This is a genomic window from Mycobacterium sp. MUNTM1 (genome assembly GCF_054660795.1).
Map to the genome: position 1 here is coordinate 1 of NZ_BAAGDE010000013.1, position 111,137 is coordinate 111,137.

Below are 111,137 nucleotides of genomic sequence, written 5' to 3' on the forward strand. Positions count from 1 at the left end.
GGGTAACCCGGCGGTGGGCCGTACGCCGGCGGCGCGCCGTATGCCGGTGGCGGGCCGTAGCCCGGCGGCGGACCGTATTCAGGTTGTGGGCCGGATGCCGGTGGCGGACCAGCCGGATAACCAGGCGGCGGCGCGCTCACCGAACCCCGCGGCCTTTGCAGCCGGGCGCGTCGTTCGTCATGGGCTCCATCCTGTCGGCGGCCGGGGCATTTCACAACGTTGACCCCCCGCCCGGCGCGTAGCGTCTCAGACATGGCGGAACTCAAATCCCGGATCCGGACCGACCTGACCGCGGCGATGAAGGCCCAGGACAAGTTGCGAACGGCCACTCTGCGCATGCTGTTGGCTGCGATCCAAACCGAGGAGGTTTCCGGTAAGGAGGCCAGGGACCTCACCGACGAGGAAGTCCTCAAGGTGCTGGCCAAAGAATCCCGCAAGCGGAGCGAATCCGCGGAGATCTACACCCAGAACGGGCGCGGAGAGCTCGCCGCCAACGAGCACGCCGAGGCGCGGATCATCGACGAGTACCTGCCCACCCCGCTCACCGAGGCTGAGGTGGCCGACGTCGCCGACACCGCGATCGCACAGGTCGCCGAGGAGATCGGCGAGCGGCCGGGGATGAAACAGATGGGCATGGTGATGAAGGCCGCCACCGCGATCGCCGCCGGCAAGGCCGACGGCGCCCGGCTCTCGGCCGCCGTCAAAGAGCGGCTGTAATCACCCGGGTTCCGTCGTCGCCGCGGCGCGTCACGCGCCGAGCATCGAGCTGTTCCAGCAACGGCACCGCCACCCGCCGGGTGGTGCCCAGCGCGCGGCGTGCCTCGCTGACGGTGAACGGTTGCGGCAGCGCCGCCAGCACGCGGGCGGCGCGGTCCAGTGCGTCCGGTCCCAGCACCACCCCGTCGGCGATCCGCGCCAGCCGTCCGGCCCGCACCGCCGCGGCCAGCTCACGCGGCCCCAGCTTCAGCTCGGCCAGCTCATCGGCCTCGGGTGCCCGAAACGGCTCGGCGGCCAGCCACTCCTCGACCGCGGACACGGCCTTGTCCACCCGGGCCGGCAGGCCCGCCCCGGGCGGGCGGACCAACCCGTCGGCCACCTCCAGGCCCGTGCCCTCCAGCAGCTTGGGCATCAGGTCGGCGGCGGGCAGCCCGACCTGTTGTCGCAACGTCTCCAGTGGCATGCCCGCCGCGACGTCGTGGTCGGACGCCCAGCGCCGCACCGCCGCGGCCGCGTCGTCGCGCCGCGCCGCCCACCACCGCGGATCCACCACCCAGTCGCCCACCCGCTGCCCGCGCGCCGGCAGGCCCATGGCGCGCAGGTCCGCGGCGCGCGCGACGTCGGGCGCGGCGACCCGGCCGGTGGCCAGCTCTTCGGCGCGCGCCCGCGCCGCGCCGCGCCGCCGCAGCTCGGGCGGGCGGACGTCGAGCACCTCGGCGCCCGCGGCGATGCGGTGCTCTCCGGGGTCGCGGAGCAACCCGATGTCCCCCACGCGCAGCGGCAGCGGCCTGGCCAGCCGTAGCCGCGCCGCGGCGGGCCCCAGCCGGCGCACCTGCACCGGCACGGCCGCCGACCCGATGTGCAGCACGAGCTGGCGGTGCAGCGTGTCCGCCGATCGAAGGGCGACGTCGATTTCCGCGGTGTCCAGCCAGGCCCCCGGCGTGCGCACGGTGTCCCCGCGGCCGATGTCGTGCCGGTCAACGCCGCGCAGATTCAGCGCCACCCGAGAAACGGGGCCCACCGCGTCCGCGCCGCGGCCCAACGATTGCAGCCCGCGGACGCTCACGCGCCGCCCGGCGTGCTCGAGCTCGTCGCCCACCCGGACCGTGCCGGCGGCCAGCGTGCCGGTGACCACGGTGCCCGCGCCGCGCACGGTGAAGCTGCGGTCCACCCACAGCCGCACGTCGGCGCCGGGGTCCGGCGCGGGCAGCCGGTCGGTCAGTGCCACCAGTTCGGCCCGCACCCGGTCCAGGTCGGTGGAGACAGCCACGGGCGCGCCGGCAAGTGTTGTGGCGGCGAGCCTTTCGGACGCCTGCGCGACGGCCGGGCCCGGATCGGCGAGGTCGGCCTTGCTGATCACCAGCAGTCCGTGCCGGACCCCGAGGGCGTCCAGGGCGGCCAGGTGTTCCTCCGACTGCGGCATCCAGCCCTCGGTGGCCGCGACGACGAACACCACCGCGGGCACCGCGCCGACGCCGGCCAGCATGTTGGCCACGAATCGTTCGTGGCCGGGCACGTCGACGAACGCGAGCTGACGGCCGCCGAGCTCGGTCCACGCGAAGCCCAGATCGATGGTCAGGCCGCGGCGCCGCTCCTCCGCCAACCGATCCGGCCACATGCCGGTAATCCGTTGCAGCAGAGTCGATTTGCCGTGGTCGACGTGTCCGGCGGTGGCTAGGACGAACACGCCCGTACCGCCGCGGCCAGCAGCTCGTCGTCGTCGGGCGCCACCGTGCACAGGTCCAGCAGGCACCGGCCGCCCTCCAGGCGGCCCACGACGGGTGGACTGCCGAGGCGCAGCGCGGCGGCGTAGTGCTCAGGCAGGCTCACCGCGGCGCTGGGCAATTCGACCCCGGGCGCCCCGCCGCCGCCGACGGCCGCGACGCAGTCCACCGCCACGGCGCCGGGCAGCCCGGTGGCCAGCGACTCGGCCCGGGCGCGCAGCCGGTCGACGTCGCCCGCCAGCGCCTGCGCCACCGGCGGGGGCGGCCCCAGCAGCGTCGCCTCCAGCGCGGCCAGCGTCAGCTTGTCGACCCGCAGGGCGCGCGCCGCGGGATGGCGGCGGATCCGCTCGATCAGCTCGGCGCGGCCGAAGAGCAACCCGGCCTGCGGCCCGCCCAGCAGCTTGTCCCCGCTCGCGGTGACCAGGTCGGCGCCGTCGGCCAGCATCGACGTCGCGTCCGGCTCGTCGGGCAGCACCGGGTGCGGCGACAGCAGGCCGGAGCCGATGTCGACCACCAGCGGCACGCCGAGCTCGCGCAGTTCCGGCGCCAGCGTCGCGACGTCGACGGCCGAGGTGAACCCGGTGACGTGGAAGTTGGACGGATGCACCTTCAGCACGAATCCGGTCTGCGGCCCGATCGCCTCGATGTAGTCGCGCAGGCTGGTGCGGTTGGTGGTGCCGACCTCGCGCAGCCGCGATCCGGTGGATTCCAGCAGCTCGGGAATGCGGAACCCGTCGCCGATTTCGACGAGTTCCCCGCGGCTGAGCACGATCTCCGTGCCGGACGCCAGGGTCATGGCGGTCAACAGCAGCGCGGCCGCGTTGTTGTTGACGACGTGCACGCCGCCGGCGGTCGGGACCGCACCCGCCAGCGCGGCCAGCGCGCCCCGGCCGCGGCGCGCGCGCCGGCCCGTCGCCAGGTCGAACTCGACGTCGGTGGTTCCGCCGGCGGCGACCACCGCGTCCAGCGCGGCCCGCGACAGCGGGGCGCGGCCCAGGTTGGTGTGCACCACCACGCCGGTCGCGTTGATGACCGGTCGCAGGCTCGAGGCGGTTGCGGGGAGGGCGGCGACCGCGTGCTCGGCGACCTGCTCGGGTGCGATCTCGCCGGCCCGTGCCCGCCGCTGGGCCGCGGTGATCACCGACTTCACCAGGTCGCGGCCCAGCACCCGCTGCGCCGCGACCAGCCGCGGATCGGCGAGCACCGTGTCGGTGCCGGGCACCCGTCGGCGTGGGTCGCTCATGTCGGGCCCGAAAGGACATGGCGGAGGCGGACGGGAATTGAACCCGCCAACGGCAGCGACTGCCGTTCGACGGTTTTGAAGACCGCGCCGGTCACCAGACCGGACACGCCTCCTTGCGCCATGGCGCCAATTGTCGCAGCCTCCGCGGCGCGGGCACCATGGACGCCGTGACGTACCGACTGACTCAATACGCCCACGGCGGCGGCTGCGCCTGCAAGATCCCGCCCGGTGAGCTCGAGGACGTGGTCCGCGGGCTGGGATCCACCGCGCCGCGCGACGCGGTCGGGGAGCTGCTGGTGGGCCTGGACAGCGGCGACGACGCGGCGGTGGTGCGCATCCAAAACGGCACGGCGCTGATCGCGACGACCGACTTCTTCACCCCGGTGGTGGACGACGCCTACGACTGGGGCCGGATCGCGGCCACCAACGCGCTGTCCGACGTCTACGCGATGGGCGGACGCCCGGTGGTCGCGGTGAACCTGCTGGGCTGGCCGCGCGAGGTGCTGCCGTTCGAGCTGGCCGCCGAGACGCTGCGCGGCGGGCTGGACGTGTGCGGCCTGGCCGGCTGCCACCTGGCCGGCGGGCACAGCGTCGACGATCCCGAGCCCAAGTACGGCCTGGCGGTCACCGGGATCGCCGACCCAAACCGCCTGCTGCGCAACGATTCCGGCAAACCTGGAGCGCCGCTGTCGCTGACCAAGCCGCTCGGTGTCGGGGTGCTGAACAACAGGCACAAGGCCACCGGGGAGCGGTTCGAGGAGGCCGTCGCCGTGATGACCACGCTCAACGCCGACGCGGCCGCCGCGGCGCTGGCGGCCGGTGTCGAATGTGCCACGGACGTCACCGGTTTCGGGCTGCTCGGGCACCTGCACAAGCTGGCGCGGGCCAGCGGCGTGACGGCGGTGATCGACTCGGCCGCGGTGCCCTACCTGGACGGCGCGCGCGAGGCGCTGGCGGCCGGCTACCTGTCCGGCGGCTCCCGGCGAAACCTCGACTGGGTGGCGCCGCACGCCGACCTGTCGGCCGTCGGCCAGGACGACGCCCTGCTGCTCGCGGACGCGCAGACCTCCGGTGGGCTGCTGATCGCCGGGGAGATCCCGGGGGCGCCCGTCATCGGCGAGCTGGTGCCGCGCGGCGAGCACACCATCGTGGTGCGCTGAGCGGTCCGACCGCATCAAGGCGCATGGCGACCCGCTGCGCCCGGCTTCGCCGCGCTTGCGATCGCCATTAGGGTGGGGACATGGCCCTGCGCACAGTCTTTCTGGAATGGCCCGTCCTGCGCCAGTTGCGGTCGACAGACAAGCTCGGCCGCGGCTCGGCGGTGACGTCCAAACACACCCGCGCGCTCACGCCGCGCACCACCACCGCCGACCGCGTCGTGCAAAGCGTGTGCCCGTACTGCGCCGTGGGCTGTGGGCAGCGCGTGTACGTCAAGGATGAGCGGGTCGTCCAGATCGAGGGCGATCCGGATTCGCCGATCTCGCGAGGGCGGTTGTGCCCCAAGGGTTCTGCGAGCGAGCAGCTGGTGAATTCACCCGGGCGGCAACTGCAGGTGCTGTACCGGCCGCCCCGGGCGACCGAATGGCAACCGCTGGAGCTGGACACCGCGATCGACATGATCGCCGACCGCTTCGTGGAATCACGCCGGAACAGTTGGCAGGACATCGACAAGAAGGGCAACCTGCTGCGCCGCACCATGGGTATCGCCGCGCTTGGCGGGGCGACCCTGGACAACGAAGAGAACTACCTCATCAAGAAGCTCTTCACCGCCGCGGGCGCCATCCAGATCGAGAACCAAGCTCGTATTTGACACAGCGCAACGGTTCCCGGTCTGGGAGCCTCCTTCGGGCGCGGCGGCGCCACCCAATCACTGCAAGACATGGCCAATGCGGACTGCATCGTCATCCAGGGCTCCAACATGGCCGAGTGTCACCCGGTCGGGTTCCAATGGGTGGAGGAGGCCAGGGCCCGCGGCGCGCGGGTGATCCACGTCGACCCGCGCTTCACCCGCACCTCGGCGGTCTCCGACCGGCACATTCCGATCCGCGCAGGTTCGGACGTGGTGCTGCTCGGCGCGCTGATCAACCACATCCTGACCAATGACCTGTGGTTCAAGGAGTACGTGATCGCGTACACCAACGCCGCGACCCTGATCAACGAAAATTTCAGGGATACCGAGGATCTCGGCGGCCTGTTCTCTGGATTCGACCCCGAAACCGGGCAGTACGACACGTCGAGCTGGGCCTACGACGAGCAGGGCAACGGGCAGGTCGAATCCCCGGGCGGGGGCCACCCACACGGCGCCACCGCTTCGGAAAGCGGAGCCGGGGACGAGCACGGCAGCGGCGGTCCGCCGCTGGCGCACGCCAAGGTGAAGCGCGACGAGACCCTGCAGCACCCGCGGACGGTATTCCAGATCCTCAAGCGCCACTACGCCCGCTACACCCCGGAGATGGTCAAGGACGTCTGCGGCATCAGCCGCGAGGACTTCGACTATCTGGCCCAATCCATCGTGGAGAACTCCGGGCGCGAGCGCACCACCTGCTTCGCCTACGCCGTTGGCTGGACCCAGCACACCCTCGGTGCCCAATTCATCCGCACCGCAACGATTTTGCAACTTCTGACCGGCAACGTGGGCAGGCCCGGCAGCGGGATCATGGCCCTGCGCGGTCACGCCACCATCCAGGGCTCCACCGACATCCCCACGCTGTTCAACCTGCTGCCCGGATACCTGCCGATGCCGAAGGCGGGCACGCACGACACCTTCGCCGACTACCTCGACGCGGTGGGCTCCAAGAAGCAGAAAGGCTTCTGGGCCAACGCCGATGCCTACACCGTCAGCCTGCTCAAGGCGTGGTGGGGCGATGCGGCCACGGCGGACAACGACTGGGCCTACGACTACCTGCCGCGGCTGTCCGGTCCGCACGGCACCTATCAGACCGTGATGGGGATGCTGGACGACGAGGTCGAGGGCTACTTCCTGCTCGGGCAGAACCCCGCGGTGGGTTCGGCCCACGGCCGCATGCAGCGCCTGGGCATGTCGCACCTCAAGTGGCTGGTGGTCCGCGACCTCAACCTCATCGAATCGGCCACCTGGTGGAAGGACGGGCCGGAGATCGCGTCGGGCGAACTCAAGACCTCCGACATCGAGACCGAGGTGTTCTTCCTGCCCGCCGCAACGCATGTCGAGAAGGCGGGGTCGTTCACCCAGACCCAGCGACTGGTGCAGTGGCGTCACAAGGCCGTCGAGCCGCCGGGCCAGTGCCAGAGCGAATTGCAGTTCTTCTACGAACTCGGCAAGCGGATCCGGCAACGGCTGGCCGGCTCGACCGACGAGCGGGACCGGCCGCTGCTGGATTTGACGTGGGACTACCCGACCGACGAGCACGGCGAGCCCGACGGGGAAACGGTGCTGGCCGAAGTCAACGGGTACCGGGTCGGCGGCGGGGACCCGTTGACCTCCTATACCGAGTTGCGCGCCGATGGGTCGACGGCCGCGGGCTGCTGGATCTACACCGGGGTGTACGCGAACGCCACCAACCAGGCCGCGCGCCGGGTGCCGCACGGCGGTGACTCGCCCAGCCAGTCCGAATGGGGCTGGGCCTGGCCGGCCGACCGGCGGGTGCTCTACAACCGCGCCTCGGCCGACCCCGAGGGCAAGCCGTGGAGCGAGCGCAAGAAGTACGTCTGGTGGGACTCGGACCAACAGCGCTGGGTCGGCTACGACGTGCCGGACTTCGTGGCCGACCGGGCGCCCGGCAGCCGGCCCGACCCCGACCTGGGTGGTCCCGACGCGCTCGCCGGGGACGACCCGTTCATCATGCAGGCCGACGGCAAGGGCTGGCTGTTCGCGCCGAAGGGTGTGGTCGACGGGCCGCTGCCCACGCACTACGAGCCGCAGGAGTCGCCGGTCACCAACGCGCTTTACCCGCAGCAGCGCAATCCGGCGCGAATCACGTTCCCGCGCAAGGACAACCTGAGCGCACCGAGCGCGGGCGACCCCGGCGCCGAGGTCTACCCCTACGTCTTCACGACCTACCGGCTCACCGAGCACCACACCGCCGGCGGCATGAGCCGGTGGCTGCCGTACCTGTCGGAGCTGCAGCCGGAGATGTTCTGCGAGGTGTCCCCGGAACTGGCCGCCGAGCGCGGCCTCGAGCCCTACGGGTGGGCCACCATCATTTCGCCGCGCGCCGCGATCGAAGCCCGCGTGCTGGTCACCAAACGGGTGAGTCCGCTGATCATCAACGGCCACACCGTGCATCAAATCGGCCTGCCGTATCACTGGGGCGTGGGCAGCGACGCGGTGGTCAGCGGCGACGCGGCCAACGACCTGCTCGGCGTCACGCTCGATCCCAACGTGCAGATCCAGGAGTCCAAGGCGGGCTCGTGCGACATCCGCCCGGGGCGCCGACCGCAGGGCGAGGAGCTGCTGCGCCTGATCGCCGAATACCAGTCCCGCTCGGGCGCCACCACCGAGACGGACAATGTACGGGTCGACGATGCGGTGTGGGACATCATCGGGCCGCCGGACACGAGGAGGGCAGATGGGTCAGCTGATCGGACCGACTGACCCGGCCACCGACGCCGGTTGGTCGGATCGCAAGCCGCGCAAGGGGTTCTTCACCGACACCTCGATCTGCATCGGCTGCAAGGCCTGCGAGGTCGCCTGCAAGGAATGGAACCGCAACCCGCGCGACGGTGACCTCGAGCTGCTGGGGTCCTCGTACGACAACACCGGGGCGCTGGGCGCCAGCACCTGGCGCCACGTCGCCTTCATCGAGCAGGGCCGCGACCGCATCGAAGAGGCCCGCGAATCCGGTCGCGCGCTGATCAATCTGGGCATGCCCGCCGTTCCCGGCGCCGCGAAACCCGAGGAACCGGAGCCTGTTTCGCAGCCCCTGCACACCCCGGAATTCCGCTGGCTGATGTCGTCGGACGTGTGCAAGCACTGCACGCACGCCGGCTGCCTGGACGTGTGCCCGACGGGCGCGTTGTTCCGCACCGAATTCGGCACCGTGGTGGTGCAGCACGACGTTTGCAACGGCTGCGGAACCTGCGTCGCCGGATGTCCGTTCGGCGTGGTCGAACGGCGCAGCGATGGCACGTACGCGACGCCGGTGGAGCGCCCGGGCCAGCCGAAAGAGGAATTCGTCACCGGCGTCGCTCAGAAGTGCACGCTGTGCTACGACCGCCTGGTCGAGGACCAGGTGCCGGCGTGCGCCAAGACCTGCCCGACGACGTCGATCAAGTTCGGCAATCACGACGAGCTGGTGACCCAGGCACGCGAGCGCGTCGCGCAGCTGCACGCCGAAGGCCGCACCGAGGCAAGGCTTTACGGCGCCAATGAGAACGACGGCGTCGGCGGGACCGGGTCGGTGTTCCTGCTGCTCGACGAGCCGGAGGTGTACGGGCTGCCGCCTGATCCGCGGGTGTGCACGGCCGACCTGAAGACCATGTTCAAGCGGGCGGGTATGGCCGCGGCCGGCATGGTCGGCGCGGCGGCATGGGCATTCTGGAGCAGCCGATGAGCACCTCGGAATTCGACAGCTTCCGCCCGCCGGAACCCAAGGGCGGCAGGCGACGAAAAGGCAGGCGCGCGGGCCGGCGCGGCGCCGCCGACGGGTCACGCGAGATGCCGATGGTGCCCGACGCCGAATTCACCTCTTATTACGGACGTCCGGTGGTCAAGCCGGCGCCATGGGGGCACGAGGTGGCGGTGTACCTCTTCCTGGGCGGCGTCGCCGGCGGGTCCGGCCTGCTGGCGGCCGGCGCACAGCTCACCGGGCGAAACACGTTGCGCCGCAACACCAGGCTGTCCGCTCTGATCGCGGTGTCGCTCGGAGCCGTCGCGCTGGTGAAGGACCTGGGCCGCCCCGAGCGTTTCGTCAACATGCTGCGGACGGTCAAGCTGACGTCACCGATGAGCATCGGCTCGTGGATCCTCAGCTTCTTCTCCGCCGGCATCGGCGTCGCCGCGGCCGCCGAGGTGGACCGGATGACCGGCGAGCGAATCCCGTTGGGCCCGTTGCGGCCCGTCCTGCGCGCCGTGGAGGGGCCGGCCGGCCTGGAAGCTGCCGTCTTCGCGGCGCCGCTGGCCGTCTACACCGCGGTGCTGCTCACCGACACCGCGACCCCGACCTGGAACGCCGCGTATCGAGACCTGCCGTTCGTGTTCGTCAGCTCGGCCAGCCTGGCCGCGTCGGGGTTGGCGATGGTCACCACCGGAGTCGCCGAGGCGGGGCCGGCCCGCAAGCTGGCCGTCGTCGGCGCGGTCGCCGACCTGGTCTCGGCCAGGTTCACCGAGTACCGGATGGACCCGGTCACCCGGGAACCGCTGCACCACGGCACACCCGGCCGGTTGCTGTCGGCCAGCGAATGGCTCGCCGCCGCAGGGGGTTTAGGAGCGCTGCTGGGCGGGCGGCACCGCGGTGTCGCCGTCCTGTCCGGCCTGACGCTGTTGACCGCGTCGGCGCTGCTGCGGTTCGGCTTCTTCGAGGCGGGTAAGGAATCGACCGGCGACCCCCGCTACACGATCGAGCCGCAGAAGCGCAGGCTCGCCGCCCGCCGGGCGGCCGGCGTCACCGGGGACTCCATCACCACCGCGGACTGACCGCCGGCGCCGTTTGCGCTCCGGGCGGCCGGGTACCCGTCAGGCATGACGAATTTTGGCTACACTTTGATGACCGAACAGAGTGGACCCAAAGACCTTGTCCGGTATGCGGTTTCGGCTGAAGAGCGCGGCTTCGACTTTCATGTGTGCAGCGACCACTTCTCGCCGTGGCTCACTTCGCAGGGCCACGCGCCGAATGCCTGGGCGGTGTTGGGCGCGGTGGCGCAGGCCACCGAGCGGGTCGACCTCTACACCTACGTGACCTGCCCGACGATGCGGTATCACCCCGCGATCGTCGCCCAGCAGGCGGCCACCGTGCAGATCCTGTCCGACGGCCGGTTCACCCTGGGCCTGGGCAGCGGTGAAAACCTGAACGAACACGTCGTCGGCAAAGGTTGGCCGACCGTCACGCGCCGGCAGGACATGCTGCGCGAGGCCATCAAAATCATCCGCGAGCTGTTCGGCGGGCAACTGGTGGACTTCACCGGCGACTACTTCCAGGTCGATTCGGCGCGGCTGTGGGACGTACCGGACGTTCCGGTCGGCATCGGGGTGGCCATCGGCGGCACCAGGGCCGTCGACAAGTTCGCCAAGCTGGCCGACCACCTGATCGCCACGGAACCCGAGAAGCAACTCGTCGACGCCTGGCACGGTGCCCGCCAGGCCGCCAATCTCGCCGGGGGCGGACGCGTGATCGGCCAGATACCGGTGTCCTGGGACCCCGACCGCGACACCGCCGTCAAACGCGCGCACGACCAGTTCCGCTGGTTTGCCGGTGGCTGGAAGGTCAACGCCGACCTGCCCACGCCGGCCGGCTTCGCCGGGGCGACCCAGTACGTGCGGCCCGAAGACGTCGCCGAGACCATTCCCTGCGGTCCTGACCTCGACGCGATCGTCGAGGGCGTGCGGCCCTACTGGGAAGCCGGGTTCACCGACATCGCCCTGGTGCAGATCGGCGGCGAAACCCAAGAACGGTTCCTCGACGAAGCCGCCGAGCCTTTGCTGGCGGCGCTGCGCGACGCAGCAAACTGATCGCAGGTTTGACCGCTGCGCACCCGGGTATCCGCCTCGCAGTCGTGGGCAGCCAGCCAACGCGCGTCGGACGTCGGTAGAGCTGGGACGTGAACGGTCGTTCCGGCGTGCGTTGGCCTTACACGCTGCTGCCACAGCCGGCTTGCAAGCCTGCGCATTCCGGCAAAGCAGGGGGAGCGAACTTATGAGCGATGAAACCGGCGACACCACAACCACACTCGTCAAGACGCTCAGCGGCGCCAGTTTCGGCCTGGGTGTGAGCGAACTGGTAGCCCCGGGGAAAGTCGCCGCCATCGCGGGCGTGGACGACACCGGCCGGTCGCGGCGGGTGATCCGCGCGTTGGGAGTGCGTGAATGCGGCCATGGCGCGGCCCTGCTGGCCGGGCCGGCCAAGCTGGTGTGGACCCGCGTGGCCGGTGACGTGCTGGACATGGCGCTGTTGATCGCCGGTGTGATCGCCCGCGGGCCGGGCCGACGGCGACAGGGTGCCGTTTCAGCAGCGCTGCTTTCCGGCATCGCCGGGCTCGACCTGTACACGGCGTTGCGAACCGCCGGGGCTCGACGCGGCGCTCCGCAGCTACGGGCTCTTTGATCCGACGAAATCGCAGAAAGGGATGCGACGATGTCAAATGAATTGCAGGGCAAGACGATAGCGATCCTCGCGGCTGACGGCGTGGAAAAGGTGGAGCTCGAACAGCCGCGTGCGGCGCTGCAGGATGCCGGCGCCCAGGTGCAGTTGCTGTCGCTGAAGGACGGCGAAATCCAGGCGCGCAACCACGATCTCGAACCCGCCGGGACCTTCGCCGTCGACCGGTTGGTGTCCGAGGCGTCGGTGGAGGACTACGACGGCCTGGTGCTGCCGGGCGGCACCGTCAACCCGGACAAGCTGCGCATGGACAGCTCCGCGGTGTCCTTCGTCCGCGACTTCGTCGGGTCGGGCAAGCCGGTGGCGGCCATCTGTCACGGTCCCTGGACGCTAGCGGAAGCCGGTGTTGCGGTGGGCCGCACGCTGACGTCGTATCCCAGCATTCGCACCGATCTGCGCAATGCGGGCGCACACGTCGTCGACGAGGAGGTCGTCATCGACGGCAACTTGATCTCCAGCCGCTCGCCGTCGGACCTCCCGGCGTTCTGCGCGGCCATCCTCAAGCAGTTCGCCCACGCGACGGCGGGTTAGCCGCCAAGACTTTCCGCCTGGTCCGTTTGAATGCGCCGGTTTGCGGGCATTATCCCGCCAAGCCGCGGTGAGCGGCAATCCTCATAGGGTTCTCGAAAGGCCAACAGTGACAACCACGTATCCCGAGCCCGCGGTCTCGCCCGTTCCGAACGTGTATCAGCCGCAAGAGGACTCTCGATTGCTGGTCGACGTGATGCACGACACGGGCCTGATCCCGGGGCGGAGGGTCCTCGATCTGTGCACCGGCAGCGGTTTCGTCGCCATCGCGGCCGCCGCGATGGGATGCGCCGAGGCGACGGCGTTCGACATCTGCCCGCAGGCTGTGCGGTGCGCCAGGGAAAACGCGGCCGCGGCCGGTGTCGAGGTCGACGTGCGCGAAGGATCGTGGATCGCGGCGGTCGATTGCGCGCCGTTCGACGTGGTCGTGTCGAACCCGCCCTATGTGCCCACGCCGCCCGGTGCGGAGATGGAAGAGATCTGCCCGAGCGCGGGACCATCGTGGGCGTGGAACGCCGGTGTGGACGGCCGGATGATCCTCGACCCGCTGTGCGAGTCGGCGCCAAAGCTGTTGCGCGACGGCGGATCCCTGCTGCTGGTGCATTCCGCGCTCGCCGGCGTTCAACAGTCCCTGGATTCGCTGAAGTGGGCCGGCATGGATGCGAAAGTGATTGCGTCCAAATGGATACCGTTCGGCCCGGTGATGTCTTCCCGGGCGAAGTGGCTGGAGGAGGTCGGCCTGATCCCGCGCGGGCGGCGGGAAGAGGAACTGATCGTGATCCGCGCGGAGAAGCGATGACCACCACCCGGGTGCAGGTGGTGCCCAACGGGCCCGTGCTGGTGTCGGGCCCGGTGCGGATCGAGATGCCCGGCGGCGAGGTCGTCGAGTCCGACCGCTTCATGGTGGCCATCTGCACCTGCCGCCGCAGCGGCCGTTACCCGCTGTGCGACACCAGCCATCGCCGGTGCCGGCGCCTCAAGACATCGGCGCCCTCGTCTGCTCCAGCGGACTCCGCAGCGACGTCTGATTCCGCTCCCACGACGTCATAATCCGTTCTGCCAAGCGGTCTTCGACGGCGGCATGGGCACGGATGCCGAAGATGACATCGTGCTCGAGCCGCGGGTCTCCGGCGATCAGATCGCCGACCACATCGTTGCGCACGACGTGTTCGTGCACCGCGTCGGCCTCGACGTGCTCGCTGTAGAACTCGATGCACGCCTTGGGCGCGCGCAGGCGCCGCAAGGCCTTCACCATGCGCTGCGAGCCCGGCGGTGACGTGATCTCCGTCGAGGCGAAGTGCCCGATCGCCGCGCCGCGCATCGAGCGGTGCAGACCGAACAGCGACATCAGGTTGACCACCGCCAAGGATTCGGCGGGCACCGCGTCGACGTAACCCCAGTACGTCGCGTCCAGGCCCGCCGCCGACAGCAGGTCGGCGAACAGCTGCTGGTGTAGCCGCGGGCCCCGTCCGGCGCCGTATTCGTCGAATTCGATTGCCACAAAAGCCGCTTTGGCCACCCCGGTCAGGCGCGGGATGGCAAAGGCGTGCGGATCGCCCTCTTTGAGGTGGTACAGGGAACGGTGTACGAAGTATTCGCACATCTGCTGCCAGGTTCCGCTGTCGCGCAGGTAATACGACGGGCCGGTGCCGTCGACAGGTTCGACCGTGAGCGCTTCCATTTCGGCCGCCGCCGTCCGATCGGGATCGATGTGCCCGACGTCGCGGCGCACGCCGGCCAGAAACACCCGTTCCAGTTCGGCGCGTAGCCCCAGCAACGCGGGATTCCATTCCCAGGCGGGATCGACACCGGCAAGGCCGCGGTAATGCAGCTCATAGCACATCGACAGCGCCAGTTGCAGATCGAGGCCGTAGGGATCGGAATCGCGTACCGAGGCGCCGATGCGCGCCAAGTGGTCGACGACCGACGGCGGACCTGCCAGCGCGCAGCGTACGGCGGTTGACAGCGGCCCGTGCGCCGCAGGCAGGACAGGTTCGGTCAGTGTCGATGCGTGGGTCACGCCGATGTCTACCCGCTGCGCGGGGCAGGCAAACGGCACGCCGCAGCCGCAAACGGCCGTCAACGCGCCTCAGGCGGCCCGGAACGCAGGCGGAAGGCGATGTCCGCGGTGGTGCCGCCGGCCGTATTGTCGAGCTCCATCGAGTCGCTGAGCACCCGCATCAGCGGCAGGCCGCGCCCGCCGTTGCCCGGGGGCACGGCCGGCGTCTTCCACGACCCGTAATCGGTGACCCGGGTGCGCACTTCGCCGTCGGCGATACAGACCTCGAGCAGCATGGATCCGGCGGCGAATCCACGGTAGGCATGTTCGACACAGTTGGTGCACGCCTCGTTGACGACCAGCACTATGTCAGCGGCCTGATCCTCGGTCACGCCGCCGGCGTGCAGCCAGTCCGCCAGCCGATGCCGGATGCGGACCAATTGGTCCGCGGTGGCACGGGTTTCGATGCGCAGGGGCGTGTGCTGGTGCCGATAAATCACCATCGCGACGTCGTCGTCATAACCCGCCGCCGGGGCCAGTTCGCGCAGCACCACATCGGCGACGGTGTCCAGCGGCGACGTCATGGTCTGCGTCAGAACGTCTGCCGCACGGCCGATTCCGTCGTCGATCGACTCATGCTTGCGTTCGACGAGACCATCGGTGAACAGCATCAGCGTCGAGCCGGGCGGCAGCACCTGCGTGGCCTGCGGGCGCGGCTCGTTGCGGCGGACCGCCAGCGGAACCGACGCGGCATCGGTCAACAGCGTCGTCGTGCCGGGGTTCGGGCCGGCCAGCACGGCCGGCATGTGGCCGGCGTTGCTGTACTGCAGCACCCCGGTTTCGGTGTCCAGAATCGCCAGAAACACGGTCGTGCAGTACGCGTTCGGGATGAGCGAGGCCGCCGAGTCCAGCTGATCGAGCAGCACGGCGGGCTCGGCGCCGTTGATCAGCAGTGCCCGCGCGCTACTGCGCAGCTGACCCATGATCGCGGCCGCGGGCAGGCCGCGACCCACGCAGTCTCCGACGACGATGCCGATGTGGTGCTCACCGATCGGCAGCACGTCGTACCAGTCACCGCCAATCTCCAACGGCGGCACCGCGGGTTCGTAGCGAACGGCGAAACCCGGCGGCGGCTGAACCGGCGGCAGCATGGCCCGCTGCAACGTCAGCGACGTCTCACGCGCACTCTCGAACTGGCGCACATGCTGCATGGCCAGGCTCAAATGGCCGATGAGCACGGTGACCAGCAGCCGATCCTCCCCACTGACCCAACGAGGCGTGCGCAGCTCCAGCCACAGCGTCAGGTCCCCGGTACCGGAGAGCGCCGCGACCAGTCCCTGGGCCTTACCCGGATGATCAGGCGCCTCAACCGTTTTCGCCGTCAGTGGCAGCTGGTGACGCGCGTCCTGGAAGGTATGGCGCAACCACGGATCCAGCTTGCGCCACGACGAGGCCGAGGGCTCGCCCGCCACCTGCACCGTCGGGTCGCTGTCTCCGTTGGGCCACGAGACCGCGATCACCCGTTGCACATCGATCGCCGCGCTGCACTCGTCGAGTGTGATCGACAGCAGCTCGTCCACGCTCTTGGCCACCGCGACGGCCGTGGCCAGCCGCAACACCGCACTCTCCCGCGCGGCGAAGGCACGCTCGGCGGTGACGTCGCGGATCGTTCCGACGAAGGCATCTCGATCGCTGCCGGTTTCCTTGAGCGCGTTGATGCTCACCTTCACCCACGCCAGATGGCCGTCGGCGTGGCGGATCGGTGTTTCGTAGTCGGCCCGGCCGTGGGCCAGCACCTGTGAGATCTGTTCGGCCGCCGTCTTCGTGTCGACGAGCCAGGGGTGCGGCCACTTGTAGGGCAGGCCCTCGTTGGGGAACCCGAGGATCTCGATGAAGGCGTTGTTCATCTCGACCACGGAGCCCTCGTGATCGGCGACGAAGAAGCCCTCCTGCAGCGAATTCACCAGGGCGGTACGGAATTTGTCGCGGTCGGCCAGCCCCTCGGCGCGGGCCCGCTGTTCGGCGTAGCGCCTGTTGCCGTCGATGAAGCCGCGTGTTGCGACGTCCAGCGGGACCAGCAGCTGCAGAAGGAACTCCAGCGCGATCGGCGCATCGATGCGCACGTCTTGCGAGATTTCGAATACCAGGCGGACGTGCTGCTCGACGATGTCGAGCAGGCTGATCTGTTCCCTCAGGGCCCTGCGCCCCAGCTCATTGCCGACCGACAGGCTCGCCTCGTCGTGCGAGTCCAGATAGGCGCGCAGCGCGGCCTCGTACTGCTCGTAAAAGTCGTCGTCGCCGCTCAAATCGATACTCCCCTGTGACGCGCCGCCAGCACCATCGCATCGTCGGTCTCTTTCGCGTCCTTGCCGAGGAGCCCCTCGGCGATCGCGACGGCGGTGGCCGAGAGGTCGATGTGGTCCAGGTAGTCCTCGACGATCCCGTCGGTGCTCATTATCATCAGATCGCCTGGGCGGATCGAAACCACTTGCGCCGGCCTGATTTCCGGTATGCGGTAGCCGACGATGCCTCCGGTAAGCCTTGCGCTGGAACGAATCTGGATACCGGTTGGCGCCTTGGCCACCAGGTGGGCGGTGACATTGCCGACGCCGGTCCAGGTGAGCGTGTTGTCCGCAAAATCCATCCGCGCTAACGTCATTGCGACTCCGCGGGTACCGACCAGCACGCGGTGGCAGAGCTGGATCAGCACCTCGACCCGCTCGGAGCTGGCGCGCGCGACCACCTCGACGGCACGCAGCGCGGCTTCCGCGGCGGCCGGCCCGTGGCCGAGGCCGTCCACCAGCCCGAACAGCGCGGCCTCACCGCCGACATCGACGGCAATACCCCGGTCCCCGGACGTGTATTCGCTGGGCAAAGGCCGCCCCGCCCTTGCCCATTCGATAGGTCCGAAGCGACCGCTCTCATGCACGCGGGGGAACCCATTTCCACATTTCGATGACGGTTCCCTGGCCCAGGGTGGACTCGACGACCAACCGGTCCATCAGCCGGCGCGCGCCCGGCAAACCCATGCCCAGCCCGCGGCCGGTCGTGTAACCGTCTTCCATCGCCCGTTCGATGTCGGCGATGCCGGGGCCCTGGTCCTCGGCGCGCACCACCAGGGCCTTGCGCCCCTCCCGGTCGGCGATGGCGACCCGGACGGCGCCGCGGCCGGCGTAGCTGGTGATGTTCCGGGCGATCTCCGAGATCGCCGTGGCGATCATCGTGACGTCGGTCAGGGAGAATCCCAAATCAAGGGCGAGTTCGTGTCCGGCTTTGCGGGCTTCGACGATGTCGTCGGGGTGGTCGATGGCGACGACGATATCAGCCGCCACCGTCGAGCCCGATCGTTGACTTACCCGCTCCGCCTTGGCGATTCAGTAGCGCGAGGCCCTCTTCGAGATCCAGCGCGGTGTTCATGTCGTCGAACGCCAGGCCAAGCTGGACCATCGCGAAGGCAACCTCGGGCTGCAATCCGACGATCACGGTGTCCGCGCCGCGCAGCCGGGTCATGTGCGCGATCGTCCGCAGCGACCGGGCGGCGAAGGAATCCATCACATCGATGGCGGTGACGTCGACGATGATGCCCTGCGCGCGGAACTGGCTGACCCGTTCCATCAGGTCGTAGCGCAGGCGTTCGGCGTCGGAGTCGGTGAGGGCGGCCTGTACCGACGCGATGAGGATCGAGCCCTGTTTCAGGATCGGTACTGGCATGGGGTGCTCGCGTCGATGGTGGTTATCCGGTTTGCTCGCCCGTGCGGGTCACCTCGTAACCCAGCAGGCGTTCGGCTTCCTCGATGCCGCCCTGCAGGTCACCGACGGCGTTCATCTTGGACAGGTCCAGCCCGATCGTCACCAGCGTCAGCGCGATCTCGGAGGACAGGCCGGTGATGATCACGCTGGCGCCCATCAGGCCGGACGCGTCGACCGTCTGCACCAGGTGATTGGCCACCGTCGAGTCGATGGTCGGCACACCGGTGATGTCGATGACCACCACTTTGGCGCGGTTCGCGCGGATGGCCCGCAGCAGCTGTTCGGTGACCTGGCGGGCGCGCTGGCTGTCCAGCACACCGATGATCGGCAGGATCAGCAACTGTTCACGCACCTGCAGCACCGGCGTCGACAGCTCGCGGATGGCCTCCTGCTGCTGGCGGATGATGCGCTCGCGTTCCTGCACGAAGGACACGGCCACGGTGTTGGCGATGCGGTTGGCCGCCGGTTCGTAGGCGTCGAGGACGCGGTTGAGCATCTCGAAGTCGGTCTGGTACTTCTCGAACAACGACCGGGCCAGCACGTCGCGGAGCAGCAGCACGATGCCGACGACCTCGTCGGTCTCCACGCCCCGGGGGATGATGCGTTCCGACAGGTCGCGCGCGTAATCCTGCAGCGCCTCGACGCTACCGGTCTCGAGCACCTCGACGTAGCTGTCGTACACCGTCGTCGCCTCGGAGAAGATCTCCTCGGGAGTCATCGCGGTGAGGAGCTCGGCCTCGGTGATCCTGCGGGCCCATTCCTCCCGCAGGATGGTTCGGTTTTGCCGCAGATGCTGGACTAGCTGGGGAAGCAGCCCCTCACTGGAAATGCCGACGGTCTGCGCTGCGGTGCCGGTACTGTTGAAATCCGACGGCGAATCTGACATCTGGCCTCCCGAGTGCCACGTCGCGCCCTGCGGTCTGCAGTTCCTTTTGCGAGACTAGCGTGGGTTGTCGCGGGGCACGTGTAGAGGGCATATTCTTCTCGCAGTTCGGTAACGCAGGCTAGGGTTGAACCACGCCACGGCCCAGGACAAAGGATTGCCATTGTCAGCTCCTGATTCGATTACCACGTTGGTTGAGGACCACGACGGCGTGTCCGTGGTCAGTGTCAGCGGCGAAATCGATTTGGTCACGGCTCCGGCCCTGGAACAAGCCATCAGCGCGGTCGTCGCGGACAGCCCCACAGCACTGATCATCGATCTCTCCGCGGTGGAGTTTCTGGGTTCGGTCGGACTGAAGATCCTGGCGGCGACCTACGAGAAGCTGACCAACCAGACCGGGTTCGGCGTGGTAGCGCGCGGTCCGGCTACCCGCAGGCCCATCCATCTGACCGGCCTGGACAAGACCTTCCCGCTGTACCCGACGCTCGACGACGCGTTGACCGGGGTGCGGGACGGCAAGCTGAACGGCTGACCACCTGGCGGCCGCCGTCCCGGGGGCCTCGTTTCGGTGAGTCGCACCGGCGACAGATTTAGTTGCCTGACAACATGTTTGACGCGAATGCGGTGAATTCGATTTCCCATTTGTATCGATTTCGGGACTTATCCCGAGATTTTTCCGGAAACGCCGCAGGCCGCCGGAATTTGCGCGAACGAAATCGGTGAAAACCTTTACCGGCGGCGGGCCGGCTCGAACCGGCGTCCCCGCGCAGCCCAGGTGCGATGATCAGGGCTATGGACGTCGACCATCCGCAAGACGACCAGCAGTGGGATCGCCGAGAGCGAGGCGAGACCGAAGTTCAACGGCTGGACCGGAATTGGAACAGCCTGCTGCAGGAGCTGCGGGTGGTCCAAACCGGGGTTCAGCTGCTGACCGGGTTCCTGCTGACGCTGCCGTTCCAGCAGCGTTTCGACGTGTTGGGCCCGCACATGCGCGTCGTGTATCTGGCCACCGTGGTGTGCGCGGTGTGCGCGACCGTCTTGCTGATCGCCCCGGTCGCCATGCACCGGATACTCTTCCGTCGTCATCGGCTTCAGGTCCTCGTATCGGCCGCGCACCGGTGCGCCTTCGCCGGGCTCGGCCTGCTCGGACTGGCGCTGATCGGCCTCACCACGATCATTTTCGCGGCGGTGGCCGGGCGAAACGTCGGCCTGATCGCCGGGGCGTGTGCGCTGCCGGTGTTCACCTTCTTCTGGTGGGTGCTGCCGCTGATGCTGCGCACTCGCGGCGACTGAGGCCACGCTGGGCCGTCAGCGGTTGGGCGCGAGTGCCGCGATGCGGGTGGAGTCCAGGTGCTCGAGCAGGTCGCGGGGATCGGCGAAGACGGGTTCGGCCCCGGCCTCCTGCAGTTCCGCGCGGGCGATGCCGCCGCTCAGCAGGCCGATGCACGGCAATCCCGCGCCGGCCGCGGCGTGCGCGTCCCACACGGCGTCCCCGACGAACACGGCGTGCTGGGCGTCCACGCCGGCCCGGTCCAACGCCACCCGCACAATGCCGGGCTCGGGCTTGGCGGTGCCGACGTCGCGCGACGACGTCGTCTCGGAGATGACATCGTCGCAGTCGAGCGCCTTGCGCAGAATCTCCAACTCGTCTTCGGGCGCCGAGCTGGCCAACACGACCTGTAAGCCCAGGTCGGCGACGCGGCGCAGCAGGTCACGGGCACCGGGCAACGGCTGCAGCAGCGAGGTGATCTCCCGGTAGTACTCGCTGTGCTTGTCGCTGAGCCGCTGGCGCACGTCGTCCGGGGCGTCATCGGAGAGCGTTCGGACCAGCCGGGACCCGTCCATGCCGATGCACCGGTGGATTTGCCACGACGCCACCCGCATGCCTTCGGCGTCGAACGCGCGCTGCCAGGCGTGGACGTGGAGATAGTTGGAATCCACCAGCGTGCCGTCGACGTCGAACAGGACGGCGGGCGTGCCGCCACGCGCCATCAGGGCCGGCTCCCGGGGTCGGCGGCGGGAAGCGTGCCCGCGTGCGGTCGTGAAGTCATGTGCGCGGCATACCCAGGCCGGACGCGGCTGACACAGGGCGGGGTTTCGTTTGGCCACCGGCGCGACGGGTATACCTGCGTGGTGATCCGCGACGTCGGGGCGAGTTCTCCGCCCCCGGCCAGCGGATCGATCGTTACCGTACGCGCACGAATAATGCTGGTACACAATGACTCTCGACGAGGAATGACGTTGGATCACCCCAAGAACCCCCCGGTTGACCATGCCCGCACTACTCGTCAGCACGCCGGCGAATCCCTCAAGAACAGCGCCAACGCCCCCGGTCTCGCCGGCGCGGCCGTCGCGGTCATCGCCCTGACCGTGGGCCTGTTCGCCGTGGCGGCCGGACATCTGGTGGGCGGCGCCATCGCCCTGGTCGTCGCCGTGGTGCTGGGCGCGCTGAGCGCCGCGTGGCTGCTGCGCGCCCACCGCAAGGTCCGCGACGCCGAACTGCGCTGGCACGCCGCGCATTCCGGTCGGCCCGCGCCACCGCCCAGCAGCTGAGGACGCGTGGCATTGCCGTCGGTGCGGCACACCGCGGCCGAGCAGGATATCGGCGCAACTTTTTCCGGCCGTGGTGGTGTAACGCACCCCCGAACGGGGTACTGCCTGCGCCACGGGTGAGTACAGGAAAGTGCGTCAACCCGTTCCATCGCGGGAAGGAACACCAATGGCGACCACCACTGACTACGACGCACGCCGTGTATCCGACGCCGACACCCAGGAGAAATCCTCGCTTCGCGAACTGGCGCCAGCCCTGCGGGGGACTGCCACCGCCGTGGTCGACGAGGACCCCAACGATGTGCACTTTTTCGAGCTGCCGGACGCAGACCTGTCCGGAGAAGAGCTGTCGGTAAAGGTGATTCCGCAGCGGGCTGACGAGTTCACCTGCTCGAGCTGCTTTCTGGTGCAGCACCGCAGCCGGATGCGTGCCTCCAGCTCCGGCCTTCCTGTGTGTGCCGACTGCGCCTGACACCCGCCCCTCGGGCCGGGCGAGGCGTCTCGTGCGCCATAACGCGACCGTGAACCCGCCGTGGATTGCGCTGAATTGTCGGTGGCATCCACTAGGTTCATCGGACAAATGGAGAAGGTACTCGGGTCGCTCCTGCCGCTGGGCCTAGCGCTCCCTTGGTATTTCACGCAGAAGGCGACCGGCAGCCTACCGGCGGGATGCCTCGCCGGACTCGGTGGGCTGGCCGTCGCGGTGGCGATCCTGTGGTGGCTGTCGGTACAGCGGGACCGCTACCAGGCGGACGCGCATCGACGACGCGACCTCAGATTGGCGAAATCCGGGCTACGGGCGATCGACCGGATGTCGGGCACCGAGTTCGAGGAATTCGTTGCGGCGCAGCTTCGCGTCGCGGGCTACAGCGTCACCCCGACCGCCAGTACCGGTGACTACGGCGTGGATCTGATCGCCAAGAAAGACGGCGCCCGCATGGCCGTCCAATGCAAGCGGCTGGCGAAGGCCGTCGGAGTGGCCGCGGTCCAGCAGGTAGTGGCGGGGGCGCTGCACCACGGCTGTAACCGGACGGTCGTCGTGACCAACCAGACCTTCACCAAGGCCGCCCGCCAACTGGCCGGCACCCACCGGTGCCGCCTGGTGGGCCGCTCCCAGGTGCAGGGCTGGACGCAAATTCAGTCCGTCGTCGTGCGGGGTCCGCGCCGCACACACGGCGTCGCACCGCAATCCAGGACGCCACGGCGGGAACCGGAGTGGGAAAGCTAGCGAGATGCCCTGGGCCACAGCATGTTCGGACGGGCCCCGGGACGTCAGCGCCCGATGGCGTCCTCGATCACCCGGCGCGCGATGTCGCGCAGCGGGGTGTTCATGCTCTGCGACAGTTTGATGAGGGTGTTGAAGGCGGTCTGGTCGTCGAGGTCGTAGCGTTCGATGAGGATGCCCTTGGCCTGTCCGATCATGTCGCGGGTGCTCAGGGCTTCCCGGAACTGCTGGGTGCGCACGACGTTGCTCCACGCCAGTGCGCCCAGCGTCGCGAAGACGGCGGCGATCCGACGCGAGTCTTCGGAGAAGGACTGCGGGCGCTCGGCGTAGAAGTTCAGCGCGCCCATGCTCAGCTCGTCGGCGAACATGGGCAGCGACAGCACGCTGCGAATCGGCGTGTGCGCGAGCGCGTCGGCCCGATACTTCGGCCAGCGTTCGTCGGCTTCCAGGTCGTCGATGACGACGACCTTTCGGGTCCAGGCGGCGTGGACGCAGGGTCCTTCGAGGTGGCGCTGCTGAAACTCGTCGAGCAACCGGGCGCAGTCGTGGGTGACCGACGGGGTGCTGACCTCGTTCTGCCGGCTGGTGACGGTGATCCCGGCTTCCTGTGCGCCCGGCACCCAGCGCGCGGCCGCCCTGGTCAGGTCGTCCAGCACCTGGGGGAAGTCGTCGGCATCCGCCGAATAGATGGCCCGCAGAACGTCGGTGAGCAGGCTGAGATCGTCAAGATTGGTCACTGAGTGTCGCCCTCATGCTTCGAGACCGGTTACAGGCAGTTCCGCGCCGTTTTCTGCAGCCTGCGGTCTCGCGAGGCGATCACTTGTAATTTTTGACGGCGACGAATGTCAATGCTGTCTGCTTAGCATGACGGTGAGATCCACTATATCGGCCCGGTTTCGGCGGTTTGCGCCCGATACCAACCACTGATCAAGGCTTGGTGTGCGCGGCCTCGATGTGCGCGATGTGCGCAAGGTGGCGGTCGATGGATTCCAGTTGGCTGGAAAGCGTGCGTATCTCCGCAAGTACGTCCACGCGCTGGCGAACGAGCTTGTCCCGCCTCAAGGCCAGGGTGGCGCGCAGATCGTCGCGCTGTGCCGGACCCGCAGGCTGGGACGTGTCGTTGGCGGTCATGGAGGGAGCCCTCCTTCGTAGTGGGCGCCCGCTCCGGTAACCGAAGCAGGAGATTCCCGGGGTCCCGGACGCCTACGTCCCGCCGAACCAATTGAGTGTGTCCCGGACGCCTACGTCCCGCCGAACAACACTGACGCTACACCGAATAGTGCCGCTTACATCACTGCAGAATCGGCCGCAGCGATCAGTCGCTCGGCTGAGAACTCTCGGAAAGCCGTTCTCCCGGTTGGAAACGGGTACTCGGATGCGAGATGTAAAGGAGTTCGAAGTGGCAAAAGATCATGGATCGAGCGTCAAGAACGACAAACAGTACGAGGGGCTGCGCAAGAAGGGGATGAGCAAGTCGAGAGCGGCGGCGATATCGAACTCGCCGGGCGCCTCGAGTAGGGGCGGCAAGAGCTCAGGCAGCAGCCAAAGCAGCCGTAGCAGTGGTAGCGGCAGCGGCGGCAACCAGTCCCAGAAGAAGGCCGCAGGGCGCAAAGGCGGCAAGAAGTCCAGCTAGGCGCTGCGTCGCGTCGCCGGTGGCGTGCTCTGCAGCGGGCCCTTCATGCCGACAAGAACTGACCGTGCTGCTGCCGGTCAGTCCCTTGAATACTGGTCGGGGTGGCGGGATTCGAACCCACGGCCTCTTCGTCCCGAACGAAGCGCGCTACCAAGCTGCGCCACACCCCGCTTGAAGCCTCGACAGCCTATCGCACCGGGCTATCGGGAGGCCAAACCGCGGTGCGCCAGGTCACTTCCATGAGCACGATCGCTCGAACTCGACCAGCGCCTCGGCCGGTCCCGACGGGTCCAGCCCCTGCGCCGCCACCCACTCGTCGCTGAAATAGGTGTCGCGGTAGCGGTCGCCGCTGTCGGCGAGCAGGGTGACCACCGAGCCGCTGCGGCCCTCGGCGACCATCTCGGCGAGCAGGCCGAACGCACCCCACAGGTTGGTTCCCGTCGACGGCCCGACGCGGCGCCCAAGCACGGCGCTGACGTGCCGCGCGGCCGCGATCGACGCCGCGTCCGGGACGGACACCATCCGGTCGACCACGCCGGGCAGAAACGACGGCTCCACCCGCGGCCGGCCGATGCCCTCGATGCGCGACGAGCTGGGCATCGCTAGGTCGTCCAAGTCGTTCCGACCTTGGGCGTAGGCGGGAAAGAACGCGGAGTTCTCCGGGTCGACGACGCACAGCCGGGTGGCGTGGCGGCGGTAGCGGATGTAGCGGCCAATCGTGGCGCTGGTTCCGCCGGTGCCCGCGCCGACCACGATCCAGTCCGGGACGGGATAGCGCTCCTCGCGCATCTGCTCGAAGATCGACTCGGCGATGTTGTTGTTGCCCCGCCAGTCGGTCGCCCGCTCGGCGTTGGTGAACTGGTCCAGGTAGTGCCCGCCGGTCTCTCGCGCGACCCGCTCGGCCTCGGCGTAGACCTCGCGGGAGCTCTGCACGAAATGGCAACGGCCGCCGTGGGATTCGATCAACGCCACCTTCGATGTGCTCGTCGCCGCGGGCATCACGGCGACGAACGGCAGACCCAGCAGCGCCGCGAAGTAGGCCTCGGACACCGCCGTCGAACCCGACGAGGCCTCGACCACCGTGGTGCCCTCGTCGATCCAGCCGTTGCACAGCGCGTAGAGGAACAACGAGCGGGCCAGCCGGTGCTTGAGGCTGCCGGTGATGTGCGTTGTCTCGTCTTTGAGGTACAGCGCGACGTCGGCGCCCGCGCTCCACGCCGAGGGCAGCGGGTAGCGCAGCAGATGGGTGTCGGCGCTGCGCCGGGCGTCGGCCTGGATCAGCCGGATCGCGTTGTCCGTCCAGCAGCGGGAGCGGCTGCGAACCGCGATCCGGGTCTGGTCGGTCAACGCACCGATGCTGTTGGCTGCGAACGGCTCAGGTCACTGGCCGCGCCGCGGTCGCCCATCGGGGTGGCGATCAGCGTCAGCAGGGTGGCCTCCGGCCGGCAGCAGAACCGCACCGGCGCGAACGGCGAGGTGCCCATGCCGGCGGACACATGCAACTGCATGTGGGCGCCCCAGCGCGACGGTCCCTTCGCGCGCGAGCGGTCCAGACCGCAGTTGGTCACGAGCGCGCCGTAGAACGGCAGGCACACCTGACCGCCGTGGGTGTGTCCGGCCATCACCAGCTGATAGCCGTCGGCGGCGTAGCGGTCCAGCACCCGGGGCTCGGGCGAATGCGTCAGTCCCAGCCGCAGATTCGCGGCCGGGCTGGCCGGCCCCGCGATGGTTTCGTAGCGGTCGCGGTCGATGTGCGGGTCGTCCACGCCCGCGGCGGCGATGTGCAGACCGGCCACCTCGAACTCGCGCCGGGTGTGGGTGAGGTCGAGCCAGCCGCGCTCGGTGAACGCCGCCCGCAGGTCCTGCCAGGGCAGCGGTTCACCGCGAACCCGGTGCGACGGGTTGGTCACGTAGTTCAGCGGGTTCTTCAGCCGCGGGCCGAAGTAGTCGTTGCTGCCGAACACGAAGACACCCGGCCGCGACAGGAGGTCGCCCAGGGCCTGGATGACCGCCGGGACCGCCTTGGGGTGGGCCAGGTTGTCGCCGGTGTTGACCACCAGATCCGGTTCCCAGCCCGCCAGTTCGCGCAGCCACGCCTGTTTGCGGCGCTGGCCGGGCGTCATGTGGAGGTCGCTGACATGCAGCACCCGCAGCGGGGTCGAGCCCGGGCTGAGCACGGGCATCGTGATCTCGCGCAGGACGAACGCGTTGCGTTCGATGACCGCGGCATAGCCGAGGCCGGCGACGCTCGAAGCTAGTGTGGCGGCGCCGGCACGTATCAGGACGGGCAAAACATCAGCCATGCTCGCAGCCTACTGCCGGTCGGGGACTGGCAGCGTATCTCTTGAGTCACGACGCCAGCCGTACGACGAATACGGCCCGCGCAGCGGGGTGAGCAGAAGTGCGGCGGTCTTGCCTACGGGGGCGGCTGACCGGGTGCCGGCGGCGGTGGCGCCAGCAGCGGGATCGTGATCGGCGGCAGCCCCGGAATCTCGACGACCTGCGAGCCGACCGGCGGCGGCGCGCCCTCCGGTGGTGGCGGCGGGGCCGGCGGGATGCCGTTGCTGACCTGGATCGTGACGATCGACCCCGGAATCGTTGCGCCGCTGGGTGTCGTCCCGACCACCTCGCCCTGCTTTGCGCTGCTGTTGACGAAGTTGTTCTGGTCGGCGACCTGGAAGCCCGCTTCCTTGATGCGCTGGCGCGCCGCGTCGATATCCAGGCCGGCGACGCTGGGCACCCGGGATCCCGGTGCCCCGTCGACGTAGCGAGGGTCGGTGGGCGGCAACTGCACCGGCCCGAAATTGGTGGCGATCGGCTTCATCGCGGTGAACCAGGTGCGCGCCGGTTCGTTACCGCCGTACAGGTCGCCGTCGCCGCAGTGGCGCAGCGGGGCGGAGCACAGGTCGGTGGGCGTGGTGGAGTCGTCGTAGATGTAGTTGGCCGCCGCGTAGTGGTTGGTGAAACCCACGAAGCCCGACGAGCGGTGGGCCTCGGTGGTGCCCGTCTTGCCGGACACCGGCAGGTCCCAGCCCGCCGCGCTGGCCGAACCGGCCGCCGTGCCGCCGCCCAGCGCGTCCTTGCTCATCGCGTTGGCCAGGGTGTTCGCCAGGCCCTCGGGCACCACCTGATCGCAGGTCTCGGTGGTCACCGCGACCTCGTTGCCCTTGCGGTCGACCAGCTTGTCAATCGGGTTGGGCGGGCACCAGGTGCCGCCCGAGGCCAGGGTGGCCGCGACGTTGGACAGCTCCAGCGCGTTCACCTCGATCGGGCCCAGCGTGAACGAGCCGATGTTCTGCCGTTTGACGAAGTCGGCCAGGCTTTCGTTGCTGTCCGGGTTGTAGTCGCGGGCGGTACCCGGGTCGGCGTAGGACCGCAGCCCGAGTTTGATCGCCATGTCCACCGTGCGCGTCACGCCGACCTGCTGGATCAGCTTGGCGAACGCGGTGTTGGGCGAGGTGGCCAGCGCGTCGGTGACGTTCATCGACCCGCGGTAATTGCCGGCGTTGACGACGCACCAGTTGTCCTTCGGGCAGCCCTTGGCCCCACCGCTACCCATGCCCTTGGCCTGGAAGCGGCCCGGCACCTCGAGGGTGGCGTTGGTGCCCATCCCCATGTCCAGGGCCGCGGCCGTGGTGAAGATCTTGAAGACGGATCCCGCCCCGTCGCCGACCAGCGAGAAGGGCTGCGGACGCATGGTTTGGCCGGCGTCGACGTCGAGCCCGTAGGTGCGGTTGCTGGCCATGGCCATCACCTTGTGCGACGTCTTGCCGGGCTGAATCACGCTCATCACGCTCGAAATGCCGGGCAGCGTCGGGCTGGCGAACTTGTCGATGGCCGCCTTGACCGGGATCTGCACGTCCGGGTCCAGCGTCGTCTTGATCAGGTAACCGCCCCGGGCGACCTGTTCCTTACTGATGCCGGCCCGGGACAGGTACTCCTGGACGTAGTCGCAGAAGAACGCGCGGTCGCCCGCCGCGATGCAGCCGCGGGGCAGCTCGTTGGGCTGCGGCAGGATGCCCAGCGGTGCCGCCTTGGCGGCGCGCAGTGCCTCTTCCTCCTGCGGAATGTTCTCGATCATGGTGTCCAGCACCAAGTTTCGCCGTGCCAGCGCGCCCTCGGGGTTGATGTACGGGTTGAGCGCGCTGGTCGACTGCACCATGCCCGCCAGTAGCGCCGCCTGCTGCCAGTTCAGGTCGGACGCGTTGATGCCGAAGTAGGTCTGGGCGGCGTCCTGCACGCCGAACGAGCCGTTGCCGAACGAGACCAGGTTCAGATACCGGGTCAGGATCTCGGGCTTGGTGAAGGTCTTGTCCAGCGTCAGCGCCATCCGGATCTCGCGCAGCTTGCGGGCCGGGGTGGTCTCGACCGCCGCGCGCTTCTCGGCGTCGGTCTTCGCGGTGACCAGCAGTTGGTAGTTCTTGATGTATTGCTGCTCGATGGTCGAACCGCCGCGGGTGTCGACGTCGCCTCGCGCATAGCCGGCCAGCCCGGTCAGCGTGCCTTTCCAGTCCACCCCGTTGTGGTCGGCGAACCGCTTGTCCTCGATGGAGACGATCGCCAGCTTCATCGTGTTGGCGATCTTGTCGCTGGGCACCTCGAACCGGCGCTGCGAATACAGCCAGGCGATGGTGTTGCCCTTGGCGTCGACCATCGTCGAGACGGCCGGCACCTCCCCCTCGAGAAGCTGAGCCGAGCCGTTGGCGACCACTTCCGACGCCCGATTGGACACCAGTCCTATTCCGCCGGCGAAGGGGAACAGGAGAGCCGTGGCGACGACGCTGGCCAACACACAAAGCCCCGCAAGCTTGAGGATCGTGAGCGCGGCCGGGGGGCGGTCTGACATGGGTACTACAGTAGCGGCCCCCAGTCACGCCGCCACGCTGCGCATTCGCCAAAAATTTCGTCATCTCAAGACCGGCGGCGACGGGCGCGAATTTGCAATTGCGTCACAGGTCAGACGGGGCGACGGCGTGTCCAAGATCACTTCGCCGGCTGTTGTCTGGTACGAGGCTGGACGCTCGTCCCAAAAAAAGCGTTATCGGACTGTTGCGCAATTGGCACCTGACCACCTAACTTAGACACACGGTGAGATTCAGGTAACACCGAAGTACACAGTGTGGCGTAGATCGCGAGACGGGATCTGCACCCCAAGGAGGGCGGCCGTGACGGGCGGCCGGTAGGGAAGGGAACAGTTCGTGTCACCAATACGGCCGGCGGCGCGTAGGACAAACATTGCAGCCGCACAAGGGGTACTCCGCAGTGTCGATGCCGAAGAACGGATCGCCTGGGTCTCGAAGGCGCTATGCCGGACCACCGATCCCGACGAACTGTTTGTCCGCGGTGCGGCCCAGCGCAAGGCGGCAGTGATCTGCAGGCATTGCCCGGTGATGCAGGAATGCGGCGCAGACGCGCTGGACAACAAGGTCGAGTTCGGCGTTTGGGGCGGCATGACCGAGCGCCAACGCCGCGCCCTGCTCAAGCAGCACCCCGAGGTCGTTTCCTGGGCGGACTTCTTCGACAAGAGGCGCACCCGCAGCGTCGGCTGACCCTTCGCCCGGACGGTCACCACGCCGATCGGTGGTTCGTAGGCCCGACCGGCCCGCCGCTCGTAATTACGATTTTGTTACGGCAGGCCGGGGCCACCGAGTCGAAAGTGATTCAGCGGGCCGTTGCCCGGCCCGCGTCGTCACCGACATGGTCCGGATTGGCCGGTTCCTCAGCGGGCCGTTGCCCGGCCCGCGTCGTCACCGACCGAAGTGATCTGATCCGCCAGCGCGCGCAGCGCCTCCAGATCCGAGACATCGAACGGCAGCGACGGAACGCCGATGACCGGCACGTGCGGATTGGCCCCGGTGAACCGGGAAAGCAATCTGATCTCCCGCTTGGCGGTTTGCGCCCGGTCGGCGTGAATCTTCAACACCGCCGAGGCCAGCGACGCCGCCTCGGAGTCGGCGTCGTGGTCCAGCACTTCGCTGCCGTCGATCGCTCGCTCGGCCGGCAGGGAGCACAACGGCGGATGGGTGCGGTTCAGGACCAGCCCGGCGAGCGGCATCCCTTCCTGCGACAGCCGATCGACGAAGAAGGCCGCTTCGCGCAGAGCGTCCGGCTCGGCCGCCGACACCACAACGAACTGCGTCCCACGCCTTTTCAGCAGCGCATAGGTGCGATCGGCCTTCTCCCGGAAGCCGCCGAAGGTGGCGTCCAGCGACTGCACGAACGCCGCGGCGTCGCCGAGCATCTGTGAACCCAGGATGGTCGACATCGCCTTCATCGCCAAACCCATTGCGCCGGTGACCAACCGCCCGATGCCCCGGCCCGGCGCCAGCAACAGCCGCCACAGCCGGCTGTCCATGAAGCTGCCCAGCCGTTTGGGCGCGTCCAGGAAGTCCAGTGCGTTGCGCGACGGCGGGGTATCGACCACCACCAGGTCCCAGCGATCCTCGGCCAGCAGCTGGCCCAGCTTCTCCATCGCCATGTACTCCTGCGTGCCGGCAAGCGAACTGGCGACTGTTTGATAGAACTGGTTATCCAGAATCGCTTGTGCCCGACCGGGTCCGGAGTACTGGACGACCATCTCGTCGAACGTGCGACGCATGTCGAGCATCATCGCGTGTAGCTCGCCGGGAACCTCCGCGGCCAGCGGGACTCGCTGCGGCGTGTTGCCGAGGTCGCTGACGCCCAGCGCCTGGGCCAGCCGTTTGGCCGGATCAATCGTCAACACGCAGACGTTGCGCCCGTACTCGGCGGCGCGCAGCGCGATCGCGGCCGCGGTGGTGGTCTTACCCACCCCACCCGCGCCGCAGCACACCACCACCCGGTTGGTGGTGTCGGCCAGGATGGCGGCCATATCGAGCTGTTTGGGTGTGACGCTCATCGAACCCCCTGCTGTGCAAGCGATTCCGACAGCTCGTAGAGGCTACCCAGGTCGACCCCGTCGGAAATGGCCGGTAGTTCCAGTCGGGCCACCTTCAACGCATCGAGCTGTTGGGCGATCTCGGCGCGCGTGGCGACGACCGTGGCATGCTCGATGGTCTCCGTCAGCAGGCCCGCGAAGTCCTGGTCGCTCAAACTGATTCCGGACTTTTCCAATCCGGCCCGCACCGAGTCCGCGTCGACGTCGCCCTCGGCGGCCTTCGCCAGATCGGCCGGTTGCAAGTACGAGGGGATGTTGCGGTTGACGATCACGCTGCCTATCGGCAGCTGCATCTCGGCGAGTTCCTCGATGGCTTCCAGCGTTTCCTGCACCGGCAACGCCTCGAGCAGGGTGACTAAGTGAATGGCCGTCTGCTCGGAGTGCAGTAGCTTCACCACGCCGTCGGCCTGCGAATGCACCGGCCCGCCCTTGGCCAAATCGGACACCGCCTTGGTGACATCCAGGAAGCGCGCGATCCGTCCGGTCGGCGGGGCGTCGACGACGATCGCGTCGTAAACCGGGAGCCGATTCTTGTCGACCCGGATCACCGTCTCCTTGATCTTGCCGGTCAACAGCACGTCACGCAGGCCCGGCGCGATCGTCGTCGCGAACTCGATCGCGCCGATGCGGCGCATCGCGCGGCCCGCAATGCCCAGGTTGTAGAACATCTCGAGGTATTCCAGGAACGCGGCCTCGATGTCGATCGCCAGGGCGTTGACCTGACCGCCGCGCTCGGCGGTCGCGATCTTCACCTCCTGGTACGGCAGGGGCGGGACGTCGAAGAGTTGCGCAATCCCTTGGCGGCCCTCGACTTCCACGAGCAGGACCTTGCGGCCCCCGGCGGCCAGGGTCAGGGCCAGCGCGGCGGCGATGGTCGACTTGCCCGTGCCGCCCTTGCCGGTCACGAAATGTAAACGGGCCTTCGTCAAGCGCGCAGGCCAGCCGACGGCAGCTCCGCCGCCCGATGTGGTTGCCACCTTCGCATGCTAGCCCGACGGGCCCTTGGGCTGGCCGGAGCGGTTCACCTGCGACCGATAAGCTCGCGGCATGAGCCAACCGACCGCATGGGAGTACGTCACGGTTCCGCTGCTGACGCATGCCACCAAACAGATCCTCGACCAGTGGGGTGCCGACGGCTGGGAGTTGGTGTCGGTGCTGCAAGGGCCGACCGGCGAGCAGCACGTCGCGTATCTGAAGCGCCCCAAGTAGAGGGTCGGCCCGATGAGTGCTTCGGCCCGGCTCGGTCAGCTCGGCCTCGCGCTGCCGGAGGTGGTCGCGCCGCTGGCCTCCTACGTACCGGCGGTTCGTACCGGAAACCTGGTCTACACCGCGGGCCAGCTCCCGATGCAGGACGGCAAGCTGTTGGCCGCCGGCAAGGTCGGCGCCGGCATCAGCCCGGACGAGGGCAAGGCCCTGGCGCGGGTCTGTGCGCTCAACGCGCTGGCGGCGGTCAACTCGCTGGTGGGCATCGACGAGGTGACCCGGGTGGTGAAGGTGGTCGGATTCGTCGCGTCGGCACCGGGATTCAACGGCCAGCCCAGCGTCATCAACGGGGCCTCCGAGCTGCTCGCCGAGGTGTTCGGCGAGCGGGGCGCGCATGCGCGCTCGGCGGTCGGCGTCTCCGAGCTGCCACTGGACGCGCCGGTGGAAGTGGAGCTGATCGTCGAGGCCGGCTGACGCCGTGACCCAGGCCGCCGAGTCGCTGACCCATCCCGCGTACGCCAAGTTGCGGCCGGTCACCGAGACCGCGTCGGTCCTGCTGGCCGAGAACCCCGGGCTGCTCACCCTCGAGGGCACCAACACCTGGGTGCTGCGCGGTCCGCGCAGCGACGAGCTGGTCATCGTGGATCCCGGGCCCGACGACGACGAGCACATCGCGCGGGTGGCCGCGCTCGGCCGTATCGCCCTGGTCCTGATCAGCCACCGGCACAGCGATCACACCGACGGCATCGACAAGCTCGTCGAGCGGACCGGCGCGACCGTCCGCTCGGCGGGCAGCGGTTTCCTGCGTGGCCTCGGCGGCGAGCTGACCGACGGCGAGGTGATCGACGCCGCCGGCCTGAAGATCAAGGTGATGGCGACCCCGGGCCACACCGCCGATTCGCTGTCCTTCCTGCTGGACGACGCCGTGTTGACCGCCGACACCGTCCTGGGCCGCGGCACGGCCGTGCTCGACAAGGAGGACGGCAGCCTGACGGACTACCTGGAATCGCTGCGACGGCTGCGCGGCCTGGGCCCCCGGACGGTGCTGCCCGGCCACGGCCCGGACCTGACCGACCTGGAAAGCGTGGCGCAGGGCTACCTCGAACACCGGCGGGAGCGGCTGGACCAGGTGCGTTCGGCGGTGCGGGAGCTGGGGGAGGACGCCAGCGCCCGCCGGATCGTCGAACACGTCTATGTCGACGTCGACGAGAAGCTGTGGGACGCGGCCGAGTGGTCGGTGCAGGTGCAGCTGAACCACCTGCGTCGAGGCTGAACTTTTGCAGAAAAAGTGCGAGAAGCGGCCTGCGCCATTACAGGCTCGGTGCTAGTGCGCGGGCTGCGCCCACGCTTACCTCGCTCGGCGGGCCAGCCGCTCGGAGTCCGAGATCAGCACGCTCTTGCCCTCCAGGCGGATCCAGCCGCGGTGGGCGAAGTCGGCCAGCGCCTTGTTCACCGTCTCCCGAGACGCCCCGACCAGCTGCGCGATCTCTTCCTGCGTCAGGTCGTGGGTGACTCGCATGGCGCCACCCTCCTGGGTGCCGAACCGCTGGGCGAGCTGCAGCAGCTGCTTGGCCACCCGGCCGGGCACGTCGGTGAAGATGAGGTCGGCCAGGTTGTTGTTGGTGCGCCGCAGGCGTCGGGCCAGCACCCGCAACAACTGCTCGGCGATCTCGGGACGATCGGCGATCCACGCGCGCAGCGCGTCGCGGTCCATCGACACCGCCCGCACCTCGGTGATGGTGGTGGCGCTGGACGTCCGCGGACCCGGGTCGAAGATCGACAGCTCGCCGAACATGTCCGACGGGCCCATGATCGTGAGCAGGTTCTCGCGTCCGTCGGGCGAGCGGCGACCGATCTTCACCTTCCCCGAGACGATGATGTACAGCCGATCGCCGGGTTCCCCCTCGGCGAAGACCGTGTGTCCGCGGGGGAAGTCGACGGGTTGCAGCTGCTTGGTCAGCGCTGTGACTGCGCCGGGTTCAACCCCTTGGAAGATTCCTGCCCTTGCCAGGATCTCGTCCACGTTGCCTCTTCAACTTTCGGAAAAAAATTAATGTGATACGGGCAGGCTAACCCCTTGCTCGCGTGACGAGTCTAGAGGAACGCCGTTGTGTCTAACGTGCCAACGCTACACACGATTGGCGTGTCGAGGTGCCCTAAACTGCGGATTGACGGGCGAATAACCGTGGATCCGGGTCGGCAAGGTCATCTCATCGCGGTCGACGAAGCTGACGGCGAACGACGGCGCGGCGTGACGCGGTCCGCCGCCGCGGCCGATCGCCGGGGCCTCGGACAGCTGCGCAAGCTCGCGCCGATGCAGGTATTCCAACGCCTCGGGCATGCCCTCGGAGGCCAGCGTGTGCATGTCCACACCGCCGGCACGCTCCAGGAATTCGTCGACGTCGGCCACCGCCGTGGCGCCAGGGGCCAGCTCGGACTCGAGCCGCCCAAGGCCAAGCGCCGCCAGCATCAGCAGCGCCGGAATACCGGCCACCAGCAACCACGACACACGAAGAGTAAACATCGCCGGGAATCAACTCGGGGTCTCGGCAAGATCACGAAATCAGTACTCTGTCGTAGGTGACAGCGGCTAAGTCGTCCGGGCGTTCGAAATCGACTCCGGCCCAGCCCGACGGTGGCGACGCCCGACGCTGGTCCGGGGAAACCCGAGTCGGCTTGGTGCGACGGGCGCGGCGCATGAATCGTGCTCTGGCCCAAGCGTTTCCGGACGCGCACTGCGAGCTGGACTTCACCACGCCGCTCGAATTGACGGTCGCCACAATCCTTTCGGCGCAGAGCACCGACAAGCGGGTCAATCTGACGACGCCGGCACTGTTCAAGCGGTACCCGTCGGCGCTGGATTACGCGCAGGCGGACCGTGATGAGCTGGAAAACCTGATCCGGCCGACCGGGTTCTTCCGCAACAAGGCATCCTCGCTGATCGGCCTGGGGCAGGCCCTGGTCGAACGATTCGACGGCGACGTGCCGTCGACCATGGCCGAACTGGTCACCCTGCCCGGGGTCGGACGCAAGACGGCCAACGTCATCCTGGGAAATGCCTTCGGCGTCCCGGGCATCACCGTCGACACCCATTTCACGCGGCTGGTGCACCGGTGGCGCTGGACCGCGGACAGGGACGCGGTCAAGATCGAGCACTCCGTCGGTGAGCTCATCGAACGCGCCGAGTGGACCATGTTGAGCCACCGGGTCATCTTCCACGGCCGCCGCGTCTGCCACGCGCGCAAACCGGCGTGCGGCGTCTGCCTGATCGCAAAAGACTGCCCCTCGTTCGGCCTCGGCCCCACCGAACCGGAGTTGGCCGCGCCCCTGGTGAAGGGCCCGGAAACCGAGCACCTGCTCGCACTGGCCGGGCTCTGATACCGGGCCGGCGGACGTTGACCCGGACGACCCGGTGGACCATCGCGATTCTGGCGGTGGTGGCCGCGCTGATCGTGACGCTGGTCGCCCAGCTGCGCGACGATTCCGCCCCGGCGCCGACTCCCGCGGGCGACCAGCCGGTGGCCGACCGGGAACACCGCGACGCCGACACGCCCGCCGCGCTGGCGGGCCCCCGGCAACGCGCCAACCTGGCGCCGTGCCCCGGCGCCGGGACCGGCGAAGGCCCCGCCGCGCTGCGCGGGGTGACGGCCGACTGCGCCGCCGACGGTTCCCTGGTCGACGTCGCCCGCGCGCTGGCCGGGCGCCGGGTGGTGCTCAACCTGTGGGCATATTGGTGCGCGCCGTGCGCGGCCGAACTGCCCGCGATGGCCGAGTATCAACGGCGGGCCGGTTCGGACGTGACGGTGGTGACGGTGCATCAAGACGAGAACGAGACCGCGGCGCTGCTGCGGCTGGCCGAGCTCGGGGTGCGGCTGCCGACCCTGCAGGACGGTCGTCGCCGGGTGGCGGCCGCACTGCGGGTGGTAAATGTGATGCCCGCGACGGTGGTCCTGCGGCCGGACGGTAGCGTTGCCCAAACGCTGCCACGAGCTTTCACCACTGCCGATGAGATCGCGGCCGCGATCGGCAACGACAGGGGATAAGCGGAAAAATTGAACCGACTGGAGGGGCCGTGAGTGCTGGGGGTTCGTCCCTGCGGAATGGGGACCCCGCCCCCGCGCGCGGGTCCGTTGCGCTGAGGCCTGACGCCAGCCCGTCCTGGCTGCGTCCGCTGGTCGACCACGTCGATGACGTTCCCGACGCGGCCCGGCGCCGCCTGCCGGCCGACGTGCTGGCGATGATCACCAGCAAGGCCGCGTCGGCGGTGGCGACCCTGCGCGGCGCGAGCCGCGAGGCCGCCGTGCTGGTGCTGTTCTCCGGTCCGGAGTCCGGCGCACCCGACGGCGGCTTTCCCGCGGACGCCGACCTGCTGGTCACCGTGCGGGCGTCGACCCTGCGCCACCACGCCGGCCAGGCGGCCTTTCCCGGCGGCGCCGCCGATCCCACCGACAACGGCCCGATCGACACCGCGCTGCGCGAGGCCCGCGAGGAAACCGGCATCGACGTCAGCAGGCTGTACCCCCTGGCGACGATGGAAAAAATGTTCATCGCGCCGTCGCAGTTTCACGTCGTCCCGGTGCTGGCCTACTCGCCGGACCCCGGGCCGGTCGCCGTCGTCAACGAGGCCGAAACGGCGATCGTCGCACGAGTTCCGCTGCGCGCCTTCATCAACCCGGACAACCGGCTGATGGTGTACCGCGGCGATCTCGGTCGCCGATGGGCCGGTCCCGCGTTTCTGCTCAACGAGATGCTGGTCTGGGGATTCACTGGCCAGGTGATTTCCGCGCTGCTCGACGTCGCCGGCTGGGCCCAGCCGTGGAACACCACCGACGAGCGGGAGTTGGACGCGGCGATGGCCCTGGTCGGCGACGGGAGCGAATCTCGATGAATTCCATGAGCCCGTCGCAATGGCTGGACGTCGCCGTGCTGGCGGTCGCCTTCATCGCGGCGATCTCGGGCTGGCGGTCGGGTGCGCTGGGCTCGTTGCTCTCGTTCGTCGGCGTGTTGCTCGGCGCGATCGCGGGCGTGCTGCTGGCGCCCCACCTGGTCAGCCACATCGCGGCGCCGCGGGCGAAATTGTTTGCCGCACTGTTCCTGATCCTCGCGCTGGTCGTCATCGGCGAGGTGGCCGGTGTCGTGCTGGGACGCGCCGTGCGCGGCGCGATCCGCAGCCGTTCGATCCGCACGGTGGACTCGGTCATCGGGGTGGCGGTCCAGCTCGTCGTGGTCCTGACCGCGGCGTGGCTGTTGGCGACGCCGCTGACCCAGTCCAAGGACCAGCCTGAGCTCGCCGCCGCGGTCCGCGGCTCGCGAGTGTTGGCTCAGGTCAACGACCTGGCGCCGCCCTGGCTCAAGACGGTGCCCAAGCGGCTGTCCGCGCTGCTGAACACCTCCGGGCTGCCGGCGGTGCTGGAGCCCTTCAGCCGCACCCCGGTCATTCCCGTCGCCTCACCCGACCCCGAGCTGGCCGGCAACCCGGTGGTGCAGGCCACCGCGCCGAGCGTGGTCAAGGTGCGCAGCCTGGCGCCCAGTTGCCAGAAAGTGTTGGAGGGCAGCGGATTCGTGATCGCACCCGACCGGGTGATGACCAACGCGCATGTGGTGGCCGGATCCAACAGCGTCCAGATCTACGCCAGCGGCAGTCCGCTGGACGCCACCGTGGTGTCCTACGATCCGGCTGTCGACATCGCGATCCTGGCTGTCCCCAATTTACCGCCGCCCCCACTGGCTTTCGCGCAGGGCGACGCGAAAACCGGTGCCAGCGTGGTAGTCCTGGGGTATCCCGGCGGCGGGAACTTCACCGCAACCCCGGCCAGGATTCGTGAGCTGATCAAGCTGAGCGGGCCCGACATCTACCGGGATCCGGCCCCGGTCACCCGCGACGTCTACACCATCAGAGCCAGTGTGGAGCAAGGCAATTCGGGTGGGCCGTTGATCGACCTCGACGGTCACGTGCTCGGTGTGGTGTTCGGCGCGGCGGTCGACGATCCCGACACCGGGTTCGTGTTGACCGCCGACGAGGTGGCCAGTCAGCTGTCCAGGATCGGCGACACCCAGCTGGTGGGCACCGGCTCCTGCGTCGGCTGAGCTCGCGCGCTATCCGGCTCGGGTCAGGTGCACCTGTTCGAGGAACTTCGTCAGGTGCCGGTTGATTTCCTCGGGCGCCTCCTCGTGGCTGAAATGCCCTGCGCCCGCAATGGATACGTAGCGCCCCTGCGGCGCGTAGCGCCGGGTACGGTCGACCGGGTCGGCGAGCACGTACGGATCCGCCTCGCCGCGCAGGTGTAGCAGCGGCACGCTGAGCTGGTGGCTCATCGACCTCATGAAGCGCCGGCCCTCGTCGCGCAGCTGGCTGCGCGCGGCCCAGCGCTGGTATTCCAGTGCGCTGTGCGCGGCCGCCGGGATCTGAATCGCCGTCCGCAGGTGGCCGATGGTTTCGGAGAAGTCTTCGGAGGCAAGCCATTTGCCGCAGCTGCGACTGCGGACCAGGCGCTCGATCTCGGCGCCGTCGTCCCGGGTCAACACCCGCTCGGGCCACAACGGTATCTGGTATTGCAGCAGCGTCGGCAACAGCGCATAACCCTGGTCGCGCCGCGTCAACGTGGCTCGCCGCAACGCCGCCGGGTGCGGTGAACTGATCAGCGCGATCGCCGACACCAGCCGCGGATGCAGCAGGGCGGTGGCCCAGCACCCCAGTCCGCCGTCGGCGTGGCCCACCAAGGTGGCCGAGGAGTGCCCCAGCGCCCGGATGAGTCCGGCGGTGTCGCCGGCCATCGTCCAGCCGTCGTAGCCGCGGGGCGGCTTATCGCTGCCGCCGTAGCCGCGCAGGTCGACCGCGACCACCCGCGCGCCGCGCAGTCCCCGCAGCTGATGACGCCAGGACCACCAGAACGATCCGAAACCATGCAGCAGCATCACCAGCGGGCGCGCCGTCGCCGGCGGGGCATCGGCGTCGCTCAGCGCCTCGACGACGTGGAAGCGGATGCCGTTGGCGTGCACATCGAGATGGCGCCACGGCCCGTCGATGCGGGTTACCGACGGATCCGGCGGCGCCATCTACCAACCCGATGGATCGCCGGCAGCGCCGTTGCCGGGCTTCGCGTGCCTGCCCTGGGGCTCGGGGAGCGCCTTGGCGCCGGGCGCCTTGTCGTGGCCCGGCGTGAGCGCGCTGCGCGTCTCCTTGACCGATTCGATCGTCTCGCGCGGTCCGCGGATCCGGCGCACCTTGAGGAAGCCGAACAGGGCCAGCACGGCGCCGACCACCACCATGATCCCGAAAACGATCAGGAAGGACGCCCAGCGCCACAGCCAGGTGTCCAGCAACTCGGCGAGGAAGAAGAAGAAAAAGAAGGTGGAGTAGAACAACACCACCAGCGCGGCGATGAAGAAGACGCTGCCGGTGAGACCCTTTTTGACGTCGCGGGTAATTTCGGCGCGGGCCAGTTCGACCTCCGCGCGCACCAACGTGGAGACCTGGGTGGTCGCATCCTTGATCAGGTCACCGATCGACGGCTCGGCGGGTTTGGCATGCGGGTCGGTCAACGGAATCGTGGTCAGGGTGCTGGGCACACCGGTCTTGCCATCGGCTTTGCTCACAGACGGTCCTCTTTCGTCGTCGCCCGGCTCGCTGTCGTCGCGGTTTATGTTGCCATGTGGCGCCTGGACAGGAGAAGCCAGACGAGGCCGGCCGAGCGCGGCGCCGCAGGTTCGGGTGCCCCGCCGCCAGTTCGGTTCGGCCAGAAGGCGGTCGGCGCCGTGGCGGGGCCGTGGTGCTTTCGGAGCGCCAACATCACCTCCCGGCCGATTACACTCGGCCAAGCCGGTCGCGATGTCCGGCCTACCGATAGGAGTGGGGCTGTGCGTAGGGCGCACCGATGCTTCCTGGTGGCGATGGTTGCCCTACTCGTGGCCGCGATGGGTTCGTTTGCCCGCGCCGCCGCCGCTGACGTCCGGATCCCGCTGGGCGGTGGGGCGGGCATCGTCATCAACGGCGACACGATGTGCACCCTGACCACCATCGGCGGCGACGCCGCCGGTGAGCTGATCGGCTTCACCTCCGCGCACTGCGGCGGCCCCGGAGCGCAGGTGGCGGCCGAGGGCGCCGAGAGGGCGGGCGTACTGGGCACCATGGTTTCGGGCAACGACAACCTGGACTACGCGGTGATCAAGTTCGATCCGGCCAAGGTGACACCGGTGGCCAACTACAACGGCTTTGTGATCAGCGGCATCGGACCGGACCCGGCCTTCGGCGAGATCGCCTGCAAGCAAGGCCGAACCACGGGCAATTCGTGCGGCGTCACCTGGGGACCGGGGCAGGACCCGGGCACGATCGTCATGCAGGTCTGCGGCCAGCCGGGTGACTCCGGGGCGCCGGTCACCGTCAACAACCTACTGGTCGGCATGATTCACGGCGCGTTCAGCGACAACCTGCCGACGTGCATCATCAAATACATCCCGCTGCACACCCCGGCGGTGGTGATGTCGTTCAACGCGGCCCTCGCCGACATCAACGCCAAACACCGGCCGGGTGCGGGCTTCAGCCCGCTGCCGGGCTGAGGAGGCAGCGACTACTTCGCCGCCCTGATCGCGTCGAAGACGCCGGGATCCAGCAGCGTCGACGTGTCACCCAGTTCGCGGTTTTCGGCGATGTCGCGCAACAGCCGGCGCATGATCTTGCCGCTGCGGGTCTTGGGCAGTTCGGGCACCACGTGCACCTCGCGCGGGCGAGCGATGGGTGAGATCTCCCGGGCCACCTCGACGCGCAACTCGTCGACGATCCCGTCGTGCACTTGGTAATCCGCGCACAGGACGACGAACGCGCAGATGGCCTGGCCGGTGGTCGAATCGGTCGCCCCGACCACCGCCGCCTCGGCCACCGCGACGTGGCCGACCAGCGCCGACTCCACCTCGGCGGTGGACAGCCGGTGTCCCGACACGTTCATCACGTCGTCGATGCGGCCCACCACCCAGATGGCGCCGTCGCGGTCGTAATAAGCGCTGTCGCCGGCGAAATACCAGCCCTGCTCGGCGAACCGGGACCAGTAGGTCTCAACGTATCGCTGCCGATCGCCCCAGATGCCGCGCAGCATGGACGGCCACGGCTGGTCCAGCACCAGGTAGCCGGTGATGTGCTCGCCCTTGTGGACGCCCGGCACCAGTTGATCGCCGTGGTCGTCGACGATCTTGGCCGAGATGCCCGGCAGCGCCCGCATCGCCGAACCCGGTTTGGCCGCAGCGACTCCCGGCAGCGGGGAGATCATCGTGGCGCCCGTCTCGGTCTGCCACCAGGTGTCGACGATGGGCAGCCGGTCGGCGCCGATCACCTTGCGGTACCAGCGCCATGCCTCGGGGTTGATCGGTTCGCCCACCGAGCCCAGCAGCCTCAGGCTGGACAGGTCGTGTGCGTCCGGGATCTCGCGCCCCCACTTCATGAACGTTCGGATCAGCGTGGGGGCGGTGTAATAGATTGTCACACCGTACTTTTCGATGATCTCGAAGTGCCGGTGCTGGCTGGGTGAGTCCGGTGTGCCCTCGTAGAGGACCTCGGTGACGCCGTTGGCCAGCGGCCCGTACACGCCGTAGGTGTGTCCGGTGACCCAGCCGATGTCGGCGGTGCACCAGAACACGTCGGTTTCGGCCTTGATGTCGAAGACGTAGTAGTGCGTGTAGGCGGCGTGGGTCAGGTAGCCGCCGCTGGTGTGCACGATGCCCTTGGGCTTGCCGGTGGTTCCCGAGGTGTACAGCAGGAACAGTGGCTGCTCGGCGTCGAAGGATTCCGGGGTGTGCTCGGCCGAGGCGGCGTCGACGACCTCGTGCCACCACAGGTCGCGGTCGTCGTTCCAGGACACGTCAATTCCGGTGCGCCGCACCACAAGAACATGCTCGACGGGGCTGTCGCCGCCCTTGACGGCCTCGTCGGCCGCGTCCTTCAACGGCGCCGGCTTGCCGCGGCGGAACTGGCCGTCGCTGGTGATGAGGAGCTTGGCCTGCGCGTCGGCGATCCGGGCCTGCAACGCCTTGGCGGTGAAGCCGGCGAACACCACGCTGTGCATCAGGCCCAGGCGCGCGCAGGCCAGCATCGCGATCACCGCCTCCGGGATCAGCGGCAGGTAGATCGCGACCCGGTCGCCGGCGACCAGACCGAGATCGGTCAGCGCGTTGGCGGCCTTGCACACCTGCGCTTGCAGATCGGAATAGGTCAGGCTGCGTTGATCGCCGACGGGTTCGCCCTCCCAGTGGATGGCGACCCGATCCCCGTACCCTGCCTCCACGTGGCGGTCCACGCAGTTGTACGCGACGTTGAGCTTGCCGTCGGCGAACCACTTCGCGAACGGCGCCTCGGACCAGTCCAGCACCTCGGTGAACGGCGTCGCCCACGACAGCCGATTGGCCTGCTTGGCCCAGAAGGCCAACCGGTCCTGCTCGGCTTCGCGGTAGAGCTCCTCGCCGGCATTGGCCTGCTCGGCGAATTCCGCCGGCGGCGGGTAGGACGACGGGCCTGCGGTATTGGTGGCGGTCACTGGGTTCTCCTGTGTCGAGACTGCGCCGTTCGGTGGCCGACTGCGAGCCTAGCCGTGTGGGGTGTAGCTGTGCGAGTGGTAGCCGCGCGCACCAATCCGGGGTCAAAGCGTGTCCCGATGCCGGATAATCACCTCCTGTGCCGGGTCATGGGCGGGGCATCCGCCGAGTAATCCCCAGCTTTGCCGGGGCCGCAACGATTTACGCGGCGGCCACCGGGCTGGGGTGGCCGGCATCGGCCATGCCCACCGACAACGCCGACGCGCCGACGCCGTGCTGGTCGGACCAGATCGCCGTCACCGCCTCGCCCGCCGAGGCCGCCGTCGGGCATCGCGCGCTGACCCTGATATTCAGCCTCGCCGGCGGCGCCGACCCGTGCACGCTCACCGGATACGCCGGGGTGGACTCGGGTGCGGGCGGACCGTTGCTTCATGCCCAGCCCACGCCGCGCGGATACATGGGCGGCCTGCCGATCGGGGTCAATGAGCCGCCCGCGGTCATCCTGTCGATATCGACGCAGGGGCAGGCGATCGTCGAGAGCATCGCCGTCGACGCCGACGGCAGACCGTGCCCCACCTACTCCGCCCTGATCGTCAATCCGCCGGACACCACCAATGTGGTGACCGTGTCGGCGACCATCGACGCCTGCGCGCTGCAGGTGCATCCGATCACCGCGGTCTGAGCGACGTCAATCCGTTCTGACCAGGCAGTAGACCCGCGCGGGGACGGGGTAGCCGATTCCCCTGCTGTCGGGTGGGCACTGGGACTTGTCGGAGCTGCCGTCGATGCGCTGACTGACTTTGACGTGCATCGGGCTCGATTGGTTGCAGTCGTCCGGTTTCATGCTCACGGCTTCGCCGTCGCGGGTCACCTGGTAGCACTGGTCCTGCCGCAGATTGATCATGAAGCACAGGGTCGTCGAGTGGTTGCTGGCGCGCTCGTAGATCGAGTGGTCCCGTTTGCCGTCGGGGCAGCTCTCCGAGGCGCCCCCCTTGAAGGCGAGTTCGTAGGTCGCGGCCGGGTCGGTGCAGCCGCCGCTTGCGGGAAGGTCGAAATGGTTTGCCGCATAATCGCTTTCGGTGATGCATTGGCCCACTCGCAGCAATGAGTCGGTGTTGTGCCCCGACAGGACCCGCACCGCGTTGCCGAGGATCCCGAAGGTCAGCAGCACGGCCCCGATGGTGATGAGCGTGGTGGCCGACCTCGGCGTCCGCGCCCGCGGCGGATAGCTTGGATAACCCGGATAGGGCGCAGCGGGATAGCCGGGCGGTGGCGGGTAGGGATAGCCGGGGTTGACGGGGAAGCCCGGCGGGTACTGCGGCGGTGGGTAAAAGGGAGCTTGCCGACGGCCGCGGGAGCGCTCCACCAGCCCAATGACCAGGCAGACCAATCCGATTGCGGGCACACCGAGGGAGAACAACAAGCGACCCGCCCGCACCGCCGATTCGTCCGAGGCCAGATACGCCACAGTCACGGCCGAATTCTAATTGGCGAAGCCGTAGCGGGCACTTCACCGTCGTAGGACTTCAGGCCCTAGGGTCGGGTGTCATGCGTCGGATGCGGACACCGGTGGCCTTGCTGGCCCCGGCTGCCGCCGCGATGCTGACGATCGCCTCGCTGACCGGTTGCGGGGGCGGCACCCTGAGCCCGGACCTGGTGGTGGTCAACGGCGGGGAACCGCCGAACCCGCTGATTCCCACCGGCACCAACGACAGCCAGGGCGGCCGGATCCTCGATCGGCTCTTCGCCGGGCTGATGTCCTACGACGCCGCCGGCAATCCGTCGCCGGAGGTCGCCCAGTCGGTCGACACCACCGACAACGTCAACTACCGGATAATCCTCAAACCCGGCTGGACGTTCACCGATGGCTCGCCGGTGACGGCCCATTCCTTCGTCGACGCGTGGAACTACGGGGCGCTGAGCACCAACGCCCAACTGCAGCAGAGCTTTTTCAGCCCCATCGACGGGTTCGACGCCGTCGCCGGGCTGACCGGCGACGGCAAGCCGACGGCCACCACCATGTCGGGCCTACGGGTGATCAACGACCGGGAGTTCACCGTGCGGCTGAAGGCACCCACCATCGACTTCAAGCTGAGGCTGGGGCACAGCGCGTTCTATCCGTTGCCGCAGGCGGCCTTTCGGGACATGAGCGCTTTCGGGCAGCACCCGGTCGGCGACGGACCGTACCGGCTCGCCGACGGTCCCGACGGGCCCGCGTGGGAGCACAACGTCCGGATCGACCTGCGGCCCAACCCCGGGTATCACGGTAACCGCAAGCCGCACAACAAGGGGCTGAGGTTCGAGTTCTATTCCAACCTGGACACCGCCTACGCCGACCTGCTGTCCGGCAATCTCGATGTGCTGGACACCATCCCGTCCAGCGCGTTGACGATCTACCAGCGCGACCTGGGCGGCAACGCCGCCCGCGGTCCCGTCGCCGTCAGCCAGTCCGTCGACACGCCGCTGCGGCTGCCGCACTTCGGGGGCGAGGAAGGCCGGCTGCGCCGGCTGGCGTTGTCGGCGGCCATCAACCGCCCGCAGATCTGTCAGCAGATCTTCAACAACACCCGCAGCCCGGCCCGCGACTTCACCGCCAGCTCGTTGCCGGGATTCGATCCAAATATTCCGGGTAGTGCCGCACTGGACTTCAATCCCGAACGAGCACAACAACTCTGGGACCAGGCCAACGCGATCTCGCCATGGAGCGGGCGGTACGCCATCGCCTACAACGCCGACAGCGGCCATCAGGAATGGGTGGACGCGGTGGCCAACAGCATCAAGAACGTCCTGGGCATCGATGCCGTCGGCGCGCCGCAGCCCACCTTCGCCGGGTTTCGTACCCAGATCACCAACCGCACCATCGACACCGCGTTCCGGGCCGGCTGGATGGGCGACTACCCGTCCATGATCGAATTCCTCGCCCCCCTCTACGCCACCGGAGCGGGATCCAACGACGTCGGCTATTCCAGCCGCGAATTCGACGCCGGCCTGGCCGCCGCCGAGGCGGCTCCCGACCTACGGCAGGCCGCCGCGCTGGTCAACGTCGCACAGCGAATCCTGTTGCGCGACATGCCCGCCGTCCCGCTGTGGTATTACATCGCGGTGGTCGGATGGTCGCCGGAGGTCAGCGCCGTCAAGGTCACCTGGAACGGGCTGCCCGACTACGAGAACATCGTCAAGGCGTGAACATGGGTTGGTACATCGCGCGCAGGATCGCCGTCATGGTGCCCGTCTTCCTGGGCGCCACGCTGCTGATCTACGGCATGGTCTTCCTGCTGCCCGGCGACCCGCTGGCCGCCATCGCCGGCGATCGCCCGCTGACGCCGGCCGTGGCCGCCGCGCTGCGCGCTCGCTATCACCTCGACGATCCCTTCATCGTGCAGTACCTGCGCTACCTGGGCGGCGTTGTGCACGGCGACCTGGGCCGAGCCTATTCCGGCTTGCCGGTCAGTGCCGTTCTCGCCCATGCGTTTCCGGTCACGATCCGGCTCGCCGTGATCGCCTTGGTCGTCGAGGCGGTGCTGGGCGTCGGGTTCGGCGTGATTTCCGGGCTGCGCCAGGGAGGACTCTTCGATGCCACGGTGCTGATCGCCGGGCTGATCATCATTGCGATCCCGATCTTCGTGCTGGGCTTCCTGGCCCAATTCCTGTTCGGCGTCAAGCTGGGGATCGCGCCGGTCACCGTCGGCGAACGGGCGACCTTCGCGCGCCTGCTGCTCCCCGGAATCGTCTTGGGCTCAGTCTCATTCGCCTACATCGTCCGGCTGACCCGATCGGCGGTGGCCGCCAATGCGCACGCCGACTATGTCCGCACCGCCACCGCCAAGGGGCTGTCGCGCCCGCGCGTGGTGACCGTGCACATCCTGCGCAACTCGCTGATCCCGGTCGTGACGTTCCTGGGCGCCGACCTGGGGGCGCTGATGGGCGGGGCCATCGTGACCGAAGGCATCTTCAACATCCACGGCGTGGGCGGCGTGCTCTACCAGGCCGTCACCCGCCAGGAGGCACCCACGGTGGTCTCCATCGTGACCGTCCTGGTGCTCATCTATCTGGTCACCAACCTGGTGGTGGACCTGCTCTACGCCGCGCTGGACCCGAGGATCCGCTATGGCTGAGCATTCCGGCTTTTGGGGGGAGACCTGGCGAAAGCTGCACCGCCGTCCGAAGTTCATCGTCGCCGCCGTGCTGATCTTGCTCATCCTTGCCGTCGCACTGTGTCCCGGGTTGTTCGCCCACGCCGACCCCGGCTATGCCGATCCCAGCCAAAGCCTGCGCAGCCCGTCGGCGGCGCACTGGTTCGGGACGGACCTGCAGGGCCACGACATCTACACCCGCACCATCTACGGCGCCCGCGCGTCGGTGACGGTCGGGCTGGGCGCCACGCTGCTGGTGTTCGTCGTCGGCGGGGTGTTGGGCGCGCTGGCCGGCTTCTACGGGGGTTGGCTCGACGCCGTCGTCTCCCGTGTCACCGACGTCTTTTTCGGGCTACCCCTGCTGCTGGCCGCGATCGTGCTGATGCAGGTTCTGCACCATCGCACGGTGTGGACAGTGATCGCCATCCTGGCCCTTTTCGGCTGGCCGCAGATAGGCAGGATCGCTCGCGGCGCGGTGCTGGAGGTGCGGGGCAGCGATTACGTGCTCGCGGCTAAAGCGCTGGGGATGAGCAGGTTTCAGACGCTGCTCCGCCACGCCCTGCCCAACGCGGTGGGACCGGTGATCGCGATGTCCACAATCGCACTCGGCGCCTTCATCGTCACCGAGGCCACGCTGTCCTACCTCGGCGTCGGCCTGCCGAGTTCGGTGGTGTCCTGGGGCGGCGACATCAACCTCGCCCAGACGCGGCTGCGCGCCGGATCGCCGATCCTGTTCTATCCCGCCGGCGCGCTGGCGATGACGGTGCTCGCGTTCATGATGATGGGCGACGCGCTGCGCGACGCCCTGGATCCGGCCTCGCGGGCCCGGCGCCCGTGAGTACCGCCCTGCTGACGGTCGAGGGCCTGGAGGTCCGGTTCGGCGACCACGCCCCGGCGGTGGCCGGAGTGGATCTGAGCGTCCAGCGTGGCCAGACCGTCGCCGTGGTCGGCGAGTCGGGGTCCGGCAAGTCCACCACGGCCGCCGCGATCCTCGGGTTGCTGGCCCCGGGAGGACGAATCACGGCCGGCCGCATCGTGTTTGACGGGATCGACATCACGTCGGCGGATCGGCGGCTGCTGCGGTCCATCAGGGGCCGTCGCATCGGCTACGTGCCGCAAGACCCGATGACCAACCTCAACCCCGTGTGGAAGGTCGGCTTTCAGATACGGGAAGCGTTGCGGGCCAACACCGATGGCCGTCAGGCGCGGCGGCGGGCGGTGGAACTGCTCGCCCAGGCCGGCATGCCGGATCCGGCCAAGCAGGCGGCCAGGTACCCACACCAACTGTCGGGAGGTATGTGCCAGCGCGCGCTGATCGCCATCGGGTTGGCGGGCCGCCCGCAACTGCTGATCGCCGACGAGCCGACGTCGGCCCTGGACGTCACGGTGCAGCGCCAGGTCCTCGACCATCTGCAGCGGCTCACCGCCGAACTGGGCACCGCGCTGCTGCTGATCACGCACGATCTGGCGCTGGCCGCCGAACGGGCGGAGCGCGTCGTCGTCGTCCACCGCGGCGCCGTCGTGGAAACCGGTGCCGCACAGACGATTCTGCGGGAGCCCCAACACGAGTACACCCAGCGGTTGGTGGCCGCGGCTCCGTCCCTGACGCGCGCGAGCCGGCCGACGCCCACCCCGGCCGACGACATCCTGATCGCCTCGGAGCTGACCAAGGTCTACCGGGATTCGCACGGTGCGCCGTGGCGGCGCGGCGAGTTCCGCGCCGTCGACGCGGTGTCGTTCCGGCTGCAACGGGCCCGCACGCTGGCCATCGTCGGCGAATCCGGCTCGGGAAAGTCGACGGTGGCCCGCATCGCCCTGGGCCTGCTCCAACCCACTTCCGGCACAGTCGTTTTCGACGGCATCCAGATTTCCGACGCGACGAACCGGGACGCGATGATGGCCTTTCGTCGGCGCGTGCAACCGGTGTTCCAGAACCCGTACAGCAGCCTGGACCCCATGTACTCGGTGTTCCGCGCCATCGAGGAACCGCTGCGGATCCACCGCGTGGGAGACCGCCGACACCGCGAGAAAACGGTGCGCGAGCTCGTCGACCAGGTGGCACTGCCGTCGTCGGTGCTGAGCAGGTTGCCGCGCGAGCTCTCGGGCGGACAACGTCAGCGGGTCGCGATCGCGCGGGCGTTGGCGCTGCGGCCCGAGGTGCTGGTCTGCGACGAGGCGGTGTCGGCGCTCGACGTGCTGGTGCAGGCGCAGATCCTCGATTTGCTGGCCGAGCTGCAGGCCGAGCTCGGCCTGGCGTACCTGTTCATCAGCCACGACCTGGCGGTGATCCGGCAGATCGCCGACGACGTCCTGGTGATGCGGGCGGGCCGCGTCGTCGAGCACGCGCCCACCGAGCAGCTGTTCACCGAGCCCGGGCACGACTACACCCGGCAGTTGCTGGACGCCATCCCGCATGCGCCGAAATCCGACGGGGATAGGTTGTGAAGTTGTGACAGCTGATCCGCTGGCCCCCCTGATGGAGCTGCCCGGCGTCGCCGAGGCCAGTGACCGCGCCCGCGACGCGCTAGGTCGTGCCCACCGCCACCGTGCCAACCTGCGCGGCTGGCCCGTGACCGCCGCCGAGGCGGCGCTGCGGGCGGCGCGCGCGTCGTCGGTGCTGGACGGTGGCCCGGTCCGGCTGGAGGATCTCGCCGACGCCGGGCAGATCAGCGATCCGGTGTTCGCCGGGGCGCTGCGGGTGGCCCAGGCGCTGGAGGGCGGCGAAGGCCCGGTCGTCGCCATCTGGCGACGGGCGCCGCTGCAGGCACTGGCCCGCCTGCACGTGCTGGCCGCGGCGGAGCAGGTCGACGACGAGCGGTTGGGTCGCCCGCGCGCGGACGCCGGCGTGGGCCCGCGACTGGAATTGTTGGCCGACTTGGTGAATGGGCGCACCCGGGTGCCGGCGCCGGTGCTTGCCGCCGTCGCCCACGGTGAACTGCTCACGCTGAAGCCGTTCGGCAGCTCTGACGGTGTGGTGGCCCGGGCGGTGTCGAGATTGGTGACCATCGCCAGTGGGCTGGACCCGCACGGGCTGGGCGTGCCCGAGGTCAGCTGGATGCGCCAACCGGCCGCGTATCGCGATGCCGCGCAGGGATTCGCCGACGGCACACCGCAGGGCGTGGGGGCCTGGCTGGTGCTGTGTTGCCGGGCGATGAAAGCCGGTGCGCAAGAGGCCGTGTCGATTGCCGAGTCGATGTCGAACCGGTAGCTGAAGGCCGGGAAACACTCGCCGCAATTTATCCGAAAAATGGTAGAGCGGGCGACGTTCCGAATGTTCGGTCCGCCGCCCGCTAGCACGGGGCCCGGTTACCAAGCGTGCATCTCGGGGCTGCGTGGGTTGGCCTCGGCGATCTTGCGACGCTTACGGTTGCAACCCCACCCAAAGGGTCGTCGATACCTTCGGCATCTTCGCAATTTCGCAGGCCCGCAACACTTCTGCCATCTTCGCGGCTATGACTCCGCGTGGGTGCCGAGCACCGTGCTGGGGGCCCGGGTCGGGAGGACGAACCTTCTCTTCCGGCTCGACCTTGGCCTCACCGGGCTTCCGTGGTTCCTTTGTACTACTAGACCCCTAGCACAGCAAGGGCCAATTGGCGAATAGCGCCGAATCCATTTTGGATTGCGCGTTTAACGAGTTTGCTGCCGCGCGACGCGGCGCTCAGAACGCGTAGCGGCGCAACAACGAATACGTCACCGCGCCGGCGGCCAGCGCGCTGATGCCCACCGCGGCCGTCGTGGCGATCGCGGCACCGGACGGCGCGGGGATGCGGTCGCGCAAGGACACCGGCCGGGAGAACGAGATCACGGGCCAGCCGCGTTCGACGGCTTCGCGGCGCAACCCGCGGTCGGGATTGACCACGCTGGGATGACCGACGGCCTCGAGCATCGGCAGATCGGTGATCGAGTCGGAATAGGCGTAGCAATGTTCCAGCGGGTAGCCCTCGCGCGCGGCGAGCTCGCGGATCGCCTGCACCTTGCCCTCGCCGTAGCAGTAGAACGCGATCTCGCCGGTGTACCGACCGTCCTCGACGACCATCCGGGTCGCCATCGCGTGGGTGGCACCGAGGGCCCGGGCGATGGGGGCGACGATTTCCTCGCCGGAGGCCGATACCACCACGACGTCCCGCCCGCACAACTTGTGGGCGGCGATCAGGTCGGCCGCCTCCGCGAACACCAGCGGGGTCACGATGTCGTGCAACGTCTCGTTGACGATCGACTTGACCTGTTCGACGTCCCAACCGGTGCACATATTGGTCATGTGCGCGCGCATCCGATCCATCTGGTCATGATCAGCGCCGGAGAGCAGATAGATGAACTGCGCGTAGCTGGACTTGAGCACGGCGCGGCGGTTGAGCAGGCCCTGGTTGAAAAACGGTTTGCTGAACGCCAGGGTGCTGGACTTGGCGATGATCGTCTTGTCCAGGTCGAAGAAGGCCGCCGTTCGGGCGTGGGGAGCGGCGCTCGCCGCTGATTGCTCCGAGGCCGACTGCTCCGCGGTGGGGTCGAAGACGGTCACCGACCCAGCATAGGTCGCCGATCCCGTTGGGCCGCGATCCCGCGCTCGAAATGGCCGCTCAGAGGGTTCGGCGGGCCGCCCAAGCAGTGTTTACGCGGCTCAAGCTGTCTTTTCAGAAAATGATGTCTTGCGTTACTGCGGCTTGTCATGTGTATAGTAAGCATTACTCGGCCTGAGCCGAGGGTGTATCAGCCCGACCCCCCGGGGCTGATGCACGACGACCCTCGCCTCCTCCCCCCCTGGCGGGGGTCGTCCCTTTTCTACGGTCGGTTTCTTCTCGCCGGACGGCGCCGGGCCCGGCTCCCGGTGCGTTGCGGGAAGGTGTGTCCGTCGTCGCTGGCGGCGTCCCCCCGCGATGCGTTTGTGCACACTCGCGTCTCTATCCACAAATCCGCATTTGGGACTGTTGTGCCAAGGTCACGGCCCCGCACAGTGGTCGGGTGGCCAGCAGCTCCGGAGTTGACGCGACGGGTTCCGTGGGTGTCTTGGCGATGCTCGCGGAGCCCGACCTGCGCGCCGAATTGGATCGGGTGGCGGCTGCCGCCGGTGTCCGGGCGGTGCATACCGGTGACGGTTCGCCGGTCAGCCGCAAGAGTTGGGCGGCGGCCGCGGCCGTCGTGCTGGACGCGCGGGCGGCGGCGCGCTGCGCGCGGTGGGCGCTGCCGCGCCGCGATCACGTGACCGTGCTGACGGTCGCCGAACCGGAGACGGCGACGTGGGCGGCCGCCGTCGGGGTCGGCGCCGAACTCGTGTTGCGGCTGCCCGGGCAGGAAGCGGATCTGGTCCGCGCCCTCGCCGAGGCCGCCGAATCGTCGCGTGACGACGGGGCACGCGGCCACGCGGTGGCCGTCATCGGGGGTTGCGGCGGAGCGGGCGCCTCCCTGCTCGCGGTCGCCCTGGCCCAGGCCGCCACGGACGCGTTGTTGGTGGACCTCGACCCCTGGGGCGGCGGCCTCGACTTGTTGCTGGGCGGCGAAAGCGCGCCGGGGCTGCGCTGGCCGGATCTGGCATTGCAGGGCGGGCGGCTGAACTGGTCGGCCGTGCGCGACGCGCTGCCGCGGCACCGCGGGGTCAGCGTGCTGTCCGGCACCCGGCGCGGTCACGAGCTGGACGCCGGGCCGGTGCACGCCATCATCGACGCCGGCCGGCGCGGCGCGGTCAGCGTCATCTGCGACCTTCCCCGTCGTCTCACCGACGCGACCCAAGCCGCGCTGAGCGCGTCCGATCTGGTCGTCGTCGTCAGCCGCTGCGACGTGCGGGCGTGCGCGGCGACCGGCGCGCTGGCGCCGGTCCTGGCGTCCATCAATCCCAATGTCGGCCTGGCGGTGCGGGGCCCGTCGCCCGCCGGACTGCGGCCGGCCGAGATCGCCGAGATCGCCGGCCTGCCGCTGTTGGCCTCGATCAAAGCGCAGCCGCAGCTCGCCGAGCAGATCGACCGCGGCGGCCTCCGGTTAGGGCGGCGCTCGGCCCTCACGGTGGCGGCCCGACAAGTGCTCGGCGTGCTCCCACCCGCCGGGTCGCGACGGAATGGCAAGGCGGCGTGAGCGATTCGCTGATCGAACGGGTCCGTGAGCGACTGGCCGGCGAGGCCGGCCCGCTGCGGCCGGCCGTGGTGGCCGCAGCGATCAGGGCCGAGTCCGGCGGGATGCTCGGCGACACCGAGGTCCTGGCCAACCTGCGGGTGCTGCAGACCGAACTGACCGGCGCGGGCATCCTCGAACCGCTGCTGTGCGCGGATGGCACCACCGACGTGTTGGTCACCGCACCGGACGCGGTGTGGGTTGACGACGGCACCGCCTTGCGGCGCAGCGAGATTCGCTTCCCCGACGAGGCCGCGGTGCGGCGGTTGGCGCAGCGGCTGGCGCTGGCCGCCGGCCGGCGCCTGGACGACGCGCAGCCCTGGGTCGACGGCGAGCTGACCGGAATCGGCACCGGGGGCTTCGCGGTGCGGCTGCACGCGGTGCTGCCGCCGGTGGCGGCCGCGGGCACCTGCCTGTCGCTGCGCGTCTTGCGGCCCGCCAGCCAGGACCTGGCGGCCCTGACCGCCGCCGGCGCGATCGATCCCGCGGCCGCCGCCCTGGTCACCGACATCATCGACGCCCGGCTGGCGTTCCTGGTCAGCGGCGGCACCGGCGCGGGCAAGACCACACTGCTCGCCGCGATGCTGGGCGCGGTGCCGCCGGGCGAACGGATCGTGTGCGTCGAGGATGCTGCGGAGCTGGCGCCGCGGCACCCGCACCTGGTGAAGCTGGTCGCGCGGTGCGCCAACGTGGAAGGCGTCGGCGAGGTTCCGGTGCGCGAGCTGGTCCGGCAGGCGCTGCGAATGCGGCCCGACCGCATCGTGGTCGGCGAGGTCAGGGGCGCCGAAGTCGTGGATTTGCTGGCGGCGCTCAACACCGGTCACGACGGCGGCGCGGGCACTGTGCACGCGAACAGCCCCGGGGAGGTGCCCGCCCGCCTGGAAGCCTTGGGCGCGCTCGGCGGCCTCGGCCGCGCCGCGCTGCACAGCCAACTCGCCGCGGCGGTGCAGGTGGTGCTGCACGTCGAGCGCGACCGCGGCGGCCGGCGGCGGCTCGGCGAAATCGCCGCGCTGCACAACGATCACGGCCGGGTGCGCGCGGTCACCGTGTGGCATGCGGATCGGGGGATGACGGATGCCGCCCCGCGGTTGCGCCACCTGCTGTGCAGCCGGATGCCGGCATGAACGGCCCGCTGGCCGGCGCGCTGCTGTTGGCGCCGGCGCTCATCGTCGCTCGGCCGTCGCCGCGCCGACGCCTGTCGCCCTCGCCGCGCCGGCGGCTTCCGGCGGTCGGGCTTCGCGGGGTGGGGGGCGTCGCCGCGGGTATCGGCTGCTTGGCCGTTGTGGTGCTGCCGCTGACCACCGTCCTGTGCCTCGCGGTCGTGGGCGCGACCGCGGCTCTGCGATATCGGCGCCGCCGACGCTTCCGGCGTGCCACGGCCGAGGGCGACGCGCTGCAATCCGCGCTCGAGGTGCTGGCCGGTGAATTGCGGGCCGGTTCGCATCCGGTGCGCGCGTTCAGCGTCGCCGCCGACGACACCGCCGGCACGGTCGCGGCGTCGCTGCGGTCGGTGGCGGCGCGGGCCCGGCTGGGAGCCGACGTCGGGGCCGGCCTGGCCGCCGCGGCCCGCGGCTCGGCGCTGCCGGTGCACTGGGAGCGGCTCGCGCTGTGCTGGCGGCTGGCCAGCGACAACGGGCTGGGTATTGCCACCCTGATGCGCGCCGCGCAGCGGGACATCGCTGAGCGGCAACGGTTCTCGGCCCGCGTCTCGTCGAGCATGGCCGGCGCGCGGGCAACCGCGACGATATTGGCCGCGCTGCCGGTGCTGGGCATGTTGCTGGACCAGTTGATCGGGGCCCGGCCATTGAGTTTCTTGCTCGGCGGCCACGCGGGCGGGTGGCTGTTGCTCGTCGGTTCGACGCTGGCCTGCGTCGGCCTGCTGTGGGCGGATCGCATCGCCGACGGGGTGGCGTCATGAGGGGCGGCGCATGAACCTCGTGGCGGTGCTGCTGGCCGTGGCGCTGTGGGTCGGCCCCGGTCCGTCGTTGGTGCGCGGCCGTGCCGGGACGCCGATGCGTGGCGCTCGACGGCCGCGAGGCCGGGCCCCGGCGCGCGGACCGGATCCGCTGGCGTTCGCCTCCTGCCTGGACGTGCTGGCCGTGTGCCTGGCGGCGGGAATGGCGGTGTCGACGGCCGCCGCGGCGGCGGCCCCCTCCGCGCCGCCGAAGCTGGCCGGGGTGTTGCGCCGCGCCGCCGACCTGCTCGCGCTCGGCGCCGATCCCGCTGTCGCCTGGTCTGTTTCGCCCAGTCCGCAGCACGCGGCCGATCCGCAGATCGATGCGCTGCTGCGGTTGGCCAGGCGTTCGGCGTCCTCGGGCGCGGCGCTGGCCGACGGTGTCGCCGAGCTGGCCGAGGAGTCCCGCCACGACGCCGCGCACGCTGCGACCGCCGCGGCCGAGCGGGCCGGCGTGCTGATCGCCGGACCGTTGGGCCTGTGCTTCCTGCCGGCGTTCGTCTGCCTGGGCATTGTGCCGGTGGTGGCCGGTCTGGCCGGTGATGTCTTGCAGTCGGGCCTGCTGTGAAACGAAAGGAAACGATTGATGGTCAACATGTTTCGCGAATTCTCGGCGCGTCTGGCCGTGCTGGTGGTCGACGAGTCGGGCATGTCGACGGTCGAGTACGCCATCGGCACCATCGCGGCGGCCGCCTTCGGCGCGGTGCTCTACACCGTCGTCACCGGCGACTCGATCGTCTCGGCGCTGACCAACATCATCGGTCGCGCGCTCAACACCAAGGTATAGCCGGCGGTGCCGGTGCCTCCACCGTGGAGGCGGCACTGGGCATCGCCGCGCTCGTGGTGGTGCTGGTGCTGTGCCTGGCCGGTGTCAGCGCGGTGTCGATGCAGGTGCGCTGTGTCGACGCCGCCCGCGAGGCCGCCCGGCTGGCGGCCCGCGGCGACGAACGCTCCGCGGTGGCCGCCGCGCGCCGGCTGGCGCCCGGTGGTGCGCGAATCGACCTGCACCGCGACGGCGACTTCCTGGTGGCGACCGTCGTCGCGCATTCGAAGTTGTTGCCCACCATCGACATTGCGGCCAAAGCCGTCTCGGCGGCCGAGCCGTCGCGGTGAGCGGGGCTCGGCCACGCTGGTCGCGGCCTGGATGGTCGCGGCGCTGCTGGCGGTGACCGGCGCCGGCGCGTACCTGGGTTCGGCGGTGGTGGCGCGGCACCGCGCGCAGGCCGTCGCCGACTTGGCCGCCTTGGCGGGCGCGGCGCGGCTGACTTCGGGAGCGGATGCGGCCTGCGCCGGCGCCGCGGGCGTGGCGCGCCGGATGCGGGTCGACGACATCGGCTGTGCGGTGGATGGTCTCGATGTCATCGTCACCGCGCGGGTAGCCGTCGCGTTCGGCGGAGCGGCGCGGGCGGCCGCGCGGGCCGGGTGGGCGACCGGAGGTTCCGACTAGGGCGCCGCGTCGGGGCCCGGTGACAATCCCGCGGTGACCAGTTCCTCGTCGGTGGGCAGACGCAGCGAGACCAGTCCGGCGTACGTATCGGCTTCGAGTTCCACCCGGTTGACGGTGACGTGCACCGGCACCCAATCCCCGTCGTGCCCGGGCATCCGCAACACCCGGCTGGTGGCACCCCCACTGAATTCCCTTGTCATGGTGGACATCAGGTCGTGGTCATCGGGGTGAACCCGCGGCTTGCCGGTCTCACTGCTGCGCCAGTCGTAGAACGTGCAGGGCTCGTCGAGCCATTTCAGCAACGACCAGGTGTTGAGGTCGATCAGCGCCCGGTGCACCCCGGCCTGGGCCAGACCGCTGAGGATCCGTTGCGCCAGATCATCGGTCGACACCTCCGGACCCCTGAGCTCGGACTGCCAGTTCATCGCCCGCGCCACCAAGTGCTCCCGGCCGTCGAGACCCGGTTCCAGAATCGTGCGTGCGACAAAACCAATCCGGATCGCCTCTCCCCGCCAGTCGGTGAGATCCCAGGTGCTGCACAGTGTTTGGTCGGGCTTGGCCTTGACCGCCATGGCAAGCACCTTGGTCTCGTTCGGGTTGAGCTCACGGGAGGGCAGGTCTTCGGCGAAGGCCCTGCCGAAGGTGACCTCGACTTCGGGATTCTTCCCGCTGTTGATCAGCGATTCGCGGGTGTCGGTGGCCACTCCGAGGGTCAGATCCCACTTCAGGGGCCCCGGGATCGGCCGCTCGGGCGGCTCGACGTCGGCGGGACCGGTCCAGACGTGCACGCCGTGAATGAAGCCGTCGGACATCACCACCGGTTCGGTGCGAATGATGCGGTCCCGCTTGGTCGTGATGCTGGTAAGGGCCTGGCCGGTCTGCACCGACTCGGCGATCGCCGTGCGGACCGCGGCCAGAAAGGGGCTGCGGCGCAGGAATGTGGTGATGGGGACGAGGTTTTTGAGCTGGCGACCCTGCGCCACCACGGTGGGATCACCCCCGAGTGTCTCCACGAGCAACCAGTCGTGGGCCATGCGGCCGATTTTACGGTGAGGCGACGGGGCGGGGGAATGCGGCCGATTTCGCCGGGCGCCGAAGGCCCCGCCGCCGGCATCCCTCGCCGGCGTCCGCAGTGCTTGCGATGCCGTCGGGGCCCTGGTACTTTCCTGCTGCGCCCGCATCGTCGGGGTTGCGGGTGGCGCACACCTAATCGTTTTCACGTTCGGTGCGACAGCGCGCCGCCATTTTCTTGGGCAGCAGGAAATGCGTTCTTGGCGTGGGCGTCACGAGGCAAATCCGCGGGGTCGACCGTCGAGGGGTCGGTCGTCATCCGCGGAAATTGTTCTCCCGCGGGCCCCGCGCCAACTCGGCGAGGACCAGCTTCAGCACCAGCACCGCGCCCGCCTTATCGAGCGGGTCGTTGCCGTTGCCGCACTTGGGGGATTGCACGCACGACGGGCACCCCCGGGGGCACTCGCACGCTTCGATGGCGGCTGCTGTCGCACCGAGCCAGGTGCGGGCCTGGCGAAAGCCCCGTTCGGCGAATCCCGCGCCGCCCGGGTAGCCGTCGTAGACGAAGACGCTGGGCAGGCCGAGGGGACCGGGCCCCACGGCGGTGGACAGCCCGCCGATGTCGCCGCGGTCGCAGCTGGCCACCAGCGGCAGCAGCCCGATCGCCGCGTGTTCGGCGGCGTGCAACGCTCCCGGGATGCGCGTCGCCTCAATACCATTGCGCTGCAAGGCATCTTCGGTGATCGTGTACATAGCCGCCATGGTGGCCAGGATGTGTTCCGGCATGTCCAGTTCGATGAAGTCGATCACCTCCCCGGACAGCCTGCGGCGCAGATACCCCACCACCTGATGGGTGACCCTGACCGGCACCAGACCCAGCGTGACCGGCCCGAACGTCAGGCGCTCGCCGGTTCCGGTGACGGCGATGTCGGTGATCTCCCGCGCGAACGTCGCATAACCGGGGTCCTCGGCATGCACGAACGCGATGCCTTCCTCGGTGTCCAGCGAGTCCACCACGTAGCTGTCGCCCTGATGCAGGTACACCGCGCCGGGGTGGACCGTGGCCGGGGCCTGACCGGCGCCGGCGCTGCCCAGCAGCCTTCCGGTGTCGGCCTCCACGATGACGATCTGTCCGCCCGCCGAGCCCCGGATGTCCACCGCGGCATGGGGTTCCAGGCCGGGCACCGGAAAGTACTTGCCGCTGCGCCGCCGCAGCAGACCGTCGTCGACCAGGCCGTCGGCCACCTCGGTGGCGTCGAGGGCGCGCACCTCCGCGTCGTCCAGCGGCAGTTCGGTGGCCGCGCACAGCAGCTGCGGGCCCAGGATGTAGGGGTTGGCCGGGTCGATCACGACGCGCTCGACCGGCTTGTCCAGCAACGCGGCGGGGTGGTGCACCAGGTAGGTGTCCAGCGGATCGTCGCGGGCCACCAGCACCACCAGCGCGCCCTGGCCGCGCCGCCCGGACCGGCCGGCCTGCTGCCAGAATGACGCGACCGTGCCCGGGAAACCGGCGAGCACCACCGCGTCCAGCCCGGCGATGTCCACGCCGAGTTCCAGCGCGTTGGTGGTGGCCAGGCCCCGCAGCCGGCCCTCGGCCAGCGCCCGTTCCAGGGCGGTGCGGTCCTCCGAGAGGTAGCCGGCCCGATACGACGCGACCTGCCTGGACAGCTCCGGGGCGATGTCGTCCAGCCGCGCCTGCGCGCCGAGCGCGGTCAATTCCGCGGCGCGACGCGACCGCACGAACGTCAGCGTCTGAGCGCCCTCGGCGATCAGGTCCGCCATCACTCGCGCCGCCTCGGCACCGGCGGAGCGGCGCACCGGCGCGCCGTTCTCACCGGTCAGGTCGGCCCGCAGTGCGGGCTCCCACAGCGCCACCGTGCGGGCGCCCTGCGGTGAACCGTCCTCGGTGACCTCCTCGACCGGTAGCCCGATGAGTTCGGCGGCCGTCGCGCCCGGCGAATCCGTTGTCGCGCTGGCGAAGATCACCGTCGGCGACGACGAATAGCGGGCGCACAACCGCAGCAGACGGCGCAGCACCATCGCCACGTTAGAACCGAAAACCCCACGGTAGTAATGGCATTCGTCCACGATCACAAAGCGAAGACCACGCAACAGGACGCCCCAGCGGGCATGATTGCGCAAGATCGACAAATGGATCATGTCGGGGTTGGAGAACAACCACCGCGAGCGTTCCCGCGCGAAGCGTCGGACCTCGGTTGGGCTGTCGCCGTCATAGGCGGTGGGCGCGACGTCGTGCAGCCGCGGAATCGCCGCAGTGAGCGCGTGGGCGGCCCGCAATTGGTCGTGGCCCAACGCTTTCGTCGGCGACAGATAGAGCACCCGTGCTCGCGGGTCGGTCGCCAACGCGTTGAGGACCGGAAGCTGGTAGGCCAGTGACTTGCCCGAGGCGGTACCCGTGCTGAGCACCACGTGACGGCCCGCGTGCGCCAGGTCCGCGGCCGCGAACTGATGCGACCACGGTGATTTGATCCCACGGTCGGCGAAGGCGCCCACCACGTCGGGCTCGGCCCAGGCCGGCCAGTCCCGCGGCCGGCCGCTGCGCGGTGGCAGTTCGGCGACGTGACGCAGCGGATGCTCGTCCGGTGCCGTTCCGGCGAGCGCGGCGGCAAGCAGGTCGCTGCCGAAACTCGCCATCTCACTCCCTCGGTGAATCCATTGTGAAAGCGGCCTTCGCATCGGCCCTGCAAACGGCCTTCGAATCGGCGGCAGACACAAGTCTGTCGCCGACGCGATGAACATGGTTGACTAATTGCGGTCGCAGCTTCTGTGTTCGTGTAAAACTTTCGCAGGATCGACGTTGCGGCCGCGGTTCCTGCGAGGTTAATCGGTCGGGTGAAGTTCCGGCGACTCAGCGAGGTATGGCGGTCGTACCAGGCCCGGGGCATCGAAAAGCGATGCTCCGCACCCAGAAGAAAAGGAAAGATCGAGAGATGCCACAGGGAACTGTGAAGTGGTTCAACGCGGAGAAGGGCTTCGGGTTCATCGCCCCCGAAGACGGTTCCGCTGACGTGTTTGTCCACTACACGGAGATCCAGGGTTCGGGCTTCCGCACCCTCGAAGAGAACCAGAAGGTCGAGTTCGAGATCGGCCACAGCCCTAAGGGCCCCCAGGCCACCGGGGTCCGCTCCCTGTAGAGGCGAGCAGACCCCAACGGATGCCCCCCGTGCAGACCCGCCCATCGGGTCCGGCCGGGGGGTTTCCTCTTTTACCGGCGCGACCAGGTGTGCATCCCCGTCGGCCCCGGACGCCGCGCCGGTTGCCTCAAGACGTGGGCGGGCCCCCTGGCCTACTGTCGGTGGCGTGAGCCAGCTTTCCTTCTTTACAGCGGAGTCGGTGCCGCCCGCGGTCGCCGATCTTTCCGGGGTGCTGGCGGCGTCCGGGCAGATCGTCACCGTGGGTGCCACCGGTGAAAGTCAGGTCGCGGGTGCCCGGCTGTCGGTGGTCGTGGACCGGTCCTGGCGGGCCTCGGCGCTGGCCGAGATGATCCGGGAGGCGGGGCTGGTGGCCGAGATCAGCCGGACCGACGAGGACACCCCGCTGGTGCGCACCGCGGTGGACCCCTCGTTGACCACGCTGGCCACCGAGTGGACGCGCGGTGCGGTCAAGACCGTGCCGCCGCGCTGGCTGCCCGGGCCGCGCGAGCTGCGGGCGTGGACGTTGGCGGCCGGAAACCCGGAGGGCGAGCATTACCTGCTGGCATTGGACCCGCACGCGCCGGACACGCACTCGCCACTGGCGTCGGCATTGATGCGCGTCGGCATCGCGCCCACCCTGATCGGCACTCGCGGCGGCCGGCCGGCGCTGCGGATCAGCGGCCGCCGCAGGCTATCGCGCCTGGTAGAGAACGTGGGCGAGCCCCCCGGCGGCGCGGAGGCGCTGTCGCGGTGGCCGCGAGTCTAGGCCGGAGAAAACGCCCGAAATTGTGTCGGCGTTCCGGCATTTTCGCGGATGTCAGTTTGCGCAGGCCCGCCCAAGGGTGCGAAATTGTCAGGTGCCGCAGGGCGAAGGAACGGTCGCGTACCTGAATTTCACCGGAATTTTCGATGCCGACCTGTCATTCTTCCTGCAGGTGGTCTCGCAGGGGGGACCAATCAGAGATGGAGCGTAAGGGCAGTTGGCTGACCCGAAACTAAAGGACACCGGCAGCGGCGGGAATGGCAGCCGCCGGCGACTCGTGATCGTCGAGTCGCCCACCAAGGCGCGCAAACTGGCCAGCTACCTGGGTTCCAGGTACATCGTCGAGTCCTCGCGCGGTCACATCCGCGACCTGCCCCGGGCCGCCGCCGACGTGCCGGCGAAATTCAAGTCGGAGCCGTGGGCCCGCCTCGGGGTCAACGTCGACGCGGACTTCGAACCGCTGTACATCATCAGCCCCGAGAAGAAGAGCACGGTCACCGAGCTCAAGGGCCTACTCAAGGAAGTCGACGAGCTCTATCTGGCCACGGATGGTGACCGCGAGGGCGAAGCGATCGCCTGGCACCTGCTGGAAACCCTGAAGCCGAACATCCCGGTCAAGCGGATGGTGTTCCACGAGATCACCGAGCCGGCAATCCTCGAGGCCGCCGAGAACCCCCGCGACCTGGACATTGACCTGGTCGACGCGCAGGAAACCCGGCGCATTCTGGACCGCCTGTACGGCTACGAGGTCAGCCCCGTGCTGTGGAAGAAGGTTGCGCCGAAGCTGTCGGCCGGCCGGGTCCAGTCGGTGGCCACCCGGATCATCGTGCAGCGCGAACGCGACCGCATGGCGTTTCGCAGCGCCTCCTACTGGGATATCGTGGCCCAGCTCGACGCCAGCGTGTCCGACCCGCAGGCCTCGCCGCCCACCTTCACCGCCCGCCTGACCGGCGTCGACGGCCTGCGCGTGGCCGCCGGCCGCGACTTCGACTCGCTGGGGCAGCTGCGCAAGGCCAACGAGGTGACCATCCTCGACGAGGCGAGCGCGACGGAGCTGGCGGCGGGCCTGCGCGGCGCCCAGCTCAACGTCGCGTCGGTGGAGGAGAAGCCCTACACCCGGCGCCCCTACGCGCCGTTCATGACCTCGACGCTGCAGCAGGAAGCCGGCCGCAAGTTGCGGTTCTCCTCCGAGCGCACGATGAGCATCGCCCAGCGGCTCTACGAGAACGGCTACATCACCTATATGCGTACCGACTCCACGACGCTGTCGGAGTCGGCGATCAACGCCGCGCGCACCCAGGCCCGCCAGCTCTACGGCGCCGAATACGTGTCCCCGTCGCCGCGCCAGTACACCCGCAAGGTCAAGAACGCCCAGGAGGCCCACGAGGCCATCCGGCCCGCGGGCGAGACGTTCGCGACCCCGGACGCGGTGCGCCGCGAACTCGACGGCGACGAATTCCGCATCTACGAGCTGATCTGGCAGCGCACGGTGGCCTCGCAGATGGCCGATGCCCGCGGCACCACGCTGAGCCTGCGGATCAACGGCCAATCCGGCGGCCGGGAGGTCGTGTTCTCGGCCAGCGGCCGCACCATCACGTTCGCGGGCTTCCTGAAGGCCTACGTGGAGACGGTTGACGAATTGGCCGGCGGCGAGGCCGACGACGCCGAGAGCCGGCTGCCGCAGCTGACCCAGGGCCAGCGGCTGGACGCCATCGAACTCACCCCCGACGGACACGCCACCAACCCGCCGGCGCGCTACACCGAGGCGTCACTGGTGAAGGCGCTCGAAGAGCTGGGCATCGGCCGCCCGTCGACGTACTCGTCGATCATCAAGACCATCCAGGACCGCGGCTACGTGCACAAGAAGGGCAGCGCGCTGGTGCCGTCCTGGGTGGCGTTCGCCGTAACCGGTTTGCTGGAACAGCATTTCGGCCGCCTCGTCGACTACGACTTCACCGCCGCGATGGAAGACGAGCTGGACGCGATCGCCGCGGGCAACGAGCAGCGCACCACATGGCTGAACAACTTCTACTTCGGCGGCGAGCACGGCGTGCCGGAATCGATAGCCCGCTCCGGCGGCCTGAAGAAACTCGTCGGCGTCAACCTGGAAGGCATCGACGCCCGAGAAGTTAACTCCATCAAGCTCTTTGACGACGAGCAGGGCCGGCCGGTCTACGTCCGGGTGGGCAAGAACGGGCCGTACCTGGAGCGCATGGTGACCGGCGACCCCGATGATCCCAGCGGCGAACTGAAACCGCAGCGGGCCAACCTCAACGATTCGCTGACGCCCGACGAGCTGACGCTGGAGGTGGCCGAGCAGCTGTTCGCCACGCCGCAGGAGGGCCGCGTGCTGGGGGTGGACCCGGCAACGGGTCACGAGATCGTCGCCAAGGACGGCCGTTACGGGCCATACGTTTCCGAGGTCCTGCCGGAGCCGCCGCCCGGCGACGACGACGGCAGCGCCGCGCCGGCGAAGAAGGGCAAGAAGCCCACCGGCCCCAAGCCGCGCACCGGTTCGCTGCTGCGGACCATGGACTTGCAGACGGTCACGCTCGAGGACGCGCTGCGGCTGCTCTCGCTGCCCCGGGTGGTCGGCGTCGACCCCGCCACCGGCGAGGAGATCACCGCGCAGAACGGCCGCTACGGCCCATATCTGAAGCGCGGCACCGATTCTCGATCGCTGGCGACCGAGGAGCAGATGTTCGACATCACCCTCGAGGAAGCGCTCAAGATCTACGCCGAGCCCAAACGCCGTGGCAGGCAGGGCGCCGCCGCGCCGCCGCTGCGTGAGCTGGGCGCCGATCCGACGACGGGCAAGCCGATGGTGATCAAGGACGGCCGGTTCGGCCCGTACGTCACCGACGGCGAGACGAACGCCAGCCTGCGCAAGGGCGACGACGTCGTCTCGATCACCGACGAGCGCGCCGCGGAACTGCTGGCCGATCGCCGGGCTCGTGGCCCGGCGAAGCGCCCCGCCAAGAAGGCCACCCGCAAGGCCCCGGCCAAGAAGTCCGTGGCCAAAAAGGCCGCCAAGCGCGGTTGATCCGGCTCAGTAGCCCGGGCCGATGGCCTCGCCGGACATCTCTTCGGCGCGAGCCTGAGTGGGCTCCGACTCGGCAATTCCGGCCAGGTTCACCGGACGCGCCAGTTGGGTGGGCGCCCGACGGCCGCGCAACTCGACCACCTCGCCGACGTCCCAGCACAGGGCCTCGGCGTCCAGCGCCCCGCTGACCGCGATGGCCGATGCGAGCACGTGGCCGGGTTCCAGCTTGGCGAGTTCGGTCAGCCGGGCGGCCTCGTTGACCGGGTCGCCGATCACCGTGTACTCGAAGCGGGCCTGCGCGCCGATGTGGCCGGCGATGGCCCGCCCGGATGACACCCCGATGCCGAACTCCGCCGAGCCGATCACCGGCAGCAGCGCGTCGTGCAATTCGCGGGCCGCGGCCAGCGCGCCGCCGGGCGAGTCGGGGTGCTCGATAGGCGCGCCGAAAATTGCCAGCGCGGCGTCCCCCTGGAACTTGTTGACGAAACCACCATGCTTGCCAACGGTTTCCACCACCACCCGGAAGAACTCGTTGAGCAGGTGGACGACCTCGGCGGGCGGCCGGGTCGAGGCCAGCTGGGTGGAGCCGACCAGGTCCACGAACAGCACCGCGACATCGCGCTCCTGGCCGCCGAGCTCGGTGCCCCGTTCCAGCGCGCGGCGGGCCACGTCCTCGCCGACGTAGCGGCCGAACAGGTCGCGCAGCCGCTGCCGCTCGGACAGGTCGCGCACCATGTCGTTGAAGCCCGCCTGCAGCAGGCCCAGCTCGCTGGCGTCGTAGATCTGCATGTGCGCGTTGTAGTTTCCGCGCTGCACCTCCGAGAGCGCCCAGCGCAGCTGGCGCAGCGGGTCGGCGATCGACATGGCCACCAGCAGCGTGCTGACCAGCCCGATGCCCAGCGCGGCGCACGCCAGCAACAGGATGGGGGTGAACAGCTTCTCCGGCGTGGCGTGCAGCAGCGAGGTCTTGTCGGCCACCACCGCCAGCACGATCGCCAGCACCGGCACGGCGGTGGACAGCATCCAGGTCAGGATCTGCCGCAGGATGACGCCGGGCGCCTTGACGTTCTCGGGCACCCCGCTGCGCAGGGCGGCCACCGCCACGGGCCGCAACACCCGCTCGGACTGCAGGTAGCCGATGATCGAGGTGGCCGCGGCCCCGAGCCCGGTGGACACCGCGACCACGGGCGCGGCGAATCGGGCCACCGACCAGCTGGCGATGATGAACACCACGCTGCCGATCGCCCAGGCCACGATGCTGATCAGGGTGCGGTAGAACGGCATTCGCAGCGCGCGGCTGCGGGCCAGTTCGGTGGCGGCCGGGTCGGCCTCGGCGAGCATGTTGTCGCGGCGCTGCCACCGGAACACCGGCATCAGCAGCCGCAGCGTCACGGCCAATCCGGTGAGGAAGACGACCACCAGGGCGGTGGCGAAGATCGCCAGGTTCAGCACCGGCAGATCCTGCAACTGGATGCGGTCCTCGGGCGGCAGCGCGTAGCGGAGGAAGCCGAGCACGAACAGGGCGCCGATGATGTCGGCCTGCAGCATGCTGAGCGAGAACAGCGGCCACGGCGTGCGCATCACCCAGCGGACGAATGCGCTGATCCGCCCCGGTAGTGCCGCCGCCGTTGTCACTAACCCACCGTATCGGTCACCGCCGACCTCCCGGAAACTTAATAACGATCTCGGCAGGTCGTTCGGGTGCCCTCGCCGACGCCGAAGATAACGAAATGGTCGCGGTACGGTGGCCGTTCGGTATCTGTCGGCGCCGCCACTACTGTTACCGGTGATGTCCGGGGTGTTTACGCGGCTGGTAGGCCAGGACGCGGTGACGGCCGAGCTGCTGTCCGCCGCCAGAGCCGCTCGCGGTGACTCAGGCCACAGTGACGCGGGCGCCGGGACTATGACACATGCGTGGCTGATCACCGGTCCGCCCGGTTCGGGGCGCTCAGTGGCGGCGTTGTGCTTCGCCGCCGCGCTGCAGTGCACCTCAGACGGGGAGCCGGGGTGCGGCCGCTGCCACGCGTGCACGACGACCATGGCCGGCACCCACGCCGACGTGCGGCGGGTGATTCCCGAGGGCCTGTCCATCGGCGTCGACGAGATGCGATCGATCGTGCAGATCGCGTCGCGGCGCCCCGCCACCGGGCACTGGCAGATCGTGGTGATCGAAGACGCCGATCGGCTGACCGAGGGCGCCGCCAACGCCCTGCTGAAGGTGGTCGAGGAACCGCCGCCGTCGACGGTGTTCCTGCTGTGCGCGCCGTCGGTGGATCCCGAGGACATCGCCATCACGCTGCGCTCCCGGTGCCGGCATGTGGCGCTGGTGACGCCGTCGACCGAGGCGATCGCGCACGTGCTGGTCGACAGCGACGGCCTGAGCCCGGCCACGGCGAGCTGGGCGGCGTCGGTCAGCGGCGGGCATGTGGGGCGGGCGCGCCGGCTGGCCACCGATCCCGAGGCCAGGGAGCGCCGGGAGCGGTCGCTGTCGCTGGTGCGCGACGCCGCCACCCCGTCGCGGGCCTACGCCGCCGCCGAAGAGCTGGTGGCCGCGGCCGAGGCCGAGGCCGTCGTGCTGACCGCCGACCGCGCCGAGGCCGAGACCGAGGAGCTGCGCACCGCCCTGGGCGCAGGCGGCACCGGCAAGGGCACCGCGGGCGCGATGCGCGGCGCGGCCGGGGCGATGAAGGACCTTGAGCGACGGCAGAAGTCGCGCCAGACCCGGGCCTCGCGCGACGCCCTGGACCGCGCGCTGATCGACCTGGCCACCTATTTCCGGGACGCGCTGATGACCTCCGCCAGCGCCGGGGAGGTGCGGGCCAACCACCCCGACATGGCCGAGAAGGTCGCGGCGCTGGCCGCCCACGCCCCGCCCGCGCGGCTGCTGCGCTGCATCGAAGCGGTGCTCGAGTGCCGCGAGGCACTGGCGATCAACGTCAAGCCCAAGTTCGCCGTCGACGCCATGGTCGCGACCATCGGCCAGGAACTGCGCGACTGATTTCGTGGTGCCCGCCCGCCTGCCGTAGACTCGTGCCGCCCGGCGTGCGGGTATGCCGCCTTAGCTCAGTCGGTAGAGCGATTCACTCGTAATGAATAGGTCGGGGGTTCGATTCCCCCAGGCGGCTCCATAGCTTCCCGGGACGCCGAGCGTCACGCCAGCGTGACCGTCGGCACCGAGCGTCACGCCGGCGTGACGGCGAGCCAAGCGGTCAGGCGGGCGCCACGAAGCCCACCGGGCCCGACGCGATGCACAACGCCAACGCGGTGGTGTTGGCGCGCACGGTGATCGCGTCGCCGGCGCCGGGCAGCCTGGCGAAGACCCGGTTGAGTCCGGGGTGCAGCGGCACCTTGACCTCGGGACCCTGCGTCATCTTCAGCGTCATCGAGCCGTCGCTGTTGGCCAGGTAGTTCAGTTCGACGGTCCAGTCGGCGGGCAGCAGCGGGCCGTCCAGGATCAGGCGGGCCGGCTTGTCCGGCTGGGCGAAGTAGCCGCACTGCGGCATCGGCCCGGGCACGATGGTCCGCACCCAGGTGACCCGCGCCTTGATCAACCGGCCCGAGCGGTCGAACATGCGCAATTGCGTTGTCGCGGGCGCGAATTCGGGCCTGTCTCGCAGCAGCGCGAACAGGTGGCTGGCCAGGTTCTCCGGTGCGGCCACCCGCTGCAGCACCAACGGATCGACCTCCTGGTCCAGCAGCGGCGGGTCCGCGGCGGCGTGGGCCGCGGCCAGAGCGGCCCGGGCGTTGCGCAGATAGGGCTCGGCCGGATTGTCGCGCCAGCTGGTCAGGAACGTCGCCGTCGAGCGCAGGCTGCTGGCCGCGAACAACACCGCCAACATCGCGACCACCGCGGTGCGCTTCGGCGAGGCGTCCAGCCACCGGGGCCCGGCCCGCCGGTTGGGGGCACACAACGCCACGGCGGCCAGTAGCGCCAGCACCACGACCAGATCCGGCAGGTAGCGCAGCGTTTGCGCGAGTTCCAGCGCGGTCTGCCTCGACGACCGCATCAGGTAGATCGGCACCTGGCAGGCGACGGCGTAACCGACGGCGATCAGCCAGACCGGCCCGATGCGCTCCTTGCGCACCAGCGACACCGCCAGGATGGTCGCCAGCACCAGCCAGCCCAGCGCCATGACCGACGGCGGGGGCGTCGCCCAGGGCGAGGCCGGAGCCCACCGGTCCCAGTGCCACGGCCCGCCGGCCAGCCCCGGCACGATGCCGTGCGTGAGCGAGCGCATCAGCAGCCGGCCCGTCATCGACAGGTCGGAACTCCACCGCTGCTGGTTGACCACGGCCAGATACAGTGCGATCCAGGCCGCGGTGAGGACCAGCGCGGCGGTCCACAATCGCAGGCCGGCGCGCCACACCGTCGCCAGCGCCGACGCCAGGCTCCGATCTCCGGTGACGTGGCACAGCAGCGCGGTCACCGCGAACGCGACGAACGGGATCACCGCGGCCTTCTCGAAGAACAGCAGGCCGCCGAAGTAGACCAGCACTGCGGTCACGGCGTACCGCTGTTTGCCGGTGCGCACCAGCAGGATGGCGTCTGCGCACACCCAGGCCAGCGCGGCCAGCATCGGCAGCGAGTTCAGCGCCGCCGCCCACCACGCGAATCCCGGCACGGCCAGCGGCGTGAACAACGCGAACGTCAACGGGATCAGCAGGACCGGCCGCCAGCCCAGGATGACGCACAGCGCGCGCAACAACGCCAGCGACGCCAGCAGCTGCAGCACCAGCAGGCTGACCGCCGGCCAGGTCCAGTTCAGCGGCGCGAGCCGGATGATGGTGCCCGCGACCAGAAATGCCCCGGGCATGACGTGCCCGTCGTGGTCGTCGAACAGGTACGACGGCGCGAGCAGGTTGTGGGTGCCGGCCTTGCCGATGAGGATCAGGTCGTCCCAGTAGAAGTAGCCGCCGAACGCCAGCACCGCCCGCACCGCCAGCTGCACCGCGATGAGCGCGGCGGCCGCGGTCGCTATGTATGGTGGGCCGGTGCGTGCACTGGTTACCGGGGCGGCCGGATTCATCGGCTCGACGCTAGTCGACCGTCTGTTAGCCGACGGTCATGCGGTGGTGGGGCTGGACAACTTCGCCTCCGGCCGCGCGACCAACCTCGAGCACCTGGCCGACAATCCGGCTCACGTCTTCGTCGAGGCCGACATCGTGACCGCCGACCTGGAGGCTATCCTCGCCGAGCACCGACCGGAGGTGGTGTTCCACCTGGCGGCCCAGATCGACGTGCGGCACTCGGTGGCCGACCCGCAGTTCGACGCCTCGGTCAACGTCATCGGCACGGTCCGCCTGGCCGAGGCGGCCCGCCGGGCGCAGGTCCGCAAGATCGTGCACACCTCCTCGGGGGGTTCCATCTACGGCACCCCGCCGCGATACCCCACCAGTGAGGACGACCCCACTGATCCTGCTTCGCCCTACGCCGCCGGGAAGGTGGCCGGCGAGATCTACCTGAACACCTTCCGCCACCTGTACGGTCTGGACTGCTCGCACATCGCGCCGGCGAATGTCTATGGCCCACGCCAGGATCCGCACGGCGAGGCCGGCGTGGTGGCGATCTTCGCCCAGGCGCTGCTCTCGGGTAAGCCCACCAAGGTCTTCGGGGACGGCAGCAACACCCGCGACTACGTCTTCGTCGACGACGTCGTGGACGCCTTCGTCAGGGCGGCCGGAGACGCCGGCGGCGGGCAGCGCTTCAACATCGGCACCGGCATCGAAACCTCGGACCGCCAATTGCATTCGGCGGTGGCCGCCGCTGTCGGGGGACCCGATGATCCGGAGTTCGCGCCGCCGCGGCTTGGCGACCTCAAGCGGTCCTGCCTCGACATCGGTTTGGCCGCAAAGGTTTTGGGCTGGAAACCGAAGGTCGAACTGTCCGACGGGGTGGCCCGCACCGTGGAATTCTTCCGGCGGGCTCAGGCCGGCTAGCCCCCTTCGGGCGCCTGCGCGGAGTCCATCGCCACCGCCCGGGCCAGCCGCGCGTAGCGCAGCTCCAGGTCCTTGAACCGCATGTAGGTGCTGAGCGTGGTGAAGCAGAACGCCATGATCAGCGCGTAGAGCATCAGGTCGGTGCCGCGGCGCACCCCGAACCAGTGCGCCACCACCGTGGTGTCGTCGGGCCGCAGCACGGCGTAGATGCCGGCCAGCACGAACACGACGTAGCCGACCTTGACCCACGCCTTCGACCGCGAATTGCGGCGCGACCGCAGCAGATACACCAACAGCGCGACGATCGATCCGATCAGCAGCACTTGGATCCAGTTCATGGAGTCCTCCCTCGCAGGAACCCGTCGAAAATGATGTTGACACCGTTGAGCAGGGGCTGCCCCTTCGACCTCGAGTACTCGGTGTAGAGCACCTCGATCGGCTCTTCGGCGACGCGCCATTGGTTTTCGTCGATCAGCATGATGAATTCGTTGGCGTGGCTCATGCCGCTCATGGTGATGTCCAGGCCGTCGGCGACCTTTTTGTTGAACACCCGCAGCCCATTGTTGGTGTCGGTCAGGCCAAGTCGGCGGCCGCGCCGGCTCAACCGGGCGGCGGTCTGCAGCACGATCCGCTTGACGAACGGCGGCCGGGCGCTTTGTTGCGTGCCGAACCGGGTGCCGATGACGACGTCCACATCGCCGGCCCGCAACCGGTCGACCATGGTCGCCAGGTCCTTGACGCGGTGCTGGCCGTCGGCGTCGAAGGTCGCGAAAATCTGGGCCCCGGGCTGCCTGCGGGCATACTCGACGCCGGTCTGGATGGCGGCGCCCTGCCCGAGGTTGATCGGATGCCGCACCAGATGGGCTCCGGCCCGCAGCGCGATCTCGCCGGTGCCGTCGGCGCTGCCGTCGTCCACGCAGACGACATGGTCGAACACCGAGCGCACGTCGGCGACCACCTCGCCGATGACAGCTGCTTCGTTGAAGGCGGGAATGACGACCCAGACGACCGAATAATGCGTTTCAGTACCCATCTAAGCCCACAAGGTACACGCTGGTGCAGGTCATATCAGCCGGTAGAGCGCGCGGCGCGCGACAGCGCCAGCAGATGGACGCCGATCCCCACCACCGGTCCGCACAGCAACCCGACCACGGTCCGGGTCTGCAGGGACAACGGCAGCAACAGCAGCAATCCCGACCCGACCGTGGCGCTCACCCAGCCCAGCGAGTAGGCGCGGTGCAGCGCGGCGGCCACCGCCGCCGCCCCGGTCAGCGTCAGCATGGCGATCGCCACCGCGGCCGCGGTCAGCCACGCCAGCAGCGCGCTGCTGGCGTGGTACTGCGGCCCGAACGCGACCCGCAACAGCCACGGACCCACCAGGCCCGCGGCCAGCACCCCGACCGCGCCGATCGCCCCGACGATCGCCGCCGGGGCGAGCAGCGCGCGGATCCGGTCGCTGCGCTCGTCGACGAAATGGGCAATCAGGTTGCCCTGCATGGCCGTCAGCGGCACCAGCAGCGGCGCGCGGGTCAGCGTGACGGCCAGGATGATCACCCCGCCCTGCGCGCCGAGCTCGGCGCTGGTCAGCTTCAGCAGCACCGGAAAACCCATCACCAGGATCGCGCTGGCGCCGGCCGCGGTGATCGAATGCGCCGCGCCCCGAAGAAAGGTCGCGGTGCCGCCCGGCGTCAGCAGGCGGGCCGTGGCCCTGGTCGCCGGCGAGGCGACCAGCAGGAGCAGCCAGGCGACCGCGCCCGCCACCGTCGCCCACAGGAAGCCGACCAACCGCCAGCCCAGCGCCACGGTGGCCGCGGCCACGAGCACCCGGATGACGGCGTCGGTCACCATCAGCGCGCCGTAGCGGGTCCACTGATTGGTGCCGGCCAGCATGCCCAGCAGGGTGGCATGCACGCAGAACCCGGCCAGCCCGACGGACAGCAGCGCCACCGACAGCAGCCGCGCCTCAACGAACACCCGCCCGCTCCACAGCGGGGAGCTGCCGGCGATCAGGACGGCCGCGGCGACCCCGACCAGCATGGCGACGCGCATCGGGTGGGTGCGGGGCTTGCCCGGCGCGGGCCGGGCGGTCAGGTCGGCGATGTAGGGCCCACCAACCGAGCACGAGCGCACCTCCCGGGTGGTTTCCTGCAGCAGGCCGTTGGCCGCGCCGGTGACCAGCCCGAACGCCCCCCAGAACACGCCGAATATCGAGAAGCCGCTCGGCGCCAGGTCACGAGCGGCCAGATAGATCACCGCGTAGCCGCACAGCGCCGTCACGGCGGTGGCGGTGCCGACCCGGGCCATGCTGCCGCGCGCCACCGGCCCCTGCGAGGCGCTGATCTCGGTCATCGGGTCGGCGGCGGTTTCGGCCGACTGCCCCGAGGTTTCGCCACAATTTGAAAATTCTATGCGGCCCGCAGCGACCGCCCATCCCGGCGATGCGGTTCGCTAGTGTGATCGGCGGTCGGAAAGGATCCATGTCCGCGTTGCGCACCTTCGGGGTCTCGCTGGTGGTCACCGCGGCGGCCCTGTGCCTCGGGTATGCCTACGGCGGCTTCAAAGGTCTGTATCTGCTGCTGGTGCTGGCCGCCCTCGAGGTGTCGCTGTCGTTCGACAACGCCATCATCAACGCTTCGATCCTGAAGCGGATGAGCCGCTTCTGGCAGCGGATGTTCCTGACGATCGGGATCCTCGTCGCCGTGTTCGGCATGCGACTGCTCTTCCCGCTACTCATCGTCTGGGCGACCGCGGGGCTGGAACCGGTGCGCGCGATGGGGCTGGCGCTGCATCCGCCGCCGCACGGCGCGCTGGAGTTCCCGGACGGCTCGCCCAGCTACGAAAAGCTCGTCATCGCAGCGCATCCCCAGATCGCCGCGTTCGGTGGCATCTTCCTCTTGATGCTGTTTCTGGATTTCGTCTTCTATGACCGAGACATCAAGTGGCTCAAGTGGATTGAAATCCCCTTCGCGCGCATCGGCCGATTGGGGCAGGTGTCGCTGGTGGTTGCCGCTCTGGCGTTGGTGTTGGTCGGCACGCGGTTGACGCACTCGAGTGACGAGGCGGCCACGGTGCTGACCGCCGGGCTGCTGGGCATGGTGACCTATCTGGTGGTCAACGGACTGAGCCGGGCATTCCGGCCGGCCCCCACCGACACCGGCACGGCCGGCGCGGCGACGCGCTGGGCCGGCCTGGCCCTGTTCGGTTACCTCGAGGTCCTGGACGCCGCCTTCTCCTTCGACGGCGTCACCGGCGCCTTCGCCATCACCTCGGACCCGATCATCATCGCGCTGGGGCTGGGACTGGTCGGCTCGATGTTCGTCCGGTCGATCACCATCTATCTGGTCCGCCAGGAGGCGCTGGGCCGGTTCGTGTACCTGGAACACGGCGCGCACTGGGCGATCGGGGCGCTGGCGGTGATCATGCTCGCCTCCATCGAGCCGAAGTTCGAGGTCCCCGAGGCCGTCACCGCCTCGGTCGGCGTGGTCTTCATCGCGGCGGCGCTGGGCTGGAGCATCCTGCGCAATCGCCGCGAGGCCCGCGCCGAGGCCGAGCCCGTCTAGGCCTCGATCTGCCCGGCGATGCGCTGTTCGATGGCGGTCCGGGCGGGCGCGGGAAGCGCGATCAAACGGTCGAGCTCCTTGGTCGCCCGCGCGTAGGCGTTCTGGCGTTCCTCGCGCGTCGCCGCCTCGTCGTTAGCCAGGTGCAGCAGGTTCTGGGCGCGTGCCAGCCGCTGCTGGTCGTCGGCCGAGAAGTCGCTGCGCCGCCGCCGGATCGCCTCGGCCTCGGCGATCTCGAACGCGCTGAGGTACTCGTGGACGGCATCGCGGTAGTCCAGCAGCGCGTCCCGGTCGCCCACCAGGGCATCGGGCGGCTCCGGCCGCAGCAGGTCGGCGCGCCGCTTCGCCTTGTGGAACGCGATGGTGAGCGGGTCGCGCATGTTGGTCATCAACGGGAAGTCCAACAGCTTCGCGAGGTCGACCTCGTAGTCGAACCACCGCGCGTCGGTACGGTCGTGCGCGGCAACGAGCTTGGCGAGTTCCCGGCGGTCGGCTTGCTCGTGGGTCCGCCCCCGCCCGGATGCCTCGGCCACCGCGATCTTGGCCTGCTGCTTCAGCCGGTAGCGCTCCATCCGGCGCTCGGCCCGGCGCTCATTGGCCGCGCCGATGGCCCGAAGCCCGCCGCCGATCACACCGCCCAGCGGGAAAACCAGCCACCAGAAGTTCGCGGCGAAATGCAGCACCGGGGTCACATCGCCAGGATGCCACCGAGAATCCCGCGGCGGCGCGGGCGCGATTACGCCGACAGCGTCAACGCGCCGGCGTGGTTCAGTGCCCTTCGGCCTTGAACCGCTCGATCGAGCGCTGGATCTCCGCTTCGGCCTCTTCGCGGCCGACCCAGTCCGCGGCCTTGACGAACTTGCCCGGTTCCAGGTCCTTGTAGTGCACGAAGAAGTGCTTGATCACGTCGAGCTCGAACTCCGAAACGTCGCCGATGTCCTGGACGTGGTCCCAGCGGTGGTCGCCGGCCGGCACGCACAAGACCTTGTCGTCGCCGCCCTTCTCGTCGGTCATCCGGAACATGCCCACCGGGCGGGCCTCCACGATGACGCCGGGGAACACCGACTGCGGCAACAGCACCATCGCGTCCAGCGGGTCGCCGTCCTCGCCGAGGGTGTCCTCGATGAAGCCGTAGTCGGTCGGGTAGGCCATCGCGGTGTACAGGTAGCGGTCCAGACGTAGCCGTCCAGTCTCGTGGTCGACCTCGTACTTGTTCCGCTGGCCCTTTTGGATCTCGATGGTCACGTCGAATTCCACCGCGTCGGCTCCTTGTCTGTTAGGCAGGCCAATTTTGCTCTGCTACACCCTAGTCGAGCGCATCGCCGCTGATTCGGCAGAATGGGTGCAGACAGTCAGGAGAGTGATGGCCCGTACTCGCTGGCAAAAATCCACCCCAGTGCTCATCGGGTTGGGCGTGCTGGCGTTTGTCGCCGCCGTAGTGGTGGCGGCAACGTTTTTCACCACGACCGGACACGGCGCCAACAGTGCGCATGCCCCGATCCCGCCGCCGCACGCGCCGACGGTGAAGCCGGGCATGGTCCCGGTGAGCGACACCGCCGAGCTACCCAGCGGACCCGGCGTCGCCGCGATGCTGGCGCCGGTAGCGGGCGACCCGAACCTGGGCCGGCTGGGCGGACGTGTCACCGACGCCATCACCGGAAAGGAGCTGTGGCAGGTCGGCGGCGACATGCCGCTGGTGCCGGCCTCGACCAACAAGGTGCTCACGGCGGCCGCGGCCTTGCTGACACTGGACCACCAGGCCCGGATCAGCACCCGCGTGGTGGCGGGCAGCCAAAACGCCCAGGGACCCGTCGTGCTGGTGGGCGCGGGTGACCCGGTGCTGTCGGCGGCGCCGCCCGGCGTGGCCACCTGGTACCGGGGGTCGGCGCGCCTGTCCGACCTGGTCGAACAGATCCGCCGCAGCGGCGTGACGCCGACTGCGGTGCAGGTGGACACCTCGGCGTTCAGCGGGCCGACGATGGCGCAGGGCTGGGACCTGGCTGACGTCGACAACGGCGACATCGCGCCGATCGAGTCGGTGATGATCGACGCCGGACGCATCCAGCCGTCGACGGTCAACTCGCGGCGGTCCCGGACCCCGGCCTTGGATGCCGGCCGGGAGCTGGCCAAGGCGCTGGGACTGGACCCCAACGCGGTGACGACCGTGACCGCGCCGTCCGGGGCCCGGCAGCTGGCGGTCGTGCAGTCGGCGCCGCTGGTCCAGCGGCTGTCCGAGATGATGGATCATTCCGACAACGTGCTGGCCGAAAGCATCGCACGTGAGGTGGCGGCCGCGATCAACCGGCCGCGCAGCTTCGCCGGCGCCGTCGACGCGGTGACCAACCGGCTGACCACCGCTCACGTCGACACCGCGGGTGCGACCCTGCTGGATTCCAGCGGGCTCTCGGTCGACGATCGCCTGACGGCCAAGACGCTCGACGGCGTGCTGCAGGCCGCCGCGGGGCCCGACCAGCCGTCGCTGCGGGCGCTGCTGGATCTCCTCCCGATCGCCGCCGGCAGCGGGACGCTGGCCGACCGCTTCACCGACGCCTCCACGGCGCAGGGCCCGGCGGGCTGGCTGCGCGCCAAAACCGGCTCGCTGACCGGCATCAACGCGCTGGCCGGGGTGCTGACCGACCGCAGCGGCCGGGTGCTCACCTTCGCGTTCCTCTCCAACGACGCCGGCCCGAACGGCCGCAACGTGATGGATGCCCTGGCCACTCGGTTGTGGTCCTGCGGGTGCTCATGACGCCGTCGCCGGACCTGACGCTGGGTACCGCCGTCGACTGGCGGTTCGCGGCCACCGTCGGGCGGCGGCTGGCGCGTCCGGGCCCGCCGTCCAGCGACTACACCCGCCGCCAGGTGATCGACGAGCTCGCCACCGCGTCCACCAAAGCCGAACCGCTGGTGCGTGACGTCACCGGCCTGGTCACCAACGGCCAGGTGCCGGCCGCGCGCATCGTCGACCGCCCGGACTGGATCGGCGCGGCCACCGAGTCGATGCGGGTGATGATGAACGGCGCCGAGAAGCCGCGCGGGTTTTTCACCGGCCGCGTCACCGGCGCGCAGACCGGCGCCGTGCTGGCCTACGTGTCCTCGGGGATTCTCGGCCAATACGACCCGTTCGCCGCCGACGACGGAGCCAGGACCGGCTGCCTGCTGCTGGTGTATCCCAACGTCATCGCGGTCGAGCGGCAGCTTCGGGTCGAGCCGTCCGATTTCCGGCTGTGGGTGTGCCTGCACGAGGTGACCCATCGCGTGCAGTTCACCGCCAACCCCTGGCTGCCCGACTACATGTCGCAGGCACTGGGCCTGCTGACCCGCGACGCCGGTGAGGACATGGGGCAGGTGATCAGCCGGCTCGCCGACTATGCCCGCAACCGCGGCGCCGGAACGCCGGACTCCGACGCCAACTCGTCGGGCATTCTCGGGCTGGTGCGCGCGGTGCAGTCCGAACCGCAGCGGCAGGCGCTGGACCAGCTGCTGGTGTTGGGCACCCTGCTGGAGGGCCACGCCGACCACGTCATGGATGCCGTCGGGCCGATGGCGGTGCCGTCGGTGGCCACCATCCGCCGCCGGTTCGACGAGCGCCGCCACCGCAAGCAGCCCCCGCTGCAGCGGTTGTTGCGCGCACTGCTGGGCCTCGACGCCAAGCTCAGCCAGTACACCCGCGGCAAGGCGTTCGTCGACCACGTGGTCGGCCAGGTGGGGATGGCCCAGTTCAACGTCGTCTGGAGCGGCCCCGAAACCTTGCCGCTGCCCGCCGAGATCGAAGAGCCTCAGCGATGGATCGACAGGGTGCTGTAGGCCGGCTCCGCTCGGCCGTCGAGGCGTTCGGCAAGACCCACCTCGCCACCGTCGAACCGTGGTGCGTGGCGCTGTCCGGCGGTCCCGATTCGCTGGCCCTGACCGCGGTGGCGGCCCCGCTGCGGCCCACCACGGCGGTGATCGTCGACCACGGCCTGCAACCCGACTCGGCGGCCGTCGCCGAGGCCGCCCGGGCGCAGGCCGTCGCGTTGGGATGCGTTGCGGCTCAAGTGATCCGGGTTCAGGTGGGCAACCGGGGCGGTCCCGAGGCGGCGGCGCGCGCGGCCCGCTACGCCGCGTTGAGCGCCTATCACACCGGCCCGGTGCTGTTGGGCCACACGCTCGACGACCAGGCCGAGACCGTGCTGCTGGGGTTGGGCCGCGGGTCCGGGGTGCGCTCGATCGCCGGGATGCGCCCCTACGATCCGCCGTGGTGCCGGCCGTTGCTGGAGGTCCGGCGCGCGGTGACGCACGCCGCCTGCGCGGAGCTGGGGCTGACCCCCTGGCAGGATCCGCACAACGCCGACCGCCGCTTCACCCGGACCCGGCTGCGCACCGAGGTGCTGCCGCTGCTGGAGGACGTGCTGGGCGGCGGCGTGGCCGAGGCGCTGGCCCGCACCGCGACGTCCTTGCGGGAGGACTCCGAGCTGATCGACGCGCTGGCCGCCCGGGCGCTGCCCGACGTCAAGGCGGGCTCCGGCCTGCGGGTGCAGGCGCTGGCGACACTGGACGCCCCGGTGCGGCGCCGGGTGATCCGGGCCTGGTTGTTGGCCGGGGGCGCAACGAACCTGACCGACAGGCAGATTCGCGGGGTCGACGCCCTGGTCACCGGATGGCACGGGCAGGGCGGAGTGGCGGTCGGGTCCTCGTTGCCCGACGAGCGATTGTTCGCGGGCCGCCGCGACGGCGTGCTGACGCTGTGGCGCGAGCCGGTCGGCAAACCGATCCACTAGCCGCAATATCGGGGCTGCCGTTGGTTATTCGCCCGCCGTCGTGGCACTCTGTGGGCGTGGCCCAGATCTCCTCGGCGATCACCCCTGCCAAACCCGGGGAGCTGTACCCCGGGGATATCAAGTCTGTCCTGCTGACGTCGGCGCAAATTCAGGCGCGAATCGCCGAACTCGGCCACGAAATCGGCGAGAGCTACCGCGACGCCGCGACCGAGACGGGCCAGGACCTGCTGCTGATCACCGTGCTCAAGGGCGCTGTGATCTTTGTCACCGACCTGGCCCGCGCGATCCCGCTGCCCACCCAATTCGAATTCATGGCCGTCAGCTCCTACGGGTCGTCGACGTCCTCCTCGGGCGTGGTGCGGATCCTCAAGGACCTGGACCGCGATATCGAGGGTCGCGACGTGCTGATCGTCGAGGACGTCGTCGACTCGGGCCTGACGCTGTCCTGGCTGCTGCGCAACCTCAAGACGCGGCACCCGCGTTCGCTGCGGGTGTGCACGCTGCTGCGCAAGCCCGACGCGCAGGGAGCCCACGTCGACATCGCGTACGTGGGCTTCGACATCCCCAACGACTTCGTCGTCGGCTACGGCCTCGACTACGACGAGCGCTACCGCGACCTGTCCTACATCGGCACCTTGGACCCCAGGGTCTACCAGCAATAGATCCGCCGATTCGTCGGCCTCAGTCCAGTGGCGGCGACCCGTCCGCCTGGTTGGCGGTATGCCCCCAGCGCCCGGCTTGGACATTGCTGCCGCGTCCGCGGCAGCGCCGCTAGTCCAGCTCCCACACCGCGGTCACCGAGAAGTTCACGGTCTGCTGGCCGGGCTCCAGCGGCACCATCGACGGCATGGCCCGCGGCGCTCCGACCGGCGGCGGGGTGTTGCCGGTGGCCTCCGAGATGGACAGCACCCGGCCCAGCCGCAGCCCGGATAGCTGGGCGTACTGGTCGGCGCGGTTCTTGGCGTCGTTGAAGGCCCGCGCCCGGGCGTCCTTCACCAGCTGGGAATCGTCGGCGATGGAATAGCGGACGGACTTGATCCGGGTGGCATCGCCGCCCGTGCCGACGATGAGGGCCAGCAGGCGCGAGGCGGCATCCGTCGGGTGAATCTTGACCGCGATGGCGTTGGTGGCGCGATACGCCGTGATGGCGGCGGTGCCGCTCGGCACGGGGCTGTTGTATTCCGGTGACAGGGTGACCTCGGTGGTGCTGATGTCCTTGCGGTCGATGCCGGCGCCGGTCAATGCGTTGATGACCGCCTGTTGACGGTCGTTGGTCTGGTTCATCGCCGTGGTGACGTCGGGCGCGGTGAATTCGATGCCGACGTCGGCGGTCAGGGTGTCCGGGACGCCCTGCATCTGACCGGTGCCCACGACCGTGACCTGACGGGGGTTGGCTCCGGGAGGCGGGTTGTGTTTGTCGCAGGCCGAGATCGCTGCGACCGTCAGGCCGGCCGCGGCCACGGCGATCGATCGGCGGATGAACTTCGAGGCGTTCGTTGCGACCGGCATGCCTGGCACCCTAGCCGCTGGGCCGCCGTCTGTGTGAGCGAACTTCGCCCCGGTGTGCGGGGCCGTCGTCGATGGCGTGACCGGCGAGGTCGGCTATCAGCGCGAAAGAATATGTGCAACAGCAGAATTAGCCTCATACCAGCCTGCTGGCAAAGCCTAAAGGACGCCACTGCAGCCTCATATAGGTTCATATATGGCTCCAATCATATTGGTTTGTAATAGTTTTCATGCGAATTCCAAATGTTGCAGCATTTCAGATCAGCTAAGTGAACAGTTTCCGTCCCGGTGATGAATTGGCCCGTCTCGGGCTGTCGTATCCGGACATACCTGCCCTAACGTGTCGAGGCGTCCGATTCGGCACGGCTCTCGGCGCCGAGAACTATTGATCTGAAAGGGTTTTGAGAAAAGATGTCCTTCTTGATGGCGCAGCCGGAGTTACTGGGTGCCGCTGCCCGCGAGCTGCACAGAATCAATGCGTCCGTGCGCGAAGGAAGTTCCGCGGTGGCAGCCACCACGACCATGGTGCCGCCCGCCGCGGCAGACGCGGTCTCGATTCTGACTGCGCAACAGTTCTCCCGGCACGGCCAGCTCTTCCAGGAGATCAGTGCGCAGGCTGCGGTAGTTCGTGAGCAGTTGGCGACAATGCTTGGCATCAACGCTGGTTCGTACGCCGCCACGGAGATCGCCAATACCGCCGCGGTCGGTTAGGCCAGCACACGATGCTGGACTTCGCGCAGTTGCCGCCGGAGATCAACTCCGCGCTGATGTATTCGGGACCTGGCTCGGCGCCCCTGCTGGCTGCCGCGGCGGCCTGGGACGGTTTGGCCACCGAGTTGGATTCTGCGGCATCCGCCTATGGGTCGATGGTCGCTGGCCTCACCGACGGACCATGGCAGGGGCCGGCCTCGTCGGCGATGCTGACCGCGGTTGTCCCGCAGGTGGCGTGGTTACGCGCTACGGGCGGGCAAGTGGAACAGGCCGCCCTGCAAGCGGTGGCGGCGGCGGGTGCCTACGAGTCGGCGTTCGCGGAAACGGTTCCGCCGCCGGTGATAGCGGCGAACCGGGCGTTGCTGATGGAGTTGCTGGCGACGAACTTCCTCGGGCAGAACACGCCGGCTATCGCGAGTGCCGAGGCGCAATACGGCGAGATGTGGGCCCAAGACGCCGCCGCGATGTATGGGTATGCCGGTACGTCGGCCGCGGCGTCGACGTTGCCGCCATTCGCGCCGGCCGCATCCGTTACCGACCCGTCCGGCGCCGCTCGTCAGGCCGCGGCGGTCGCCCAAGCGGCGGGCACCAGCGGAGGTGAGAGTGCGCAGGCGCTTGACGCGGTGCCCCGAACGCTATCGGCGCTGGCCGGGTCGACGAACAATCCCGCGCTTTCCCTGGGGGGAATCAGCCTGAATCCCGAAGGCGACGGCCTCGTGGTGAGCGGCCCGTTGGGTGATCTCCTGGAGGGCCTGACCGGATCGCAAACCCTGGATGCCAGCACACCTTTCGACGCCTTCATCCGGTTGATTTCTCCGACGCGGCTGTTCACCACCTCGTTCAAAGACATCCAGAGCCTTGCGCAGGGCTTCATGCCCGCCGCGAAGTCCGCGGCCGAGGGCGTCGCCAAGGCAGCGGAAGCGGCTGTCCCCGCGGCCGTGTCGGGCGCCGGCCTGGGTTCGGTGGGCGCGATCGGCGGAGCCGTGGGCAAGGCGGCGTCAATCGGTGGCCTATCGGTGCCGGCGGGCTGGGCGACCGCGGCGCCGACGGTGCCTGCGGTTGCCGTCGCGCTCAACGGCGCCACCACCGCGGGGGCGGTGGAACGTGCCACCAATACGGTGGGTGGGGTGCCGATGGCGCCTGTCGGCGGGGCGGGACGCGGCGGCGCGGCCCACTTCGTCACTCCCCGATACGGTTTCAAGCCCACCGTCATCGCACAACCCCCGGCGGGAGGCTGATCAGAAGATCAGAAGGGTGGATCGTCGGCCCGACCGACGACCCTCAGGGCGTGACAAGGATCTTGCAGTGCCGCTCGGGGTCGGCGAGGTCGTCGAACGCCGTGCCGACCCCGTCGAGGCCGACCTCGCCGGTGATCAGCGGGCTGACGTCGATGTCGCCCTCGGCCAGCGCGCGCAGCGAATCGCCGAACTCCTCGGGTGTGTAGGCGAGTACGAATTGCACGTTGATCTCCTTGGCGATCGCAAAGAACGGGTGCACGGTGTCGGGTTGCATGCACACGCCGGCGACCACCAGGCGGGTGCCGGGCCGCGCCCGAAGGAGTACGTCGTCGATGATGCCGGGCACGCCGACCGCCTCGAACACCACCGCGGGCTTGACCGCATCGAAGGGCGAACCCAGCGCCGGATCCAGCGTCTGGTCGGCCCCCATCGCGGTGGCCAGCTCCCGGCGCTTGGGTGAAAAGTCAGCCGCTACAATGGGTTCCACGCCTTTCGCCCGCAGGGCGGCGATGATCGCGATCCCGATCGGGCCGCAGCCGAGCACCAGGGCCGTCTCGCCGGGCGCGATAGCGGACTTGTTGACCGCGTGCAGCCCCACCGCCATCGGCTCGGTGAGGGAGGCATGTTTGAAGTCCAGGCCGTTGGGGATGGGCAGGAGCAGCGGCGCCGACAGCAGCATCCGTTCGGCGTAACCGCCCATCGTGCTGTTGCTGTAGACGATCGGCTCGGCGCCCTTGGCGGACAACAGCACCGGCAACGACGTGACCAGGGTGCCCGGCGGATGGGTATCGGTGCCGGGGCCGGCTTCGAGTACCTCGGCGCTGAACTCGTGACCCATGAAAATGTCGCGGTCGAGGTCGACGTGCATGGCGCCCGACCCGCCGGCCACCCGATCGCTCATCTCCAGCACCTGCGCGCCGTGCGCGGCGAAATGTAGGTCCGAGCCGCAGATTCCGCACGCGCGCACGCTCACCAGCACCTGGCCGGCCTCGGGTATCGGATCGGGCACGTCGTCCCGGTAGACCATGCGGCCGTCCCGCAACACCGCCGCGCGCATCAGTGCACCGCGTCTTTCTGCTCGTCGACGTGCTCGGTGATGGCCTTGACGACGGCCTCGCCGGCCCGGCCGATCAACTGGTCGCGCTTGCCCCTGGCCCAGTCGTGCGACGAGCGGGACGCTTCGAGCTGCCGTTTGAAGTGGGGAATCACCTTGCGCGCCATCAGGTCATAGCTGTGGTAGGTCGCCTGCGGCGAGGCCCAGTCGTGGCCGAGCATCAGCAGGGTGCCGAAGCCGCCGGAGCGGTCGAGCAGGTCTTCGATGTGGGCGATGGCGTCCTCGGGTGTGCCGATGCAGCAGTTTCCCTTGGCCGCATAGTCGGCGACGAACTCGTGTGGCGTCTGGGTGCCTTCCACGCTGTTGGCCAACGGTACAAATCCGGCGGCGCCAAAGTAATTCGCGAAATCTTGCAGCCCGTAGGTGCAGTCGTCGATGGCCTGTTCGCGGCTGTCCGCGACGTGCATGATGCTCAGCACGCGCCAGTCGCCGCGGTCCGGCTCGTCCCGCCCCGCCTTCGCGGCCTGCTCGCGGACGACGTCCCAGGTGGTCTCCAGCGCCGCGTAGCCGCCGGGCACCGACATCGACAACGACAGCAGCGAGGTGCCGAGCGCGCCGGCGAGCCGCGGGCCCGACGGCGAAATCATTGCCGCAGTGGAGATTTCGGGGTAGGGCCAGGTGTAGGGCCGGATGTGCAACTGGGCGTCACGCAGGGTGAACCAGTCGGAGTGCCGGTCGATGCGCTCGGTGGGTGCGGCGCGGAACAGCGCCAGGATCGCCTCCAGCGACTCCTGCATCATCCGGCGCTGCTCGATGGGGTCGATGCCCATCATGTAGGCGTCCGACGGCAGCGCGCCGGGCCCGGTACCGAACATCACCCGGCCGCGGGTCAGGTGATCGAGCAGCACCCAGCGGTCGGCAACCATCAGCGGATGGTGGTAGGGCAGCGACACCACGCCGGTGCCCAGCCGGATGTGCTTGGTGCGCTCCGCCGCCGCCGCAATGAAGACCTCCGGGCAGGCGATCAGCTCGTAGCCGCCGGAGTGGTGCTCGCCGAACCACGCCTCGTCGAATCCGAGCCGATCCAGTGCGACGACCCGCTCCATGTCGTATTCCAGTGCCACCGTTGGGGATTGGCCGACGGGGTGAAACGGGGTGATAAAAACACCGAAACGCAGCGGCGCGCTCATTGCAGCTCCAATCCGTTGAGGAATTCCAGTAAGGCCGCATTCACCTCGTCGGGGCGCTCCTGCTGCAGCCAATGCCCGGCGCCGTCGATCATCACCTGTCGGTACGGGCCGGAGATCGCCTCGGCGGCGCGGTCGGTGCGGGTGAAGGACAAAACGGGATCGGCCGTGCCGCCGATGAACAAACACGGGACCGAGATCTTCACGCCCTCGAGCTCGGGAGTGGTCTCCCAGTTGCGGTCGAAATTGCGATACCAGTTCAGGCCCCCGGTGAAGCCGGTGCGGGTGAACTCGGCGATGTAGTGGTCGAGCTCGTCCTGGCCGATCCAGTCCGGCAGCCCGTCGGGTTCGGGCAGCCGCTCGATGAAGCCTTGCGGACCGGGGGTGGCCATCCGCACCAGCGCATCCTTGCCGTCGGTTCGCAGGCTGCCCATCATGCGTCGCATCACCCGGGCGGAATCGGCGTTCAATTCGGCGTCGGCGACGCCGGGCTCCTGGAAGTACAGGATGTAGAAGAAGTTCTCGCCGAACATCTTGCGCCAAGCCTTCGTCGGCGCCACGTGCGGGCGCGGCGTCACCGGCACGCTGAGCGCCGCGACGGCCGCGACCCGGTCCGGGTGCAGCAGCGGGGCGTTCCACACCACGGCGGCGCCCCAGTCGTGCCCGACCCACACGGCGCGCTGCGCGCCGACGTCGTCGAGCAGGCCGACCAGGTCGGCGGTCAGGTGATGAATGTCGTAGGCGTCGACGGCGTCCGGGCGATCCGAGCCGCCGTAGCCTCGCTGATCGGGCGCCAGCACGTGGTAGCCGGCGTCGGCGAGGACGGATATCTGGTGGCGCCAGGAGTAGGCGAGTTCGGGAAAGCCGTGCGCCAGGAGCACCACCGGTGCGCCGCGGTCGCCCGCTTCGATCACCCGTAGCCGCGCACCATTGGTCTCTACTAACCGTTCGGTTGGGGGCACCGTCTCACCAAAGCACAACGGTTGCTGGCTGAGAAGGCCCGAATTTGTCTCGCTCGTTGGCGCCGGGTTGGCGATCAAATAGGTGCGCGGCGGGAATACTCGATTCGATGCGCTTGGACCACGTAGTGCTCTGGACCGGAAACCCGCGGGTGTCGATGGACTTCTATACCCGCGTCGTCGGGCTGGAACCGGTCCGCTTCGCCGAATTCGAAGCCGGCGACGCGCCGTTCCCGAGCGTGCGGGTTTGTGCGAACTCGATCATCGACCTGATGCCCACCGAAGGCATTTCGGCGACCGAGACTTTGACGCGCATCGAGGGCAGCGCCGGCCACCCGGTCAATCACGTCTGCCTGGCGCTGTCGAAGGCCGAATACGACGCGCTGGACCGGCGGCTGCAGGCCGAAGGCGTGGATACCAGCGCGCGATTGAACCGGAGCTTCGGCGCGCGCGGGTGGGCGCCGCAGGGGTACTACTTCGCCGATCCGGACGGAAACGTGGTCGAGGCCCGGTATTACGAGTAGCCGGGAACTGCCGGTCGTTAACTGAAGAGACGGTGGCGACCGCTCTGCCGGAGCTGGCCATCGCCGCTAGCGGTAGCCTGGACTTTTTCAGCTGCGTGTATATCGGGGAAGGACCTGGCCGCTAAGGCCGATGATTGATGAACCGGAAAAACGTGATTCGCACCATCACGGCAATCGCTGTCGTGGTGCTGCTCGGTTGGTCGTTCTTCTACTTCAGCGACGACACCCGCGGCTATAAGCCCGTCGACACGTCCGTGGCGATGTCCCAGATCAACGGCGACAACGTCAAAAGCGCGCAAATCGACGACCGCGAACAGCAGCTGCGATTGACCCTGAAAAAGGGCAATGGTGACACCGACAATTCCGACAAGGTCATCACCAAATTTCCCAGCGGCTACGCGGTCGACCTGTTCAATGCGCTGAGCGCCAAGAACGCGAAGGTCAGCACGGTCGTCAACCAGGGCAGCATCCTGGGCGAGCTGCTGGTGTACGTGCTGCCGCTCCTGCTGCTGGTGGGGCTGTTCGTGATGTTCTCCCGCATGCAGGGTGGCGCCCGGATGGGCTTCGGCTTCGGCAAGTCGCGCGCCAAACAGCTCTCCAAGGACATGCCCAAGACCACGTTCGCCGACGTCGCCGGCGTCGACGAGGCGGTCGAGGAGCTCTACGAGATCAAGGACTTCCTGCAGAACCCCGGCCGCTATCAGGCGCTGGGCGCCAAGATCCCCAAGGGCGTCCTGCTCTACGGCCCGCCGGGCACCGGTAAGACGCTGCTGGCCCGCGCGGTCGCCGGCGAGGCCGGTGTCCCGTTCTTCACGATCTCGGGTTCGGACTTCGTCGAGATGTTCGTCGGCGTCGGTGCGTCCCGCGTCCGTGACCTCTTCGATCAGGCCAAGCAGAACAACCCGTGCATCATCTTCGTCGACGAGATCGACGCGGTGGGCCGCCAGCGCGGTGCGGGCCTGGGCGGCGGTCACGACGAGCGCGAGCAGACGCTGAACCAGTTGCTGGTCGAGATGGACGGATTCGACCCGCGGGCCGGCGTCATCCTGATCGCGGCCACCAACCGGCCGGACATCCTGGACCCGGCGCTGCTGCGTCCCGGCCGCTTCGATCGCCAGATCCCGGTCTCCAACCCGGACCTGGCGGGTCGCAAAGCGGTGCTGGAGGTGCACTCCAAGGGCAAGCCGATCGGCCCGGACGCCGACCTCGCCGGTCTGGCCAAGCGCACGGTCGGCATGACCGGCGCCGACCTGGCCAACGTGATCAACGAGGCCGCGCTGCTGACCGCCCGGGAGAACGGCACCGTCATCACCAGCGCCGCGCTGGAGGAAGCGGTGGACCGGGTGATCGGTGGGCCGCGCCGCAAGGGCCGGATCATCAGCGAGCAGGAAAAGAAGATCACCGCCTACCACGAGGGCGGGCACACCCTGGCGGCCTGGGCGATGCCCGATATCGAGCCGATCTACAAGGTGACGATCCTGGCGCGCGGGCGCACCGGCGGGCACGCGGTGGCGGTGCCGGAGGAGGACAAGGGCCTGCGGACCCGCTCGGAGATGATCGCGCAGTTGGTGTTCGCGATGGGTGGACGCGCCGCCGAGGAACTGGTCTTCCGCGAGCCGACGACCGGCGCGGTGTCCGACATCGAGCAGGCCACCAAGATCGCGCGCGCGATGGTGACCGAATTCGGGATGAGCTCCAAACTCGGTGCGGTCAAATACGGTTCGGAGCACGGCGACCCGTTCCTGGGCCGCACGATGGGAACGCAGGCGGACTACTCGCACGAAGTCGCTCGCGACATCGACGACGAGATCCGCAAGCTGATCGAGGCCGCCCACACCGAGGCGTGGGAGATCCTCACCGAATACCGGGACATACTCGACACTTTGGCGGGCCAGCTGCTGGAAAAGGAAACCCTGCACCGGGCCGAGCTGGAGGCAATCTTCTCCGGAGTCGAAAAGCGGCCCAGGCTCACCATGTTCGACGACTTCGGCGGCCGCATCCCGTCGGACAAGCCGCCGATCAAGACGCCGGGCGAGCTGGCCATCGAGCGCGGCGAGCCCTGGCCGCCGCCCACCCCCGAGCCGGCCTTCAAGGCGGCGATCGCGCGGGCCAGCGAAGCCGCTGCCGCCGCCCGGGTCGAGGCCGATCGAAACGCCAACGGCGGCAACGGTTTTCATGGCACCCAGGGCGGCGGCAATCGTCAAGGGGAGCAGCAGGGGCCCACCCAGCCCGACTACGGCGCCCCGGCCGGCTGGCGCGCGCCCGGATGGCCGCCGCAGCAACAACAGCCGACCTACTGGCACCCGCCCGCGCAGCCCGGACAGCAGCCCTACTGGCCGCAGCCGGCCCGCGGCTACCCGGGCCCGCAAGGGTATCCCGGGCAGCAGGGCCACCCGGGCGGTCAGCAAAGCTATCCCGGTCAGCAGGGCGGCGCGGGCCACCCCGGTCAGGGGCGTCCCGCCTACCCGCCATATCCGCCGTATCCGCCGCCCGGCCAACCCGCCCCGGAGGGCGGCTCGCCCGACCGGCAGGATGACGACGTAAGCCGGTCCAACCCGCCGGCTCACGGCTGAGCAAACGGAGGATTCGATGGCGCTGCCGAATACCGCGATGTCCACAACGCGGGTGTTCGATCAGGAGCGCGCCGAAGCCGCGGTCCGTGAGTTGCTGCACGCGATCGGCGAAGACCCCGACCGGGACGGCCTGCGGGAGACGCCGGCGCGGGTCGCGCGCGCCTACCGGGAGATGTTCGCCGGGCTCTACACCGACCCCGACAGCGTGCTGAACACCATGTTCGACGAGGACCACGACGAGCTGGTGCTGGTCAAGGAAATTCCGCTGTACTCCACGTGTGAGCACCACCTGGTGTCGTTCCACGGCGTGGCCCACGTCGGATACATCCCGGGCAACGACGGCCGGGTCACCGGCCTGTCCAAGATCGCGCGGCTGGTCGACCTCTACTCCAAGCGGCCCCAGGTGCAGGAGCGGCTCACCAGCCAGATCGCCGACGCCCTGGTGAAAAAGCTCAACCCGCGCGGCGTGATCGTCGTGGTCGAGGCCGAGCACCTGTGCATGGCGATGCGCGGTGTCCGCAAGCCCGGGGCGGTCACCACCACCTCCGCGGTGCGCGGCCTGTTCAAGACGAACGCGGCTTCTCGAGCCGAGGCGCTCGACCTGATCCTGCGTAAGTGAGTCTGGCGCCTGTGCAGGTAATGGGAGTTCTGAACGTCACTGACGATTCGTTCTCCGACGGCGGCCGCTATCTCGACCCCGGCAAGGCCGTGGCCCACGGTTTGGCGCTGGTCGCCGACGGCGCCGACATCGTCGACGTCGGGGGGGAGTCGACCCGACCCGGCGCCACGCGGATCGATCCGCACGCCGAGACATCCCGGGTCGTCCCCGTCGTCAAAGAACTTGCGGCACAAGGCATCACCGTGAGCATCGACACCATGCACGCCGACGTCGCGCGGGCGGCGCTGTGCGCCGGGGCGCGGATCGTCAACGACGTGTCCGGCGGCCGCGCCGATCCCGCGATGGCCCCGCTGCTGGCCGACGCGAAAGTTCCCTGGGTGCTGATGCATTGGCGTTCGGTGTCGGCCGAGCGCCCGCACGCGGCGCCGACCTACCGCGACGTGGTCGCCGAGGTGCGCGACGAGCTGCTGGCCAGCGTCGAGGTCGCGGTGTCCGCCGGTGTCGACCCCGCCCGCCTGATGATCGATCCCGGACTGGGATTCGCCAAGACGGGGCAACACAATTGGGCGCTGCTGCATGCGCTGCCGCAGTTGGTCGCCACCGGCATCCCGGTGCTCCTGGGTGCATCGCGCAAACGGTTCCTCGGTACGTTGTTAGCCGGGGCCGACGGTTCGCCGCGACCACCAGATGGGCGTGAGACGGCCACCGCGGTGGTGTCCGCGCTGGCCGCGTTGCACGGGGTCTGGGGGGTGCGTGTGCACGATGTGCGGGCCACGGTCGACGCCCTCAAGGTCGTAGCGGCCTGGACCGACGGGTCGCACACGGAACTGGCTGGAGACAATGGCTGATCGAATCGAGTTGCGCGGATTGAAGGTTCGCGGACAACACGGGGTTTTCGACCACGAACGCGCCAACGGTCAGGACTTCGTCGTCGACATGACGGTGTGGATCGACCTCGCCGGCGCCGCCGCCAGCGACGAACTGGCCGACACCTACGACTACGGCGCCCTGGCCCAATTGGCCGCCGACGTGGTGGCCGGTCCCGCGCGCAATCTGATCGAAACCGTCGGGGCCCAGATCGCCGACCAGGTGATGGACGACGAACGCGTGCACGCCGTCGAGGTGGTGGTGCACAAGCCGCAGGCTCCGATCCCGCAGCAGTTCGCCGACGTCGCCGTGGTGGTGCGACGGTCGCGCCGCGGCGGCCGCGGTTCGGTGGTCCCGGCGGGCGGGTCGGTATGACCCGCGACGACGACGATGACGCCGGCTCGGCCGGCGTTGAGGAGCGGCGCTTATGACGCGCGTGGTTTTGTCGATCGGCTCCAACCTGGGGGACCGGCTGGCGCGGTTGCAGTCGGTCGTCGACGGGCTCGGGGACAAGGTGCTCGCCGTGTCGCCGGTGTACGAGACCGACCCCTGGGGCCGGGTGGACCAGGCGCCTTTCCTGAACGCGGTGCTGATCGCCGACGACCCGGCCTGCGACGGGCAGGACTGGCTGCGGCGGGCGCAGGAGTTCGAGCGGGCCGCCGGCCGTGTGCGCGGTGAGCGCTGGGGCCCGCGCACCCTCGACGTCGACCTGATCGCCTGCTACGGCCCGACGGAGGTGATCTCCCGGGAGAACAACCTGACCTTGCCGCATCCGCTGGCCCACCTGCGGGCGTTCGTGCTCATCCCCTGGCTGGACGTCGACCCGGACGCGCAGCTGACGCTGGCCGACGGGCCGCAGCCGGCTGCCGGCCTGCTGGCCCAGCTGGAAGCGGCCGACCGGGACGGCGTGCGCCCGACCGGCCTGACGCTTCGCGCGAACGGCAAGCCGCGGGGCGATCAGGGGTCGACGGCCTGATGGGACCCACCCGCAAGCGTGACCTGACGGCCGCGGTGGTCGGCGCGGCCATTGTGGGGTATCTGCTGGTCAAGGGCCTCTACCGGTGGTTTCCGCCGATCACCGTGTGGACCGGCCTGTCGCTGCTGGCGGTGGCCATCGTCGAGGCACTGTGGGCGCGCTACGTGCGGGCCAGGATCAGCGCGGGTGAAATCGGGTCCGGTCCGGGTTGGCTGCACCCGCTTGCGGTGGCGCGCAGCCTGGTGGTCGCCAAGGCCTCGGCCTGGGTGGGTGCGGTGATGCTGGGCTGGTGGGTCGGCATTCTGGTGTACTTCCTGCCGCGCAAGTCCTGGCTGCGGGCCGCCGCCGAGGACACCTCGGGGACGGTGGTCGCCGCCGTCAGCGCGCTGGCGCTGCTGATTGCCGCGCTGTGGCTGCAACATTGCTGCAAATCGCCGCCGGATCAGACCGAGCACGGCGAGGGCGCGGAAACCTAGACCGCCGCCGCGATTGCGGACTGCCGGCGGGCGATCAACTCTGCCGGCGATACTGCCGGCGACCCGCCCGAGAATCGCCGGAGCCGCGCGACACGCGGATTGACCTCGCGCAGGTACTCTCAGGCCATGACCGTTCTGTCCCGCGGCGCCCGGGTGCGGCGCGGCGGCCGCAGGCCGGGGTGGGTGCTCTTGACAGCGTTGCTGGTCCTCGCGATGGGGGCCAGTTCCGCATTGGTTTTCACCAATCGGGTGGAACTCCTCAAGCTCGCTGTAATCCTGGCGCTGTGGGCCGCAGTCGCCGGCGCCTTCGTCTCCGTGCTCTATCGGCGTCAGAGCGACGCCGATCAGTCCCGCGTCCGCGACCTCAAGCTGGTCTACGACCTGCAGCTGGACCGGGAGATCTCGGCCCGGCGTGAATACGAGCTGACCGTCGAGTCCCAGCTGCGCCGCGAGCTGGCCTCCGAGCTGCGCGCCCAGGCCGCCGACGATCTGGCCGAGCTGCGCGCGGAGCTTTCCGCCTTGCGGACCAGCCTGGAAATCCTGTTCGACACCGACCTCGCGCACCGCCCGGCCCTCGGCGGCACGCCCGAGGCCGAGCCGCAACCGGAGCGCGCTTACAGCGAGTGGGACCGCAACGGCGAGAACCCCCGCGACACCCCGGTCGATTGGGTGCCCAGCGACCGGGTGACATCGGTGCCCCGGGACAGCGCCGGCCGCGCCGACGACGCCATCATCGACGTGCCCGAGGAACCGCTGATCCCCCCGCGCCAGCAGCCGCCACCACCCCGGCGGGAGGGGATCCGTCACCAGTACGAACCGGCCCCCGACCCGGCGTACGCCGAAGAGCCGTCGTACGCCGAGGAGTCCCCGTATGCGGGACCGGCGGAGCCGCGTTTCGAGCCCCGTCATCAGCCGCCACCCGCGCCCGCGGCCCAATTCCAGCCGGAGCCGCGCCCGGAGCCCGCACCGCGGCCGGAGCCGGAACCGGAACCGGAACCGCAGCGACAGCCCCAGGCGCAGTGGCCGAGGCAGGGTTGGCAGCCGGCCGCGGCGGAGGGCCAGTGGTTGCCGCCCGGCGCCCCGGGCAGCAACTGGTCCGGCGCCGATATCCCCGCGTCGACCGGTGGCCGTCGCCGCGCCCGGCATTCGGACGTCGACGAGGCCTGGGATGGCCTGCCCGTGGAGCCGGTGCCGCCGGCGCCGTACGGCGACTCCGGTCGCCGCGCACGGTCGCGCCACTCGGCGGAGTACCGCGACTACGGGGTGGGCAACTTCTCGCCCGCCGACGAGCCGCCGGCCGGACCGCCACCCGCTGCCGGACCGCCACCGCCGGCCGCCGCGACTCCGCCGCCACCGCCGCCGGCTCCCCCGATGCACCCGGGGCCGTCCGCCGGCGCGCCCCCGCCGCCACGCCTGGCGCCGCCGCCCACCCCGGAGCAGGCACCCCGGCACGGCGGTGACCCGCAGCAAGAGCACCCCGATGGCACGGGAGAAGGCACCTCCACGGGCGGACAATCGGTGGCCGACCTGCTGGCCCGGCTGCAGGTGCAGCCCTCCGAGGGCGGCCGGAGACGTCGCCGCGAGGGCTGAGCTGGGAGCTTCCTCACATTGGGTAACGCCTGGTAATCGACTACAGTCGTAGTGACCGAACGGTACCCACGAAGTGGGACCGGAACGAAAACAAGATTATCTGTGAGGTCGTCTGCGATGGTGCAGTTCGACGGTCTGCGCCCCGCGCGGCTCAAGGTGGGAATCATCTCGGCCGGCCGGGTCGGCACCGCCCTCGGTGTCGCGCTGGAGCGCGCGGACCATGTCGTGGTGGCGTGTAGCGCCATCTCTCATGCGTCGCGGCAGCGCGCCCAACGCCGGCTGCCCGATACACCCGTGGCGACACCGCCGGACGTGGCGGCCGGTGCCGAACTGTTGCTGCTCGCGGTCCCCGACAGCGAGCTGGGCGGCCTGGTGTCCGGGTTGGCCGCGACGTCGGCGGTGCGGCCCGGAACCATCGTGGTCCACACGTCCGGCGCCAACGGGATCGGCATTCTCGAGCCGCTGGCCCAGGATGGCTGCATCCCGCTGGCGATCCACCCGGCGATGACGTTCACCGGCTCCGACGAGGACATCAGCCGGCTGTCGGATTCCTGCTTCGGCGTCACCGCCGCCGACGAAATCGGGTACGCGATCGGGCAGTCGCTGGTGCTGGAGATGGGCGGCGAACCGTTCTGCGTCGCCGAGGACGCCCGGGTGCTGTACCACGCCGCCCTGGCCCACGCAGGCAACCACATCGTGACCGTGCTCGCCGACGCACTCGACGCGTTGCGCGCCGCGCTTCGCGGCACCGAACTGCTCGGCCAACAATCCGTCGACGACCAGCCTGGCGGCATCGCCGAACGGATCATCGGGCCGTTGGCCAGGGCCGCGCTGGAGAACACCCTGCAACGCGGGCAGGCCGCGCTCACCGGTCCGGTCGCGCGCGGCGACGCCGCCGCGGTCGCCGGGCATCTGGCCGCGCTCGGTCAGGTCGGGCCGGAACTGGCGCAGGCGTACCGGGTGAACGCCCTGCGGACGGCCCAGCGCGCGCACGCCCCCGAGGACGTCGTGGAGGTGCTGGCGCCATGAGACCCGGCAAGCCACCGGCCTTCACCGCGGGCGAACTCAACGTCTACTCCGCCCCGCGCGATGTCGCCGACGTCAGCCGCGCCCTGCGCCACACCGGACGCCGGGTGATGTTGGTGCCCACCATGGGCGCCCTGCACGACGGGCACCTGGCGTTGGTGCGCGCGGCCAAACGGGTTCCCGGCGCGGTGGTTGTGGTGTCGATCTTCGTCAACCCGCTGCAGTTCGGGGCCGGTGAGGACCTCGACGCCTACCCGCGGACCCTCGACGACGACGTCGCACTGCTGCGCTCCGAGGGCGTCGAGATCGTCTTCACCCCAACGGCCGCAGCGATGTATCCGGACGGTCTGCGCACCACCGTGCAGCCGGGCCCGCTGGCCGCCGAGCTGGAGGGCGCCGTCCGGCCCACCCATTTCGCCGGGATGCTCACCGTCGTGTGCAAGCTGCTGCAGATCGTGCGACCGGACCGGATCTTCTTCGGCGAGAAGGACTATCAGCAGCTGGTCATGGTGCGCCAGATGGTCGCCGACCTCAACATCGACGCGCAGGTGATCGGGGTGCCGACGGTCCGCGAATCCGACGGCCTGGCGATGTCGTCGCGCAACCGCTACCTGGACCCCACGCAACGCGAACTGGCCGTGACACTTTCGGCCGCGCTGACGGCAGGCGCGCACGCCGCGCACCACGGCGGCCCGGCTGCGCTGGCCGCCGCGCGCGCGGTGCTCGACGCCGTGCCCGACCTCACCGTCGACTACCTCGAGTTGCGCGACGCCGCGCTCGGCCCGGCGCCCGCCCACGGTTCGGCCCGGCTGCTGGTCGCGGCCCGGCTTGGCACCACCAGGCTGCTGGACAACATCGAAATGCAGATCGAAACACCCGCCGGCACCGCTGGGCCGGACGGACACCACCAATACGCCCAATCACCTTGGAGGAATTGATGTTACGGACGATGCTCAGGTCGAAGATCCACCGCGCCACCGTCACGCAGGCCGACCTGCACTACGTCGGTTCGGTGACCATCGACGCGGATCTGATGGACGCCGCGGACCTGCTCGAGGGTGAACAGGTCACCATCGTCGACATCGACAACGGTGCCCGGCTGGTCACCTACGCGATCACCGGCGAGCGCGGCAGCGGTGTGATCGGAATCAACGGTGCGGCAGCACATCTCGTCCACCCAGGCGACCTGGTGATCCTGATCGCCTACGGGACCATGGAGGAGGCGGAGGCGCGGGCGTACCAGCCGCGGATCGTCTTCGTCGACGCCGACAACAGGCCGATCGACCTCGGCCACGATCCGGCATTCGTGCCCGCCGACGCGGCCGAACTACTGGATCCCCGGATCGTTGCGCGGTAGCCGTGCTGCTCGCGATCGACGTCCGTAACACCCACACCGTTGTCGGGCTGATATCGGGCTCCAAGGAGCACGCAAACGTCGTGCAGCAGTGGCGGATTCGCACCGAAGCGGAGATCACCGCCGACGAATTGGCGCTGACCATCGACGGTCTGATCGGCGACGACTCCGAGCGGCTCACTGGCGCCGCGGCGCTGTCCACCGTCCCCTCGGTGTTGCACGAGGTGCGGCTGATGCTCGACCAGTACTGGCCCTCGGTGCCGCACGTGTTGATCGAGCCCGGGGTGCGCACCGGCATCCCGCTGCTCGTCGACAACCCGAAGGAAGTGGGCGCCGACCGAATCGTCAACTGCCTGGCGGCCTTCCATCGGTTCAACAGCCCCGCCATCGTCATCGACTTCGGATCCTCGATCTGCGTGGACGTCGTGTCGGCCAAGGGTGAGTTCCTCGGCGGTGCGATCGCACCCGGATTGCAGGTGTCCTCCGACGCCGCCGCGGCCCGCTCGGCCGCGCTGCGCCGGGTGGAGCTGACCCGCCCGCGTTCTGTGGTCGGCAAAAACACCGTCGAGTGCATGCAGGCGGGCGCGGTATTCGGTTTCGCCGGGCTGGTCGACGGTTTGGTCGGGCGCATCCGCGAGGACGTGGAGGGGTTTGCCGGCGACGACGTCGCGATCATCGCCACCGGCCACACCGCGCCGTTGCTGCTGCCCGAGCTGCAGACCGTCAGCCATTACGACCAGCACCTGACCCTGCACGGTCTGCGGCTGATCTTCGAACGCAACCGCGACGCCCAGCGCGGCCGGCTGAAGACGGCGCGCTGACCGACCGGCTGCGCGCCGCCGCGCACAGGCCAAAGCCGTCGGCGCGGCCGCAAAGGCCAGTCCTTTAAGCTGGCACGTCGTGAGTGCCGACGATCTGGATATTCCCGAGCAGTACCGAATTCGCCGCGATAAGCGCGCTCGGCTGCTCGCCGAGGGGCACGACCCCTACCCGGTCGCCGTCGAACGCACCCGTACGCTGGCCCAGGTCCGGGCCGCCCATCCCGACTTGCCGGTCGACACCGCGACCGACGACGTCGTCGGCGTCGCCGGCCGGGTGATCTTTGCCCGCAACTCCGGCAAACTCTGCTTCGCCACGCTCCAGGAGGGCGACGGCACCAGCCTGCAGGTGATGATCAGCCTCGACAAGGTCGGCCAGCAATCCCTCGACGCGTGGAAGGCCGACGTCGACCTCGGTGACATCGTCTACGTGCATGGCAATGTGATCAGCTCGCGGCGCGGCGAATTGTCCGTGCTGGCCGACTCCTGGCAGATGGCCTCCAAGTCGTTGCGGCCGCTGCCCGTCGCGCACAAGGACATGAGCGAAGAGGCGCGGGTGCGGCAGCGCTACGTCGATCTGATCGTACGCCCGCAGGCGCGCACCGTGGCGCGGCAGCGGATCGCCGTCATCCGCGCCATCCGCAACGCATTGGAACGGCGCGGGTTTCTCGAAGTCGAAACCCCAATGTTGCAGACGCTGGCCGGTGGCGCGGCCGCGCGGCCGTTCATCACACATTCCAATGCACTAGACATCGATCTCTACTTGAGGATCGCACCGGAACTGTTCCTCAAGCGATGCGTCGTCGGCGGATTCGACCGGGTTTTCGAACTAAATCGCGTGTTCCGAAACGAAGGTGCGGATTCCACCCATTCTCCGGAATTTTCCATGCTGGAGACCTACCAGGCGTACGGAACGTATGACGATTCGGCAGTAGTGACGCGCGAGCTTATTCAAGAGGTGGCCGACGAGGCGATCGGAACCCGACAACTACCGCTGCCCGATGGCAGTGTCTACGACATAGACGGGGAATGGGCGTCGATACAAATGTACCCGTCGCTGTCGTCGGCACTCGGTGAGGAGATCACGCCCGAGACGTCTGTCGAACAACTGCTCGCAATCGCCGATCGGCTCGGCGTCGAGATTCCCGCCGACCGGGGCTATGGACACGGAAAAATCGTCGAGGAACTGTGGGAGCACACGGTGGGCAACGCGCTCGTCGCGCCGGTGTTCGTAAGGGATTTCCCGGTCGAGACAACGCCTTTGACGCGTCAGCACCGCAGCATCGCTGGCGTCACCGAGAAGTGGGACCTGTATGTGCGTGGCGTCGAACTCGCCACCGGGTACTCCGAATTGAATGATCCGGTGGTGCAGCGAGAGAGGTTCGCCGCACAAGCGCGTGCCGCCGCCGCCGGTGACGACGAAGCCATGGTGCTCGACGAGGATTTCCTTGCCGCACTCGAGTATGCGATGCCGCCATGCACCGGAACGGGAATGGGTATCGACAGGCTGTTGATGACATTGACCGGTCTGTCAATTCGAGAGACAGTTTTGTTCCCGATTGTTCGGCCGCACTCGTAGTTGAAAGATTTCAACTGTGCGGCTTCCGTACAGATTGAGTATGCTTCGCTGTTATGGCAGATTGGTGACGGGGGAGGTCCGATCCAATCTGCTCAGTAACCGCTCAGGACGAAATGCGAGGGTAAGCCAATGGCAAAAAAAGTGACCGTCACCTTGGTCGATGATTTCGACGGTGCCGGCGCGGCCGACGAAACGGTGGAATTCGGGCTTGACGGGGTGACCTACGAGATTGATCTTTCGTCCAAGAATGCGGCGAAACTGCGAGGGGATCTCAAGCAATGGGTGGAGGCCGGTCGCCGCGTCGGCGGCCGTCGCCGTGGGCGTTCCGGCACGGGCCGCGGCCGTGGCGCGATCGACCGTGAGCAGAGCGCGGCCATCCGCGAATGGGCCCGCCGCAACGGGCACAATGTGTCGACCCGGGGCCGCATCCCGGCCGACGTGATCGACGCTTTCCACGCGGCCACCTAGCAGTCCTCAAACCGGCGCCCGGGCTTAATAGCCTGGGCGCCGGTTTGTCGTTTCGCTGGACGCGAAACAATCGTCGGGCGGCTCGGGGAAACGAAATGGAAGTCCGCGACGTTTCTTCAGTTACGGCGCGCAACGCCGCTGGCAGTCGCAGGTGAGATTGGCCCCGGATAGACCGAACGGGTCCGTAGCGAAGAACGCACGGCAAGGTTAGGCCCGCTGGCAAGCCGACCATTACAGTGGAGACAGGTACGCGATTCCGGCCACAGGGGACCGGCACTGGGCCGCCAACAGGTTTGTACCGATGTGAGGGAGAGCAGGTAACCCGATGTTTGAAAGATTTACCGACCGAGCACGGCGGGTCGTCGTCCTGGCGCAAGAAGAGGCCCGGATGCTCAACCACAACTACATCGGCACCGAGCACATCCTGCTGGGTTTGATTCACGAGGGTGAAGGCGTCGCGGCGAAGTCGCTGGAGTCGCTGGGCATCTCGCTCGAGGGCGTTCGCAGCCAGGTCGAGGAGATCATCGGCCAGGGCCAGCAGGCCCCGTCGGGACACATTCCGTTCACGCCGCGCGCCAAGAAGGTTCTCGAGCTGAGCCTGCGCGAGGCGCTGCAGCTGGGCCACAACTACATCGGCACCGAGCACATTTTGCTGGGCCTGATCCGTGAGGGTGAGGGCGTGGCCGCGCAGGTGCTGGTGAAGCTGGGCGCCGAACTGACCCGGGTGCGCCAGCAGGTGATCCAACTGCTGAGCGGCTACCAGGGCAAGGAGGCCGCGGAGGCCGGCACCGGTGGCCGCGGCGGCGAATCCGGCAGCCCGTCCACCTCGCTGGTCCTCGACCAGTTCGGTCGCAACCTGACGGCGGCCGCGATGGAAGGCAAGCTCGACCCGGTCATCGGCCGCGAGAAGGAAATCGAGCGGGTGATGCAGGTGCTGAGCCGGCGCACCAAGAACAACCCGGTGCTGATCGGCGAGCCCGGTGTCGGCAAGACCGCCGTGGTCGAGGGCCTGGCGCAGGCGATCGTGCACGGCCAGGTTCCCGAGACGCTGAAGGACAAGCAGCTCTACACGCTGGACCTGGGTTCGCTGGTGGCGGGCAGCCGCTACCGCGGTGACTTCGAGGAGCGCCTGAAGAAGGTGCTCAAGGAGATCAACACCCGCGGCGACATCATCCTGTTCATCGACGAGCTGCACACCCTGGTCGGAGCCGGCGCGGCCGAGGGCGCGATCGATGCCGCGAGCATCCTGAAGCCCAAGCTGGCCCGCGGCGAGCTGCAGACCATCGGCGCCACCACGCTCGACGAGTACCGCAAGTACATCGAGAAGGACGCCGCGCTGGAGCGCCGCTTCCAGCCGGTGCAGGTCGGCGAGCCGACCGTGGAGCACACCATCGAGATCCTCAAGGGTCTGCGCGATCGCTACGAGGCGCACCACCGGGTGTCGATCACCGACGGCGCGATGGTGGCCGCGGCCACCCTGGCCGACCGCTACATCAACGACCGGTTCCTGCCCGACAAGGCGATCGACCTGATCGACGAGGCGGGCGCCCGGATGCGCATCCGGCGGATGACCGCGCCGCCAGACCTGCGCGAGTTCGACGAGAAGATCGCCGAGGCGCGCCGGGAGAAGGAATCGGCGATCGACGCCCAGGACTTCGAGAAGGCGGCCAGCCTGCGCGACCGCGAGAAGCAGCTCGTGGGCCAGCGCGCCGAGCGCGAAAAGCAATGGCGCTCAGGCGATCTCGATGTGGTTGCCGAGGTCGATGACGAGCAGATCGCCGAGGTGCTGGGCAACTGGACCGGCATCCCGGTGTTCAAGCTGACCGAGGCCGAGACCACCCGGCTGCTGCGCATGGAGGATGAGCTGCACAAGCGGATCATCGGCCAGGAGGACGCCGTCAAGGCCGTCTCCAAGGCGATCCGCCGCACCCGGGCCGGGCTGAAAGACCCCAAGCGCCCGTCGGGTTCGTTCATCTTCGCCGGCCCGTCCGGTGTCGGTAAGACCGAGCTGTCCAAGGCGCTGGCCAACTTCCTGTTCGGCGACGACGACGCGCTCATCCAGATCGACATGGGTGAGTTCCACGACCGGTTCACCGCGTCGCGGTTGTTCGGTGCCCCGCCGGGATACGTCGGCTACGAAGAGGGCGGCCAGCTCACCGAGAAGGTGCGGCGCAAGCCGTTCTCGGTGGTGCTGTTCGACGAGATCGAGAAGGCCCACCAGGAGATCTACAACAGCCTGTTGCAGGTCCTCGAGGACGGCCGGCTCACCGACGGTCAGGGCCGCACGGTCGACTTCAAGAACACCGTGCTGATCTTCACCTCGAACCTCGGCACGTCCGACATCTCCAAGCCGGTCGGCCTGGGCTTCACCCAGGGCGGCGGTGAGAACAACTACGAGCGGATGAAGCAGAAGGTCAACGACGAGCTGAAGAAGCACTTCCGCCCGGAGTTCCTCAACCGCATCGACGACATCATCGTCTTCCACCAGCTGACCAAGGACGAGATCATCCGGATGGTCGACCTGATGATCAACCGCGTGGCGACCCAGCTCAAGAGCAAGGACATGGCCCTCGAGTTGACCGACAAGGCCAAGGCGTTGCTGGCCAAGCGTGGTTTCGACCCGGTGCTGGGCGCCCGTCCGCTGCGGCGCACCATCCAGCGCGAGATCGAGGACCAGCTCTCCGAGAAGATCCTCTTCGAGGAGGTCGGTCCGGGCCAGGTCGTCACGGTCGACGTCGACAACTGGGACGGCGAAAGCGCCGGCGAGGACGCGAAGTTCACCTTCACCGGAACCCGCAAGCCGCCGGCCGAGCCGGACCTGGCGAAAGCCGGAGCGCACAGCGCCGCCGACCCGGGGCCGGACGCGCAGTAGCGAACCAGCGGAAACGGGCAGCGAAGCGGGTCGACACCTAAGGACCAGTCGATCTCGGACTACCGCCCGTTTTCGCTGCCCCCTACACTGACCGTTGTCATCGACGTGTCACGGAATCTGGTGAAAGTCCAGAACGGTCGCGCCACTGTCCAAAGTCAGACCCGAGACTCGTCATACCCAGCGGGGACGCGTTATCCCCAGAAGGAGTCGATTGTGTCCCACCCGCAGCTAACCGGCGGCCGCACCCGATCCGTTGACCTGTCCGCGGCACGCACCGCGCTCTGGTTCGCCGCGACCGCCTTCCTCGCGTTGCTGGCGCTGTACTTCGTCGGTGTCGACCAGGGCGCGGTCTCGCTGTTCGGCAGCGACTCGCACGTGCACGAGTTCGTGCACGACGCACGGCACCTCCTCGGCTTCCCCTGCCACTGACCGGCTCTCGTGGAGAAACGCCTGATCGGGGGCGGTGTTCTGGCGGGTGCTGTCGGCGCGGTGCTGGCATTCGTTTTCGCCCGCCTGTGCGCCGAGCCCGTTATCGGCCGCGCAATCGCTTTTGAAGACGGCCGCACCGACGCCGAGAATGCGCACGGCGTACACGAGCATGGCGCCGAGTTGTTCACCCGCGGCGTGCAGTCCGGACCCGGGCTGGGTTTCGGTGTGCTGATCTTCGGCCTCGCGATGGGCGCCCTGTTCGCCGTGCTGTTCAGCGTCGTCTATGCGCGGACGAAAACCGCTCACCCGCAAGCTCTTTCGCTGCGGTTGGCGGCCGGGGCCTTCGGGGCGGTGTACCTGGTGCCGTTCGTGAAGTATCCGCCGAACCCGCCGGCGGTCGGACAGGCCGACACCATCGGGGCGCGCACCGGCTGGTACCTGGTGATGGTGCTGGTGTCGGTGGTGCTGGCCATCGGCGCGGTCTGGCTGGCGCGGCGCCTCGCCGGCCGGTTCGGCGCGTGGAACGCGAGGCTGCTCGCGGCGGGCGCGTATCTGGTCGTGATCGTCGGGGTGGCGGTGCTACTGCCGGGCGTGGACGAGACGCCCGAACCGCTGCGCGACGCCGCGGGGACGATCATCTATCCGGGCTTTCCCGCCGACGTCCTCTACGAGTTCAGGTTGCTGTCGCTGGCCACCCAGCTGGTGCTGTGGGCGGGCATCGGCCTGGTGTTCGCGACGGTCAGCGGTCGGCTGCTGTCGGTGCGGGTGCCGGGCGGGCAGGCGTCGAGCATCGCGGCGTGACCGAGGTCGCCCGGCTGACCCTGCTCTCACATGGCATGACGGATGCCATGGCGGATCGGCGTTTTCCCGCCGACGAGCCGCTGAACGCGATCGGCCGCCGCCAGGCCGAGGCGATGGACGGCGTCGCCGGTGCCGCCCCGCGCCGGCTTTGCGGACCCGAGCGGCGCACCCGGCAGACCGCGAGATTGCTTGGCCTGCAAGCCGAAAGCGAGCCGCTGCTGGCCGACCTCGACTGCGGACGGTGGCGCGGCCGGGCGCTTGCGGCCGTGCCGCCGGGGGAACTCGAGGCGTGGCTGGGTCAGCCGGCCGCCGCGCCACACGGCGGTGAATCGATCGCCGAGCTGATCTCGCGGGCTTCGCGGTGGCTGGAATCGTTGGCCGCCAACCCATTACGCACGGTGGCGGTGACGCACCCGGCGGTGATCCGCGCGGCGATCGTGGCGGCGCTGGGCATCGACCCGGCGTCGTTTTGGCGGATCGACGTCTCGCCGGTGACCCGCGTCGACCTGCACCTGCGGGGCGGCCGTTGGACGCTGCGGTTGTGAGCCTCAGCGCGGGGCGATCAGCGCGAAGGCCTGCTTGGCGACCTTGAGCATCCAGCCGGTCACCGTGGGGCCGTGATCGCGCGGCCAGTTCAGCTGAAAGCTGACCACCCACGGCTGCCGCGTCTTGTCGACGGCATACCAGCTGAACGTCAGATCACCGGGCAGGCCACCGGCTTTCGCGCCGATATACGGCCACACGTTGCGATCAAGCTGGATGCCCGCGACCGCGGAGAGGATGTCGCGAACCGGTGCGGCCTTGCCGACCGCGTCGGCCTGCAGCGCGGCGTGGACCCGGCAGATGTCCTCGGCGTTGCCGTACCACTCCGCGCCGTAAGAGGACGCCGGCGAATGGGCCCGCATCGGATCCGGGTCATAGGGCGTCGAATTCGCCTGTTCCAGCAGCTGCCCGCGAACTTGCGGCGACCCGTGTTCCCATTGGTCGCGCAGGTCGGGCCGGCCCCAGCCGACCGAGAACAACTCGTACATGGTGGGGAACGGGGTCATGCTGGCCGGGTCGTGATGACCCGCGGTGGCCAGCGCTTCGGAGATGGCGTGGGTGCCCATCTTTCCGATCAGCAGGTCGGTCGCCATGTTGTCACTCGTGGCGATCATCTTCTCAGCGGCGGTGCGGACCGAAACGTGGGCTCCGGTGGGCAAAGCCAGCCCCGACGAGCCGACGGCCCGGCTCTTGTCGGTGACGGTCAGCTGGTCATCCCAGGACACCGTCCCGTCCTTGATCGCGCCCGCCAGCGCATGCAACACGTACAGCTTGAAAATGGATGCCAGCGGCAAAGATTCGTGCGTGTTGGTGCCCGCCACCGGGTCGCAATGCCCGTCGTCGACCTTGGCGACCTGATAGGAGTAGCGCGCACCCGTCTTGCTCAGCACCGCGTCGATGTCGTGCCACGAGTTGATCGTCGGCGCCTGCGTTTCGAGATCGAATCGATCCACCGAGCCGCCGTCGTCGGTGTGAATCCGGATGTCTTGCCGGGCACCGTAGGACGAGGTCAGGTGCAGGGTCGCCACGCTCGCGCCGAGGTCGACGCCGTTGAGCGCGAACGGACGGTCCCACCACAGCGCCTCCATGGTGGTTTCCACCGACTCGACCTTGTCGGGCGCGGCCAGGGTGCGAACCCCGACCGGGCCGATGGGCCAGTCCGAGTTGAGCATGTCCAACGTCTGCTGCGCCCGGATGCCGGGCGGGGTCCGGGTGTCGATCTGCCGCCCCGGATTCGCCGCGTTCGCCTGCGGGGAGGGGTTGGGGGCGCACCCGGGCGCCGATGTCACCACCAGAGCGGCGGCCGCGCTCAGCGTCAATGCGCGGCGCCAGGCCGACAGCCCGCTAGCCACCCTGCTTGTTGCCGGCAACGTCCATCACAACCTCGAATTCCAGCAGCGACGCCCCGGTCGCCACCGGCTTCGCCCGCTCACCGGAGTGTGCCTCGATCGCGGGTCCCTGTGCCCACGCCTGGAACGCCTCTTCGGACTCCCACTGGGTCACCACGAAGTAGCGGTTCTCGCCCTTGATCGGGCGGAGCAGCTGAAAGCCGAGGAAGCCGGGCTGGTTGTCGACGGCGTGCGCCCGGTGGGCGAACCGCTTCTCCAGCTCCGGGCCGGCGTCGGCGGGTACTTCGATTGCGTTGATCTTCACCACTGGCGACATGCCGCTAGGCTACCCCGCCCCTCCCCGTGCTCGGGCCGAGGGCGGTGCACGCAAGATGGTGCTATGCCCAGCCAACTGCTGACTTGCCACGGGGGAGACGGTGAGCCGCTGGTGCTGGTGCACGGCCTGATGGGGCGGGGGACCACCTGGCCGCGGCAGCTGCCCTGGCTGACCCGGCTGGGCACCGTGCACACCTACGACGCCCCGTGGCACCGGGGTCGCGACGTCGACGATCCGCACCCGATCAGCACCGAACGGTTCGTCGCCGATCTGGCCGACGCGGTGGGCTCACTGGCGGCGCCGGCCCGGCTGGTCGGGCATTCGATGGGTGCCCTGCACTCGTGGTGTTTGGCGGCCGAGCGCCCCGAGCTGGTGTCCGCGCTGGTGCTCGAGGACATGGCGCCAGACTTCCGCGGCCGCACCACCGGCCCCTGGGAGCCGTGGCTGCATGCCCTTCCGGTCGACTTCGATTCCGCCGAACAGGTTTTCGCCGAATTCGGGCCGGTCGCCGGCCAGTATTTCCTGGAGGCCTTCGACCGCACCGAGACCGGTTGGCGGCTGCACGGCCACACCGCGCGCTGGATCGAGATCGCCGCCGAGTGGGGCACCCGGGATTACTGGACGCAGTGGCGCGCGGTGCGCGCCCCCGCGCTGCTCATCGAGGCCGGCAATTCGGTGACCCCGCCGGGACAGATGCGGGAGATGGCCGAAATAGGTTCCGCGGCAACGTATTTGCGGGCACCGGACGCCGGTCACCTGATTCACGACGAGGCGCCCCGGCTGTACCGCGAGGCGGTCGAGTCGTTTCTGCGGGCTCCGCGCCCGGCCTGACGCGCTACTCCTCGCCGGCCAGCGCGAACCGGCCGTCGCGCGTCTGCGTCACCAAGCCGTCGGCCAGCAGCGAATACAGCGCGCGGTCGCGCTGTGCGGTATCGGTCAGCCAGGCCACATCCAGCTCGGCGCGGGATACCGGAGAGTCGTTGGCGCGCAACACATCCATCAGCCGCCCGCGGACCTGACGGTCGGTTCCGGCGTAGGTCTGGGCCCGGCGGGGCGGGCCCTGCGCCGGCGGATGGCCGGCGTCGCGCCACGCGCACCGGTCCAGCGGGCACAACCCGCAGCGCGGCGCGCGCGCCGTGCAGACCGTCGCGCCCAGTTCCATCAGCGCGACGGAGAACTTCGGTGCCGCTCCGTCGGCCGGTAGCAGCGCCGCCACGTCGGCGTGGTCGCGGGTCGCCGACGGCGCGCCCGCGTCGGCCAGGCCGTGCACCACGCGCGCCACCACCCGGCGCACATTCGTGTCCACCACCGGCACCGACCGGCCGTAGGCGAAGCAGGCGATCGCGCGGGCGGTGTAGCTGCCGACCCCGGGCAGCGTCAGCAGGGTCTCGACGTCGTCGGGCACAACGTCGCCGTGGTCGCGCGCGATCACGACGGCGCACTCGTGCAACCGCTTGGCCCGGCGCGGATAGCCGAGCTTGCCCCAGGCGCGCAGCACGTCCGCGGCGCTGGCCGCGGCCGTGGCCGACGGGGTGGGCCAGCGCCGCACCCAATCCGTCCAGATCGGCAGCACCCGCGATACCGGCGTCTGCTGCAGCATGAATTCGCTGACCAGGATCTGCCACGCGCTCACCCCGGGCTCGCGCCAGGGCAGATCGCGGCTCGAAGTTTCGTACCAGTGAACAAGATTGGTGACTGATATGAACCCTGGGCCCGCAACCGGCGAATGCGGCATGATGTCAGCCATGCCTAACACCAGTCCGGTAACCGCGTGGAAGTCACTCAAAGAGGGTAACGAGCGATTCGTCGCCGGTAAGCCACAGCATCCCAGCCAAAGTGTTGAGCATCGGGCCAGCCTGGCCGCGGGCCAGAGCCCCACCGCGGTCGTCTTCGGCTGCTCCGACAGCCGAGTGGCCGCCGAGCTCATCTTCGATCAGGGCCTGGGTGACATGTTTGTGGTGCGCACTGCCGGGCAGGCCATCGACTCGGCGGTGTTGGGCTCCATCGAGTTCGCCGTGGCGGTCCTCGATGTGCCGCTGATCGTCGTGCTGGGTCACGACAGCTGCGGCGCCGTCAAGGCGGCACTGGCCGCGATCGATGAGGGCGCGATACCGGGCGGTTTCGTGCGCGATGTGGTGGAACGCGTGGCCCCATCGGTCCTGATGGGCCGGCGCGAGGGGCTGAGCCGCGTGGACGAGTTCGAGAAGCGACACGTCTGCGAAACCGTCGCGCAGCTGACGTCGCGGTCGGCGATCATCGCCGAGCGGGTGGCCGCCGGCACCGTCGGGGTCGCGGGGGTCACCTACCACCTCGCGGACGGGCGGGCGGAGTTGTGCGACCACGCGGGCGACATAGGCGAATAGCACCGGGTCGCGCACCCGCGGCGCGGACTTCCGCACCGTCACTACACGCAGGTTGCCCAGCAAACCTGGCGACACGCCGGGGCGGGTCAGCCGAATCGATGTGACCTGGGCCTACGCTGCGAACGTGCTCGATCTGGAACCGCGTGGCCCGCTCCCCACCGAGATCTATTGGCGGCGCAGAGGCCTGGCCATTGGTATCGCGGTCGTCGTGATCGGGATCGTGGCCGCCATCGTCATCGCCTTCATGGGGCATAACGCGGGAGCCAAGCCCGCCAATGCCGACAAAGCCAGCGCCGCTCAGAACAAGCCGGGATCGCCTGCGCCGCAAGCGCCCCCGCCGCCGGGACCCGAGGGCCCCGCTCCGGCGGTACCGCCGGCGCAGGGACAGAATCCCGAGACCCCCACACCCACCGCCGCGGTCCAGCCGCCGCCGGTGCTGAAGGAGGGCGACGACTGCCCCGATTCGACGCTGGCGGTCAAGGGCCTGACCAACGCGCCCCAGTACTTCATCGGTGACCAGCCGAAGTTCACCATGGTCGTCACCAACATCGGCCTGGTGGCCTGCAAGCGCGACGTCGGCGCCGCGGTGCTGGCGGCCTACGTCTACTCGCTGGACAACAAGCGGTTGTGGTCGAACCTGGACTGCGCCCCGTCCAACGAGACGCTGATCAAAACCTTCACGCCCGGCGAGCAGGTCACCACCGCGGTGACCTGGACCGGCATGGGCTCGGCGCCGCACTGCCCGCTGCCGCGTCCGGCGATCGGGCCGGGCACCTACAACCTCGTCGTGCAGCTGGGCAATCTGCGCTCGATGCCGGTTCCGTTCATCATGAACCAGCCGCCGCCGCCCCCGGGACCGGTGCCCGGGCCGGGTCAGCCGGGCGCCGTGCCCCAGCCGGAGGCGCCGCCCGTCCCCCCGCAGCCGGCCGGCTGAGGCTCTGAACGCGCGTCAGCGCACACCTAGCTCAATGAGTCGGTGATCGTCGACTCCGCCAGCTGCGACAGTCCCTCCCGCACGTGGCGGGCCCACATCGCGCCGATGCCGTCGACCGATTGCAGGTCGCTGGCGCTGGCCGCCAGCACGTTCTGCAGCGTCCCGAACGAGCGGACCAGCAGGTCGGCGTGGGCGAACTGCAGCCGCGGAATGCCGGCCAGCGCCCGGTAGCCGCGCGGGCTGACCGCCGAATCCTGCGCCTCGGCGGTGGTCGGATACCCGAAAACCTTTGCCAAGATGGTGAAGTCGAGCAGCTCGGTATCCGAGAGCGCGTCCAGCTCGTCCAGCGTGGCCGCCATCTGCACCTCGGACAACGGCTCCGGGCTGGCGTGATAGTCACGCACGATCAGCTCGCGGGCGTTGTCGTTGCCGCCCAGCAGCTCGTCGAGCTGTAGCCGCAGCTGGCGCCCGTCGGTGCCGAGTTCGACGACGTCGTTGTCGATCACCTGGCCGATCCGGCGGACCAGCTCCAGCCGCTGCACCACCGTCATGACGTCGCGCAGCGTCACGAAGTCCTCGATCTCCGCGCGCGAGAGCTGCCGACTGACCTCGTCGAGCCGGATCTTGTACCGCTCCAGGGTGGCGATGGCCTGGTTCGCCCGCGACAGGATGGTCGCCGAGTCGGCGACCACGTGGCGCTCGCCGCCCACGTAGACGGTCACGATGTTCATCGAATGGCTCACCGAGATCACCGGGTAGCCGGTCTGGATCGCGGCGCGCTCCGCGGAGCGATGCCGGGTGCCCGACTCGTCGGTGGCGATCGACGGGTCCGGAACCAGCTGCACGTTGGCCCGCACGATGCGGCTGCCATCGGTGGACAGCACGACGGCGCCGTCCATCTTCGCCAGCTCGCGCAGCCGGGTCGGCGCGTAGCGCACGTCCAGAGCGAAGCCGCCGTCGCAGATGGCCTCGACGGCCTCGTCGTTGCCGAGCACGATCAGCGCGCCGGTGCGGCCACGCAGGATGCGTTCCAGGCCGTCGCGCAGCCCGGTGCCCGGAGCCAGGCGGGCGACAGTTTCACGCAGCGTCGGACGGGTCACAGCGTGTCATTCTTCCGGCCCGACGCGTCACGCGTCCAGCCACGGCGGGTTTGCGGGAGCGCCGCCGCGGTGGTCGGCGATGTCGATCATGTGCTCCAGCGCCGCCACGATGGTGGGTGCGCGCAGCGCCCGCATCCCGTTCGGCACGATCTCGCGCCGGGGATCGTCCCCGTCCGGGATGAGCGCGATGGAAAACCCCTGGCGCGCGGCTTCGGACAGGCGCCGCTCCATGCCGCTGACCCGCCGCAGGTCCCCGGCCAGCCCCACCTCGCCGATCATCACCGCCGTGGTGGGCAGCGGCAGGCCGGCCAGTGCCGACGCGAGCGCAACCGCGACCGCCAGGTCCGACGACGGGTCGGTCAGCCGCATGCCGCCGACCGTGGACAGGTAGATGTCGTTGGCGCCGACGGGCAGCTTGGCGTGCTTTTCCAGCACCGCGGTGATCATCGCGGCCCGGGAATGGTCGATGCCGCTGACGGCGCGCCGTGGCGAGCCGCCCGCCGGCATGGCCAGCAGCGCCTGCACCTCGCCGATCAGCGGCCGTTTGCCGTCGAGCGTCACCGTGATCGCGGTGCCGGGCACCGGGGCCGGACGCTGATCCAGGAACAGGTTCGACGGGTCGGCGACACCCTCGATCCCGTTGTCGTGCAACAGGAAACACCCGACCTCGTCGGCGGCCCCGAACCGGTTCTTGATCCCACGGACCATGCGCAGTGAGCCGTTGCGGTCGCCTTCGAAGTGCAGCACCACGTCCACCAGATGCTCGAGGGAACGCGGCCCGGCGATGGCGCCGTCCTTGGTGACGTGCCCGACCAGGATCAGCGCGACCGCATTGGTTTTGGCCGCGGCGGTCAGCGCCGACGTCACCGCGCGCACCTGCGTGACGCCGCCGGCCACGCCGTCGGCCTCGGTGGTGGACATGGTCTGCACCGAGTCCACGATCACCAGCGCGGGCTTGACCGTGGCGATGTGCTCCAGCACGGTATGCAGGTCGGATTCGGCGGCCAGATAGAGCTCGTCGCTGCCACAGCCGATGCGGTCGGCGCGCAGCCGGATCTGACCCGCGGACTCCTCACCGGAGATGTACAGCGCACGGCGGCCGGATTGCGCCCACCGATGCGCGACCTCGAGCAGCAGCGTCGACTTGCCCACCCCCGGATCACCGGCCAGCAGCGTGACCGAGCCGGGCACCACGCCGCCGCCGAGCACGCGGTCGAGTTCGCCTACCCCCGTCGTGCGGTGCTGGCTGGCGTTGGGCTCGATGGACGTGATGGGCACGGCCGGCGACGCCGTGGCCAGGCCGCTGCGACGGCCTGCGACCGCGCTGAGCACCGGGACCTCGTCAACGGTGCCCCAGGTGCCGCATTCCATGCAGCGGCCGACCCATTTCGCGGTGATGTGCCGGCATTCCGAACACCGGTATTGGGAGCGCGCAGTTGCCACGCCATGACGGTATCGAGCCGCTACGACAAGCCCGCGTCACGACAGGCGGTTACCCCGCCTGGTTTTGCTGCGGCGGCGTCAAACCGGCCGAAATCGGCACGGCGACGGTGGCCTGCCCGGCCTTCTCGAAGTTGAAGGTGAAGTTATAGGTGAGGCCGTTGGAGATCGGCTTTGCCAGATTGACGGTCGCCCTGGCCGCCGCGGTGTTGGAACCGACCGGTCCGGGAGCCACCTTCTGGCCTTCCGGCGTACCGATGAACAGCGAACCGCCGGCGGGCAGCCGGGCGTCGCCGCTGACCGTCACTGTGCCGATGTCGGTGGTGATGCCGACCAGCCGGTCGGCGGTGTTCGGCGACTGGTTCACGGCCACCAGCACCAGGTCCACGGTCCGGCCCGGCTGGAGGTAGTCGCCGGTTTGGTTGGCCT

Annotated in this window: 114 protein-coding genes and 3 tRNA genes (1 of these 117 running past the window's edge); 73 read left to right on the forward strand and 44 right to left on the reverse strand. The window is 69.2% G+C overall.

All coding sequences use genetic code 11. The annotated features are described in order from the left end of the window. The coding region (locus ACYQ8K_RS09595) for a hypothetical protein (RefSeq protein ID WP_459968362.1) at positions 1–223 on the forward strand (223 nt) is incomplete at its 5' end. Positions 224–252: 29 nt separating this feature from the next. Then, positions 253–717, forward strand: a complete 465-nt coding sequence (locus ACYQ8K_RS09600) for a GatB/YqeY domain-containing protein (RefSeq protein ID WP_459968364.1) — start codon at positions 253–255, stop codon at positions 715–717. Here the strand turns inward: ACYQ8K_RS09600 and ACYQ8K_RS09605 are convergent. The 3 genes from ACYQ8K_RS09605 to ACYQ8K_RS09615 all read right to left on the reverse strand — a co-directional run bounded on the left by ACYQ8K_RS09605 (position 701) and on the right by ACYQ8K_RS09615 (position 3,797). Continuing rightward, positions 701–2,404 (reverse strand): SelB domain-containing protein, encoded by a 1,704-nt coding sequence (locus ACYQ8K_RS09605; protein ID WP_459968366.1) that lies wholly within the window; start codon positions 2,402–2,404, stop codon positions 701–703. The genes ACYQ8K_RS09600 and ACYQ8K_RS09605 overlap by 17 nt on opposite strands. After that, a complete protein-coding gene (gene selA / locus ACYQ8K_RS09610; RefSeq protein ID WP_459968368.1) occupies positions 2,392–3,684 on the reverse strand; it encodes an L-seryl-tRNA(Sec) selenium transferase in 1,293 nt (430 codons plus the stop codon). The genes ACYQ8K_RS09605 and selA overlap by 13 nt, the downstream gene beginning before the upstream one ends. Positions 3,685–3,702: 18 nt before the next feature. Continuing rightward, a tRNA-Sec gene (locus ACYQ8K_RS09615) sits at positions 3,703–3,797 on the reverse strand. A gap of 45 nt (positions 3,798–3,842) precedes the next feature. Between ACYQ8K_RS09615 and selD the strand changes: the two genes are divergently transcribed. The 9 genes from selD to ACYQ8K_RS09660 all read left to right on the forward strand — a co-directional run bounded on the left by selD (position 3,843) and on the right by ACYQ8K_RS09660 (position 13,553). After that, positions 3,843–4,844, forward strand: a complete 1,002-nt coding sequence (selD, locus tag ACYQ8K_RS09620; RefSeq protein ID WP_459968370.1) for a selenide, water dikinase SelD — start codon at positions 3,843–3,845, stop codon at positions 4,842–4,844. An 80-nt stretch (positions 4,845–4,924) separates the two neighbouring features. Continuing rightward, positions 4,925–8,257 carry a formate dehydrogenase gene (fdh, locus tag ACYQ8K_RS09625; RefSeq protein WP_459968372.1) on the forward strand — a complete coding sequence of 1,111 codons (3,333 nt, stop codon included), beginning with the start codon at positions 4,925–4,927 and terminating at the stop codon, positions 8,255–8,257. Next, a complete protein-coding gene (locus tag ACYQ8K_RS09630) occupies positions 8,232–9,215 on the forward strand; it encodes a 4Fe-4S dicluster domain-containing protein (protein ID WP_459968373.1) in 984 nt (327 codons plus the stop codon). The genes fdh and ACYQ8K_RS09630 overlap by 26 nt, the downstream gene beginning before the upstream one ends. Then, a complete protein-coding gene (nrfD, locus tag ACYQ8K_RS09635; RefSeq protein ID WP_459968375.1) occupies positions 9,212–10,297 on the forward strand; it encodes an NrfD/PsrC family molybdoenzyme membrane anchor subunit in 1,086 nt (361 codons plus the stop codon). The genes ACYQ8K_RS09630 and nrfD overlap by 4 nt, the downstream gene beginning before the upstream one ends. 45 nt (positions 10,298–10,342) lie before the next feature. Continuing rightward, positions 10,343–11,329 carry an LLM class F420-dependent oxidoreductase gene (locus ACYQ8K_RS09640; protein WP_459968377.1) on the forward strand — a complete coding sequence of 329 codons (987 nt, stop codon included), beginning with the start codon at positions 10,343–10,345 and terminating at the stop codon, positions 11,327–11,329. A gap of 184 nt (positions 11,330–11,513) precedes the next feature. Beyond that, positions 11,514–11,921, forward strand: a complete 408-nt coding sequence (locus ACYQ8K_RS09645; protein WP_459968379.1) for a malate dehydrogenase — start codon at positions 11,514–11,516, stop codon at positions 11,919–11,921. 30 nt (positions 11,922–11,951) lie between these two features. After that, a complete protein-coding gene (locus ACYQ8K_RS09650) occupies positions 11,952–12,506 on the forward strand; it encodes a type 1 glutamine amidotransferase domain-containing protein (protein WP_459968381.1) in 555 nt (184 codons plus the stop codon). A 106-nt stretch (positions 12,507–12,612) separates the two neighbouring features. Beyond that, the gene (locus ACYQ8K_RS09655) at positions 12,613–13,302 is read left to right on the forward strand and encodes a HemK2/MTQ2 family protein methyltransferase (protein ID WP_459968383.1); all 690 of its coding nucleotides are present in this window, start codon (positions 12,613–12,615) and stop codon (positions 13,300–13,302) included. Next, positions 13,299–13,553, forward strand: a complete 255-nt coding sequence (locus tag ACYQ8K_RS09660) for a CDGSH iron-sulfur domain-containing protein (RefSeq protein ID WP_459968385.1) — start codon at positions 13,299–13,301, stop codon at positions 13,551–13,553. The genes ACYQ8K_RS09655 and ACYQ8K_RS09660 overlap by 4 nt, the downstream gene beginning before the upstream one ends. Here the strand turns inward: ACYQ8K_RS09660 and ACYQ8K_RS09665 are convergent. Genes ACYQ8K_RS09665 through ACYQ8K_RS09690 form a run of 6 tightly spaced genes read right to left on the reverse strand, consistent with a single transcriptional unit; the run spans position 13,480 to position 19,138 of the window. Beyond that, positions 13,480–14,523: an iron-containing redox enzyme family protein gene (locus ACYQ8K_RS09665; protein WP_459968387.1), complete on the reverse strand. Its 1,044-nt coding sequence runs from the start codon at positions 14,521–14,523 to the stop codon at positions 13,480–13,482. The two genes, ACYQ8K_RS09660 and ACYQ8K_RS09665, sit on opposite strands and share 74 nt — an antisense overlap. Before the next feature lie 59 nt (positions 14,524–14,582). After that, positions 14,583–16,808, reverse strand: coding sequence for a SpoIIE family protein phosphatase (locus ACYQ8K_RS09670; RefSeq protein WP_459968389.1), 2,226 nt, complete (start codon positions 16,806–16,808; stop codon positions 14,583–14,585). Then, complete coding sequence (locus ACYQ8K_RS09675) at positions 16,805–17,377, reverse strand: SpoIIE family protein phosphatase (RefSeq protein ID WP_459968391.1); 573 nt, start codon at positions 17,375–17,377, stop codon at positions 16,805–16,807. The genes ACYQ8K_RS09670 and ACYQ8K_RS09675 overlap by 4 nt, the downstream gene beginning before the upstream one ends. 46 nt (positions 17,378–17,423) lie before the next feature. Continuing rightward, on the reverse strand, positions 17,424–17,834 hold the full coding sequence (locus ACYQ8K_RS09680; RefSeq protein WP_459968393.1) for an anti-sigma regulatory factor: 411 nt from the start codon (positions 17,832–17,834) through the stop codon (positions 17,424–17,426). Beyond that, complete coding sequence (locus ACYQ8K_RS09685; RefSeq protein WP_065054538.1) at positions 17,824–18,213, reverse strand: STAS domain-containing protein; 390 nt, start codon at positions 18,211–18,213, stop codon at positions 17,824–17,826. Before ACYQ8K_RS09685 ends, ACYQ8K_RS09680 begins: the two co-directional genes overlap by 11 nt. A gap of 22 nt (positions 18,214–18,235) precedes the next feature. Next, the gene (locus tag ACYQ8K_RS09690) at positions 18,236–19,138 is read right to left on the reverse strand and encodes an STAS domain-containing protein (protein WP_459968395.1); all 903 of its coding nucleotides are present in this window, start codon (positions 19,136–19,138) and stop codon (positions 18,236–18,238) included. 160 nt (positions 19,139–19,298) lie between these two features. Here ACYQ8K_RS09690 and ACYQ8K_RS09695 point away from each other — a divergent pair, with 160 nt between their 5' ends. Then, on the forward strand, positions 19,299–19,667 hold the full coding sequence (locus ACYQ8K_RS09695) for an STAS domain-containing protein (RefSeq protein WP_459968397.1): 369 nt from the start codon (positions 19,299–19,301) through the stop codon (positions 19,665–19,667). A gap of 260 nt (positions 19,668–19,927) precedes the next feature. Continuing rightward, positions 19,928–20,428, forward strand: a complete 501-nt coding sequence (locus ACYQ8K_RS09700) for a DUF6328 family protein (protein ID WP_459968399.1) — start codon at positions 19,928–19,930, stop codon at positions 20,426–20,428. Positions 20,429–20,443: 15 nt separating this feature from the next. Here the strand turns inward: ACYQ8K_RS09700 and ACYQ8K_RS09705 are convergent, their stop codons facing one another. Beyond that, on the reverse strand, positions 20,444–21,127 hold the full coding sequence (locus ACYQ8K_RS09705) for an HAD family hydrolase (RefSeq protein WP_459968401.1): 684 nt from the start codon (positions 21,125–21,127) through the stop codon (positions 20,444–20,446). 243 nt (positions 21,128–21,370) lie between these two features. Between ACYQ8K_RS09705 and ACYQ8K_RS09710 the strand changes: the two genes are divergently transcribed. The 3 genes from ACYQ8K_RS09710 to ACYQ8K_RS09720 all read left to right on the forward strand — a co-directional run bounded on the left by ACYQ8K_RS09710 (position 21,371) and on the right by ACYQ8K_RS09720 (position 22,913). Beyond that, complete coding sequence (locus ACYQ8K_RS09710; protein WP_459968403.1) at positions 21,371–21,688, forward strand: hypothetical protein; 318 nt, start codon at positions 21,371–21,373, stop codon at positions 21,686–21,688. A 166-nt stretch (positions 21,689–21,854) separates the two neighbouring features. Next, on the forward strand, positions 21,855–22,157 hold the full coding sequence (locus ACYQ8K_RS09715) for a DUF4193 domain-containing protein (protein WP_459968405.1): 303 nt from the start codon (positions 21,855–21,857) through the stop codon (positions 22,155–22,157). A 108-nt stretch (positions 22,158–22,265) separates the two neighbouring features. Then, a complete protein-coding gene (locus ACYQ8K_RS09720; protein ID WP_459968407.1) occupies positions 22,266–22,913 on the forward strand; it encodes a restriction endonuclease in 648 nt (215 codons plus the stop codon). Between the two features lie 44 nt (positions 22,914–22,957). Here the strand turns inward: ACYQ8K_RS09720 and ACYQ8K_RS09725 are convergent, their stop codons facing one another. Then, on the reverse strand, positions 22,958–23,647 hold the full coding sequence (locus ACYQ8K_RS09725) for a GAF and ANTAR domain-containing protein (protein ID WP_459968409.1): 690 nt from the start codon (positions 23,645–23,647) through the stop codon (positions 22,958–22,960). A gap of 190 nt (positions 23,648–23,837) precedes the next feature. Beyond that, positions 23,838–24,041 (reverse strand): hypothetical protein, encoded by a 204-nt coding sequence (locus ACYQ8K_RS09730; protein WP_459968411.1) that lies wholly within the window; start codon positions 24,039–24,041, stop codon positions 23,838–23,840. Positions 24,042–24,309: 268 nt separating this feature from the next. On the opposite strand from ACYQ8K_RS09730, the gene ACYQ8K_RS09735 reads away from it, so the two are divergent. Continuing rightward, positions 24,310–24,543 (forward strand): DUF7218 family protein, encoded by a 234-nt coding sequence (locus tag ACYQ8K_RS09735; RefSeq protein WP_085185828.1) that lies wholly within the window; start codon positions 24,310–24,312, stop codon positions 24,541–24,543. A gap of 93 nt (positions 24,544–24,636) precedes the next feature. Here ACYQ8K_RS09735 and ACYQ8K_RS09740 read toward each other — a convergent pair. From ACYQ8K_RS09740 to ponA2, 4 genes are all read right to left on the reverse strand, one after another. Next, positions 24,637–24,713: transfer RNA gene (locus ACYQ8K_RS09740), tRNA-Pro, on the reverse strand. 61 nt (positions 24,714–24,774) lie between these two features. Further along, positions 24,775–25,890, reverse strand: a complete 1,116-nt coding sequence (gene cds1 / locus ACYQ8K_RS09745; RefSeq protein ID WP_459968414.1) for an L-cysteine desulfhydrase Cds1 — start codon at positions 25,888–25,890, stop codon at positions 24,775–24,777. Further along, positions 25,887–26,846 (reverse strand): metallophosphoesterase, encoded by a 960-nt coding sequence (locus tag ACYQ8K_RS09750; RefSeq protein ID WP_459968415.1) that lies wholly within the window; start codon positions 26,844–26,846, stop codon positions 25,887–25,889. The genes cds1 and ACYQ8K_RS09750 overlap by 4 nt, the downstream gene beginning before the upstream one ends. A 113-nt stretch (positions 26,847–26,959) precedes the next feature. Further along, entirely contained in the window at positions 26,960–29,389 is a 2,430-nt protein-coding gene (gene ponA2 / locus ACYQ8K_RS09755; RefSeq protein ID WP_459968417.1) for a transglycosylase/D,D-transpeptidase PonA2, read from the reverse strand. Between the two features lie 352 nt (positions 29,390–29,741). On the opposite strand from ponA2, the gene ACYQ8K_RS09760 reads away from it, so the two are divergent. Further along, the gene (locus tag ACYQ8K_RS09760; protein ID WP_007772220.1) at positions 29,742–30,092 is read left to right on the forward strand and encodes a WhiB family transcriptional regulator; all 351 of its coding nucleotides are present in this window, start codon (positions 29,742–29,744) and stop codon (positions 30,090–30,092) included. Positions 30,093–30,262: 170 nt separating this feature from the next. Here ACYQ8K_RS09760 and ACYQ8K_RS09765 read toward each other — a convergent pair whose 3' ends face one another. Both ACYQ8K_RS09765 and ACYQ8K_RS09770 read right to left on the reverse strand, forming a co-directional pair. After that, entirely contained in the window at positions 30,263–31,420 is a 1,158-nt protein-coding gene (locus ACYQ8K_RS09765) for an ArsA family ATPase (protein WP_459968419.1), read from the reverse strand. Then, on the reverse strand, positions 31,417–32,436 hold the full coding sequence (locus ACYQ8K_RS09770; protein ID WP_459968420.1) for an ArsA family ATPase: 1,020 nt from the start codon (positions 32,434–32,436) through the stop codon (positions 31,417–31,419). The genes ACYQ8K_RS09765 and ACYQ8K_RS09770 overlap by 4 nt, the downstream gene beginning before the upstream one ends. A 70-nt stretch (positions 32,437–32,506) precedes the next feature. Between ACYQ8K_RS09770 and ACYQ8K_RS09775 the strand changes: the two genes are divergently transcribed. The 3 genes from ACYQ8K_RS09775 to ACYQ8K_RS09785 are packed head-to-tail and all read left to right on the forward strand — an operon-like array spanning position 32,507 to position 33,935. Next, the gene (locus ACYQ8K_RS09775; protein WP_007772224.1) at positions 32,507–32,668 is read left to right on the forward strand and encodes a DUF4177 domain-containing protein; all 162 of its coding nucleotides are present in this window, start codon (positions 32,507–32,509) and stop codon (positions 32,666–32,668) included. 12 nt (positions 32,669–32,680) lie between these two features. After that, positions 32,681–33,136: a RidA family protein gene (locus ACYQ8K_RS09780; protein WP_459968422.1), complete on the forward strand. Its 456-nt coding sequence runs from the start codon at positions 32,681–32,683 to the stop codon at positions 33,134–33,136. 4 nt (positions 33,137–33,140) lie between these two features. Further along, the gene (locus tag ACYQ8K_RS09785) at positions 33,141–33,935 is read left to right on the forward strand and encodes an MBL fold metallo-hydrolase (RefSeq protein ID WP_459968424.1); all 795 of its coding nucleotides are present in this window, start codon (positions 33,141–33,143) and stop codon (positions 33,933–33,935) included. Between the two features lie 75 nt (positions 33,936–34,010). Here ACYQ8K_RS09785 and crp read toward each other — a convergent pair whose 3' ends face one another. Next, positions 34,011–34,685, reverse strand: coding sequence for a cAMP-activated global transcriptional regulator CRP (gene crp, locus ACYQ8K_RS09790; protein WP_036465140.1), 675 nt, complete (start codon positions 34,683–34,685; stop codon positions 34,011–34,013). Between the two features lie 105 nt (positions 34,686–34,790). Next, the gene (locus ACYQ8K_RS09795; protein WP_459968426.1) at positions 34,791–35,186 is read right to left on the reverse strand and encodes a hypothetical protein; all 396 of its coding nucleotides are present in this window, start codon (positions 35,184–35,186) and stop codon (positions 34,791–34,793) included. Between the two features lie 173 nt (positions 35,187–35,359). Here ACYQ8K_RS09795 and nth point away from each other — a divergent pair, with 173 nt between their 5' ends. From nth to marP, 4 genes are read left to right on the forward strand one after another with little or no spacing between them, the layout of a single operon-like run. Beyond that, positions 35,360–36,040 carry an endonuclease III gene (nth, locus tag ACYQ8K_RS09800; protein ID WP_459968428.1) on the forward strand — a complete coding sequence of 227 codons (681 nt, stop codon included), beginning with the start codon at positions 35,360–35,362 and terminating at the stop codon, positions 36,038–36,040. A gap of 17 nt (positions 36,041–36,057) precedes the next feature. Continuing rightward, positions 36,058–36,705 carry a TlpA family protein disulfide reductase gene (locus tag ACYQ8K_RS09805; protein WP_459968429.1) on the forward strand — a complete coding sequence of 216 codons (648 nt, stop codon included), beginning with the start codon at positions 36,058–36,060 and terminating at the stop codon, positions 36,703–36,705. A gap of 29 nt (positions 36,706–36,734) precedes the next feature. Continuing rightward, positions 36,735–37,550, forward strand: a complete 816-nt coding sequence (locus tag ACYQ8K_RS09810) for an NUDIX hydrolase (protein WP_459968431.1) — start codon at positions 36,735–36,737, stop codon at positions 37,548–37,550. Positions 37,551–37,555: 5 nt separating this feature from the next. After that, complete coding sequence (gene marP / locus ACYQ8K_RS09815; protein ID WP_459968569.1) at positions 37,556–38,749, forward strand: acid resistance serine protease MarP; 1,194 nt, start codon at positions 37,556–37,558, stop codon at positions 38,747–38,749. A 9-nt stretch (positions 38,750–38,758) separates the two neighbouring features. On the opposite strand, the gene ACYQ8K_RS09820 is transcribed toward marP, so the two are convergent. Continuing rightward, positions 38,759–39,718, reverse strand: a complete 960-nt coding sequence (locus ACYQ8K_RS09820) for an alpha/beta fold hydrolase (RefSeq protein WP_459968433.1) — start codon at positions 39,716–39,718, stop codon at positions 38,759–38,761. Next, entirely contained in the window at positions 39,719–40,258 is a 540-nt protein-coding gene (locus ACYQ8K_RS09825) for a phage holin family protein (protein ID WP_459968435.1), read from the reverse strand. It abuts the gene before it with no gap. 261 nt (positions 40,259–40,519) lie between these two features. Here ACYQ8K_RS09825 and ACYQ8K_RS09830 point away from each other — a divergent pair, with 261 nt between their 5' ends. Next, positions 40,520–41,218 carry a S1 family peptidase gene (locus tag ACYQ8K_RS09830; RefSeq protein ID WP_459968437.1) on the forward strand — a complete coding sequence of 233 codons (699 nt, stop codon included), beginning with the start codon at positions 40,520–40,522 and terminating at the stop codon, positions 41,216–41,218. 11 nt (positions 41,219–41,229) lie between these two features. On the opposite strand, the gene acs is transcribed toward ACYQ8K_RS09830, so the two are convergent. After that, the gene (acs, locus tag ACYQ8K_RS09835; protein ID WP_459968438.1) at positions 41,230–43,182 is read right to left on the reverse strand and encodes an acetate--CoA ligase; all 1,953 of its coding nucleotides are present in this window, start codon (positions 43,180–43,182) and stop codon (positions 41,230–41,232) included. 137 nt (positions 43,183–43,319) lie between these two features. Between acs and ACYQ8K_RS09840 the strand changes: the two genes are divergently transcribed. Then, the gene (locus tag ACYQ8K_RS09840) at positions 43,320–43,862 is read left to right on the forward strand and encodes a DUF4232 domain-containing protein (protein ID WP_459968440.1); all 543 of its coding nucleotides are present in this window, start codon (positions 43,320–43,322) and stop codon (positions 43,860–43,862) included. 6 nt (positions 43,863–43,868) lie between these two features. Here the strand turns inward: ACYQ8K_RS09840 and ACYQ8K_RS09845 are convergent, their stop codons facing one another. Then, on the reverse strand, positions 43,869–44,654 hold the full coding sequence (locus ACYQ8K_RS09845; protein WP_459968442.1) for an LppU/SCO3897 family protein: 786 nt from the start codon (positions 44,652–44,654) through the stop codon (positions 43,869–43,871). An 83-nt stretch (positions 44,655–44,737) separates the two neighbouring features. Between ACYQ8K_RS09845 and ACYQ8K_RS09850 the strand changes: the two genes are divergently transcribed. The 5 genes from ACYQ8K_RS09850 to ACYQ8K_RS09870 are packed head-to-tail and all read left to right on the forward strand — an operon-like array spanning position 44,738 to position 50,521. After that, positions 44,738–46,366 (forward strand): peptide ABC transporter substrate-binding protein, encoded by a 1,629-nt coding sequence (locus ACYQ8K_RS09850; protein ID WP_459968443.1) that lies wholly within the window; start codon positions 44,738–44,740, stop codon positions 46,364–46,366. Between the two features lie 2 nt (positions 46,367–46,368). Next, entirely contained in the window at positions 46,369–47,295 is a 927-nt protein-coding gene (locus ACYQ8K_RS09855; protein WP_459968445.1) for an ABC transporter permease, read from the forward strand. Next, complete coding sequence (locus tag ACYQ8K_RS09860; protein WP_459968447.1) at positions 47,288–48,151, forward strand: ABC transporter permease; 864 nt, start codon at positions 47,288–47,290, stop codon at positions 48,149–48,151. Before ACYQ8K_RS09855 ends, ACYQ8K_RS09860 begins: the two co-directional genes overlap by 8 nt. Further along, positions 48,148–49,758 carry a dipeptide ABC transporter ATP-binding protein gene (locus ACYQ8K_RS09865; RefSeq protein WP_459968449.1) on the forward strand — a complete coding sequence of 537 codons (1,611 nt, stop codon included), beginning with the start codon at positions 48,148–48,150 and terminating at the stop codon, positions 49,756–49,758. Before ACYQ8K_RS09860 ends, ACYQ8K_RS09865 begins: the two co-directional genes overlap by 4 nt. Before the next feature lie 4 nt (positions 49,759–49,762). Beyond that, entirely contained in the window at positions 49,763–50,521 is a 759-nt protein-coding gene (locus ACYQ8K_RS09870; protein ID WP_459968450.1) for a Fic family protein, read from the forward strand. Positions 50,522–50,971: 450 nt separating this feature from the next. Here the strand turns inward: ACYQ8K_RS09870 and ACYQ8K_RS09875 are convergent, their stop codons facing one another. After that, complete coding sequence (locus ACYQ8K_RS09875; protein WP_459968452.1) at positions 50,972–51,829, reverse strand: HAD-IB family hydrolase; 858 nt, start codon at positions 51,827–51,829, stop codon at positions 50,972–50,974. A 491-nt stretch (positions 51,830–52,320) separates the two neighbouring features. Between ACYQ8K_RS09875 and ssd the strand changes: the two genes are divergently transcribed. From ssd to ACYQ8K_RS09910, 7 genes are read left to right on the forward strand one after another with little or no spacing between them, the layout of a single operon-like run. Further along, on the forward strand, positions 52,321–53,373 hold the full coding sequence (gene ssd / locus ACYQ8K_RS09880; protein ID WP_459968571.1) for a septum site-determining protein Ssd: 1,053 nt from the start codon (positions 52,321–52,323) through the stop codon (positions 53,371–53,373). Further along, a complete protein-coding gene (locus ACYQ8K_RS09885; RefSeq protein ID WP_459968453.1) occupies positions 53,370–54,533 on the forward strand; it encodes a TadA family conjugal transfer-associated ATPase in 1,164 nt (387 codons plus the stop codon). Before ssd ends, ACYQ8K_RS09885 begins: the two co-directional genes overlap by 4 nt. Continuing rightward, positions 54,530–55,327: a type II secretion system F family protein gene (locus ACYQ8K_RS09890; protein ID WP_459968455.1), complete on the forward strand. Its 798-nt coding sequence runs from the start codon at positions 54,530–54,532 to the stop codon at positions 55,325–55,327. The genes ACYQ8K_RS09885 and ACYQ8K_RS09890 overlap by 4 nt, the downstream gene beginning before the upstream one ends. A gap of 10 nt (positions 55,328–55,337) precedes the next feature. After that, positions 55,338–55,931 (forward strand): type II secretion system F family protein, encoded by a 594-nt coding sequence (locus ACYQ8K_RS09895; protein WP_459968457.1) that lies wholly within the window; start codon positions 55,338–55,340, stop codon positions 55,929–55,931. An 18-nt stretch (positions 55,932–55,949) separates the two neighbouring features. Then, the gene (locus tag ACYQ8K_RS09900) at positions 55,950–56,150 is read left to right on the forward strand and encodes a DUF4244 domain-containing protein (RefSeq protein WP_459968459.1); all 201 of its coding nucleotides are present in this window, start codon (positions 55,950–55,952) and stop codon (positions 56,148–56,150) included. Positions 56,151–56,173: 23 nt separating this feature from the next. After that, positions 56,174–56,476, forward strand: coding sequence for a TadE family type IV pilus minor pilin (locus tag ACYQ8K_RS09905; protein WP_459968461.1), 303 nt, complete (start codon positions 56,174–56,176; stop codon positions 56,474–56,476). Between the two features lie 31 nt (positions 56,477–56,507). Next, entirely contained in the window at positions 56,508–56,810 is a 303-nt protein-coding gene (locus ACYQ8K_RS09910; protein WP_459968463.1) for an Rv3654c family TadE-like protein, read from the forward strand. Here the strand turns inward: ACYQ8K_RS09910 and ACYQ8K_RS09915 are convergent. Both ACYQ8K_RS09915 and ACYQ8K_RS09920 read right to left on the reverse strand, forming a co-directional pair. Then, positions 56,807–57,844: a PAS domain-containing protein gene (locus tag ACYQ8K_RS09915; protein ID WP_459968465.1), complete on the reverse strand. Its 1,038-nt coding sequence runs from the start codon at positions 57,842–57,844 to the stop codon at positions 56,807–56,809. The genes ACYQ8K_RS09910 and ACYQ8K_RS09915 overlap by 4 nt on opposite strands. A 292-nt stretch (positions 57,845–58,136) precedes the next feature. Next, on the reverse strand, positions 58,137–60,476 hold the full coding sequence (locus tag ACYQ8K_RS09920) for a DEAD/DEAH box helicase (protein WP_459968466.1): 2,340 nt from the start codon (positions 60,474–60,476) through the stop codon (positions 58,137–58,139). 296 nt (positions 60,477–60,772) lie between these two features. On the opposite strand from ACYQ8K_RS09920, the gene cspA reads away from it, so the two are divergent. From cspA to topA, 3 genes are all read left to right on the forward strand, one after another. Continuing rightward, complete coding sequence (gene cspA, locus ACYQ8K_RS09925) at positions 60,773–60,976, forward strand: cold shock protein CspA (protein ID WP_007772268.1); 204 nt, start codon at positions 60,773–60,775, stop codon at positions 60,974–60,976. A 166-nt stretch (positions 60,977–61,142) separates the two neighbouring features. Then, positions 61,143–61,742, forward strand: coding sequence for a hypothetical protein (locus ACYQ8K_RS09930; RefSeq protein WP_459968469.1), 600 nt, complete (start codon positions 61,143–61,145; stop codon positions 61,740–61,742). A 214-nt stretch (positions 61,743–61,956) separates the two neighbouring features. Next, complete coding sequence (topA, locus tag ACYQ8K_RS09935; RefSeq protein ID WP_459968470.1) at positions 61,957–64,782, forward strand: type I DNA topoisomerase; 2,826 nt, start codon at positions 61,957–61,959, stop codon at positions 64,780–64,782. Between the two features lie 6 nt (positions 64,783–64,788). Here the strand turns inward: topA and ACYQ8K_RS09940 are convergent, their stop codons facing one another. Then, positions 64,789–66,417: an adenylate/guanylate cyclase domain-containing protein gene (locus ACYQ8K_RS09940; RefSeq protein ID WP_459968472.1), complete on the reverse strand. Its 1,629-nt coding sequence runs from the start codon at positions 66,415–66,417 to the stop codon at positions 64,789–64,791. A gap of 154 nt (positions 66,418–66,571) precedes the next feature. Here ACYQ8K_RS09940 and ACYQ8K_RS09945 point away from each other — a divergent pair, with 154 nt between their 5' ends. Both ACYQ8K_RS09945 and ACYQ8K_RS09950 read left to right on the forward strand, forming a co-directional pair. Then, positions 66,572–67,780: a DNA polymerase III subunit delta' gene (locus ACYQ8K_RS09945; protein ID WP_459968473.1), complete on the forward strand. Its 1,209-nt coding sequence runs from the start codon at positions 66,572–66,574 to the stop codon at positions 67,778–67,780. A gap of 54 nt (positions 67,781–67,834) precedes the next feature. Then, positions 67,835–67,910, forward strand: a tRNA-Thr gene (locus tag ACYQ8K_RS09950). An 81-nt stretch (positions 67,911–67,991) separates the two neighbouring features. Here ACYQ8K_RS09950 and ACYQ8K_RS09955 read toward each other — a convergent pair. Then, positions 67,992–69,809 carry a hypothetical protein gene (locus ACYQ8K_RS09955; protein ID WP_459968475.1) on the reverse strand — a complete coding sequence of 606 codons (1,818 nt, stop codon included), beginning with the start codon at positions 69,807–69,809 and terminating at the stop codon, positions 67,992–67,994. Here ACYQ8K_RS09955 and ACYQ8K_RS09960 point away from each other — a divergent pair. After that, entirely contained in the window at positions 69,775–70,719 is a 945-nt protein-coding gene (locus ACYQ8K_RS09960; RefSeq protein WP_459968476.1) for an NAD-dependent epimerase/dehydratase family protein, read from the forward strand. The genes ACYQ8K_RS09955 and ACYQ8K_RS09960 overlap by 35 nt on opposite strands. On the opposite strand, the gene ACYQ8K_RS09965 is transcribed toward ACYQ8K_RS09960, so the two are convergent. From ACYQ8K_RS09965 to ACYQ8K_RS09975, 3 genes are read right to left on the reverse strand one after another with little or no spacing between them, the layout of a single operon-like run. Next, positions 70,716–71,057: a DUF2304 domain-containing protein gene (locus tag ACYQ8K_RS09965; protein ID WP_448293791.1), complete on the reverse strand. Its 342-nt coding sequence runs from the start codon at positions 71,055–71,057 to the stop codon at positions 70,716–70,718. The two genes, ACYQ8K_RS09960 and ACYQ8K_RS09965, sit on opposite strands and share 4 nt — an antisense overlap. Then, complete coding sequence (locus ACYQ8K_RS09970) at positions 71,054–71,752, reverse strand: glycosyltransferase family 2 protein (protein WP_459968478.1); 699 nt, start codon at positions 71,750–71,752, stop codon at positions 71,054–71,056. Before ACYQ8K_RS09970 ends, ACYQ8K_RS09965 begins: the two co-directional genes overlap by 4 nt. Before the next feature lie 35 nt (positions 71,753–71,787). Continuing rightward, on the reverse strand, positions 71,788–73,068 hold the full coding sequence (locus ACYQ8K_RS09975) for a hypothetical protein (protein WP_459968480.1): 1,281 nt from the start codon (positions 73,066–73,068) through the stop codon (positions 71,788–71,790). Between the two features lie 128 nt (positions 73,069–73,196). On the opposite strand from ACYQ8K_RS09975, the gene ACYQ8K_RS09980 reads away from it, so the two are divergent. After that, a complete protein-coding gene (locus tag ACYQ8K_RS09980) occupies positions 73,197–74,279 on the forward strand; it encodes a DUF475 domain-containing protein (RefSeq protein WP_459968482.1) in 1,083 nt (360 codons plus the stop codon). On the opposite strand, the gene ACYQ8K_RS09985 is transcribed toward ACYQ8K_RS09980, so the two are convergent. After that, entirely contained in the window at positions 74,276–74,968 is a 693-nt protein-coding gene (locus ACYQ8K_RS09985; RefSeq protein WP_459968484.1) for a hypothetical protein, read from the reverse strand. The two genes, ACYQ8K_RS09980 and ACYQ8K_RS09985, sit on opposite strands and share 4 nt — an antisense overlap. Positions 74,969–75,044: 76 nt before the next feature. Continuing rightward, positions 75,045–75,533 (reverse strand): inorganic diphosphatase, encoded by a 489-nt coding sequence (locus tag ACYQ8K_RS09990; protein ID WP_459968486.1) that lies wholly within the window; start codon positions 75,531–75,533, stop codon positions 75,045–75,047. Between the two features lie 106 nt (positions 75,534–75,639). Between ACYQ8K_RS09990 and dacB the strand changes: the two genes are divergently transcribed. Genes dacB through hpt form a run of 4 tightly spaced genes read left to right on the forward strand, consistent with a single transcriptional unit; the run spans position 75,640 to position 79,698 of the window. Next, complete coding sequence (gene dacB / locus ACYQ8K_RS09995; RefSeq protein ID WP_459968488.1) at positions 75,640–77,025, forward strand: D-alanyl-D-alanine carboxypeptidase/D-alanyl-D-alanine endopeptidase; 1,386 nt, start codon at positions 75,640–75,642, stop codon at positions 77,023–77,025. Next, on the forward strand, positions 77,022–78,083 hold the full coding sequence (locus ACYQ8K_RS10000) for a zinc-dependent metalloprotease (protein ID WP_459968490.1): 1,062 nt from the start codon (positions 77,022–77,024) through the stop codon (positions 78,081–78,083). The genes dacB and ACYQ8K_RS10000 overlap by 4 nt, the downstream gene beginning before the upstream one ends. Further along, positions 78,062–79,036: a tRNA lysidine(34) synthetase TilS gene (gene tilS / locus ACYQ8K_RS10005; protein ID WP_459968492.1), complete on the forward strand. Its 975-nt coding sequence runs from the start codon at positions 78,062–78,064 to the stop codon at positions 79,034–79,036. The genes ACYQ8K_RS10000 and tilS overlap by 22 nt, the downstream gene beginning before the upstream one ends. Positions 79,037–79,086: 50 nt before the next feature. Next, on the forward strand, positions 79,087–79,698 hold the full coding sequence (gene hpt, locus ACYQ8K_RS10010) for a hypoxanthine phosphoribosyltransferase (protein WP_459968494.1): 612 nt from the start codon (positions 79,087–79,089) through the stop codon (positions 79,696–79,698). A gap of 109 nt (positions 79,699–79,807) precedes the next feature. On the opposite strand, the gene ACYQ8K_RS10015 is transcribed toward hpt, so the two are convergent. Beyond that, complete coding sequence (locus ACYQ8K_RS10015; RefSeq protein WP_459968496.1) at positions 79,808–80,545, reverse strand: SIMPL domain-containing protein; 738 nt, start codon at positions 80,543–80,545, stop codon at positions 79,808–79,810. A 408-nt stretch (positions 80,546–80,953) separates the two neighbouring features. Here ACYQ8K_RS10015 and ACYQ8K_RS10020 point away from each other — a divergent pair, with 408 nt between their 5' ends. Next, the gene (locus ACYQ8K_RS10020) at positions 80,954–81,253 is read left to right on the forward strand and encodes a PE family protein (protein ID WP_459968498.1); all 300 of its coding nucleotides are present in this window, start codon (positions 80,954–80,956) and stop codon (positions 81,251–81,253) included. Between the two features lie 11 nt (positions 81,254–81,264). After that, complete coding sequence (locus ACYQ8K_RS10025) at positions 81,265–82,491, forward strand: PPE family protein (RefSeq protein WP_459968500.1); 1,227 nt, start codon at positions 81,265–81,267, stop codon at positions 82,489–82,491. Between the two features lie 43 nt (positions 82,492–82,534). Here the strand turns inward: ACYQ8K_RS10025 and ACYQ8K_RS10030 are convergent, their stop codons facing one another. The 3 genes from ACYQ8K_RS10030 to ACYQ8K_RS10040 are packed head-to-tail and all read right to left on the reverse strand — an operon-like array spanning position 82,535 to position 85,694. Beyond that, a complete protein-coding gene (locus tag ACYQ8K_RS10030; protein ID WP_459968502.1) occupies positions 82,535–83,548 on the reverse strand; it encodes a zinc-binding dehydrogenase in 1,014 nt (337 codons plus the stop codon). Beyond that, positions 83,548–84,735 (reverse strand): LLM class flavin-dependent oxidoreductase, encoded by a 1,188-nt coding sequence (locus tag ACYQ8K_RS10035; protein ID WP_459968504.1) that lies wholly within the window; start codon positions 84,733–84,735, stop codon positions 83,548–83,550. The genes ACYQ8K_RS10030 and ACYQ8K_RS10035 overlap by 1 nt, the downstream gene beginning before the upstream one ends. Further along, a complete protein-coding gene (locus ACYQ8K_RS10040; protein ID WP_459968506.1) occupies positions 84,732–85,694 on the reverse strand; it encodes an alpha/beta fold hydrolase in 963 nt (320 codons plus the stop codon). The genes ACYQ8K_RS10035 and ACYQ8K_RS10040 overlap by 4 nt, the downstream gene beginning before the upstream one ends. A 107-nt stretch (positions 85,695–85,801) precedes the next feature. Between ACYQ8K_RS10040 and ACYQ8K_RS10045 the strand changes: the two genes are divergently transcribed. The 18 genes from ACYQ8K_RS10045 to ACYQ8K_RS10130 all read left to right on the forward strand — a co-directional run bounded on the left by ACYQ8K_RS10045 (position 85,802) and on the right by ACYQ8K_RS10130 (position 103,208). Continuing rightward, entirely contained in the window at positions 85,802–86,215 is a 414-nt protein-coding gene (locus ACYQ8K_RS10045; protein WP_459968508.1) for a VOC family protein, read from the forward strand. 137 nt (positions 86,216–86,352) lie between these two features. Continuing rightward, on the forward strand, positions 86,353–88,788 hold the full coding sequence (gene ftsH / locus ACYQ8K_RS10050) for an ATP-dependent zinc metalloprotease FtsH (protein ID WP_459968510.1): 2,436 nt from the start codon (positions 86,353–86,355) through the stop codon (positions 88,786–88,788). Positions 88,789–88,804: 16 nt separating this feature from the next. Beyond that, positions 88,805–89,407 carry a GTP cyclohydrolase I FolE gene (gene folE / locus ACYQ8K_RS10055; RefSeq protein WP_459968511.1) on the forward strand — a complete coding sequence of 201 codons (603 nt, stop codon included), beginning with the start codon at positions 88,805–88,807 and terminating at the stop codon, positions 89,405–89,407. Continuing rightward, positions 89,404–90,255, forward strand: coding sequence for a dihydropteroate synthase (gene folP, locus ACYQ8K_RS10060; protein WP_459968513.1), 852 nt, complete (start codon positions 89,404–89,406; stop codon positions 90,253–90,255). Before folE ends, folP begins: the two co-directional genes overlap by 4 nt. Next, on the forward strand, positions 90,248–90,649 hold the full coding sequence (gene folB, locus ACYQ8K_RS10065) for a dihydroneopterin aldolase (RefSeq protein ID WP_459968515.1): 402 nt from the start codon (positions 90,248–90,250) through the stop codon (positions 90,647–90,649). Before folP ends, folB begins: the two co-directional genes overlap by 8 nt. A gap of 52 nt (positions 90,650–90,701) precedes the next feature. Further along, on the forward strand, positions 90,702–91,250 hold the full coding sequence (gene folK, locus ACYQ8K_RS10070; protein WP_459968516.1) for a 2-amino-4-hydroxy-6-hydroxymethyldihydropteridine diphosphokinase: 549 nt from the start codon (positions 90,702–90,704) through the stop codon (positions 91,248–91,250). After that, positions 91,250–91,726, forward strand: a complete 477-nt coding sequence (locus ACYQ8K_RS10075) for a DUF3180 domain-containing protein (protein WP_459968518.1) — start codon at positions 91,250–91,252, stop codon at positions 91,724–91,726. The genes folK and ACYQ8K_RS10075 overlap by 1 nt, the downstream gene beginning before the upstream one ends. A gap of 126 nt (positions 91,727–91,852) precedes the next feature. Further along, the gene (locus tag ACYQ8K_RS10080) at positions 91,853–93,316 is read left to right on the forward strand and encodes a DUF6779 domain-containing protein (protein ID WP_459968520.1); all 1,464 of its coding nucleotides are present in this window, start codon (positions 91,853–91,855) and stop codon (positions 93,314–93,316) included. A 117-nt stretch (positions 93,317–93,433) separates the two neighbouring features. Further along, positions 93,434–94,345 carry a Rossmann-like and DUF2520 domain-containing protein gene (locus ACYQ8K_RS10085; RefSeq protein ID WP_459968522.1) on the forward strand — a complete coding sequence of 304 codons (912 nt, stop codon included), beginning with the start codon at positions 93,434–93,436 and terminating at the stop codon, positions 94,343–94,345. Further along, complete coding sequence (gene panC, locus ACYQ8K_RS10090; protein WP_459968524.1) at positions 94,342–95,280, forward strand: pantoate--beta-alanine ligase; 939 nt, start codon at positions 94,342–94,344, stop codon at positions 95,278–95,280. The genes ACYQ8K_RS10085 and panC overlap by 4 nt, the downstream gene beginning before the upstream one ends. Continuing rightward, entirely contained in the window at positions 95,280–95,699 is a 420-nt protein-coding gene (gene panD / locus ACYQ8K_RS10095; protein WP_459968527.1) for an aspartate 1-decarboxylase, read from the forward strand. The genes panC and panD overlap by 1 nt, the downstream gene beginning before the upstream one ends. A 2-nt stretch (positions 95,700–95,701) precedes the next feature. Beyond that, positions 95,702–96,517 (forward strand): type III pantothenate kinase, encoded by an 816-nt coding sequence (locus ACYQ8K_RS10100; protein ID WP_459968529.1) that lies wholly within the window; start codon positions 95,702–95,704, stop codon positions 96,515–96,517. 79 nt (positions 96,518–96,596) lie between these two features. Continuing rightward, on the forward strand, positions 96,597–98,093 hold the full coding sequence (lysS, locus tag ACYQ8K_RS10105; protein WP_459968531.1) for a lysine--tRNA ligase: 1,497 nt from the start codon (positions 96,597–96,599) through the stop codon (positions 98,091–98,093). A gap of 129 nt (positions 98,094–98,222) precedes the next feature. After that, entirely contained in the window at positions 98,223–98,561 is a 339-nt protein-coding gene (lsr2, locus tag ACYQ8K_RS10110; RefSeq protein ID WP_007772320.1) for a histone-like nucleoid-structuring protein Lsr2, read from the forward strand. Between the two features lie 325 nt (positions 98,562–98,886). Further along, positions 98,887–101,433, forward strand: a complete 2,547-nt coding sequence (gene clpC1 / locus ACYQ8K_RS10115) for an ATP-dependent protease ATP-binding subunit ClpC (protein WP_459968533.1) — start codon at positions 98,887–98,889, stop codon at positions 101,431–101,433. 213 nt (positions 101,434–101,646) lie between these two features. Then, positions 101,647–101,862 (forward strand): CbtB domain-containing protein, encoded by a 216-nt coding sequence (locus ACYQ8K_RS10120; RefSeq protein ID WP_459968535.1) that lies wholly within the window; start codon positions 101,647–101,649, stop codon positions 101,860–101,862. 9 nt (positions 101,863–101,871) lie between these two features. Beyond that, on the forward strand, positions 101,872–102,663 hold the full coding sequence (locus ACYQ8K_RS10125) for a CbtA family protein (protein WP_459968537.1): 792 nt from the start codon (positions 101,872–101,874) through the stop codon (positions 102,661–102,663). Further along, positions 102,660–103,208 carry a histidine phosphatase family protein gene (locus ACYQ8K_RS10130; protein ID WP_459968539.1) on the forward strand — a complete coding sequence of 183 codons (549 nt, stop codon included), beginning with the start codon at positions 102,660–102,662 and terminating at the stop codon, positions 103,206–103,208. Before ACYQ8K_RS10125 ends, ACYQ8K_RS10130 begins: the two co-directional genes overlap by 4 nt. A gap of 3 nt (positions 103,209–103,211) precedes the next feature. Here ACYQ8K_RS10130 and ACYQ8K_RS10135 read toward each other — a convergent pair whose 3' ends face one another. Both ACYQ8K_RS10135 and mhuD read right to left on the reverse strand, forming a co-directional pair. Next, positions 103,212–104,576, reverse strand: coding sequence for a serine hydrolase (locus tag ACYQ8K_RS10135; RefSeq protein ID WP_459968541.1), 1,365 nt, complete (start codon positions 104,574–104,576; stop codon positions 103,212–103,214). Then, entirely contained in the window at positions 104,551–104,871 is a 321-nt protein-coding gene (mhuD, locus tag ACYQ8K_RS10140) for a mycobilin-forming heme oxygenase MhuD (protein ID WP_406813845.1), read from the reverse strand. Before mhuD ends, ACYQ8K_RS10135 begins: the two co-directional genes overlap by 26 nt. 63 nt (positions 104,872–104,934) lie before the next feature. On the opposite strand from mhuD, the gene ACYQ8K_RS10145 reads away from it, so the two are divergent. Then, positions 104,935–105,702, forward strand: a complete 768-nt coding sequence (locus ACYQ8K_RS10145) for an alpha/beta fold hydrolase (protein WP_459968544.1) — start codon at positions 104,935–104,937, stop codon at positions 105,700–105,702. A 4-nt stretch (positions 105,703–105,706) separates the two neighbouring features. On the opposite strand, the gene ACYQ8K_RS10150 is transcribed toward ACYQ8K_RS10145, so the two are convergent. After that, positions 105,707–106,618: an HhH-GPD family protein gene (locus ACYQ8K_RS10150; protein WP_459968545.1), complete on the reverse strand. Its 912-nt coding sequence runs from the start codon at positions 106,616–106,618 to the stop codon at positions 105,707–105,709. Here ACYQ8K_RS10150 and ACYQ8K_RS10155 point away from each other — a divergent pair. Together ACYQ8K_RS10155 and ACYQ8K_RS10160 are read left to right on the forward strand one after the other, a co-directional pair. Continuing rightward, positions 106,617–107,234: a carbonic anhydrase gene (locus ACYQ8K_RS10155; protein WP_459968546.1), complete on the forward strand. Its 618-nt coding sequence runs from the start codon at positions 106,617–106,619 to the stop codon at positions 107,232–107,234. The genes ACYQ8K_RS10150 and ACYQ8K_RS10155 overlap by 2 nt on opposite strands. A 124-nt stretch (positions 107,235–107,358) precedes the next feature. Next, positions 107,359–108,168, forward strand: a complete 810-nt coding sequence (locus ACYQ8K_RS10160; RefSeq protein WP_110882041.1) for a hypothetical protein — start codon at positions 107,359–107,361, stop codon at positions 108,166–108,168. A 26-nt stretch (positions 108,169–108,194) separates the two neighbouring features. Here ACYQ8K_RS10160 and disA read toward each other — a convergent pair whose 3' ends face one another. The 3 genes in view from disA to ACYQ8K_RS10175 are tightly spaced (at most 49 nt apart) and all read right to left on the reverse strand, a layout consistent with a single transcriptional unit that may run on beyond the window. Further along, positions 108,195–109,268, reverse strand: a complete 1,074-nt coding sequence (gene disA / locus ACYQ8K_RS10165) for a DNA integrity scanning diadenylate cyclase DisA (protein ID WP_459968549.1) — start codon at positions 109,266–109,268, stop codon at positions 108,195–108,197. 27 nt (positions 109,269–109,295) lie between these two features. Then, the gene (radA, locus tag ACYQ8K_RS10170) at positions 109,296–110,711 is read right to left on the reverse strand and encodes a DNA repair protein RadA (RefSeq protein ID WP_459968551.1); all 1,416 of its coding nucleotides are present in this window, start codon (positions 110,709–110,711) and stop codon (positions 109,296–109,298) included. A 49-nt stretch (positions 110,712–110,760) separates the two neighbouring features. Beyond that, a protein-coding gene (locus ACYQ8K_RS10175) for a hypothetical protein (protein ID WP_459968553.1) crosses the window boundary here: on the reverse strand, positions 110,761–111,137 show its 3' portion. The gene runs 184 nt beyond the window's last position; 377 of the gene's 561 nt are visible here — the last part of the coding sequence; its start codon lies beyond the right edge, outside the window; its stop codon occupies positions 110,761–110,763.

Coding starts and splice junctions, on each gene's coding strand:
- ACYQ8K_RS09730 (WP_459968411.1), bottom strand. CDS start 24,041: ATGACCGCCAACGACACGTCCCAGCCTGCGGGTCCGGCACAGCGCGAC.
- lsr2 (WP_007772320.1), top strand. CDS start 98,223: ATGGCAAAAAAAGTGACCGTCACCTTGGTCGATGATTTCGACGGTGCC.
- ACYQ8K_RS09945 (WP_459968473.1), top strand. CDS start 66,572: ATGTCCGGGGTGTTTACGCGGCTGGTAGGCCAGGACGCGGTGACGGCC.
- ACYQ8K_RS10045 (WP_459968508.1), top strand. CDS start 85,802: ATGCGCTTGGACCACGTAGTGCTCTGGACCGGAAACCCGCGGGTGTCG.
- ACYQ8K_RS09660 (WP_459968385.1), top strand. CDS start 13,299: ATGACCACCACCCGGGTGCAGGTGGTGCCCAACGGGCCCGTGCTGGTG.
- selD (WP_459968370.1), top strand. CDS start 3,843: ATGGACGCCGTGACGTACCGACTGACTCAATACGCCCACGGCGGCGGC.
- ACYQ8K_RS09600 (WP_459968364.1), top strand. CDS start 253: ATGGCGGAACTCAAATCCCGGATCCGGACCGACCTGACCGCGGCGATG.
- ACYQ8K_RS10030 (WP_459968502.1), bottom strand. CDS start 83,548: ATGCGCGCGGCGGTGTTGCGGGACGGCCGCATGGTCTACCGGGACGAC.
- ACYQ8K_RS09700 (WP_459968399.1), top strand. CDS start 19,928: ATGGACGTCGACCATCCGCAAGACGACCAGCAGTGGGATCGCCGAGAG.
- ACYQ8K_RS09765 (WP_459968419.1), bottom strand. CDS start 31,420: ATGAGCGTCACACCCAAACAGCTCGATATGGCCGCCATCCTGGCCGAC.
- ACYQ8K_RS10025 (WP_459968500.1), top strand. CDS start 81,265: ATGCTGGACTTCGCGCAGTTGCCGCCGGAGATCAACTCCGCGCTGATG.
- ACYQ8K_RS09975 (WP_459968480.1), bottom strand. CDS start 73,068: ATGACCGAGATCAGCGCCTCGCAGGGGCCGGTGGCGCGCGGCAGCATG.
- ACYQ8K_RS09720 (WP_459968407.1), top strand. CDS start 22,266: ATGGAGAAGGTACTCGGGTCGCTCCTGCCGCTGGGCCTAGCGCTCCCT.
- ssd (WP_459968571.1), top strand. CDS start 52,321: ATGCTCGCGGAGCCCGACCTGCGCGCCGAATTGGATCGGGTGGCGGCT.
- ACYQ8K_RS10085 (WP_459968522.1), top strand. CDS start 93,434: ATGGTGCAGTTCGACGGTCTGCGCCCCGCGCGGCTCAAGGTGGGAATC.
- ACYQ8K_RS10075 (WP_459968518.1), top strand. CDS start 91,250: ATGGGACCCACCCGCAAGCGTGACCTGACGGCCGCGGTGGTCGGCGCG.
- ACYQ8K_RS09915 (WP_459968465.1), bottom strand. CDS start 57,844: ATGGCCCACGACTGGTTGCTCGTGGAGACACTCGGGGGTGATCCCACC.
- panD (WP_459968527.1), top strand. CDS start 95,280: ATGTTACGGACGATGCTCAGGTCGAAGATCCACCGCGCCACCGTCACG.
- ponA2 (WP_459968417.1), bottom strand. CDS start 29,389: ATGTCAGACCGCCCCCCGGCCGCGCTCACGATCCTCAAGCTTGCGGGG.
- cspA (WP_007772268.1), top strand. CDS start 60,773: ATGCCACAGGGAACTGTGAAGTGGTTCAACGCGGAGAAGGGCTTCGGG.
- nth (WP_459968428.1), top strand. CDS start 35,360: ATGAATCGTGCTCTGGCCCAAGCGTTTCCGGACGCGCACTGCGAGCTG.
- ACYQ8K_RS09820 (WP_459968433.1), bottom strand. CDS start 39,718: ATGGCGCCGCCGGATCCGTCGGTAACCCGCATCGACGGGCCGTGGCGC.
- ACYQ8K_RS09705 (WP_459968401.1), bottom strand. CDS start 21,127: ATGGCGCGTGGCGGCACGCCCGCCGTCCTGTTCGACGTCGACGGCACG.
- ACYQ8K_RS09855 (WP_459968445.1), top strand. CDS start 46,369: ATGGGTTGGTACATCGCGCGCAGGATCGCCGTCATGGTGCCCGTCTTC.
- selA (WP_459968368.1), bottom strand. CDS start 3,684: ATGAGCGACCCACGCCGACGGGTGCCCGGCACCGACACGGTGCTCGCC.
- panC (WP_459968524.1), top strand. CDS start 94,342: ATGAGACCCGGCAAGCCACCGGCCTTCACCGCGGGCGAACTCAACGTC.
- dacB (WP_459968488.1), top strand. CDS start 75,640: ATGGCCCGTACTCGCTGGCAAAAATCCACCCCAGTGCTCATCGGGTTG.
- ACYQ8K_RS09900 (WP_459968459.1), top strand. CDS start 55,950: ATGGTCAACATGTTTCGCGAATTCTCGGCGCGTCTGGCCGTGCTGGTG.
- ACYQ8K_RS09980 (WP_459968482.1), top strand. CDS start 73,197: ATGTCCGCGTTGCGCACCTTCGGGGTCTCGCTGGTGGTCACCGCGGCG.
- ACYQ8K_RS09780 (WP_459968422.1), top strand. CDS start 32,681: ATGAGTGCTTCGGCCCGGCTCGGTCAGCTCGGCCTCGCGCTGCCGGAG.
- ACYQ8K_RS10000 (WP_459968490.1), top strand. CDS start 77,022: ATGACGCCGTCGCCGGACCTGACGCTGGGTACCGCCGTCGACTGGCGG.
- ACYQ8K_RS09650 (WP_459968381.1), top strand. CDS start 11,952: ATGTCAAATGAATTGCAGGGCAAGACGATAGCGATCCTCGCGGCTGAC.
- ACYQ8K_RS10155 (WP_459968546.1), top strand. CDS start 106,617: ATGCCTAACACCAGTCCGGTAACCGCGTGGAAGTCACTCAAAGAGGGT.
- ftsH (WP_459968510.1), top strand. CDS start 86,353: ATGAACCGGAAAAACGTGATTCGCACCATCACGGCAATCGCTGTCGTG.
- nrfD (WP_459968375.1), top strand. CDS start 9,212: ATGAGCACCTCGGAATTCGACAGCTTCCGCCCGCCGGAACCCAAGGGC.
- ACYQ8K_RS09955 (WP_459968475.1), bottom strand. CDS start 69,809: ATGAATCCGGCCGCCCCGGTAACCAGTGCACGCACCGGCCCACCATAC.
- ACYQ8K_RS10080 (WP_459968520.1), top strand. CDS start 91,853: ATGACCGTTCTGTCCCGCGGCGCCCGGGTGCGGCGCGGCGGCCGCAGG.
- ACYQ8K_RS10150 (WP_459968545.1), bottom strand. CDS start 106,618: ATGGCTGACATCATGCCGCATTCGCCGGTTGCGGGCCCAGGGTTCATA.
- folE (WP_459968511.1), top strand. CDS start 88,805: ATGGCGCTGCCGAATACCGCGATGTCCACAACGCGGGTGTTCGATCAG.
- ACYQ8K_RS10020 (WP_459968498.1), top strand. CDS start 80,954: ATGTCCTTCTTGATGGCGCAGCCGGAGTTACTGGGTGCCGCTGCCCGC.
- ACYQ8K_RS09795 (WP_459968426.1), bottom strand. CDS start 35,186: ATGTTTACTCTTCGTGTGTCGTGGTTGCTGGTGGCCGGTATTCCGGCG.
- ACYQ8K_RS10015 (WP_459968496.1), bottom strand. CDS start 80,545: ATGCCGGTCGCAACGAACGCCTCGAAGTTCATCCGCCGATCGATCGCC.
- ACYQ8K_RS09965 (WP_448293791.1), bottom strand. CDS start 71,057: ATGAACTGGATCCAAGTGCTGCTGATCGGATCGATCGTCGCGCTGTTG.
- ACYQ8K_RS10035 (WP_459968504.1), bottom strand. CDS start 84,735: ATGAGCGCGCCGCTGCGTTTCGGTGTTTTTATCACCCCGTTTCACCCC.
- marP (WP_459968569.1), top strand. CDS start 37,556: ATGAGCCCGTCGCAATGGCTGGACGTCGCCGTGCTGGCGGTCGCCTTC.
- folB (WP_459968515.1), top strand. CDS start 90,248: ATGGCTGATCGAATCGAGTTGCGCGGATTGAAGGTTCGCGGACAACAC.
- ACYQ8K_RS09850 (WP_459968443.1), top strand. CDS start 44,738: ATGCGGACACCGGTGGCCTTGCTGGCCCCGGCTGCCGCCGCGATGCTG.
- ACYQ8K_RS09710 (WP_459968403.1), top strand. CDS start 21,371: ATGACGTTGGATCACCCCAAGAACCCCCCGGTTGACCATGCCCGCACT.
- folK (WP_459968516.1), top strand. CDS start 90,702: ATGACGCGCGTGGTTTTGTCGATCGGCTCCAACCTGGGGGACCGGCTG.
- ACYQ8K_RS09630 (WP_459968373.1), top strand. CDS start 8,232: ATGGGTCAGCTGATCGGACCGACTGACCCGGCCACCGACGCCGGTTGG.
- ACYQ8K_RS09775 (WP_007772224.1), top strand. CDS start 32,507: ATGAGCCAACCGACCGCATGGGAGTACGTCACGGTTCCGCTGCTGACG.
- clpC1 (WP_459968533.1), top strand. CDS start 98,887: ATGTTTGAAAGATTTACCGACCGAGCACGGCGGGTCGTCGTCCTGGCG.
- ACYQ8K_RS09750 (WP_459968415.1), bottom strand. CDS start 26,846: ATGGCTGATGTTTTGCCCGTCCTGATACGTGCCGGCGCCGCCACACTA.
- ACYQ8K_RS09640 (WP_459968377.1), top strand. CDS start 10,343: ATGACGAATTTTGGCTACACTTTGATGACCGAACAGAGTGGACCCAAA.
- ACYQ8K_RS09920 (WP_459968466.1), bottom strand. CDS start 60,476: ATGGCGAGTTTCGGCAGCGACCTGCTTGCCGCCGCGCTCGCCGGAACG.
- ACYQ8K_RS09690 (WP_459968395.1), bottom strand. CDS start 19,138: ATGTCAGATTCGCCGTCGGATTTCAACAGTACCGGCACCGCAGCGCAG.
- ACYQ8K_RS09685 (WP_065054538.1), bottom strand. CDS start 18,213: ATGCCAGTACCGATCCTGAAACAGGGCTCGATCCTCATCGCGTCGGTA.
- ACYQ8K_RS09645 (WP_459968379.1), top strand. CDS start 11,514: ATGAGCGATGAAACCGGCGACACCACAACCACACTCGTCAAGACGCTC.
- mhuD (WP_406813845.1), bottom strand. CDS start 104,871: ATGTCGCCAGTGGTGAAGATCAACGCAATCGAAGTACCCGCCGACGCC.
- ACYQ8K_RS09715 (WP_459968405.1), top strand. CDS start 21,855: ATGGCGACCACCACTGACTACGACGCACGCCGTGTATCCGACGCCGAC.
- tilS (WP_459968492.1), top strand. CDS start 78,062: ATGGATCGACAGGGTGCTGTAGGCCGGCTCCGCTCGGCCGTCGAGGCG.
- ACYQ8K_RS09860 (WP_459968447.1), top strand. CDS start 47,288: ATGGCTGAGCATTCCGGCTTTTGGGGGGAGACCTGGCGAAAGCTGCAC.
- ACYQ8K_RS09910 (WP_459968463.1), top strand. CDS start 56,508: ATGGTCGCGGCGCTGCTGGCGGTGACCGGCGCCGGCGCGTACCTGGGT.
- ACYQ8K_RS10145 (WP_459968544.1), top strand. CDS start 104,935: ATGCCCAGCCAACTGCTGACTTGCCACGGGGGAGACGGTGAGCCGCTG.
- ACYQ8K_RS09895 (WP_459968457.1), top strand. CDS start 55,338: ATGAACCTCGTGGCGGTGCTGCTGGCCGTGGCGCTGTGGGTCGGCCCC.
- ACYQ8K_RS09970 (WP_459968478.1), bottom strand. CDS start 71,752: ATGGGTACTGAAACGCATTATTCGGTCGTCTGGGTCGTCATTCCCGCC.
- ACYQ8K_RS09890 (WP_459968455.1), top strand. CDS start 54,530: ATGAACGGCCCGCTGGCCGGCGCGCTGCTGTTGGCGCCGGCGCTCATC.